The organism is Paenibacillus athensensis (assembly GCF_004514475.2).
Classification (GTDB): domain Bacteria; phylum Bacillota; class Bacilli; order Paenibacillales; family NBRC-103111; genus Paenibacillus_AL; species Paenibacillus_AL athensensis.
The window spans coordinates 173,014-288,356 of record NZ_MYFO02000001.1; the positions used below are offsets into that span (position 1 = coordinate 173,014).

At 54.0% G+C, this 115,343-nt stretch carries 106 protein-coding genes, 1 pseudogene and 1 riboswitch (2 of these 108 only partly in view); of the genes and pseudogenes, 91 read left to right on the forward strand and 16 right to left on the reverse strand.

The window, feature by feature from the left end; genetic code table 11:
• The 5 genes in view from B5M42_RS00730 to B5M42_RS00750 are tightly spaced (at most 7 nt apart) and all read left to right on the forward strand, a layout consistent with a single transcriptional unit that may run on beyond the window.
• Positions 1-1,871: the 3' portion of a BglG family transcription antiterminator gene (locus B5M42_RS00730; RefSeq protein ID WP_134750667.1), read on the forward strand. 271 nt of this gene lie to the left of the window's left edge; 1,871 of the gene's 2,142 nt are visible here — the last part of the coding sequence; the start codon falls outside the window, past its left edge; it ends in the stop codon at positions 1,869-1,871.
• Positions 1,859-2,293, forward strand: coding sequence for a PTS sugar transporter subunit IIA (locus B5M42_RS00735; protein WP_134750665.1), 435 nt, complete (start codon positions 1,859-1,861; stop codon positions 2,291-2,293). The genes B5M42_RS00730 and B5M42_RS00735 overlap by 13 nt, the downstream gene beginning before the upstream one ends.
• The gene (locus B5M42_RS00740; RefSeq protein WP_134750663.1) at positions 2,290-3,468 is read left to right on the forward strand and encodes a mannitol-1-phosphate 5-dehydrogenase; all 1,179 of its coding nucleotides are present in this window, start codon (positions 2,290-2,292) and stop codon (positions 3,466-3,468) included. Before B5M42_RS00735 ends, B5M42_RS00740 begins: the two co-directional genes overlap by 4 nt.
• The gene (ptsP, locus tag B5M42_RS00745; RefSeq protein ID WP_134750661.1) at positions 3,465-5,189 is read left to right on the forward strand and encodes a phosphoenolpyruvate--protein phosphotransferase; all 1,725 of its coding nucleotides are present in this window, start codon (positions 3,465-3,467) and stop codon (positions 5,187-5,189) included. The genes B5M42_RS00740 and ptsP overlap by 4 nt, the downstream gene beginning before the upstream one ends.
• 7 nt (positions 5,190-5,196) lie before the next feature.
• Positions 5,197-5,463, forward strand: coding sequence for an HPr family phosphocarrier protein (locus B5M42_RS00750; RefSeq protein WP_134750842.1), 267 nt, complete (start codon positions 5,197-5,199; stop codon positions 5,461-5,463).
• A 90-nt stretch (positions 5,464-5,553) separates the two neighbouring features.
• Here the strand turns inward: B5M42_RS00750 and B5M42_RS00755 are convergent, their stop codons facing one another.
• The 3 genes from B5M42_RS00755 to B5M42_RS00765 form a co-directional block, all read right to left on the reverse strand.
• Positions 5,554-7,236, reverse strand: a complete 1,683-nt coding sequence (locus B5M42_RS00755) for a COG1361 family protein (protein ID WP_134750659.1) — start codon at positions 7,234-7,236, stop codon at positions 5,554-5,556.
• Complete coding sequence (locus B5M42_RS00760) at positions 7,233-13,958, reverse strand: DUF7507 domain-containing protein (RefSeq protein ID WP_230632549.1); 6,726 nt, start codon at positions 13,956-13,958, stop codon at positions 7,233-7,235. The genes B5M42_RS00755 and B5M42_RS00760 overlap by 4 nt, the downstream gene beginning before the upstream one ends.
• Before the next feature lie 107 nt (positions 13,959-14,065).
• Positions 14,066-14,704 carry a methyltransferase domain-containing protein gene (locus B5M42_RS00765; RefSeq protein WP_134750657.1) on the reverse strand — a complete coding sequence of 213 codons (639 nt, stop codon included), beginning with the start codon at positions 14,702-14,704 and terminating at the stop codon, positions 14,066-14,068.
• Between the two features lie 467 nt (positions 14,705-15,171).
• Here B5M42_RS00765 and B5M42_RS00770 point away from each other — a divergent pair, with 467 nt between their 5' ends.
• From B5M42_RS00770 to B5M42_RS00875, 22 genes are all read left to right on the forward strand, one after another.
• A complete protein-coding gene (locus B5M42_RS00770; protein WP_134750655.1) occupies positions 15,172-15,543 on the forward strand; it encodes a hypothetical protein in 372 nt (123 codons plus the stop codon).
• Positions 15,544-15,658: 115 nt separating this feature from the next.
• The gene (locus tag B5M42_RS00775) at positions 15,659-16,126 is read left to right on the forward strand and encodes a hypothetical protein (RefSeq protein ID WP_134750653.1); all 468 of its coding nucleotides are present in this window, start codon (positions 15,659-15,661) and stop codon (positions 16,124-16,126) included.
• A gap of 77 nt (positions 16,127-16,203) precedes the next feature.
• Positions 16,204-17,295: an SAF domain-containing protein gene (locus B5M42_RS00780; protein WP_134750651.1), complete on the forward strand. Its 1,092-nt coding sequence runs from the start codon at positions 16,204-16,206 to the stop codon at positions 17,293-17,295.
• Complete coding sequence (locus B5M42_RS00785; RefSeq protein ID WP_134750649.1) at positions 17,295-17,867, forward strand: hypothetical protein; 573 nt, start codon at positions 17,295-17,297, stop codon at positions 17,865-17,867. Before B5M42_RS00780 ends, B5M42_RS00785 begins: the two co-directional genes overlap by 1 nt.
• Positions 17,864-18,652: a hypothetical protein gene (locus B5M42_RS00790; protein ID WP_134750647.1), complete on the forward strand. Its 789-nt coding sequence runs from the start codon at positions 17,864-17,866 to the stop codon at positions 18,650-18,652. The genes B5M42_RS00785 and B5M42_RS00790 overlap by 4 nt, the downstream gene beginning before the upstream one ends.
• 36 nt (positions 18,653-18,688) lie before the next feature.
• Entirely contained in the window at positions 18,689-20,521 is a 1,833-nt protein-coding gene (locus B5M42_RS00795; protein WP_134750645.1) for a P-loop NTPase family protein, read from the forward strand.
• A gap of 18 nt (positions 20,522-20,539) precedes the next feature.
• Positions 20,540-22,534 (forward strand): hypothetical protein, encoded by a 1,995-nt coding sequence (locus tag B5M42_RS00800; RefSeq protein WP_134750644.1) that lies wholly within the window; start codon positions 20,540-20,542, stop codon positions 22,532-22,534.
• Positions 22,535-22,753: 219 nt separating this feature from the next.
• Positions 22,754-23,323: a hypothetical protein gene (locus tag B5M42_RS00805; RefSeq protein WP_134750642.1), complete on the forward strand. Its 570-nt coding sequence runs from the start codon at positions 22,754-22,756 to the stop codon at positions 23,321-23,323.
• A 101-nt stretch (positions 23,324-23,424) separates the two neighbouring features.
• On the forward strand, positions 23,425-23,859 hold the full coding sequence (locus tag B5M42_RS00810; protein WP_134750640.1) for a hypothetical protein: 435 nt from the start codon (positions 23,425-23,427) through the stop codon (positions 23,857-23,859).
• A 2-nt stretch (positions 23,860-23,861) separates the two neighbouring features.
• Positions 23,862-24,263, forward strand: coding sequence for a hypothetical protein (locus B5M42_RS00815; protein ID WP_134750638.1), 402 nt, complete (start codon positions 23,862-23,864; stop codon positions 24,261-24,263).
• 3 nt (positions 24,264-24,266) lie between these two features.
• Positions 24,267-24,746 carry a hypothetical protein gene (locus B5M42_RS00820; RefSeq protein WP_134750636.1) on the forward strand — a complete coding sequence of 160 codons (480 nt, stop codon included), beginning with the start codon at positions 24,267-24,269 and terminating at the stop codon, positions 24,744-24,746.
• The gene (locus tag B5M42_RS00825; RefSeq protein WP_134750634.1) at positions 24,725-25,012 is read left to right on the forward strand and encodes a hypothetical protein; all 288 of its coding nucleotides are present in this window, start codon (positions 24,725-24,727) and stop codon (positions 25,010-25,012) included. The genes B5M42_RS00820 and B5M42_RS00825 overlap by 22 nt, the downstream gene beginning before the upstream one ends.
• A 15-nt stretch (positions 25,013-25,027) precedes the next feature.
• Positions 25,028-25,477 (forward strand): hypothetical protein, encoded by a 450-nt coding sequence (locus tag B5M42_RS00830; RefSeq protein WP_134750632.1) that lies wholly within the window; start codon positions 25,028-25,030, stop codon positions 25,475-25,477.
• A 5-nt stretch (positions 25,478-25,482) separates the two neighbouring features.
• Positions 25,483-26,493, forward strand: a complete 1,011-nt coding sequence (locus tag B5M42_RS00835) for a hypothetical protein (protein WP_134750630.1) — start codon at positions 25,483-25,485, stop codon at positions 26,491-26,493.
• A gap of 27 nt (positions 26,494-26,520) precedes the next feature.
• Positions 26,521-26,853: a hypothetical protein gene (locus tag B5M42_RS00840; RefSeq protein WP_134750628.1), complete on the forward strand. Its 333-nt coding sequence runs from the start codon at positions 26,521-26,523 to the stop codon at positions 26,851-26,853.
• 106 nt (positions 26,854-26,959) lie between these two features.
• Entirely contained in the window at positions 26,960-27,262 is a 303-nt protein-coding gene (locus B5M42_RS00845; protein ID WP_134750626.1) for a WXG100 family type VII secretion target, read from the forward strand.
• A 21-nt stretch (positions 27,263-27,283) separates the two neighbouring features.
• Positions 27,284-27,589, forward strand: a complete 306-nt coding sequence (locus tag B5M42_RS00850) for a pore-forming ESAT-6 family protein (protein ID WP_134750624.1) — start codon at positions 27,284-27,286, stop codon at positions 27,587-27,589.
• A gap of 71 nt (positions 27,590-27,660) precedes the next feature.
• Positions 27,661-28,629 carry a M23 family metallopeptidase gene (locus B5M42_RS00855; protein WP_230632626.1) on the forward strand — a complete coding sequence of 323 codons (969 nt, stop codon included), beginning with the start codon at positions 27,661-27,663 and terminating at the stop codon, positions 28,627-28,629.
• Between the two features lie 22 nt (positions 28,630-28,651).
• Entirely contained in the window at positions 28,652-29,335 is a 684-nt protein-coding gene (locus tag B5M42_RS00860) for a hypothetical protein (RefSeq protein WP_134750620.1), read from the forward strand.
• A 27-nt stretch (positions 29,336-29,362) separates the two neighbouring features.
• Entirely contained in the window at positions 29,363-29,875 is a 513-nt protein-coding gene (locus B5M42_RS00865) for a hypothetical protein (protein ID WP_134750618.1), read from the forward strand.
• A gap of 27 nt (positions 29,876-29,902) precedes the next feature.
• Positions 29,903-30,154 (forward strand): hypothetical protein, encoded by a 252-nt coding sequence (locus B5M42_RS00870; RefSeq protein WP_134750616.1) that lies wholly within the window; start codon positions 29,903-29,905, stop codon positions 30,152-30,154.
• A gap of 4 nt (positions 30,155-30,158) precedes the next feature.
• Positions 30,159-30,515 carry a hypothetical protein gene (locus B5M42_RS00875; protein WP_134750614.1) on the forward strand — a complete coding sequence of 119 codons (357 nt, stop codon included), beginning with the start codon at positions 30,159-30,161 and terminating at the stop codon, positions 30,513-30,515.
• A 5-nt stretch (positions 30,516-30,520) separates the two neighbouring features.
• Here the strand turns inward: B5M42_RS00875 and B5M42_RS00880 are convergent, their stop codons facing one another.
• Positions 30,521-30,895 (reverse strand): hypothetical protein, encoded by a 375-nt coding sequence (locus B5M42_RS00880; RefSeq protein WP_134750612.1) that lies wholly within the window; start codon positions 30,893-30,895, stop codon positions 30,521-30,523.
• A gap of 117 nt (positions 30,896-31,012) precedes the next feature.
• On the opposite strand from B5M42_RS00880, the gene B5M42_RS00885 reads away from it, so the two are divergent.
• The 11 genes and pseudogenes from B5M42_RS00885 to B5M42_RS00935 all read left to right on the forward strand — a co-directional run bounded on the left by B5M42_RS00885 (position 31,013) and on the right by B5M42_RS00935 (position 45,457).
• The gene (locus tag B5M42_RS00885; protein ID WP_134750610.1) at positions 31,013-31,492 is read left to right on the forward strand and encodes a hypothetical protein; all 480 of its coding nucleotides are present in this window, start codon (positions 31,013-31,015) and stop codon (positions 31,490-31,492) included.
• A 12-nt stretch (positions 31,493-31,504) separates the two neighbouring features.
• Positions 31,505-36,109 carry a type VII secretion protein EssC gene (essC, locus tag B5M42_RS00890; RefSeq protein WP_134750608.1) on the forward strand — a complete coding sequence of 1,535 codons (4,605 nt, stop codon included), beginning with the start codon at positions 31,505-31,507 and terminating at the stop codon, positions 36,107-36,109.
• Positions 36,102-36,353, forward strand: coding sequence for a methyltransferase (locus tag B5M42_RS00895; RefSeq protein WP_134750606.1), 252 nt, complete (start codon positions 36,102-36,104; stop codon positions 36,351-36,353). The genes essC and B5M42_RS00895 overlap by 8 nt, the downstream gene beginning before the upstream one ends.
• A 129-nt stretch (positions 36,354-36,482) precedes the next feature.
• The gene (locus B5M42_RS00900; protein WP_134750604.1) at positions 36,483-37,253 is read left to right on the forward strand and encodes a hypothetical protein; all 771 of its coding nucleotides are present in this window, start codon (positions 36,483-36,485) and stop codon (positions 37,251-37,253) included.
• A gap of 42 nt (positions 37,254-37,295) precedes the next feature.
• Positions 37,296-38,867, forward strand: a complete 1,572-nt coding sequence (locus tag B5M42_RS00905; RefSeq protein ID WP_134750602.1) for an Mbeg1-like protein — start codon at positions 37,296-37,298, stop codon at positions 38,865-38,867.
• A gap of 20 nt (positions 38,868-38,887) precedes the next feature.
• Positions 38,888-39,079 carry a hypothetical protein gene (locus tag B5M42_RS00910; RefSeq protein WP_134750600.1) on the forward strand — a complete coding sequence of 64 codons (192 nt, stop codon included), beginning with the start codon at positions 38,888-38,890 and terminating at the stop codon, positions 39,077-39,079.
• Between the two features lie 75 nt (positions 39,080-39,154).
• Positions 39,155-39,838, forward strand: a pseudogene (locus tag B5M42_RS00915) (serine/threonine protein kinase); the annotation flags it as partial.
• A gap of 309 nt (positions 39,839-40,147) precedes the next feature.
• The gene (locus B5M42_RS00920) at positions 40,148-40,858 is read left to right on the forward strand and encodes a vWA domain-containing protein (RefSeq protein ID WP_407946106.1); all 711 of its coding nucleotides are present in this window, start codon (positions 40,148-40,150) and stop codon (positions 40,856-40,858) included.
• A 1-nt stretch (position 40,859) separates the two neighbouring features.
• The gene (locus tag B5M42_RS00925) at positions 40,860-41,681 is read left to right on the forward strand and encodes a hypothetical protein (RefSeq protein WP_134750596.1); all 822 of its coding nucleotides are present in this window, start codon (positions 40,860-40,862) and stop codon (positions 41,679-41,681) included.
• A 35-nt stretch (positions 41,682-41,716) separates the two neighbouring features.
• The gene (locus tag B5M42_RS00930) at positions 41,717-43,477 is read left to right on the forward strand and encodes a serine/threonine-protein kinase (RefSeq protein ID WP_134750594.1); all 1,761 of its coding nucleotides are present in this window, start codon (positions 41,717-41,719) and stop codon (positions 43,475-43,477) included.
• A 12-nt stretch (positions 43,478-43,489) separates the two neighbouring features.
• Positions 43,490-45,457 (forward strand): hypothetical protein, encoded by a 1,968-nt coding sequence (locus tag B5M42_RS00935; RefSeq protein ID WP_134750592.1) that lies wholly within the window; start codon positions 43,490-43,492, stop codon positions 45,455-45,457.
• Between the two features lies 1 nt (position 45,458).
• On the opposite strand, the gene B5M42_RS00940 is transcribed toward B5M42_RS00935, so the two are convergent.
• Positions 45,459-46,322 (reverse strand): aminoglycoside 6-adenylyltransferase, encoded by an 864-nt coding sequence (locus B5M42_RS00940; protein WP_134750590.1) that lies wholly within the window; start codon positions 46,320-46,322, stop codon positions 45,459-45,461.
• 330 nt (positions 46,323-46,652) lie between these two features.
• Between B5M42_RS00940 and B5M42_RS00945 the strand changes: the two genes are divergently transcribed.
• The 6 genes from B5M42_RS00945 (at position 46,653) to B5M42_RS00970 (ending at position 54,579) form a co-directional block, all read left to right on the forward strand.
• On the forward strand, positions 46,653-47,657 hold the full coding sequence (locus B5M42_RS00945; RefSeq protein ID WP_134750588.1) for a glycosyltransferase family 2 protein: 1,005 nt from the start codon (positions 46,653-46,655) through the stop codon (positions 47,655-47,657).
• A 308-nt stretch (positions 47,658-47,965) separates the two neighbouring features.
• Positions 47,966-48,901, forward strand: coding sequence for an AAA family ATPase (locus B5M42_RS00950; RefSeq protein WP_134750586.1), 936 nt, complete (start codon positions 47,966-47,968; stop codon positions 48,899-48,901).
• A gap of 388 nt (positions 48,902-49,289) precedes the next feature.
• Positions 49,290-50,774: an FTR1 family iron permease gene (locus tag B5M42_RS00955; RefSeq protein WP_134750584.1), complete on the forward strand. Its 1,485-nt coding sequence runs from the start codon at positions 49,290-49,292 to the stop codon at positions 50,772-50,774.
• A 65-nt stretch (positions 50,775-50,839) separates the two neighbouring features.
• On the forward strand, positions 50,840-52,018 hold the full coding sequence (efeO, locus tag B5M42_RS00960; protein WP_230632551.1) for an iron uptake system protein EfeO: 1,179 nt from the start codon (positions 50,840-50,842) through the stop codon (positions 52,016-52,018).
• A gap of 19 nt (positions 52,019-52,037) precedes the next feature.
• Entirely contained in the window at positions 52,038-53,276 is a 1,239-nt protein-coding gene (gene efeB, locus B5M42_RS00965) for an iron uptake transporter deferrochelatase/peroxidase subunit (protein WP_134750582.1), read from the forward strand.
• A gap of 223 nt (positions 53,277-53,499) precedes the next feature.
• Positions 53,500-54,579 (forward strand): YheC/YheD family protein, encoded by a 1,080-nt coding sequence (locus B5M42_RS00970; protein WP_167689690.1) that lies wholly within the window; start codon positions 53,500-53,502, stop codon positions 54,577-54,579.
• Positions 54,580-54,678: 99 nt separating this feature from the next.
• On the opposite strand, the gene B5M42_RS00975 is transcribed toward B5M42_RS00970, so the two are convergent.
• The gene (locus tag B5M42_RS00975) at positions 54,679-55,587 is read right to left on the reverse strand and encodes a hypothetical protein (RefSeq protein ID WP_134750578.1); all 909 of its coding nucleotides are present in this window, start codon (positions 55,585-55,587) and stop codon (positions 54,679-54,681) included.
• A 356-nt stretch (positions 55,588-55,943) separates the two neighbouring features.
• Between B5M42_RS00975 and B5M42_RS00980 the strand changes: the two genes are divergently transcribed.
• On the forward strand, positions 55,944-57,494 hold the full coding sequence (locus B5M42_RS00980) for an HD domain-containing phosphohydrolase (RefSeq protein ID WP_167689688.1): 1,551 nt from the start codon (positions 55,944-55,946) through the stop codon (positions 57,492-57,494).
• A 213-nt stretch (positions 57,495-57,707) separates the two neighbouring features.
• On the opposite strand, the gene B5M42_RS00985 is transcribed toward B5M42_RS00980, so the two are convergent.
• Positions 57,708-59,540 carry a cation:proton antiporter family protein gene (locus B5M42_RS00985; protein WP_167689685.1) on the reverse strand — a complete coding sequence of 611 codons (1,833 nt, stop codon included), beginning with the start codon at positions 59,538-59,540 and terminating at the stop codon, positions 57,708-57,710.
• Positions 59,541-59,754: 214 nt separating this feature from the next.
• Here B5M42_RS00985 and B5M42_RS00990 point away from each other — a divergent pair, with 214 nt between their 5' ends.
• The 15 genes from B5M42_RS00990 to B5M42_RS01060 all read left to right on the forward strand — a co-directional run bounded on the left by B5M42_RS00990 (position 59,755) and on the right by B5M42_RS01060 (position 76,239).
• Positions 59,755-60,537, forward strand: a complete 783-nt coding sequence (locus B5M42_RS00990; RefSeq protein WP_134750572.1) for a MerR family transcriptional regulator — start codon at positions 59,755-59,757, stop codon at positions 60,535-60,537.
• 192 nt (positions 60,538-60,729) lie between these two features.
• A complete protein-coding gene (locus B5M42_RS00995) occupies positions 60,730-62,445 on the forward strand; it encodes an ABC transporter ATP-binding protein (RefSeq protein WP_134750571.1) in 1,716 nt (571 codons plus the stop codon).
• Between the two features lie 168 nt (positions 62,446-62,613).
• Complete coding sequence (locus B5M42_RS01000) at positions 62,614-63,417, forward strand: hypothetical protein (protein WP_134750570.1); 804 nt, start codon at positions 62,614-62,616, stop codon at positions 63,415-63,417.
• Between the two features lie 44 nt (positions 63,418-63,461).
• Positions 63,462-63,914 carry a flavodoxin gene (locus B5M42_RS01005; protein WP_134750569.1) on the forward strand — a complete coding sequence of 151 codons (453 nt, stop codon included), beginning with the start codon at positions 63,462-63,464 and terminating at the stop codon, positions 63,912-63,914.
• A 68-nt stretch (positions 63,915-63,982) separates the two neighbouring features.
• Positions 63,983-64,654, forward strand: a complete 672-nt coding sequence (locus tag B5M42_RS01010; protein WP_134750568.1) for a hypothetical protein — start codon at positions 63,983-63,985, stop codon at positions 64,652-64,654.
• A 399-nt stretch (positions 64,655-65,053) separates the two neighbouring features.
• Positions 65,054-65,704 carry a response regulator gene (locus B5M42_RS01015; protein WP_167689683.1) on the forward strand — a complete coding sequence of 217 codons (651 nt, stop codon included), beginning with the start codon at positions 65,054-65,056 and terminating at the stop codon, positions 65,702-65,704.
• Positions 65,705-65,958: 254 nt separating this feature from the next.
• On the forward strand, positions 65,959-66,984 hold the full coding sequence (locus B5M42_RS01020; RefSeq protein ID WP_167689681.1) for an LLM class flavin-dependent oxidoreductase: 1,026 nt from the start codon (positions 65,959-65,961) through the stop codon (positions 66,982-66,984).
• A gap of 297 nt (positions 66,985-67,281) precedes the next feature.
• Positions 67,282-68,607, forward strand: coding sequence for a GTPase HflX (gene hflX, locus B5M42_RS01025; RefSeq protein WP_134750565.1), 1,326 nt, complete (start codon positions 67,282-67,284; stop codon positions 68,605-68,607).
• A 32-nt stretch (positions 68,608-68,639) separates the two neighbouring features.
• Positions 68,640-69,860: a methionine gamma-lyase family protein gene (locus tag B5M42_RS01030; RefSeq protein ID WP_407946107.1), complete on the forward strand. Its 1,221-nt coding sequence runs from the start codon at positions 68,640-68,642 to the stop codon at positions 69,858-69,860.
• Positions 69,861-69,956: 96 nt separating this feature from the next.
• Positions 69,957-70,367 carry a MerR family transcriptional regulator gene (locus tag B5M42_RS01035; RefSeq protein WP_134750563.1) on the forward strand — a complete coding sequence of 137 codons (411 nt, stop codon included), beginning with the start codon at positions 69,957-69,959 and terminating at the stop codon, positions 70,365-70,367.
• 32 nt (positions 70,368-70,399) lie between these two features.
• Positions 70,400-71,740, forward strand: a complete 1,341-nt coding sequence (gene glnA, locus B5M42_RS01040) for a type I glutamate--ammonia ligase (RefSeq protein ID WP_230632553.1) — start codon at positions 70,400-70,402, stop codon at positions 71,738-71,740.
• Between the two features lie 141 nt (positions 71,741-71,881).
• Positions 71,882-72,352 (forward strand): ASCH domain-containing protein, encoded by a 471-nt coding sequence (locus B5M42_RS01045; RefSeq protein ID WP_134750561.1) that lies wholly within the window; start codon positions 71,882-71,884, stop codon positions 72,350-72,352.
• Between the two features lie 118 nt (positions 72,353-72,470).
• Positions 72,471-73,565: a GerAB/ArcD/ProY family transporter gene (locus B5M42_RS01050; protein WP_167689679.1), complete on the forward strand. Its 1,095-nt coding sequence runs from the start codon at positions 72,471-72,473 to the stop codon at positions 73,563-73,565.
• Positions 73,562-75,082: a spore germination protein gene (locus tag B5M42_RS01055; protein WP_134750558.1), complete on the forward strand. Its 1,521-nt coding sequence runs from the start codon at positions 73,562-73,564 to the stop codon at positions 75,080-75,082. Before B5M42_RS01050 ends, B5M42_RS01055 begins: the two co-directional genes overlap by 4 nt.
• Positions 75,079-76,239 carry a Ger(x)C family spore germination protein gene (locus tag B5M42_RS01060; RefSeq protein ID WP_167689677.1) on the forward strand — a complete coding sequence of 387 codons (1,161 nt, stop codon included), beginning with the start codon at positions 75,079-75,081 and terminating at the stop codon, positions 76,237-76,239. Before B5M42_RS01055 ends, B5M42_RS01060 begins: the two co-directional genes overlap by 4 nt.
• Here the strand turns inward: B5M42_RS01060 and B5M42_RS01065 are convergent.
• The gene (locus B5M42_RS01065; RefSeq protein WP_134750554.1) at positions 76,236-76,430 is read right to left on the reverse strand and encodes a hypothetical protein; all 195 of its coding nucleotides are present in this window, start codon (positions 76,428-76,430) and stop codon (positions 76,236-76,238) included. The two genes, B5M42_RS01060 and B5M42_RS01065, sit on opposite strands and share 4 nt — an antisense overlap.
• A 216-nt stretch (positions 76,431-76,646) precedes the next feature.
• On the opposite strand from B5M42_RS01065, the gene B5M42_RS01070 reads away from it, so the two are divergent.
• From B5M42_RS01070 to B5M42_RS01105, 8 genes are all read left to right on the forward strand, one after another.
• Positions 76,647-76,880: a hypothetical protein gene (locus tag B5M42_RS01070; protein ID WP_134750553.1), complete on the forward strand. Its 234-nt coding sequence runs from the start codon at positions 76,647-76,649 to the stop codon at positions 76,878-76,880.
• A gap of 2 nt (positions 76,881-76,882) precedes the next feature.
• A complete protein-coding gene (locus B5M42_RS01075) occupies positions 76,883-77,290 on the forward strand; it encodes a hypothetical protein (protein WP_134750551.1) in 408 nt (135 codons plus the stop codon).
• 189 nt (positions 77,291-77,479) lie between these two features.
• A complete protein-coding gene (locus B5M42_RS01080) occupies positions 77,480-79,126 on the forward strand; it encodes a family 14 glycosylhydrolase (protein ID WP_134750548.1) in 1,647 nt (548 codons plus the stop codon).
• Between the two features lie 478 nt (positions 79,127-79,604).
• The gene (locus B5M42_RS01085) at positions 79,605-80,270 is read left to right on the forward strand and encodes a hypothetical protein (RefSeq protein WP_134750546.1); all 666 of its coding nucleotides are present in this window, start codon (positions 79,605-79,607) and stop codon (positions 80,268-80,270) included.
• Positions 80,267-80,776 (forward strand): accessory gene regulator B family protein, encoded by a 510-nt coding sequence (locus B5M42_RS01090; RefSeq protein WP_134750544.1) that lies wholly within the window; start codon positions 80,267-80,269, stop codon positions 80,774-80,776. Before B5M42_RS01085 ends, B5M42_RS01090 begins: the two co-directional genes overlap by 4 nt.
• Positions 80,777-80,780: 4 nt before the next feature.
• A complete protein-coding gene (locus B5M42_RS01095) occupies positions 80,781-80,918 on the forward strand; it encodes a hypothetical protein (protein WP_167689675.1) in 138 nt (45 codons plus the stop codon).
• Between the two features lie 2 nt (positions 80,919-80,920).
• Positions 80,921-81,253, forward strand: a complete 333-nt coding sequence (locus B5M42_RS01100; RefSeq protein ID WP_134750542.1) for a LytTR family DNA-binding domain-containing protein — start codon at positions 80,921-80,923, stop codon at positions 81,251-81,253.
• A gap of 184 nt (positions 81,254-81,437) precedes the next feature.
• Positions 81,438-81,617 (forward strand): hypothetical protein, encoded by a 180-nt coding sequence (locus tag B5M42_RS01105; RefSeq protein ID WP_134750540.1) that lies wholly within the window; start codon positions 81,438-81,440, stop codon positions 81,615-81,617.
• A 378-nt stretch (positions 81,618-81,995) separates the two neighbouring features.
• On the opposite strand, the gene B5M42_RS01110 is transcribed toward B5M42_RS01105, so the two are convergent.
• Entirely contained in the window at positions 81,996-83,999 is a 2,004-nt protein-coding gene (locus B5M42_RS01110; protein ID WP_134750538.1) for a hypothetical protein, read from the reverse strand.
• A gap of 241 nt (positions 84,000-84,240) precedes the next feature.
• Between B5M42_RS01110 and B5M42_RS01115 the strand changes: the two genes are divergently transcribed.
• From B5M42_RS01115 to B5M42_RS01125, 3 genes are all read left to right on the forward strand, one after another.
• Positions 84,241-84,660: an Rrf2 family transcriptional regulator gene (locus B5M42_RS01115; protein WP_134750536.1), complete on the forward strand. Its 420-nt coding sequence runs from the start codon at positions 84,241-84,243 to the stop codon at positions 84,658-84,660.
• Between the two features lie 160 nt (positions 84,661-84,820).
• Entirely contained in the window at positions 84,821-85,687 is an 867-nt protein-coding gene (locus B5M42_RS01120) for an SDR family oxidoreductase (RefSeq protein WP_134750534.1), read from the forward strand.
• A gap of 272 nt (positions 85,688-85,959) precedes the next feature.
• Positions 85,960-88,611 (forward strand): RICIN domain-containing protein, encoded by a 2,652-nt coding sequence (locus tag B5M42_RS01125; protein WP_167689672.1) that lies wholly within the window; start codon positions 85,960-85,962, stop codon positions 88,609-88,611.
• A 69-nt stretch (positions 88,612-88,680) separates the two neighbouring features.
• Here B5M42_RS01125 and lexA read toward each other — a convergent pair whose 3' ends face one another.
• Complete coding sequence (gene lexA, locus B5M42_RS01130; protein ID WP_134750532.1) at positions 88,681-89,301, reverse strand: transcriptional repressor LexA; 621 nt, start codon at positions 89,299-89,301, stop codon at positions 88,681-88,683.
• Between the two features lie 145 nt (positions 89,302-89,446).
• On the opposite strand from lexA, the gene B5M42_RS01135 reads away from it, so the two are divergent.
• The 3 genes from B5M42_RS01135 to B5M42_RS01145 all read left to right on the forward strand — a co-directional run bounded on the left by B5M42_RS01135 (position 89,447) and on the right by B5M42_RS01145 (position 91,176).
• On the forward strand, positions 89,447-89,851 hold the full coding sequence (locus B5M42_RS01135) for a LysM peptidoglycan-binding domain-containing protein (protein ID WP_167689670.1): 405 nt from the start codon (positions 89,447-89,449) through the stop codon (positions 89,849-89,851).
• Positions 89,852-90,113: 262 nt separating this feature from the next.
• Complete coding sequence (locus B5M42_RS01140) at positions 90,114-90,302, forward strand: DUF896 domain-containing protein (protein WP_134750528.1); 189 nt, start codon at positions 90,114-90,116, stop codon at positions 90,300-90,302.
• A gap of 52 nt (positions 90,303-90,354) precedes the next feature.
• Entirely contained in the window at positions 90,355-91,176 is an 822-nt protein-coding gene (locus B5M42_RS01145; RefSeq protein WP_134750526.1) for an HAD family hydrolase, read from the forward strand.
• Positions 91,177-91,259: 83 nt separating this feature from the next.
• On the opposite strand, the gene B5M42_RS01150 is transcribed toward B5M42_RS01145, so the two are convergent.
• On the reverse strand, positions 91,260-91,802 hold the full coding sequence (locus B5M42_RS01150; RefSeq protein WP_134750524.1) for a 1,2-dihydroxy-3-keto-5-methylthiopentene dioxygenase: 543 nt from the start codon (positions 91,800-91,802) through the stop codon (positions 91,260-91,262).
• Positions 91,803-92,022: 220 nt separating this feature from the next.
• Between B5M42_RS01150 and metH the strand changes: the two genes are divergently transcribed.
• Positions 92,023-95,463, forward strand: a complete 3,441-nt coding sequence (metH, locus tag B5M42_RS01155; RefSeq protein ID WP_134750522.1) for a methionine synthase — start codon at positions 92,023-92,025, stop codon at positions 95,461-95,463.
• A 456-nt stretch (positions 95,464-95,919) separates the two neighbouring features.
• Here metH and B5M42_RS01160 read toward each other — a convergent pair whose 3' ends face one another.
• On the reverse strand, positions 95,920-97,056 hold the full coding sequence (locus tag B5M42_RS01160; protein ID WP_134750520.1) for a zinc-dependent alcohol dehydrogenase: 1,137 nt from the start codon (positions 97,054-97,056) through the stop codon (positions 95,920-95,922).
• 194 nt (positions 97,057-97,250) lie between these two features.
• On the opposite strand from B5M42_RS01160, the gene rnz reads away from it, so the two are divergent.
• From rnz to B5M42_RS01230, 14 genes are all read left to right on the forward strand, one after another.
• Positions 97,251-98,186 (forward strand): ribonuclease Z, encoded by a 936-nt coding sequence (rnz, locus tag B5M42_RS01165; protein WP_134750518.1) that lies wholly within the window; start codon positions 97,251-97,253, stop codon positions 98,184-98,186.
• A 233-nt stretch (positions 98,187-98,419) separates the two neighbouring features.
• Positions 98,420-98,800: a CidA/LrgA family protein gene (locus B5M42_RS01170; protein ID WP_134750516.1), complete on the forward strand. Its 381-nt coding sequence runs from the start codon at positions 98,420-98,422 to the stop codon at positions 98,798-98,800.
• A complete protein-coding gene (locus B5M42_RS01175; RefSeq protein ID WP_134750514.1) occupies positions 98,790-99,491 on the forward strand; it encodes an LrgB family protein in 702 nt (233 codons plus the stop codon). The genes B5M42_RS01170 and B5M42_RS01175 overlap by 11 nt, the downstream gene beginning before the upstream one ends.
• Before the next feature lie 204 nt (positions 99,492-99,695).
• Positions 99,696-100,487 (forward strand): GNAT family N-acetyltransferase, encoded by a 792-nt coding sequence (locus B5M42_RS01180; protein ID WP_134750512.1) that lies wholly within the window; start codon positions 99,696-99,698, stop codon positions 100,485-100,487.
• Positions 100,487-101,515: a lysophospholipid acyltransferase family protein gene (locus tag B5M42_RS01185; RefSeq protein WP_134750510.1), complete on the forward strand. Its 1,029-nt coding sequence runs from the start codon at positions 100,487-100,489 to the stop codon at positions 101,513-101,515. The genes B5M42_RS01180 and B5M42_RS01185 overlap by 1 nt, the downstream gene beginning before the upstream one ends.
• A 61-nt stretch (positions 101,516-101,576) precedes the next feature.
• Positions 101,577-101,660, forward strand: a riboswitch (cyclic di-GMP riboswitch).
• Positions 101,661-101,710: 50 nt separating this feature from the next.
• Positions 101,711-103,381, forward strand: coding sequence for a GspE/PulE family protein (locus B5M42_RS01190; RefSeq protein WP_134750508.1), 1,671 nt, complete (start codon positions 101,711-101,713; stop codon positions 103,379-103,381).
• A gap of 190 nt (positions 103,382-103,571) precedes the next feature.
• On the forward strand, positions 103,572-104,594 hold the full coding sequence (locus B5M42_RS01195; RefSeq protein WP_134750834.1) for a type IV pilus twitching motility protein PilT: 1,023 nt from the start codon (positions 103,572-103,574) through the stop codon (positions 104,592-104,594).
• Positions 104,595-104,669: 75 nt separating this feature from the next.
• The gene (locus tag B5M42_RS01200) at positions 104,670-105,881 is read left to right on the forward strand and encodes a type II secretion system F family protein (protein WP_134750506.1); all 1,212 of its coding nucleotides are present in this window, start codon (positions 104,670-104,672) and stop codon (positions 105,879-105,881) included.
• A gap of 64 nt (positions 105,882-105,945) precedes the next feature.
• Entirely contained in the window at positions 105,946-106,344 is a 399-nt protein-coding gene (locus B5M42_RS01205; RefSeq protein WP_230632555.1) for a type II secretion system protein, read from the forward strand.
• A gap of 81 nt (positions 106,345-106,425) precedes the next feature.
• Positions 106,426-107,256 (forward strand): prepilin peptidase, encoded by an 831-nt coding sequence (locus B5M42_RS01210; RefSeq protein WP_167689668.1) that lies wholly within the window; start codon positions 106,426-106,428, stop codon positions 107,254-107,256.
• A 53-nt stretch (positions 107,257-107,309) separates the two neighbouring features.
• Positions 107,310-108,533, forward strand: coding sequence for a type IV pilus biogenesis protein PilM (gene pilM, locus B5M42_RS01215; RefSeq protein ID WP_134750496.1), 1,224 nt, complete (start codon positions 107,310-107,312; stop codon positions 108,531-108,533).
• Complete coding sequence (locus B5M42_RS01220; RefSeq protein WP_134750494.1) at positions 108,530-109,519, forward strand: hypothetical protein; 990 nt, start codon at positions 108,530-108,532, stop codon at positions 109,517-109,519. The genes pilM and B5M42_RS01220 overlap by 4 nt, the downstream gene beginning before the upstream one ends.
• Before the next feature lie 7 nt (positions 109,520-109,526).
• Positions 109,527-110,387, forward strand: a complete 861-nt coding sequence (locus B5M42_RS01225) for a hypothetical protein (protein WP_134750492.1) — start codon at positions 109,527-109,529, stop codon at positions 110,385-110,387.
• Complete coding sequence (locus B5M42_RS01230) at positions 110,384-111,022, forward strand: copper amine oxidase N-terminal domain-containing protein (protein ID WP_134750490.1); 639 nt, start codon at positions 110,384-110,386, stop codon at positions 111,020-111,022. Before B5M42_RS01225 ends, B5M42_RS01230 begins: the two co-directional genes overlap by 4 nt.
• On the opposite strand, the gene B5M42_RS01235 is transcribed toward B5M42_RS01230, so the two are convergent.
• Both B5M42_RS01235 and B5M42_RS01240 read right to left on the reverse strand, forming a co-directional pair.
• Complete coding sequence (locus B5M42_RS01235; RefSeq protein WP_134750488.1) at positions 111,006-111,530, reverse strand: PilW family protein; 525 nt, start codon at positions 111,528-111,530, stop codon at positions 111,006-111,008. The two genes, B5M42_RS01230 and B5M42_RS01235, sit on opposite strands and share 17 nt — an antisense overlap.
• 11 nt (positions 111,531-111,541) lie before the next feature.
• The gene (locus B5M42_RS01240) at positions 111,542-112,177 is read right to left on the reverse strand and encodes a prepilin-type N-terminal cleavage/methylation domain-containing protein (RefSeq protein WP_407946098.1); all 636 of its coding nucleotides are present in this window, start codon (positions 112,175-112,177) and stop codon (positions 111,542-111,544) included.
• Here B5M42_RS01240 and B5M42_RS01245 point away from each other — a divergent pair.
• On the forward strand, positions 112,144-114,108 hold the full coding sequence (locus B5M42_RS01245; RefSeq protein ID WP_134750484.1) for an autotransporter outer membrane beta-barrel domain-containing protein: 1,965 nt from the start codon (positions 112,144-112,146) through the stop codon (positions 114,106-114,108). The genes B5M42_RS01240 and B5M42_RS01245 overlap by 34 nt on opposite strands.
• Before the next feature lie 8 nt (positions 114,109-114,116).
• On the opposite strand, the gene B5M42_RS01250 is transcribed toward B5M42_RS01245, so the two are convergent.
• On the reverse strand, positions 114,117-114,332 hold the full coding sequence (locus B5M42_RS01250; protein ID WP_134750482.1) for a hypothetical protein: 216 nt from the start codon (positions 114,330-114,332) through the stop codon (positions 114,117-114,119).
• A 95-nt stretch (positions 114,333-114,427) separates the two neighbouring features.
• On the reverse strand, positions 114,428-115,054 hold the full coding sequence (locus B5M42_RS01255; RefSeq protein ID WP_134750480.1) for a nitroreductase family protein: 627 nt from the start codon (positions 115,052-115,054) through the stop codon (positions 114,428-114,430).
• Between the two features lie 167 nt (positions 115,055-115,221).
• Here B5M42_RS01255 and B5M42_RS01260 point away from each other — a divergent pair, with 167 nt between their 5' ends.
• On the forward strand, positions 115,222-115,343 hold the 5' portion of the coding sequence (locus tag B5M42_RS01260) for a hypothetical protein (protein ID WP_134750478.1). 94 nt of this gene lie beyond the right edge of the window; only the first 122 of its 216 coding nucleotides appear in the window; the start codon lies at positions 115,222-115,224; the stop codon falls past the right edge of the window.

Here is a 115,343-nt window from a genome sequence, read left to right on the forward strand (position 1 = left end):
AGCGCAAAATCAATATTTTGTGCATTCTGCTGGAATCGTCCGAGCCGCTGAAAATTTATGCGCTGGCCCAGTCGCTGTATGTGACGATGGCGACGATCGGCAACGATCTCGACGAGCTGGAAGGCTGGGTTGCCGGGCAAGGGCTGACGCTGATTCGCCGCCGCGGCTATGGGGTGGAAATCGCCGGAGCGGAAGCCGTGCGGCGCAGCGCGATTTGCCGGCTGGTCGAGGAGCGGCTTGACGAATCCGACCTGTTCGGCAAAGCGTCCGAGCAAGCGCCGGACCCGACGAGCCGCCGCCTGGCCGCGCTGGCCGGCAAGCAGCAACTGCTCGCGGTCGAGCAGGCGCTGTGGAGCGCATCGTGCGACTGGCTGGAGGGGCTGCCGGAAGCGGAGTATACGCAGCTGCTGATCCGGCTGGCCGTGGCGGTCACGCGGCTTCGCGACGGCAACGCGCTTGACGGAGCGGAAGCGGCAGCGTTTGCGGCTGCCGGCGAGCCCAGCGCTTCGGTGGAGGCGCTGACCGCGCATCTGGCGCGCGAGCTGCGGCTTGCGCTGCCGCCGGCCGAAGCGGCGTACATGGCGCATTGCCTGCAAAGCAAGGAGCAGTTGAGGCACAGCGGGCTGGACGCCGGCGAGCTGCAGATGCAGGAGCCCGCCGCCGAGCTGATCGCGCGCGTCGAGAGACGCATCGGCTTGTCGCTGGGCGGCGATGCGTCGCTGCGCGAAGGGCTGGCGAGCCACTTGGCCCGCTCCTGGCGCAAGCTGGTCCGCGGTCAGGCCATCCGCAACCCGTTGCTCGCCCAGATCAAGCGCGATTTCGAGACGCTCTTCCAGGTGGTGCGGGAGGAGGGGAGCGGGCTGCTGCCCGGACCTGCGGTGCCGGACGAGGAGATTGGCTTCATCGTGATGCATTTTGGAGCAGCGGTCGAACGGCTGAAGCGCTTCCGCCGCCCGGTGCGGGCCGTGCTGGTCTGCACGAGCGGCATCGGCTCCTCCAAGCTGCTGGCGATTCGCGTGCAGCAGGAGCTGCCGCAAATTTATATTTTGGGCCATACGTCGTGGTATGAAGCAAGCCGGCTGCCGGAGCACGAATACGATGTCATTTTGTCGACTATCGATCTGCCGATTGAGCCGGATAAATATTTCAAGCTCAGTCCGCTGCTGGCGGGGGAAGAGGTCGACAAGCTGCGCGCGTTTATTCAAGAGATTACGTTGCGCGGCGATGCCCCGGACAGCGCGGCTGCGGCCAAAACCAACCTCCAGCTGAACCGGCTGAAGAAGCAAAAAACGTATCTGGACGCCAGCCTGAATCTGATCGAAGGCTTTCGCGTTTACGCGGTCCCGCGCGGTCCGCTGTCGGAGCTGCTGCGGCATATGGTTGGCGTTGCAGCGCGCGAGGGCTGCGTCGGAGACGAAGAGACGCTCGTCCGCCAACTGCTGGAGCGCGAGCGGCACGGCAGCCAGCGCATTCCCGATACGCGTCTGGCGTTGTTCCATACGCGCAGCGCAGAGGTGCGAAGCCTGTATTTTTCGCTGTTTCGTCTGGAAAGTACGGTAGGCGGTCCGCTGGAAGCCCCGTCGGAGGGGTTGGCTGCGGATGCAGAGGGCGGGGAGGGCGCTCAGCCCGCCGCAAGCCAATCTGACACGGATGCGCTTGATCAGGCGCTGCTGCTGCTGGCTCCGTGGGAGCTGCCGAAAGCGACGCTGGAAATTGTGAGCGAGATGAGCGGGTTGCTGCTGGAGCCGTCGCTGCTTGGTCTGCTTGCCGACGGGACGGAAGTAGAAATTCGCCGCTATTATACGCAGGCGTTGGCTGCTTTTATAGAAAATCAAAAGGAAATGGAGAGTACCGTACTATGGGAGTTTTGACGTTGGAGACAATCAGGGTGCAGGCGGACGTGGCAACGAAGGAAGAAGCGATCCGGCTCGCCGGTCAGCTGCTGGTCGACGCCGGTCATGTTACGGCAGCCTATATCGATAAAATGCTGGAGCGCGAAGCGCTGGTTTCCACCTATATGGGGGGCGGACTTGCGATTCCGCACGGGACGAAGGAGGCCAAGGCGTTGATTGCTTCAACCGGCATTTCCATCGTGCAAATTCCCGCTGGCGTCGATTATGAGGATGGCGAGAAGGCGTATCTGGTCGTCGGCATCGCGGCCGCGGGCGATGAGCATATGGAGATATTGACCCAAATTGCCTTGATTTGCGCCGAGGACGATCAGTTGGACGTGCTGTTGAAGACGGACAATGCCGAAGCGATGCTGCGCATTTTTGAAGGCGGTTCGCTATGAAGGCGGTGCATATCGGCGCAGGCAATATCGGACGGGGATTTATCGGGCTGCAGCTGATTCGTTCGGGCTATGAGCTGACATTCGTCGATGTGAACGAAACGCTGGTGTCGCTACTGCGCAGCCAGGGGCTGTATCGCGTTCGGCTGGCCAGCGCTTCGCGGGAGAGCGTGACGGTGAGTGGCTTTGCGGTGCAAAACGGCAGCGACATCGAGCAGGTCGGCGAGCTGATTGCCGAAGCGGACCTCGTGACGACAGCGGTTGGCGTCAGCGTGCTGCGGCATATCGCGCCGGCCTTGGCGCGCGGCATCGAGCTGCGGGTCGCACGGCGGCCGGGCGCACCGCTGCATGTGATCGCGTGCGAGAACACGATCGGCGGCAGCGAGCAGCTCCTGGAACTGGTGTATAGCCGGCTGAGCCCACAGCTTGTCGCAGAGACCGCCGGCTGGATCGCGTTTCCGAACGCGGCTGTCGATCGGATCGTGCCGCTGCGCCAGGAGGGCGGCGAGCAGCTGGAGGTGACAGTCGAGCCCTTCTTCGAATGGGTCGTCGACCGTTCGCAGCTGCTGCCGGGTTATGCGCCCATTGAGGGCGTCACCTATGTGGACCAGCTCGCGCCGTATGTGGAGCGCAAGCTGTTCACGGTCAACACCGGCCACTGCTGCGCGGCGTATGTCGGCGCGTTGCGCGGGCATGCGACGATCGGCGAGGCGATGACCGATCCGGTCGTGGAAGCTGCCGTGCGCGGCGCGCTGGAGGAGACGGGCACGCTGCTCGTGCGCAAATACGGGTTTGATCCGCAAGCGCATGCGGCGTATGCCGCTCAAATTATCGAGCGCTTCCGCAACCCGTATTTGCACGACAGCGTGGAGCGCGTCGGCCGCTCGCCGCTGCGCAAGCTGGCGCCGCAGGACCGCTTCGTTGCGCCTGCGCTGGAGCTGCTGGCGCTGGGCGTCGAGCCGCGCGCGCTGGCGCTGGCGATCGCTGCTGCGCTGCGCTTCGACAGCCCGGGCGACGAGGAAGCGGTCGCGCTGCAAGCGGCGGTGCGGGAGCAGGGGGCCGGAGCGGCGATTACGCGGGCGACCGGACTGGCTGCGACGCATCCGCTGCATGCGCTGATTGCCGGCCGCTATGAGGAGCTGGCTGGCAGCTTGCTTGAAGGAGGTGTGCGGGAATGACAGACCGTTTGCAAGGCATTGCCGCATCAAGCGGATACGCGATTGCTCCTGCGTTCCGCTACAGCCCGGAGTCATTTGTGCCGGAGCGAACAGCGGCAGGCGATCCGGCAGCCGAAACCCAGCGATTTCGGGCGGCTGTCGCGGCGGCAGGGGAGGAGCTGGAGACGCTGCGAGCGCTGACGGAAAGCCGGCTGGATGCGAAAAAGGCGGAAATTTTCGAAGCGCAGCTGATGTTTCTCGAGGACCCCGAGCTGATTGATGCGATTGTCGAGCTGATCGCCGCCGAGCGAATCAACGCGGAGTTTGCGCTGCATCAGGTGGCCGGACAGTTTATCGACATCTTGAGCGGGATGGACAATGAGCTGCTGCGCGAGCGGGCGTCCGATGTTCGCGACGTGGAGCGGCGGCTGATGAACCGGTTGCGCGGCGTTGGCGGCGCGGAGCTCGGCGGTGTGACGGAGCCTTCGATTGTGCTGGCTGATGACTTGACGCCTTCGGATACGGCCCAACTCGACCCGGAGCGCGTGTGCGGCTTTATGACAGAAAAGGGGAGCCGGACCTCCCATTCGGCCATTATGGCCCGTTCGTTGGAAATTCCGGCTATCGTCGGAGTTAGCGGCGCGCTGGCGGCGGTTCGCACAGGCGATCTGCTTATTCTGGATGCGCTCGAAGGGCGCATTCTGATCAATCCCGATGAAGCGGAGCTGGCCGACTACCGGGAGAAAAAGCGGCTTTATGACGAACGTCGCGCCGCTTTGCGCCGCCTTGTCGACGAACCGACGGTAACGAGCGACGGAGTGAGGCTGGAGCTGGCAGCCAATATCGGCGATATCGAGGACGTGCAAAAGGCGCTGGACAATGGCGCCGAAGCGATTGGCCTGTTCCGCACGGAGTTTCTGTATATGGGACGTCCGTCTCTGCCGGGCGAGGAGGAACAGTTTCAAGTCTACAAATATGTGCTGGACAAAATGAATCCGAAGCCGGTGGTCATTCGCACCCTCGATATCGGCGGCGACAAGGAGCTGCCTTATCTGAAGTTGCCGGACGAGGAGAATCCGTTTCTCGGCCTGCGTGCGCTGCGGCTGTGCCTGCGGCACGAGGAGCTGCTGCGCACCCAGCTGCGCGCGCTGCTGCGCGCCAGCGTCTACGGACGCTTGCGCATTATGTTTCCGATGATTGCTGTGCGCGAGGAGCTTCTGGCCGCCAAGCGTATATGGGCGGAGGAGCGCGCCAGACTGAAGGCGGAAGGAACGCCGGTTGCAGACGATATCGAGATCGGCATGATGATCGAGGTGCCGGCAGCGGCGCTGGCGGCCGATGCGTTTGCGGCCGAGGTTGATTTTTTCAGCATCGGTACGAACGATTTGATTCAATATACGATGGCGGCGGACCGGATGAATCAGGAGGTCGCGTATTTGTACCAGCCGCTTCATCCGTCCGTGCTGCGACTGATCGCGATGGTTATTGACGCAGCGCAAAGCGCCGGCATATGGGTGGGCATGTGCGGGGAAATGGCCGGCGACGAGCTGGCGATTCCGCTGCTGGCCGGGCTTGGCCTGCATGAATTCAGCATGAGCGCAGGTTCGATTCTGCCGGCGCGCGAGCTGATCGGCCGCTTGTCGCAGCGGGAATGGGCCGAGACGGCAGAGCGTCTGCTGCGGCTGCATAGTGCGCAGGAGATCGCCGATGCCGTTCGACAACAATTGGGAATGGGAGAGTGAGCCGGCTATGTTGAGCAAAACGTTTACGATTGTGAATCCTTCCGGATTTCATGCGCGTCCGACGAAGCTGTTTGTCCAAAAGGCGACGACGTTTCCGGATTGCGAAATATTTCTGATCAAAAATCAGACGAAAAAAATGAACGGCAAAAGCTCGCTGGGCATTTTATCGCTGGGCATTGCCCACAATGATGAAATTACGCTGGAGGTTTCCGGCGAACGGGCCGAGCAGGCGATGGAGGAGCTTGGCGGGATTTTGACGGCGATTTTGGAATAAAATGAGAAAAAAAGCGCGAGCATGCAGGCTGTAGCCTGATCAGCTCGCGCTTTTTGGCGTTGGGCGGCAGGAAGACGCTTCGCGCCGCCGCTATTCGTCGCCGTGCTCCAGAATCAGCCGGTAGGCATTGGAAAAGGTAGTTCGCTCATGGAGCTTGCCGTTCAAGGTGAAGCGGCTGACGACGCGCGGCCGGCCCTGAATGGCTGTCAGGAACGTGTGGTGCAGCACCTCGGCTTCAAAGGAGATAAGGATACTGCCGTCTGCAGCGAGCAGGCCGATTGGCAATCCTGTCGCCATTGCCGGATCGATGTTAGCGATCTGCACGCCGTTGACGTACAGCGTTCCGGGCATGAGCCGCGTTCCTTGCGGCAGCCAGTCAAACAGCAGTGCTTCGACCGCCTGATTGCCGGAATTGCGCACCGTGATCCCGATGCTTGCGATGCTGCCCGGCTCGACCACGGGCGGACCGGCGTCTGTGTGCGCGGACATTACCGGCAGCCGCAGCTCGATTTGCACGGTGTTGGACAGCGCCGAGTCGGCGATGCGGCGTCCGTCGGGCAGGGCGAAGCTGTAGCGCGCTTGGGCCTGATTGGCCAGCACAAACGGCGGCTTGCGCCCGGCCTGCTCCGGTACGGCGACGCTGAACGCCAGCATGGCGCTTCCGCCCGGCTCCAGCGTGCCGATCGTGACGCCTTGCTCGGGGCGAGCTTCCGGCATCGACGTACCGTTGACGCTCAAGCTGCCGGCTACGAACAAGCTGCCTTCCGGAATGGCGTCGGTTAAAACGACCGCTGTGGCGATTTCGCCGTCGTTATACGCCGTAATGGTATAGCGGACCGCTTCATCGGTCGTTATAGCGCTTAGATCGGCGCTTTTGACGAGGCGCAGCATCGGATCGATCACTGTAGCGACAGCCGGGTTGGACAGCGCCGATTGCTGCCCCGCGCCGACGCGGAAGGTGACTAGCGCCCGGTTCATGACCTGACCGTCCGGCGGGAAAGCGGTCACGCGCGCTTGAAAAGAAACTACGCGTGCCGCTCCGGGCGCAAGCGTGCCCAGCGCGATGCCGTTATCGGAGGCGTCGGCGGGCCAGTGGACGCGGTCAACCGTAACGCTGCCAGTCACAAACGCCATTTCCGCGGGCAGCGTATCGGTCAGCACGACATCGTCCAACGGCAGCGCGCTTTCGTTGCCAATGGTGACGGAGTACGTGATGGTGTCGCCAACGAACGTATAAGCGCGATCCAAGCTTTTGGCCACCTGCACGCTGAGCTGACGGACGGGGAGCACAAGCGTATTGGACAGCAGCGCGCCGTTGACGGTACGGCCGTCCGGGGTGCGGAAAGCGAACTGCGCCGTCGCCTGGTTGGCCAGCTGCAGCGCGCCCGGCGCCGATTGCAGCAGCACCTGGAACGATACGGCGACCGATGCGCCCGCAGGCAATACGCCCAGCGGAAGACCTGACGCCGGATCGGCGCCGGCCAGGGGTACGCCCGCCAGCAAGGCGCTGTTGGGCACAAACGCCGTGCCAGCAGGCAGCGGGTCGATGACCGTTACAGCGGCGGCTACGTTGCCGTTATTGGTTACGGTCACGACGTAGACAATCGGCTGCCCCAGCAAGGCTTCGGGCGTCAGTGAGGTTTTGACCGCCGTCAGCTGCGGATCGAGCACAGGCGTATTCACCGTATTCGAATACGTAAAGGAGCTGACGCTTCCGTTCTGGAACCGGACGATCGACTGATTTTGCACCTGCGGGGAAGACGGCGGCATCATGACACGGTGACCTGGAAGGTGATTGTCGACGCTGCTCCGGCAGCGAGTGTACCGATCGTGATGCCGATGTTCGGATTATCTGTGGGTCGCGCTGCGGCGTCGACCGTGACGCTACCGGCAACGAAGGCGGTTCCGGCCGGGACGGGGTCGACCATGACCACGTTGTTTACGGCGGCAATGCCTAGGTTTGTTACTACGATCGTATAGGTGATCGTGTCGCCTTTGACCGCATCGAGTGCGCTGGCCGTTTTGACGACGCTGACATCCGGCGAAGACACCGGAATTGTCACGGTATTGGAGGCGGCCGATCCGCTCAAGCTGCGGCCGTCTGGCGGCGAAAAGGTAAAGTTGGCGGACGCTTGGTTGACGAGCAGCTGTGAAGCCGGAAGGCTGGTGACATTGACCTGCAGCGTTACCGTCACGGTGACTGTTGAGCCAGGCGCGACCGTCCCAATGCCAATGCCTGCAGTTGGATCGGCTCCCGGCTGCGACATGCCGTTGACGACGACGCTGTTGGGCACGAACGTTGAACCGGCGGGGATTGAATCGGTCAATGTGACGACAGCCGACAGATTGCCGGTATTGGTCACCGCTAGCGAATACACAATCGTATCGCCAACAGTGGCATTAACGGTATTGGCGCTTTTGACCACCTGCAAAATCGGCTGATACACAGGCGTTGTGAGCGTATTGGAATACGCGATGCCGGAAAAAGCGCCAGATGTGAAGCTGACACTGGCCTGATTGGCAAGAGGAACCGGCGCTGCCCCTGCGCTTACCGTAATGTTGAAATTGACGGTGCTGGAGCCGCCTGCGGCCAAGGTGCCCAAGGTAATGCCGGTTGCCGGGTTGGCACCCGGTCGTGCGATACCGTCGACAACTACACTCCCCGGCTGGAAGGTGGCTCCTTGCGGAATCGCATCGGTCAGCACGACACTGCTGATCGGTTGGATGCCGTTATTGGTAACAACCAGCGTATACGCGAACGAATCGCCGAAAACAGCATCGGCAACGTTGGCCGATTTGACGACGCTGACGTTAGGCGATGACACCGGAATTGTCACGCTGTTAGACTGGGCGTTGCCTGTCAGCGTCCGGCCGTCTGGCGGCGAGAAGGTGAAGCTGGCGGACGCCTGGTTGATCAACGTTTGCGGCGTAGGCAGCGAGACAACCGTCGCTTGCAGCGTAACGGTGGCAGCACTGCCCGGCGCCAGAGTCCCAATGGAGAAGCCCGAGATCGGGTCGGCGCCCGGCTGCGGGGCTCCGTTCACAACCACGCTGTTCGGAACAAACGAAGCGCCTGCGGGAATCGAATCCGTCAAGGTCACCAGTGCTGCCCAATTGCCCGTATTGGCGACGGTCAACGTATAAACGATCGTATCGCCAACCGTAGCGTTGGCAGTGTTCGCGCTTTTGCCTACATTGATGACGGGCTGGTAGACAGGAGTAGACAGTGTGTTGGAAAAGCTGACGCTGGAGAACGCTCCGTTGGTAAAGCTGACCGACGCCTGGTTGTTCAGTACAGCCGGATTCGGCAGCGTGGTTACCAGCACGCCGAAAGCAACCGTCGTCGAAGCGCCGGGAAGAAGCGTGCCGAGTGACAGCCCGGTCAACAAACCGGAAGGGCGGGGCGTACCGTCAACCGTAATACTGCCGGGTACGAAAGCGACTCCGGCCGGAAGAGGATCGGAGAACACGACGTTCGTCAAATTCGTAATCCCGCTATTGGTTACGACTACGCTGTAGGTGAACGTATCGCCGACTACCGCGTCGCTGACCGGAGCCGATTTGACCAAGGTGATATTGGGGGCCGAGGCGGGAATTACGACCGTATTGGACAGTGCGGTGCGATTGAAGCTTCGGCTGTCGGGCAGCGTGAACGTGTACAGCGCTACACCCTGATTGGTGAGCTGCTGCGGGGACGGCAAGGTGCTGAGCACGACCGAGAACATCACAGTCGCGGAAGCGCCTGCTGCGAGCGGGCCGACGGTGACGCTTGTATCCGGCGTTGCGCCAGGCTGTGGCGAGCCATTGACGATCACGCTGTTGGGCACAAAGGTCGTGCCGGTCGGAATCGTATCGGATACGGCGACGAGCGCGGCATAATTGCCGGTATTTTGTACGGTAAGCGTGTAGACGATGGTATCGCCGAGCGTTGCGTTGGCGGTATTGGCTGTTTTCGCGACAGCGACAATCGGCTGCAAAACCGGGGTGACGACTGGATCGGAGAAGCTGATCGTCGAGAAAGCGCCAGACGCGTAGCTGACGCTGGCCTGATTGCTGAGCTGGCCGGATAGGGGAAGCGTGGTGACGCTAACCGAAAATGCAACCGTAACCGTCGAGCCTGGCGTGATGGTGCCGATCTGAATCCCGGCAGCGGGATCTGCGCCGGGAACAGGGCTCCCGTTGACGCTCACGCTGCCGTGAACGAATACGGTGCTATCCGGAAGCATGTCGTTTACAACGACGCTGGTCACATCTTCAATCCCGGCGTTGGTCACGGCAAGGGTGTAAGGTACGGTATCGCCGACTGTCGTCACGGAACGCGTAGTCGATTTGACGATGGACACATTGGGGGCGGAGGCCATGAGAGTAAGCGTATTGGAAAGAGCTGTCCCGGTTACGGTTCGGCCATCCGGAGGGTTGAAGGCGAAATTCGCCACTGCTTGATTATTGAGCGTCTGCGGAGTAGGCAAGGACACAAGCAGTACGCTGAATGTGACGACGGCTGAGGCGCCTGGAGCCAGACTACCCGCCGCCATGCCGGCTGCAGGGTCTGCTCCGGGCTGGGGCGTACCGTTGACAGTGACGCTGTTGGTAATAAAGGTAGTTCCTGCAGGGATCGGGTCCGTAACCGACACAAAGGCGGCGATATTGCCCGTATTGCTGACATGGATCGTATAAATGATCGTATCGCCGAGCGTTGCGTTGGCAGTGCTGGCACTTTTTAGCAAAGCGATATTGGGCTGATAAACGGGTGTGACCAGAATATTGGAGGACGAAGTCCCGGAAAAAGTGCCGGAAGTAAAGCTGACCGTTGACTGATTGGTGACTTGCGGTGTTGTTGGCATTGTGAGTTTCACCTCATAGGTTACGACAGTCGAAGCGTTCGGAGCCAGACTGCCGATTGGAATGCCGGAAGCCGGATTCGCCGATGGCGCAGCCGCTCCGTTGACAATGACACTGCCGGGAATGAACGTTGTGTTCGCGTCCAAAATTCCGGTGAAAACGAGCTGATTGACGGGACTGCCACCCCGATTTGTGACAATGGCGGTATAGATGAGCCGGTCGCCCGCGACGGCATCCACAGCGGTCGTGCTTTCCACGACGGTTACGTTAGGAGCGGAAACCGGCAGCGTAAGCGTGTTGGAAGCTGCGGAACCGGATATTTGGCGACCGCCGGGCAGAGTAAACGCGTAAGCGGCCGCCGCCGTGTTGACGAGCCGCTGCGTGGCAGGCAAGGCGTCAATCGTTACCGCAAAGCTGACCGTGACGGATTCTCCGGGCGCGAGCGTACCGACGGTAATCCCGCTGAGTGGTGAGGTGCCGGGTTGCGGCGAGCTGCCGACGATAGCGCTGTTCGTAGTGAAGGTCGTTCCGCCCGGAATGTTATCCGTAACCGTGATGTAAGCGGGATAGTTCCCCGAATTGCTGATATCCAGCTTATAGGCCAGCGTATCGCCAACCGTTGGCGCTTGGCTTGAGGCGCTTTTGACGACGCTCACGATCGGCTGATAGATGGGGGTCGTGACCGTGTTGGACAGCGAGGTACCGGAAAAAGCGCCGGACGTGAAGCTGATGCTCGCACGGTTGGCCAGCTGTGGCGGTGTGGGAACGCTGACGATCTTGAGCGAAAATGTCACCGTGACGGAACCGCCCGCCGCAATGCTGCTGAGCGCAATGCCAGAAGCTGGATCTGCGCCGGGCTGCGGGACTCCGCCGACCAAAACGCTGCCTGACACCAGCTGTGTGCCGGCGGGGATCGGGTCGGTCAGCCGCACATTACTGACCGCAGCTGCACCGCTATTGGTAGCGACCACGGTGTAGACAATCACGTCGTTCAGCGCGGCGTTGGCGAGACTGGCGCTTTTGACGAGCGTCACATTGGGCGCTGAGACGGGTATATTGACCGTATTTGAAGTGCTGGAGCCGGCAAGATTCCGTCCATCCGGGGCTGTATAGGCGTAATTTACAAGGCCGGTATTTGACAGCGAAGGCGGATTGGGCAGCGAGTCGACAACAACGCTGAAACGAACCACGGCCGAGGCGCCGGCAGCGACAACGCCGGTCGATATCCCGGCAGTGGGCGAAGCGCCGGGTACAGAAGCTCCGTTTACAGTCACGCTGCCGGCGACAAATGACGTTCCGGCGGGGATATTGTCGAAAACGATGCCCGTCGCGGCCAAATTCCCGGAATTGCTTACGGTCAGCGTATAGACAACGGTGTCGCCGACAATCGCTTGTGCAACTCCGGCGCTTTTGACGATCGTGATCACAGGCTGAAAAACCGGCGCGCTCACGCTGTTGGATAATGCAATACCGTTGAAGGCACCTGAGCTGTAGCTGATAGAAGCCTGATTCGTGATTTGTGCGGGACTCGGCAGCGCATTGATTTTGATTTGAAAGGTGACGGCCACAGAGGCTGCGGCTGCCAATGTTCCCAGCGCAATCCCGCTCGCGGGATCTGCGGCAGGTCGCGGCGCTCCGCCTACGTTGACGCTGCCGGCAACCAGACTGCTGCCCGCAGGGATCGGATCGGTTAACACCACGTTGCTGATCGCAGTAACGCCGTTGTTCGCTATCGTTACTGTATACGTCACGGTGTCGCCTACAACTGCGCTGGCAGCACTAACGGATTTGGCTGCCGCAACGTTGGGCAGCGTTACTGGGATCGTCAGGCTGTTGGACAAAGCCGAGCCGTTAAAGGTGCGCCCGTCGGGGACCGTGTATGTATAGGCTGCCGAGGCCAGATCTGTCAATGTGGCCGGAGCGGGCAGGCTGTTGACCAGTGTCTGAAAGGTGACCGTCGTTGCGGTGCCTGCAGCGATCGCACCCAGGGCAACTCCCGAAGCCGGATTGGCGCCTGGCACTGCCGAGCCGTTGATACGAAAGCTGCCGGCGACAAAGCTGCTGCCGGGAGGGATGTTGTCTGTGATGGTGGTGGTTGCGGCGATATTGCCGTTATTGGCAATGGACAGCGTATACGTAATCGTATCCCCGACTGTGGCGTTGACGGTATCGGCGCTTTTGGCAATAGTTAACACCGGCGCATAGACAGGCAAGGTAACGGTATTGGATGGAATGACGCCCGAAATTGTCGGACCGCCAGCCACGCTTTGGAACGTAAACGCGGCATTGGCCTGATTCGCCACGGTTTGCGGAGAGGGCAGCGAGACAACTTTGGCTTGGTAGGTGACGATGATTGAGCTGTTCAGCGCCAATGCTCCGAGCGGAATGCCGGCCAAGACGCTATAGGTGGGACGCGCGACGCCTGCAACCGTCACACTGCCGGTCACGAAGGAGGTCGAGGCGGGCAGGATATCGGAAAGGACCACACTGGCCGCGTTCGCAGTCCCGGTGTTGCTGACGGTCACGGAATAGGTGATCGTATCGCCGACGACGGAGCCGGAAGCGCTGGCGCTTTTGACCACGTTGATTTTGGGAGCGTTAATATCAATTTGAATCGCATTGGCATTGACAACATAAGCGTCTCCCGAGGTCGTTAGCGTAAGCACGGCGGACGATTGATTGTTGATCAGCCTGGCGGAAATGTCGACATTAGTAATATCCCAGCCCTGACGGCCGCCACTGATGTTGGTGCCGGGCGCGCCGTTCGTCTGATTGCGCGAGCCGAAGGTGCCGGTCGTATCCAACTGGCCGAGATCGTTATTGATTTGGGAGGCAAAAAAGTTGTTGGCAAAATTGTTCGGTCCCGACAAGGCCGTCTGCGAAGATGTGGTCGGTCCGAACAGCGCCTGATCACCGGTGCGATTGGCATCGCCTTCCTGTGCGCTGAACAAGGCGCGGCCGCCCAGCGTGCCGGATATCGGTGTGGCAAAGCCGGTCAGCGTGGTCGTTACCGGACCCGAGGTCGCTTGCACCAGAACCGCTCCGGCGCGCAACGACATATTGCGGAACGGCAGCGCCGGATTTTGATAGAGGACGCCCAACGTCCAGCCAGCGTGATTTACCGTCGGATCGGTTACGATAATGGTGCCAACGACTCCGCCAGTCGTATAGGTGCCGGCACCGCCCTGCTGCACCAGCGTAGTTACATTGGCGGAGCGTGTATAGCCGAGCGAGCCGCTGCCCAGATCAAATTCGTTCGCTGTGGCGCTGTCGGGATAGATGCTGAACGTTCCTGTCGGCGTAGTCAGGCTCACCGGGTTGTTGATGGCTGAGGTCAGATTGACCGTATCGACCAGATACGTGCCTCCCCAGATCAGTTCGGCGTAGAGTACGGTGCTCCCCGCAGGCAGAACCAGAATGGCGGAGGAGCTGTTGCTCGTATACTGGCTGGTCGTCCCCAGAGGATAAGTGCCGTATCGAACCGCGGTGTTGATCGTAGTAAAAGCGCCGATACTGTCCACGGTGCCCGGAACGCCGGCTACAGCGGAACGGCTCAAGCCTAACGTATTGCCGGTGAATGTAATCGCGCCGGTGGCGTTAACCGTAGCGCGAACGACTAGAGCAATCGTCTTCACCCCCTCGTCTGGATTCATCAGTTGATTTTGCCAATAGTCACTTATTCATATGATGAAACGGGAGGGATTTGCCTGTTTTTAACGAAAAAGCTGATCTTTTAGGTTAAAAAGACGCGAATGCCTCCTTAATCTGCGGCCTTGAGGGGCTCGCGAAGCTCCGCGGCGCAAGGAGGCTCGAAATAGGCGCGACGCGACAGCCATTCCAGCTCGTCAAAGCCGATGTCTTTTTTCACCACGACCAAATGAAACATGATTTCGCTGACTACGTCCAGCTGGAGGTCCTTTAGTATCATTAATTCTTCTTTCTCGTATAGCGGAGAACGGTAGGCGGGTTCATAAAAAAATTCTTGCCGCAGCAGGCGAAAATCATAGGGGGGCGGTTCGGCTTCGGCATAGCTGTCGAGCGGGGGGCAGGGCGAAGCGTCCGGGGGCTGAAAAAAATGCGGCGTCCAGTATCTTGGGGAATATTCATCGAATTTTTGATGAAGCAGCGGGTTGGACATGTGTCGGAGATTACGGGCATAGGGAACCAGCACACAGACGATGGCTTGGTGGGTGCAAACGCGGTAAATTTCGGCCATTAGCCGGGGTAAATCCCGAATGTAGGGCAGCAAGCGGCAGGCAAGCACCAGATCAGCCGAATGGTCGGGCAGCGGAATGCCCGCTTCGAGATCGCAAACGAGATCGACGTCGGGCAGACGACGTTTGTCGATGCCGAAAAAACCGGCCTGTTTGGCAGAGCCGCAGCCGAGATCCAATTTCATGGCAATACCTCCGTGGGCCAGATTGCTTGTTTTTTTACAGTGTATTCGTTACGGGAAATAGCGCGTCACAATTGGGCCGGGCTAAAGGACCGGCGGATGTGGTTATAAATTCATCCAGAAAATTCCTGATAAATAACTAGAATCGACAAAAAAAGACAAAATTCAGCCCTTTTCAATTTTATATTACACATGTATAATGAAAAAAAACAAATGATTGCCGAGTTAGACAAGATTCAGGAAATTTTAGCTCCTTGCAGTGGCGAGTAATATATATGCTACTATTGCGGTTGGTGCAGAAATGACGCGCTGTCAGGAAGTAGATCTTGCCTTCACTTGTCGCGGGGATACCTGTGACGATCTTCAAGCAGAAAGGGGAATTTGTAATAAGCGGGGGACGCGAGGGTCCCATGAACGAAGTTAATAATGATGTCGAATATATATGATATGCGTTGTGGAACAGGAGGCGCATGATGGTCAAAATGTCGTTATGGACATTGGTTTTTCTCCTGGTATGGGTAGGGGGTTACTGGTGGACGCATCGCGAGAAGGGACCCGACCCGGCACTGAAAAGCGTGGTTGCCAACTATGTCGGTTCCGACGGTGCCATTCATGATCCGACCGGGGATCTTGGCGTTACGAACAAAGAGGACGTCAGCTTTCAATTAAAAGGCGACCAGCTTGCTATCTCTTATGGCAAGCAATTATTTCGCATTGACTTGCGTAAGGATGGGCAGGACGTATTTCGGTCTCTGCAGGCTCTTGGTGTGACGGTGGAGCAAGATGCCAACGGACGAGTGACGGTTCGCTATCACGGGGAAGCGGTGAAGCGCTTTGAATAAATGGTTGTTTTCCCTCGGTGGGGCGCTTGTGCTGGCAGCTATCATCGTTCCGGTATCTATTGCGTCTTTCGCTCCTCGAAGCTCGGATACCTATCAACCGAAGCCGGTCGTTGTTATGAAAGAAGCCATTGCTCGGGGGGAAGCTTACAAGCAAGTACTCGAAGGAGATTTGCTGTACGTGGTGAATGAGCAAACGAATGAACGGTCAGATTCCCGCAAGCTTTACGGTCAGCCGCATCCAGCGATGGAGCGCCCCGCTGCGAAGGCTGCAGCGGCATTCGGCTACCTGCCGAACAGCGGATTGATCGATCCGACCAGTTTGGGCGATACCGGCATTCAGCCGTCCATTCCTTACAGCTACGAAGCAACACCGGGGCAAAGCGCGATGTATATAGCAACGCTTGAGGCTGACGGTTGGCGAATAATAGGCAGCTACCGGACGCAATCGTATCTGGACTACTATCTGCAAAAGCAGGATGTAGTGGCGCGAGTCATTGTTTTGCAGGATAGCATGAAGGTGTTTGACAATGTAAAGCCCGAACTGCCCAATCCCAAGACGTTTGCTGCGCAAGAAGCTCCGTAATGCAAGGGGGAAGCAGATGAGATTTGTCGAATATGTCGTACATTTTACCCGGCTTTGGGTACATGGAGGATGCTTGAATGAATATGGAATGGAATTGGAAAACCATTGGTGTGCTTGTCGCAATCGTACTCCTTTTCATCGGCACGAATGTTGGCCAGTATTTCTTGCTTTGGGGTCCCAAGCAAAAAGAAATGAAAGCGGCCTATGATCAACAGGTCAAGACGTTGCAGGCAACGATCGATCGAATCGGTCCGCTGGTCGGCATCTGGACCGTCAAGGATGGCGTGACCAATATGCAAGCGGGCAAACAGGTGGAGGAAAGCGACCTGACGATAAGAGAAATACCGGAATCGATGATTACGAAAAGCTTTATTCTGGACCCATCGTCCATTGTCGGCAAATACTATCGCATTGCGCTCGGTCCGGGCACGCCGTTAAGCGAAGATTTGGTCATGGAGGACCCGGTTGACGATACGACGCGCGAATACGACGTTGTTGCCAATACGCTGCCGATCGGGCTGCATGTTGGAGATTACATTGACTATCGGATTGTATATCCGTATGGAGAAGATTACATTGTGTTCTCCCATAAGCGGATTGAGGCCATAAACGGGGAAACCTTCAAGCTGAAGCTGAACGAAAAGGAAATTCATTATTATCAGGCAGCGCTTGTCGATTACTTCCTGCAAAAGCAAAACGGTTCCATCATTTATGCTGCCAAGTATCTGGAGCCCGGTTTGCAAAAGCCGGCAACGCAGTACTACGCCATTCCCAAAAACATTGCTGCCATTATTACCGCAGATCCGAATATTGTGCAAAAAGTCAACGCCCAGCTTAATGATCCGACGCGCACGATGATTGATTCCGGCGTAGCCGCCTTGAAAGACGACGAAGCCGGCAAGCTTGCCGGGGGACGAGGAGAGGTTATCGGCAAAATTAATGGCGGCGTATCTGAACATACCGGAGCAGAGGAGAAGCGCAAGCAAGAAGCGCAGGCGCAAGCTGCCACGCAACCGCCTGCGGCAAGCTCGCCGGAACAGACAACCCCAGTAACACCTCAGAGCTCGCAGCAGACAGGGACAGGCGCGACCTCTGCCGGCTCCACAACTAACAATAGCGGAGTCGCTCCGGAGATGCCGCTCAACATAGGGAAAGGTGTTGTAGAGTAATGTTAATTGGCGTGTATGGTTACACAGACAAGCGGCCGGTCATTTACGCCCTGCTCAAGCTGCTGCAGGCAACCGGCGATGTGGCGCTGTTCAGTGGCAACCGCCATTATCGCAGGCTGCTGGAAAACGGCGAGTCGCAAGGGCATATGGCGAATGTCATGATTGCTGTCTCCGATGCTTCGCCAGATGAGATTTTTGAAGAGATCGGATATACGGCTGATGATTTTGAACACGTCATTTTCGATTTGCAGGATGCCATTCCTGATGAGCTTTCGTTAATTTTGTACGTAAAAAGCTACCCGCCCGATGAAGATGAGCTTAGTTTCATCGAGCTGTTGGGCGCGTACACAACCGTTAAAATCGTCTATGACGGCAAGCGGGAGAAAGGGGCGATCAATGTAGCGCCGCTCTCGCCGCTATGGCGCAGTGTCGAGCAGATCGAAGCTTACCGGGTGCTTGCTCCCGTCGCATCGAAGGAACTGAATATCGGCTTGGCGGCTCATTTGGCGCCGGCTCTGAATATTAGCGCCAAGACGGCGCTGGCGATTTTGAACCGGAGGTGGTCGCGATGAAGATTTCCGTGATATCTCCAGACCGCCGGCAAGGCGGAACGACAGTAAGCGTATTGCTCGCGCTGGCGTTGGCCCAAACACAAAATTATCGGACATGCTTGACGTATACAGGCAACGATAATCAATCGATTACCGGCTGCCTCGGTTTAAAGCCGTTTGAGGATAAGACCCGCAATCTGACGCAGGTAATCAAGCTGCTGGAGGCGCACGCTATCTCCGGAGAAGAAATTTCCGATTATTGCATCAAAGTTCCGGGAGTGCCGAACTTGCAAATTATCGATACGGCATCGGAGACCATATCTGACGAAGATAACAGCAAGCTGCTCAAATTCGTCATTGAAAATTTGCATCATGAAATTGTCATTACCGATGTGGCCACGGAAATTTACGACGATATTACGCGCGCCGTGATCGACCAATCCGATTTGGTCGTGATGGTGCTGACACAATCCCGTGACATTGGCAAAAAGCTGAAGTATTGGGAAACCGCCGGAGTTATGGAATATGTCAATAACAAAGGGCTCGTTTTCATCTTTAATCAATATGATCCTTATGTCGAAGCATTTCGCGATACGACCAAGCGAATGGGATTGCGCCACCGGCGCTGTGCGAAGATCAGCTATAATCCTTTTATTAAAAAAACAAGCAATCAAGGCAAGCTTCAAACGATTTTACCTTATATCTTAAAAAAGGACCCTCGCGTAATAGAACTCAATAACGATCTCAAAGAATGCTTGATGACAGTACTTGCCAATCTGGGGCGTAAGACAGCCTGGCCCCAGTAGCTCAGCGATGATTCATCGCTTGGAAAGGAGGAACGCATGGTGAGTACAAATGCCTGGCTCATGCTTGTCACCTTGCTGGGGATTGCGGCAATCGTGATGTTTTTGTATATGAAAGCAAAGCGCGAACGGCCTGATATTGAGCAATCGGACAAGCTGACTATGGACAGGCTGCTGGAAATCGTGAAATACAGCCTGGCCGATTTACTCAAGGATGAGAATTTTGCCGGCATGGCTGATGAAGAATTTGAATCGATGTACAAACGGAAGGCACGTATTCAAGACGCCATGCAAAATTGCGTTTACGGCATTGATTCAGCGAAGCTGATTGTTCAAGATTTGATCCGGAGCATCATTGCCGACTTGCTGAAGACCGAAGAAGCGATTTTACAGGTATACGATTTTCGTGGCAACTATTTGGAGCCCCGGGTCAAGTTCGAAATCCTGATGTATTTCTATAAGAAGAAATGCGGTAAAGACGCACTTGCCGAGATGATCAATGAATACCAGTTGGCCAGAGAAAGGTTCGAAATTGAGGACAAAACGCAAGCGTCTTACTTGATCACCAATGAAGATATCGACATGATTTATGCGGAGAAGCAATTTGAATTAACTTATCACGTCATGCTTGATTTAATGTCGGTATTGATTTACCAGCGTTACAAGGGCTTCGGAGTTATTGATACGCTGCGCGAGATGAACATTAACGGCTTTAACTGCGGCACGTCGGGTTCGATTTTGAGCGCTTTATTAAACAAGGACAAGAAGATTATGAAGGCCCCGCGCTCGGTATGGCTGTACTTTAATGGAAGGTATATCCATTTGCGATTTTTAACCTTTCATTCTGAAGAGGAGCTGCGGCGCGTTGTGCAGCTGCTCTGCCGCTACAACAATCCGGGCCCGCTCACAGAGAAGCGTGGCTATCTGGTCAACACCATGTATGACAAATCACGTGTATTGGCCATGCGGCCGCCCGCAGCCGAATATTGGGCCGTCTTTGTCCGCAAGTTTACTTTGAGCGACTCCTCGTTGCCGGCGTTGATTGCCAAGCCCTATGTCCATAATGCGCATTTGGCGATCAACATGGTCAAGTATTTGATGATGGGGCAGGTGACCTGCGGCTTTACCGGACGGCAAGGCGCGGGTAAAACCGTGATGATGACTGCAGCAGTCAAGTACATCGATCCGCGTTACACGATGCGCGTACTGGAAATGGCCCCGGAAATGTATCTGCGGGAGCTGTATCCGGAACGGAATATTTTATCCGTCCAGGAAACGGAATTCGTGTCTGCTGCTGAGTTGCAGGACGCCTTGAAAAAATCGGATGCGGCCGTCTCGATTGTCGGTGAGGTTGCGACAGACGCAATCGCTGCGCGGATGATTCAAATGGGTCAGGTGGCTTCGATCTTTACCATCTTTTCGCATCATGCCAACAGAGCCGAGCAGCTCGTTTATGCGATTCGTAACTCGCTCGTCAATGCAGGCGGGTTTACCGGCAACATGATTACGGCTGAGCAGCAGGTAATTGACGTCATTCGCGTCGATGTGCATTTGAACTATACGACAGACGGTCGCCGTTATATCGAACGTGTTTCGGAAATCGTCAAGCTGGATGTCAGTGTGCCTTATCCTGACTATGACCCGAATAATCCGCTTCATTCAATGAATGAAATAACCAAGGAATATTACACCCGGCAAACCGACCGCCAATCGTTTACGACCCGCGATATTCTAAAGTACAACCTTGAAACGGACACCTATGAAACCTGTGAATGGTTTACGACCGAACTGACGCAAAAAATGCTGGAGGTCATGCCGACGGATCAGGTGACGGAATTCAAACGTTTTATTTTGGATAACTGGAGGCTTTAGACGAGGAGCGGATATCCCATGATTTTTTTACTGATCGGCATTATCTTTACCGCCTTGTTTGGTGTCACCATGATTGTCATCACTGACAAGAAAAAAGCAAGAGCGCGTAAAGGCATGGTCAAGAAGCACAAAGGTTTGATCTCTTTATCTACATATTTCCGCTGGAGCAAATTTCTCGACGAATTTTTCTTGACAAGAGGCAGCTATCGCAAGGTTAAAAACCGCGTTGCGGAGCTATCCGTGTACACGGTTCAGGAAATAAAAGTGTACTCGGTGCGTGTGTATGGAATCGCAATGATATCATCGTCCGTGTTGGTGATTGCCGGGGCCATTATTTTTCGCGATCTGTTTTCCACATTATTGGTATTGTTTTATGCCGTGCTTGTGAATACGGTGCTGGTGGACAAGCAGATTGACAGCGTTCACTTCAAGCTGCTCAAGCAGCTGTCGATGGCGCTATCTGCACTGCGACAAAATTATTTGCGTTTGAACTCCATTCCGCAAGCTGTTGCGGAAACGGATACCGGCTCCGAGCTGCATCGGGCGTTTGAGGACATCTATCTGATACTTACCGACGTAGACGGCAAAAGCAGGCTCGATGAATTTTACGCAACAACGCCTTTCCGGCTGCTATGTACATTGGCTGGCGTCTGCTATATCCTGAACAATTCCGGTGATACGAAGCTGCGGGACGGTTCATCCAATTTTTTGCAGGCAATGGGCATGATGGCTGATGAGGTCAACTTGGAAATTCGTCGGATTTCGATGCAGAAGGCTCGCTTTGGCATGCTGGAATATTTGCCGGTAGCGCCGTTGATGGCCATCGGTGTGATTGAACGATTTTTCTCTTCCATTATCCCCGGTACTTCGGTTATTTACAACGGAGCTATCGGCTATATTTCGCGAACGGTCATATTGCTGGCTTCGATCATCGGTTACATCGTCATCGTCAAAATCAATAGCGCCGTTTCCGTCAAAAAAGACGATCGCAATCCCGTTGTTGTCCGACTTTTGCAGATGAGCTGGTTTGCTGCTCTGATTCGTGACGTGATGCCCAAGCGGCAATTCAAAAAAGCGAAAAAGCAGCGTATGATCAAAGGCGCACTAAGCATGACGGATTTAAGGCATATGTACGGCAGCAAACTGCTGTATGCAGCAACAGCTTTTGCATTGACATTGGTGTGTATGTTTTTTGCCGTACATTTGGGTAAACAGTTTGTTTACGCGAACGTAAAGGAAGTGTCGCTGGTTGGCGGTGAAAAGCTGACTGCCCATGATATTGCCGTTCGCAAGAAGATGGACGACATTTATCTCGCCAAGCCGACGCTGCCTAGCGATAACGAAACCAAAGATTTTGTTAAAGCCAATTTGCCCAAGCTTCAGGCTTTTGACCAAGATGCACAGGTAAAGCGGCTCAAGGAGAAATACGTTAGCTATCATAATGCTTCGTTTAAGTGGTGGATGCTGCTGACTGCTTTTCTGGTCAGTTTGGCTTTTGCGCATGTGCCTGAATTGCTGCTCAAGGGCAGAGCGTGGCTGCTGAAAACGGAAAGTGAAGAGGATGTACTCCAACTGCAAACGATCATTTCAATTTTGATGAATACGTCAACCGATACGCTGGAGACGTTGTACTGGCTGGAGCGTCAAAGCAGGGTCCATAAGAACGCGATTCTTGATGCTTACCATGAGTACCCGTCGAATCCCGATCTTGCGTTAAATCGGTTGAAATCAAAAGCAGTGCTGCCGGGCTTTAAACGGATGGTGGACAAGCTGATTCTGACTATCCATCAGATTACGCTGGGTGAGGCATTTAGCGATCTGGTGACGGAACGCGATCATGTCATGCGGATTCGAGAAATTTCCCAAAACACCACGCTGAACAAAAAAAGATCGATGGTTAGCCCGCTTGCTATGGCGCCGCTTGTACTTACAGCCCTGTTATACATTCTGATGCCGCTTGGTATTTTGGGCTTCAAGGAATTCATGGCAGCGCTAGCTAACGTCAAGCATTAGAGAACAAAGCTGAAACTCTGCGTGGGAGGTGATCGTTTTTGGCGAGTGTTCCTTGGATCGCGATATGCGTGCTGCTTGTTTTGCTGATTACAGGGTCTTGCGTATTCGTATTCGGACGACAAGGGAGGTGAATGGTGAGCCCCGTTGCGTAAGCAGACGGATGCTTTCAGCAAGTAGTGAAGCTGATGAACCTAAAACTATTTAAGGAGTGAACAATCAATGGAAGGCGAATTGGGATCAGGCGCAAGGATAGCGATTGCATTAATTGTCATTGGGGTTATTATTTCAGTTATTTTCGTTATTCTCGGCTTTACGCGGGGAACGACGAATCAGGGGATCACGACGGTACAAAACTCGATGGATTCCATGTCATTGGCGCAGTTTGACGACTACGATCAGAAGATTTTGTCGGGTACGCAGGTCGTCTCTGCGATCAAGCTGTTTGAAGGCCGGCCGGTGGGGACGATTACCATTACCACGAGTTCTAATTTCCCAGGCGCAGCTACTACACCTACAGGCAAAGGTTATAACTATGGAGCAATTTTGGAAGGAAGCACTGAAACTTCATCAGGCTCCAGAATATTCGCGACCGATCAATATGCAAAGTCAGGTGGAAACTCATGGTATGAAAAAGGGTTTAAGGATACCCCGATTAAATTCAACATGAACTATCTTCCGCTAACGGAGACAGGTAAGGCTACGTATGTCCGTCCTACCGCGAAATTCCTTGCGGAATTGATCAAGGATTCGACGGGAACAATCGTAGGAATCTGCTTTACACAACAATAACCATAGGTTTCTTGTTGTTAACATCCGCAATGGGTAAGGATTGCCTATTGCGGATCGGATAGAGCTCGAAACCTTAATGACAGATAAGGGGATGATCGATAATGAACGAATGGCCTGCAGCTTTATGGGCGAGTATAAGCGCAATGGCGGCAGCATTGGTACTCGCATTGATTGCTGTATTGGGGTCGTTTGCCAGGCAAGGTGCGGCGATCCAGCAGACGGATGACAATGCGATTGCCATTGTCAAGGAGTATCGAAAATACGAACAATTTGACGGTACCAAAAATTTGTACGCTCAAGATGTCATTTCTGCAATTGCCGAATCGCGGGGCAACCCGGAGATTTGGGTGGACAAGCAGCCGGGAGTCACGGACGATTTTTCCATCAAGTTTACAAAAAGTACTTCAGCCGCAAATTTTTCTACAAAAGCTTTAACTGCAGATGAAAATAAGTTTCCAGTCACTGCTCGTTATGACTCCAAGTTAATTAAAGATGCGAACGGGGCGATCATCCGTATTGAATTCAGGAGGCCATAGCTATGGACAATGAGGTTCGCTCCAGTGTACATCTGGCAATTCAATTAATGGTCGTTGCTTTTACGCTGGGCGTGCTGATTTTCTTCGCGATACCGGCGCAAAATTTCAAACGTGCTCAAGTGGATTCCATTGCTGATACGCAAGCTGAAACGTATGCCACAGAATTGGTAGAAGCCGCCGCTTACGGTCCGATTCCCGCTTCTTCGGCTTTTATTATTCTTGAACGCAATGTAGACGCGATTCACTCCATTTCCGGTTCTGTTTCCACCAAGGATGTGTACGGTCAAGATATCGTCGTACCGATTACAGGATCAGCAGACTTGACCAAGCTTTTTCATACTAAGGTTCGTTTGGGGATAACTCCCTACCTGCAGATGTATGACGTGACCGTAAAGGAGGAATAAGCGTTGAATGAAACCGACGATGCATTTGATTTGATTACGCTCGTCATGGTATTGGCCGTTTTCACACCGATCATGGTCTATTGTGCGATTCCTTTTTTTAAGGGTGATGTCGGAGGGTTCGATGTACAGATTGAGAAGACGGCACTTAACACGGAGAGTGAGATTGTCCCTGTGGCCCCCGAGCGAACAGTAGCCGATCTTTTAATGATGATGGTGGTTGCGGATGCCTACACACCGCAGCCAAGACAGCTGCGTCTGGATTTTTCCGGAAAGCAGATGAGCGTTGCCTTGGATGAGAATTTTTTGAGTGACAAAGGATCGGCTTTACAAACGGCCAAAAGCTTGCTACCCGCTAATTTGAACGCTTGTTCAAGGCTGCAATTGTTTGTTGGACCCAGCGGTATGAGATTCTGGAATGCCGATTTGAAGCCTAAACCCGCTTCGCCTGAGGAGGATCAGAAATGCGACTATTTGGCTGGTTAATTCCTTCATTTCGCAAAGGCACGTATGTGATTGTTGACGATCCGGCTTGTGCCCGCGGCAAGGAGGCGGAAACAATATTTGCTTATCTGGATCCGCAATCCAAATATGATCACAATCTGTATGGCATTCCAAAGCGGCATAGCAAAGGATTGGTTATTTCCTTGATAAGATACAAAAATACGGCCGGAACAGAAACGATTTATTATGGCGTACTGCTGAGAAATATACTGTACGCTATCGAAGAAGCGCATTTGGCGCGAGCCTAGCAAGGGAGCTAAGTGATGAGCGATATTATCAATAAAATCATCGGTGTTTTCATGGCGTTTGTGATATTGGCCGGCGGTCCGTTGATTATCAATACGATGAGCAAGGATTTAACCATGAACCGCAGCGTGTTAAATGAAATGACCAATCTGATTAACAAAGTGTGTGACAATGGAAGATTATCACCTCTGGATTTGTCGGATTTTTATTTGGGCGTTTCCTCTTATGGTGTTTCGATGGATGCGACGGTCAAAAGGTATATGAAGGTAGTCAATCCCGACGGCGGCAGCGGCACGTATACGTCTTATGTGCTTACTGACGATACGCAGACATGGAACGAAGGAGACATTATCAAGGTAACCGTGAAAGCCATTGACTACACGGGATCACAGCGGATTCAATACCGTCTTCTACACCTGACCCCGCCCAAATTCGATCAGACGCTGGCCGGCATGGTGAGAAAGTAGGCGACATGAATAGAACTTTTGGAATTGTAAATATCGTCGCAGTGCTGTTTTTTGCTTCGCTGATTATCGGATTGTTGAAGTATGCGGACAAAGAAAAAAATGAAATCGAGCAGTTAAAGCTGAGTTATGCGATTGACTATGCCACTGATGCCGGTTCAATGGCCATGTTGAAAACCGGAAGACTCAACATGGATTATACAGACACCAAATCGGTAACCGTAGATCCCAATCTGGCGTTGGACACCTTCCTTGATGTCTTTTGTTTTAACTATGATCTTCAGCCGACAGCTGCTAACAAAGCGCTGATCAAAGATTATATCCCCGTCGCCGCTGTTGCCGGATTTGACGGGTATTATCTGGCTTCTCCGCAGCTCGTATCGAACGGTGGGGGCAATTACCCTGACAATTATTCTGCCGGCGCTGCTGGTGAAGATGTCGATTGGGATGTTGTTTTTGGTATGAAGCTGCCCTATACCTATACATTTGGTTCGACCAGCTATGCGCTTAATATGGGGCTGGAATATACACTTGCCTTAAACGGCTCGGATCTTGTAAAGCAGCCTGGTTTACCGCCGACAGCTGCGGGACCGATGAGCAAAATGCAAGCTCGAAACCATATAACGACTCTCGTTTCTAACGATATGGCCAGCACGATCAATCGAATTAATGCTAACAATCCGAACTGGCATCATGCGTTTTATATTCCAAGTCAGCTGACCACCTTTAGTGGCGTTAACTCTATTGAGGGTCCCAGTTTTCTGGTGCTTTTGCAAAACTTGACGCTTTCAACCGCAAAACCGATCAGCGGATTTAGCGTGTCCGGTTCAAGAATCGATTCAACGCGCATGCTTGTCGGATATAGGCGAAACTTGACTAAATATTACGCTTATGCCGATGAGGCGCCGCCAACAAGCATTATGGACAACCAAGCCATAGAGAAAGTGTTCGAGACTCCGAAAGAAGCTGCGCTTGATCAGTATAACTATGATTTTAATTATATAACCCAAAATAAATGATTATACGGATCTGGAGGGCGATATTTGGTGGGAATCAATGTAGAAGCAGCGCGTTCACAAGCCAATCGGTTAAGTCAATATGCCAGTACGCTTAATGAAGTATATCGTAATTTGGAATCGCTTCGTGTGAATTTGAATCAGGCTTGGCAAGCGGATGAAATGACGTATATCAATGCTGCCATTACACAAATGTTAAACGAGCTTTCTGTTTGTTCGAGTTCTTTAAGCTCGATAGGCAGTGACGTATATGCAGTGGCCTTGGAGATCAAGCATGAAGAGGAAGTCAGGGCCGCAGAGGAACGGGCTCGCCAGCAGCGCTTGTTGCAAGAGCTTTTGAGCAAGCAACAAAAGCTGTTTTAACGCAAAACATCCGACTTTCGGATATTAATGATTCTGTCCTGCTGCTTTATAAAGCGCCGGGCACGGAACTTAATATAATTTATTTTCAGGAAGGGGTTTCAACAATATGGGAAGAAAAATCGTGGTCGATCCGGTGAAGCTGGAGGCTGCAGCCAAACAAATGACTGCACAAGCGGATGATTACAAATCGCTGTATGAGAAATTGTACAGTGAGGTCGGCGGTTTGAAAGCGGGCTGGGACGGCGTCGACAATCAGGCTTTCGTAGCGCAAATCGAAGGATTCCGGGAAGATTTTCAGAACATGATGACGCTGATGACGCAGTATGCCGAATTTTTGACTACCAGTGCAGCGACTTACAAGCGCACGCAAACAGAAACGATCAATGCAGTTAAAAAACTGACCAATTAATTTTTAAGGAGGGATTTTATCATGGCAACTATTGAAGGGATCAGTATTACACTCGATGTCGTTTCCGCTACGGCTAAATCGATCGGCGAATTGAACAGCAAGCTCGATACGAAGCTGTACGATATTAAAAAAGAAATGAACAGCTTAACATCGACGTGGAACAGTGATGCAGCTGACACCATCCAGAAGAAATTCAACGGCCTGGAAGAGCGTTTTAAGGAATACAAAGAAATTATCGACTCGTATGTAAGGTTTTTGAACAACACCGTTACGAATTACAACGAAGCGGAGACGGCAATCAATAACAATGCCGGCCAATTTAAGTAAGCTGGAATAAGCAGAAGGGTAAAATTCCGATTTTGCCCTTCTCTTAACCATAGGTGTCCCGATTGAAGAAGGTGAAGGACGTGCGAAAGAAAGCGATTTTGACAATCATCGCAATTTGCAGCTTATGGCTGCTTCTTAACAATCAAGCTTACGCCGAAGATGCGGCTGTATTGCTGAATAAGTACGGCGTTGCAGTCGATAACGCTGCTGAAGAAGGCAAAAAATTGGTCCTGATCGAGAACGCCTATTATCAGGTAGCCAAAACCGTTAATACGAATGCGATGCTCAATGCTGCGGCCGAGGTATACGATGTGTATGCCAAGGAACAATTGTCCGCATTGGATTTACAAATATACCAGCTGTCGGATGAGCTGGCACAGGTTCAACAGAGGATGGAGCAGGCTAAATCGAGAGAGGTTTCATTTATATTGGAGTTGGATGCTGAGTATCGGACCACTGCCGATTCACTAGCTGCCAAGATGAGGGAGAGGAACAAGCTTGCGGATCAATATACGCCCGCTGTCCGGCCGTCTGAACCGGAACAAGACAAAAAGCAGCTTCGTAATCTGAGCGCCCAGGTAAACGCGCAGCGCAGCAAGTATGAGAAAGCGCTTGTTCAACCGGAGCTTGGTGAGATTACACATTTCAGATCCCCTCTAGTGATTGAGGCACAGATGACTTCAGGGTTTGGCATCCGTCTTGATCCTGTTACGAGGACCGAGATGAGTTTTCACAAAGGAATGGACTTGCGTGCTCCCGAGGGTACTACTGTGTTGGCTGCGTTCAATGGAAAAGTGGAAGAAGCTTCAAGTAACACCGAGATCGGCAATTATATTGTTCTTGATCATGGGCAAGGGATCAAAACCCTCTATGGACATTTGTCCAGTATCCAAGTAACACCTGGACAAGTACTCCAGCAATATGAGCCGATAGCCAAATCCGGAAATACAGGAACGCAAAGCACGGGAGCTCATTTGCATTTCGGCGTGTTTATTAACGGACAAGCAGTAGATCCTGCCCTCTTTGTTCCGCACACTTGAATTAAGAAAGGATGTGAGAGAAATGATAGTTGCTTCCAAGGAACGATACTTGCCGGTCACAATCAATACGCTGGTTTTGGCTAAAAATGACATGTACATCTATATTCATCGCGATGTGTACGAGCAGGCCGTTGTATTGGCTGACCGATACCCAGAATTTCATACGCTGCGCACAGAGGTCGGCGGCTCACCGCTGAATGAGGAGACGGCCAAATGGTTTTATGAGCAAGCCCCCAAACCGCTCCATATTTTGGCTCCGTATCTTTGTCTGGTTGAAGGTCCGGTTGAGCCTGAATTTGAAGTGGTTTGTGGAGTGCTGCATGTGATTACGGCCATGATTCATGTTCGTAATTTTGTTGTCAAGCCGCCAGAAATTCGACGCAGCGTTTCTTTTTCGTTGTCCATACGTGAGGAATATGAGCTGGCTTGGGATCGTTTTTTTGCTACAGCCATTCCCTACAAGGAACGCTACGGCCTCTTGCCGCAACAGCCAAGATCCATGCAGGAACCCGGAGACACTCACGTGGAACAACACGATGCGCAAGCACTGCCGGCCACGTGGAGCTCGGTAGCTGAGCTTTCCGGACCTACGGACTGGCCACCTTCTTCAGCTCGCGCCCAGGAAACAACCGGCAGGCTTCCGGTTGTTTCGGCGGAGTCATTGGCCGAAGCTGAGCGTACAGCCACTCGCAACTTGCTCAAATAAGCCGTTAACAGAAACGAGGGCGGAAACATGTCGTTATGGAACATACAAATCGGACTTGCAGGAGCGCTGCTGTTGATCATCTGTCTGTTGCCCAAGGGAAGGCTTGCCTTAGTGATCTGCCGGAGGTTTTCAGCAAGTCATGCAGGAGGTTTTTTCCGAACCTTATCTTACTACTTACCTGTAGTAAACACGTACATGATCAAACGTGCCGTATACGGCAAAGCTTCATGGGCGAGTTGGGGCGCGTTGATACTCTTATTAGGCATACTCGCTTCTATGCCGCTGGCGGGAGAAGGTCTATTGTCAACGATACAAGCTTATGTGCGGCTTAATCCCTTCGAACTGACATGCATGGCTGGGTTCCTTATTGCAGTTGTGTTGTATATCGTGGAGCTGCAGTTGAATTGGGATCTGTGCGCAATGCTTGATCGGCGCAGATGGGTAGTATGGGCGATCCTCTTGCCGCCATTATGCAGCTTGTTGTTGGCTGAACGCATGATTGGCTACAGTCGGAAAATGAATTTTATTTGGGATGAATAGCCCGGATCCGTATAAGGAGGGAATTGTATGAACGAGACGGTAAGCATCGATCAGGAGCAGGCGTACCGCTCAATGGAAGCGATCGCGCTTGAATTGCAAGGTCTGCATGCCGGTGTATCTCATTTACGCCAAGTTTACGCCGATGCGGCTGCGAGCAGCGATTTGACTTTTATTAAAATGCTTGAGGATAAATATGCCAGTTTGACCAAGGAATTTGCCAAGCTGGTTGAGACTGTCGATGAAATGTTGAATAAATGGCAAGTGTCCAAGGAGGGGTAGATGTATGGGAGGCAAAGGCAAAATGCTGGATCCCAAGCAACTGGATTCGATTTATTTTGAAAGTCGTCGTTTCGAGCAGCAAGCTGCCAATAGTATGCAAACGATTTATCAAGAGCTGACCAAGCTGAACGATCCGGCTTTTCAAAGCCGTTTGTCAGGTGAAATGGGGGATACGACGAAAACGGCCATTGCCAATTTTGGCTTGGCCATCGATGTATTAAAGGATACCTTGCACCACATGAGCAAGTTTATTGACACCAAGCTGGCCGGTGCGGCTCAACAAGCGAAAGAGAAGCTGAACAAGGAAAGAACGGACGGGGCGAATCCACTGTTTACGGCTGACAAACGCTTGCGCAAGTAAATCTTTTACAGCCAATAGTTGTAAGCAAGAATGACCATCAGCACGAGAATGATTACGAAAAAAGACATCCAGATTGTGCCCAACGTACGACGGGAAGATCGTTCACGCTGTTCGAAATCAAAAACGGTTTCACTTGGAGGCATGTCGACATCGGTTGCAAAATCGCCGCAGACCAGCGCAAGCAACTGTAATTCCTCCTCAGGGGAAAGTTCGCCGATTTCATGATGGGGAGGCTGTACAATCTCAATTGAACGGTCGGCGTTATTGCGGATCAGTCCCAAGCCGTTTTCACACATAAAATAGGAGAATGCCCCCGGCTTTACGGCTTCGGAGCCGAACTGTGCGGCGAATTGCGCCGCGGTCATTTCTTTTGTTTTCAATGAAGTGAAATCTCCTTTCAACGGGGCTTGTTGTATGGTCCATTATAACCGAAAGAGACAAAAACGTGTAATTTTGTATGTTCGTTGACCAACCTCGCAAAGCGGGTGAATTTACAGATGATGTATATCGGCACAGCAGCTCTATTTGCGGGAATGTTGGTTTTATTCTTGTTCTATTATGCTGCCCGGTCACAAGAGAAGGAGCAGGCGTCAGAGATACCGCAAGCGGTAACCGGAGAACTCCTGCATTTTTTGGAAAAGGCTGATGATGCGTATATATTAACGCATGAAACGCTAGAAATTCGTTTTTTCAGTCGGTATGCGACAAACCTGGTATGTAATGAGATTATGGAAGCCATTTATCAAAAGCCGCCCAAAATGTTCGGTACCCGCCGGTTTCGTCATCGCAGTTGGAGTATCGTCACGCAAAACGGCTCGGAGCTTGTCGTCCGCAAAGAGCTCGTTCATAAGCCGATTGTTATGAAAAAAGGTATTCGCGTGGCTTTAGGCGACGATATGGTGGAATTGTGGACCATTACCTGCCATACTCACGGTTTTATCATCAAACAAGTTACCGAGCCGCTGCGTGCGCAGTAAAGGGGGATCTATATGCAGCTTTCGCTGCTGAAGGACAGTGTGTTGTATACATGTGTGCTGCCTGAAAAGAAAAAAGGCCAGTATTGGGTTACGCAATTGAATGCACATGGAGACGAGGAACAGGTCATTAGCGTCGAAGGAATGGACGGACGATGGGTCCTCAAATCAAACCGGAACGCTGCGATTCTCGATAGCGGTCAGGACAAGATCAAAGAGCTTGTATTGGAACCGCAAGCGATTTATCATATTCATTTGCGAAAAACCGATGAAACCGTAGTGTTATACACGGACCCGATTACTGAAGACCGCAAGCTGTTTCGAAAATTCCGCTTGCCTTCAGCTGGGCGATTCAAAATTGGCCGTGTGGAAGGATGCGATATTCAATACGGCAACAAATACGCCTCTTCACTCCATGCGGAATTGCATGTAACTCCAGCAGGGATGACCATTCAGGATTGTGGCAGCTCGAACGGAACGTTTGTCAATGGAATCAAAATCAACGCCAAGGCAGTAGCGCCCAGCGACGTTATTTCCATCGTAGGTCTCAAGCTGATCATTGGAAATGGCTATATTGCCTTGAACAATCCCGACGGACAAGTTCGATACAAACAAGAACTTCTGGTGCCCTTTGTCAAGCCTGCAGCCCCGTTAGCTTCCGATGATGACGAACCGGAGCAGCAGGAGGTAAGGTTGTTTTACCGCTCTCCACGGTTTAAGAGGGAAATTGATCGGCCGGAATTGACGATTGATGCACCGCCAGCGTTGGGGAATCAGGACCCGATGCCGTTAGTGCTGCTTCTTGGGCCTTCATTGACAATGGGCATGGCTTCAGCATTTACCGGGCTTGTAGCCGTACAAAATGTATTGGGCTCCGGAGGCAGTATGATGAAGGCGATGCCGATGATCGTCATGTCCTCCAGCATGCTGCTGGGTACCATTTTTTGGCCGATCATGTCCCGGAAATACGAAGACCGCAAACGCAAGCAGCGCGAGAAAACGCGCAAGCTGAAATATATGAACTATCTGGAAGGGATACGCAAAGAAATCGCCGCGGAATCCGACAAACAAAGCAGCATTTTGCATGAAAATCATGTGACGTTGGACCAATGCATGAACAGAATAAAGACGAGAGAACGCAATTTGTGGGAGCGTACGCGCCGGCAGAATGATTTTCTCAAGGTTAGGCTCGGTTTGGGCACCTTGCCGCTTTCTATTGAAGTCAAGCATCCGCCCAAACGTTTTTCAATGGATGATGACAGTTTACAAGATGAACTGAATCAACTGGCCGTGGAGCCAAAACTGTTGCACCAGGTGCCGGTTTCTTTTTCACTGATTGATCATTGGGTAAGCGGGATGATTGGCAACCGGGAGGAAGTAGCCGCGTTTGTTAAAGGTCTGATCTTTCAATTGACAGCCTTGCATAGCTACGACGAGCTCAAGCTGGTTTTTATATTCGATCGAAAAGAATACGATATGTGGGAGTTTGTCAAATGGCTACCGCACGTCTGGAATGAAGATAAATCCGTAAGATTTCTCGCTACGACGGTCAATGAAGTCAAGGAGCTTTCTGCCTTTCTGGAAAGGGAGATGGCCAGTCGCGACCAGCTGAGGGAGGAAGAATTAAGAGACGTTTCACCCTATTATCTGATTATAGCCTTGGACAAGCATCTGGCATTGAAAGCCGAAGCATTAAGCCAACTGCTCAAGCAAAAGAAAAACATAGGTATCAGTTTGATCAATGTGTATGAAGAGCTGATGCAGCTTCCCAAGGAATGCTCTTGGGTGATTGATTTTCAAGGCGGAACCGCCAAAATTTATGATAAAAACGATACGTCGGCGCATACGCAGTCCTTTATGCCGGACCGTTGTGCTCCCGGCGGGGAAATGGAGCTGGCCGTCGCTCTGGCCAATATTGAATTGGATTCAGCGGAAACGGCATATACACTGCCGCAAACCTTGACTTTTCTCGAAATGTTTGGCGTGGGCAAGATTGAACACTTGAATGCTCTTACGCGCTGGAAAGAAAACGATCCTACGCTTTCGCTGCAGACTCCAATCGGCGTGGACCCGGGAGGGGAATGGTTTTTTCTGGATTTGCATGAAAAGTTTCATGGTCCGCATGGCCTGATTGCCGGGATGACAGGTTCGGGCAAAAGCGAATTTATTATGACGTTTATTTTGTCATTGGCTGTGAATTATCATCCGCATGAAGTAGCGTTTATTTTGATTGACTACAAGGGCGGCGGGATGGCGAACGCATTTCTTGATTTGCCGCACTTGGCGGGTACGATTACGAATCTGGACGGAGCTTCGGTAAAACGTTCGCTGATTTCAATTCAAAGTGAATTGAAACGGCGACAAGCTATTTTTAGCGAAACGAGCAAGCGCTTGACGATCAGCAACATGGATATTTACAAGTACCAAAAGCTTTTCCGCGAAGGCCGGGTGGACGAGCCGCTTCAGCATCTGTTTATCATCTCCGATGAGTTTGCTGAGCTGAAAACACAGCAGCCGGAGTTTATGACGCAGCTGGTCAGCGCAGCCCGGATCGGTCGCAGCCTAGGCGTGCATTTGATTTTGGCTACTCAAAAGCCGTCCGGTGTTGTCGACGACCAGATTTGGAGTAACAGCAGGTTCCGCATTTGTTTGAAGGTACAGGAGAAAGCCGACAGCATGGATATGATTAAAAGACCGGATGCAGCCAATCTTTCGGTTACGGGCCGCTACTACGTTCAGGTAGGCTTTAACGAATTGTTCGCCCTCGGCCAATCGGGATGGGCGGGAGCTCCCTATGAGCCATCCGATCGGGCAGAACGGAAAAAGGAAGCGCAAATTGCTGTCGTGGACAACCTGGGGCGTGTTTTGAAGCAAGTCAAAGCCGACAATCGCCGAATCGTTCGCAATCCGCCCAAACAGATTGATGAAATTAATTGCTATTTAAAAAGCATTGCCGATGAAGAGCACATCAAGGTACGTCCGATGTGGCTCGAACCGATTCCCGGCTTGATTCATCTGGCAGGGTTGCGGGCCAAATACGGACAGGCGATGAAGGGCCGCTACGAGCTTGATCCGATCGTGGGGGAAGTGGATAACCCGGCCAGCCAGAGTCAGCATGTCATGCGCTTTCCGTTGAGCCGTGAAGGCAATGCGGTTATTTATGGAGCGGCCGGGAGCGGTAAAACAACATTTGTAACTACGCTCATGCACAGTCTGATGACAGAGCATACGCCGGATGAAGTAAATATTTACGCGTTAGATTTTGCTTCGGAAACTTTGCGAGCTTTTGCCAAAGCGCCGCATGTCGGCGATGTGCTGCTTGCGCATGAAGCTGAAAAGGTTGCCAATTTGTTTAAAATGCTGCAAAAGGAGCTTGTCGTTCGCAAAAAACGATTTGCCGATTACGGAGGCGATTATCATTCATATGTCCAATCGTCGCCTCAAGGAGCAGCAGCTATTGTGGTCATTATTCATAACTTCTCCGCGTTTGCAGAAACGTTTGGAGAGCTTGAGGACACGATGGCTTTTTTATCGCGTGAGGGCTTGAAGTACGGGGTGTATTTTGTGTTGACTGCTCTGAATACAGGGGCGGTTCGATACCGGATTTTGCAAAATTTCAAACAGCTTTATGTGCTGCAATTAAATGATCCGTCGGACTATAGCAGTGTTTTGGGCAATGTGGAGGGGCTGTTTCCATCCAAATTCAAGGGCAGAGGCATTTTCAAAACAGACAGTGTCTACGAGTTCCAAACGGCGCATGTCCATGAACAGCCGGAGCGCGTTTTCGAAGCCGTGCGAACGTTCAGCTCGGACTGTGCGGCGCAGTGGAGCGGATCGCCCGCGCCTCGTATTCCCATTTTGCCCGACAGGGTTGATACCGAGTACCTGATGAATGAACTGAAGCGTTCGGAAGCTGCATTGCCCGTTGGTATTGAAAAAGCGAGCCTGCAGATCAGCTCTTGCGATTTTGAGCAAAGCTATGTTCACGTGGTGATGTCGCAAGCCGCTGAAAAATCGAGCTTTCTACAAGGCTTGTCCGAGGCATTTGCAGCTAGAAATCGCGCCAGCGTGCTGGTTTTGGACCCTGATAATCGGTTTAACAAGGATGAGGATGCGGCATATCGCCGAGTCGTGAGGCCGGATGATCTGGAAGCTAGCGTTGTGGAGCTGTTTTCCACGCTGGTCACACGCAATAATGCCTATAAGGATGCGATTGCCGGCGGACAGCCCGCTCCCGAATTTGAAAAGCAGGTGTGTATCGTGCAGTCGTTAACCTCACTGTTGTCCAGCTTGTCGGATGACGGCAGGGATAAACTGAAGGTGCTTTTGGAAAAAGGCGAAGCGGCCTACCAAGTGGTGTTCATTTTGGCGGATACGGTATCGGGCTTTTCGTCGGTGTCCTTCGAAGCGTGGTTTAAGAGCAAGGTATCGACCAACGACGGCATTTGGGTGGGGAACGGCATTGCTGATCAGTACCAGCTACGACTGGCCAAAACGTCCAGCGAGCTTTATCAGGAGCTTGCGCCAGGGTTCGGATATGTCGTGCGCAAGGGTCAACCCGTCTTGACCAAGCTGCTGGTGTCCGTAACCGATCAGACGGAGGTAGGAGAAGATGGATAAAATTATGATCGAGCTGTTTGTGCCGGCAGTGAATCAGCATTACGACGTGTTTATCCCGCTTTACGGGAAGCTTTACGAAATTGAACAACTGCTGACGAGAGCGATTGTCGATTTGTCCGAGGGGTATTTTGCAGCAGCAGCGGATACGGTATTGTGCGACCGTGTCTCTGGAAGTGTGCTGGATGTGAAGTTGACTGCTCAGGAGGCCGGTTTGCAAAATGGCTCCAAGTTACTTTTGTTGTAAAAAGTGTTTGTGGTTGCCGCCCGTGCAGAATCTGCTGGAATGACTTGCCTGATTGGGAAATTCATGTGATGATAAGGCGAGAAAGCCGATAGACCAAACAACAGCCACGGGCAAATGACAGGGGTTGGAATGATGAAAAAAGCAGTGAAGGTGGTGTTGGCCATCATGAGTATGGCATCGATGCTCGCATTGGCCGCTTGCGGAAATAAAGATGCAGCGGCAGCGAAGAAAATGGTTGATTATTTGCAGCTCAAGTACGGCGAAACCTTTGTTGTAGATACGATTGGCGGAGGCTACGGGACGTTAACCACGAATACGCTCAAGGCTGAGGTTTATCCGGAAGGTCACCCTGATCGTAAGTTTCAAGTAGAAATTTCGAAAGATCTGGATAAAGTTTGGGACAGCTATATGAATGTGATCATGGCGGAAAAGCTGGATCAGCAATTGGCAGAGCGCGCCCAGGTGATTTTTCAAAAACCTGCTTGGGTTAAAAGCTATCTGACCAACGGTGGTTTATCGTTTCCGGATACCGATTTGAATGACAAAGACATGAGTGTGAGCGATTATGTGAAAAAAAAGAGGACTTATGTGGTAGCAAACATTTTTCTTGATGCCGGGGGGCCCGCCGTGCCTGCCGCAGCAGCGCCGTTGATCGATCAGATGGCCGATGCAGGATTACAAATGGGCATGGATGATCTGTATGTCGATGTCTACTACTTGAAACCTGCTGCCTTTCAATCGGTAGCTGCAAATTACAGTAAAGAGAAAGACCCTATGGTCTTTTATGCACAAAAGGAAAATTGTTTTAGTAAGGGCTTTACGGAAGTCGTGGAAGGGCAAAAGAAATATTCACTGAACGAGATTATTGAAAAGTTTCACAGCCTATCGGAAAGCGATTGATATGACCGGCAATAATATTGCGGAGGGAGGGTGATCTACAGCATGCAAGTCACCGAATTGGACGCTTGGGTATTATCGAAATTGGCTTACTTGGATGTTTTTCAAGGAAGCCGGCTGTACAAGAATTACACGGAAGGCAATCTCACTGTCGGCGATCTTACCAGCTATTATAAGACCAAACCTGAGGAAATGGAGCAGCTCAAGGATCGCTTTGCAAGCGAAGGGCAGTTTGAAGAGTTTCAGCGGGTAATTACTGAAATTTCCGATCCTGGCTCCCGATACTTCAATTGGAAGGTTTCCCGAATGCAGGACAACAATGCAACGACGGGTTTTGTAGCGTATACGTTTGAGCCCGAGCCTGGAGAAGCGGTCGTCGCCTTTCGCGGAAGTGAAGATATGGCGAAGCTCGAATATCGCAATGATTGGCAAAACAACGCATCGTCCGTTTATGCCCGGCAAACTGTACAGCAAAAGGATGCCGAAGCCTATATGGCAGATCCGGCAATGAAGGAGTATGGCAGTATAACCATAACGGGCCATTCGCTAGGCGGCAACCTGGCGCTGTATGCGACGCTGACGGCTGATCCGCATATACGCGATGCGATTGCAAGTACGCAAACCTTCAACGCGCCTGGGTTTAATAAGGAATTCATTCAGGCGCATCAGGCGGTGACGGAGGCCATGCGCGGGCGAATCCAGGAATTTCAGAACAAATACGATCTTGTATCCTCGATCATGTATAATCCGACAATACCGATTATCATTGATACGACGGCCAAAGACAAGAAAGCGCAAAATATTAAGGATAATCATGCGCTTGACTTTTTGCAAATCGAAAACGGCCGCTTCAAGCGTTCAGATCATCAAGAAAAAGATATCGGCTGTCAGGTAGTATCGGATTTCACACAACGATTACAAACGCTTCCGGCCCCAATGCTGGAAGGTATGGTTGATGCCATCTTCGCCATTTGGAACGGGCGTATCGATCATGTCGATATTGCGGCAGCGGGTCTTACGCTGGCAGGCTTTGTATTTTTCGGACCGGAAATGATCGCACTTGTCGCAGATGTGCTCGTTTGGGCGATTGTGCCGGAGCTTGTCAAGTTTGTTGTCGTACCTGCACTACAAAATGCCTATCAATTTGCCCAGCAATCCGCTATTGAACTGTATGAACACGCAAAGGTATTTGTTGAAGGAGCTATTGCAGCCGCTAGCCGCTCCGTGGTTGTTTTGCGGCATACGCTGCAGCAGTTTAAAGAAAAAGCCCTTCAGCAAGTCGAGCATACGGTGAAAGGGTTAATTAATGGCATTAAAAGCTTATGGGGCTCCTCCAAAGCCGTCTATGCGGAAGAGGCGCTTGATGCCAGCATTTCGGATCTTAGAACGATTGGAGAGCGGCTGAGTCGTTTGCAGCAAAGGCTTGGCTGGATCGACGATCGCATGAATACACTAAGAAAGCTGGTGGATTGGGAGGATAAAGGTTCGGTCATTCTACTGGATCTGCGGATCGGATACGATTCTGATTTGAGGAGATGTCAGGACTATGTGAACGACGCCGCTGATCGATTGGAGCAATGTGAACGAAGCATCGTTCAACAGGCATACGCATTTTAGCTGCAGAAGGGGGCTTTGTTATGAATGCACAGGCTTATGCAGAGAAGGAAGCCATTATGAGGGACCTGGATAATGTAGTACGCGAATTGCAGCAAATGGCCGCGGAGCTACAGCGCATAAAAGGAATAGGTGCTGAAATATGTGCAGGCAAACTGTTAAGGCTGGCGGATAAATATAGCGGAATCCGCTCGCAGCTGCAGTATCGCGTGTAGCATACAGGATGTTACCTGAGGGGAGCCGTGGCCGATTTGCTGGAACCTGGTTTTGTGTTGGGAAACCGCTATGAAGTGGATTCACTGATTGCCAAAGGGGGGATGGGCAACGTTTATTTGGTGAAAGATGCCAAGCTGAATGGCAAGATGTGGGCTGTCAAAGAAATTAACCGCCTTGATAATACCGCGACATTTCTGGAAGAGGCTCGATTGCTGACGGGGCTTTCCCATCCTTATATACCCAAAATTACGGATTACTTTGAGCCGGATGCCGAGGGGCGCTGCTATCTGGTGATGGAATATATTTCTGGCATGACGCTGCAAGAGCGCTTTGAAAGCTGCTCCCGGCAAATGCCGCTAGAGAAAATCATTAAATATGTGCAGCAGCTATGCGATATTTTAATGTATTTGCATGCTCAGGCCAAACCAATTATTTTTCGCGATATCAAGCCGTCAAATATGATGGTCGATGTGCACGATAATGTTCAATTAATTGATTTTGGCATTGCCCGCAGCTACGATCAAGGCAAGTTTGCCGATACCGTGCAGATGGGAACGATTGCTTTTGCGGCTCCCGAGCAATTCGAGCAGAAGCAGACTGACCAGCGAACGGATGTTTACGGAGTGGGGGCGCTGCTCTTCTATTTGCTGACAGAGGGTAAATACGTCTTTCAGCACTATACCGCTGTGGGGGCTGCTTTATCACATTTGCCGGAGTCTTTGCAGCAAGTGGTCTCCAAAGCATTGGAGCAGGACCCCAATCGCCGCTTTCAACGAATGGGCGAATTGCGGGAGCAACTGCGTTCGTTCGCTGCGAATACGGGACTTCCCGGCTCAGAGCCTGTCGTTTATCCGAACCTTCAAGTTACCCGAACGCTGTTTATTAATCCGATGATGCAACGAAATGCGATGTCGGCGACGAAGATCGAGCCGGCAGTTATCCAACCGGCGCAGCCCGAACCGTTTGTACAGCCGTCGGTTCCAGAGACTCAAGCAAAGCTTGCACCGGCAATTGCTGCATCCGGAGCGCCGTACACGACCCAAGCTACGCAAAGCAATCCGGCCCTGATCGTGTATTTACTCGATGCAAGCGGCTCTATGGGGATTTTGCAGGGAAATAAACGGCGCATTGACATTGTTCGCGATGCGCTGCACAGCGCTTTGCGGCAAATGGTTTTTCGATCCACGAAGGGCAGCCGCATTTCTTCGCGCTATCGCATTGCGCTGCTGGCCTATAGCGACGAGGTCTACGATCTGTCAGGTGGTGTAAAAAAAATCGATCAGTTGATGAATACGGGAGAGCTGCCCGTGCTTGAAACCTATCGTTTTACGGATACCGCCAAAGCATTTTTGTATGCTGAAAAGCTGCTAAAAGCTGAACTGCCCAATATGCAGGACTGTCCCGCGCCGCTCGTTTGCCATATGACTGACGGTGTGTATACCGGGGAGGACCCGCAGCCGATAGTGGAACGGATTCGCGCAATGACAGTCAAGGACGGGAGTGTGCTGGTGGAAAATATATTTATCTCGGATGAGGTGCTCGAACAAGCCGTTACGCAGCCCAAACGTTGGCCTGGCGTCGGGATGCACACGCCGATGCTTGACGAATACGGCTCCAAGCTCAGGCGCATGTCGTCGCCGATTCCGGAAAGCTATCGGGAAATGATGCTGGAAGCGAACTACCGGCTGGAACCAGGTTCGCTGATGATGTTTCCGGGAACTCATCCTGAGCTGGTGTCGTTAGGCTTTCAAATGTCTGCGGCTACGCCGATCCGCTAATATGGCGAGTGTAAGAATACAGCTTCCGCAATCGCAAGAAACGGATATTCAGGAAGCAGCCGGTGTCGAATGGATATACCACTATGGCTATTCGCGTTCTGCGGAGTCCAGGGAAGGCGGCGATGACGGACAAGATTACGTGTCGCTGTTGGAGGATGAGAACAGCTTGTGCTTTGTAGTTTGCGACGGAATCAGCATGTCTTACTTCGGCGACTTTGCAGCGCGCTTTCTCGGCAATGCTTTAATTGAGTGGCTCCAGGAGCTAGCCCGGCTTTCCTTGCCGGAAAATGAGCTGCAGAGCAGACTGACTCGATTCTTGATTGAAAAAGCGAGCGATGCGACCATAGCGCTTCAGGAGCACGTCATTCCTGAAACCATAAGGGGCATGTTGCGAGAGGTTTTGTTGGCCAAAAAACAGAAAGGCAGCGGCGCCATGTTTGCTTGCGGTCGACTGGATCGTCCCAATGATCTTTTTCCTAACGGACGACTTGTATTGGCGTGGCATGGAGATGTGCGGCTGCGGCTGTGGAAGGACGGCGCTGAGTGTTCCGAGCAATTGGGGGAACGCTTGAATACGAACCAGCAATGGAATAGCGCAATGGGACCTGTCGGCGGTGCGCCCCGCGTGGTTTGCCAATCCTTGAATAACGGGCAGGAAAGCGGCGGTGTCTTGTTATATTCGGACGGGCTGCAGACATTGGACGGACTTGCGTCCGTTTCCAAAGACGGTCTGAAGACTGCATTGAAACGGGAAGCGATGGATCCTTCCAGCGACGACATGTCAGTTGTTCATGTTCGTTGGGCGTTCCCGGAACGAACATAGAGCTAAATCTGTTTCCTTGAAGGAGAGAACAAACGATGGGCTTTCGGCCTGAAGTACATACCCGTTTGACAATTAACGGCATTAATTATGTGGTTGGCGAGCATCCGCTTGCGCCAGGAGTTCCCTATGGGCAAGAAGGTCGTCAAGGCATCGTGTACTTGTTGTATACCCAGGACAAACGGCAAAAAAAAGCAATGAAAGTCTTCCGGTCGAAGTTTGTGAATGCGTCAATGGTTTTTCAAACCCAGCAGTTAGCCAAGCATGCCGGTTTAAAAGGTTTAACCGCTTGTGAACGTCTGGTGGTGACGCCACAAAACAATACCGAACAGCTGGGGCAGGAGCCTGACCTGCTGTATGCTGTGGTGATGCCGTGGATTGAAGGCATTACCTGGATGGATGTCATGCTGGGGGAGGAGACGCTTGGCCGGCCGGTCAGCTTTCGCTACGCGCTTGCATTGGCTGAGGTATTGGCTGGCATGGAGCAGCGGCAAATGGCGCATTGTGACTTGTCCGGGCCGAACGTAATTTTATCCGGTATGCTGCCTGGCGAAGCAGCGTCGGGTAAGAGTGGCTCCATTCAGCTCATCGATCTGGAACAGCTTTATGCAGCTCAACTGGAGCGGCCGGAGCATGTCCCTGCAGGATCACCCGGTTATGCGCCGCAAACGGCTACGACCGCCGGACTGTGGGGACCGCATGCGGATCGTTTCTCCGGGGCCATCCTGATCAGTGAAATGCTGGCTGCATGCACAGAATCTTTCTTTGCCCATGCGTGGGGTGAAAGCTACTTTGCGCCTGCGGAGCTGCAAACACGCTGCGACCGATACGAGTATTTGCGCGAAGCGCTTCGCGCAAGCTGGGGAGAGGGATTTGGCACGTTGCTGGAACGGGCCTGGACCAGCACGGAGCTTCATCAATGCCCGACCTTTAGCGAGTGGTTGTCTGCGCTGCAGCGTCTGGAGACAATCGGGCCAGTCAAGCCGCAAGCCGTAGCTGCGCATACTGCCCCAGCCGGCCAAGTGGATGAAGATGTAAATGCGACTTTGCTTCAGCATGCACAACATTTTGAAGCGGAAGGCAAGCTCGGGGCTGCGAAGGAGCTGTATCATACGATTCGGCTGCTGAATCCGCACTCCGCCTTGGCGCTGGAGGTCGATATTGCTATACGTTCACTGGACAAGCAGCTTGCTGTCCGCGAGCTTGGCCCTCCAATACCGGAAAAGCCAAGCAGCGAGCTCGAGCAGTTCTTGGGTACGCGAGTGCGCAAACGTCAGCTTCAGCTTGTTGCGCTGCTCGGTATTGTCATTTTGGCCGGGCTGTTGGCGTATGCGGTATGGACAGGAAGCGGCGGTCAACGGTTGAGCGGCGATAAACAGCCGCCCGAAACAACTGCGGTCGCACTCCCGGACCCCAAGCTGGAGCAAATGCAGCTGATCCTGCAGGAGCGTGAAAAAACGATTGCCGAGCTGACGGAGCAACTGAAGGTTCAGAGCTTGCCAATGGCTGAGAAGCGCCAGTATTTGAATCAATTGCTTAACGCGGATTACAAGGAGATTAAGCAGATTGCTGCGACTCCGCCGAACGGTGCCTCGGGAATTGAGAAAAAGACGTTCGACGCGTCGGCAGTCTACCTTGATCATCTCTATGAGTTCATACAAGCGGCTTATGGTCTGGATGAGCAATTTATGAAGCAAACGAAAGCTGTAGAGGGCTACTATTATCCTTACGTCTACAATCATGACCGGAACGCGCAATTGAATTTGCAGTTTTTTAAAGACTATAAAGGAAAATTTTAAGGAGGGCACATTATGATTTATGGGGCTTCGCTGGGGCCGTTTGCCAAAAAAGGATTTGGCGACCGCGCGTTTCAAACCAACGTCAATAAAATGATCGAGGCGCTGCCGGTGCCGCCGGCTGTTTCCAACATGGATGCTATTGTATTGGGTCCAAAGGATTTGGTCGGAGCATTAGGCAGATTGCTGGATACCGCCATCAAGAAAAAACATCCGGACATCAAAGTGCTTTTCTTTTATCAAAAGGATAAGGAAGCCGAGCTGATCAGCGGCGATGTTCATAAAATCAAAGTCGATAAAGTGACGCCGCAATCGATTCAAGCGGGTGTGGAGCAGGTGATGGAAGCGCAGCGGATCGGTGGCGACCATCGCGTGCTCGCATCGGCCGATGAACGGGCATTTCAGCCGCCTGTGGAGTCAACTCAAGCTGCTGAAGAAAGAGCAGACGTTGGCTTGAAAGCGAGCGAGCAGCGTTCATTCGAAGAGACGGTCCTGCTATCTAATGCGGGTTCCGAGGCTGCGGCCACGCTGGAGACGCCTGTCGTTCATCAGGCAAAAGCGCTTGAGCAGCGGGTGCTGGAAATGGGACGGTATGCCGATTTCAACTTTATGCGTGATGCGCTGGATACCCAATTGCTGGCCAACGAGTTGGTGCAGGAAAATACGCAATATGCTGGCGTCATCAATATGCTGGAGACGCTGGATCGTCAAATGATGGATATTTTTAAAAGCGCGCATATCCCGGCAGAGGTCCGGTTTGCGCAGATCCGGCAGCTGGCGGTTGACCGTGCGGCTTACAAAGGGATCGAGGGCAGTATCATTGCCGAGAAGCTTAGCTCGGTAATGACCGCGATCGTTCAGGCGGCAGAAGCCACCGTTGAGACGCGTATACACACAATACGGGAGGCTTTGGATAAAGTCGCTTCGGTTAAGGAAGTGTTCGAAGATCACGGCAAGCTGCAGGCTTTGATCGATTCCCGGCTTGCGCTGCAAATGGATCTGATGGAATTGTCCAAGGATATTATTGAGGTGTATAAAGCGATGGACCGCAGTGTGGCCGAGGTGCTCAAGGAAGTGGAGCAAGGTCTCCCTTCGGAGAATGCCTACTTGAACGAGATTTTGAAGCCGACGCACACGATGTTCCAGCCGCAAAATATATCGGCCGTAACCGTTCGATTGATCGGCGATTTACAGCAAAACCGCATATCGCTGTCCATCATGGAAGACAAGCTGAAAAGTTTGATTAATTTGGTATTCAAGCTTTGCGAAGAAGACGCCGTGATCATCGAATATCAGCAAAAATTGATCCAGCTGCTGCGCGCCCAGCGTGTCGAGGATGTGGTGATTGTCGACAACGTAATCAAAAACGCCATCCGCCTATTCGTAGGTCCGGCCGACACCGGACGAACCGCGACTGCGCTGACATGGTCGGGAGTAGCGGCCCGGCGGCAAAATACGCTGCTGCTTGATTTGACCGGAAACTCGAAGCTGCGGCAATACGGAGTGGAGCCGGTAAGCTTGGATCATTTTTTACAAAATCGGATCGAAGAGCCCTTGGTATGTATCGAAGGGGATGTTTCGGACGTCGAACGCGTTGAAACGATCGTTGCCGAGCTGAAAATGCGTTTGAATTACTACGCGCACATTCATGTGATCCTCGACGCCGGACAGACGGATTTGCTGCAGCAGCTTTCACCGTCGGCGTTGGCCGTGCATTTCATCACCGATTGCAGTCATCGCGGCAATGCTTTGTTAAAGCAAACGATTTCAGCCTTCCAGGAGCCCAATATTGCTCAAAAAATCATCCTGATCGATCCGCCTGTTGAGCCGAGCCAGCTGCTGCCCGAGCTCGGGGCAGACCCGCTGCTGGTCAAGCTGATTGTCCTGCCGCGTTTGCAGCATATTCGCGCTTGTGCCTTTCATCGCAGCAAGCCTTATGACAGCCGGGAAGTTGTCGATGTTTTTGAAGAAGCGTTTCGATAAGTTACAGCTGTGTGGCATCCTTGGGCAAGTGTCTCATCCGTTGTAAGTAGTCCGTCACCTGCGCATCTTGCCCGGTATCGTAGCGGCAGCCGATCCACGCCGCTACCTCGGCGGCAACTTCGCGAAACAGCTCGCCCATGATCAACAGCGATTTCCATATCGCCTCGGGCTGAGCGTCTGAATACGTGCGCATGAGCATTTCCCACCTTGCCGGAGCGAGCAGATTGCGAAAAAATCGGCCTTCTTTACCTGGATTGCATGTAAAGCCGCTGGCGGCGCCGAGCTGCCATTGCAGCATCAGCGTCAGCATCCGTCTGATCGGAACGTCAAGCGTATATTTGGCATAAACAAGCTCTTCACGCCAGAGCGCTTTAGCCGTATACGTACAGACCCACCAAAATTCATTGCAGCAATCTGTAAATTCAGCAGCGCTTGGGGGACGCGTCAGGTAGTCGCGATCCGAGGGAGCCGGCAGCGGCTCAAAACGACCGTCCTTATCAAGCAGAAGCTTGCTCAAGCTATCCGGTTGCCATTCAGACATCCGTTCCAGTGGAAACAACGTCAGATCCAGACGATTGCCGTCTTGGAACAGCATCAAAAAAGCGAATGCCGGACGTGTGGAGTTGAACAAAGCGCCTTCATCCGGCGTTTGCATAATGATCGGCTTGCCGAACACTTCAATCCAGCTCCTGATCTGCTTCATTGCTTCGATTTCGGTTACGAAATAGACGATATCGTAGTCCCGCAGCCAGTCTGCGGGCACATGCGGATTAACCCGCGATCCATTCATCATAACTGCTCGGATTCGTTCATCGGCTTGAGCAGTTCCCAAAATCACATCCAGCATCTCGCGTTCGGTTCTCATGAATCCTCCTCCTCCTAGGTTGTTGCGGTCATGGCGCGTTGTCGGTTGACCCCTTAACAGGGCATGGTTGCGCCATGTAAGCGAGCACCCGTACACCTGCTGCAATCCGATCACTCATTTCCCGGGCAAGCGCATAAACTGACACGAAATACAAGCATTCTGCGACAATTCGGCATAAAACAGCGAAAAAGCGAAGCTGAGGGCATATTTTCCCGTCAGGCGGCGATTTTGACTGTTTTTTCCTTGTTTACATCTGCTAAAAAATATAAATATATGATAATATCAGTGAATAAGCAATATTTTATCACATTCATTGAGAGGAGCAAGCCGATGCACAAGGAACGAGCTGCTTTCGTAATGCCTCATTGGACGCGTGATTTCGCTGCAAGCAAATACTCACTGGAAGAAGCGTTGAAGGGAATATTTGCCCAGACGGATACTTGTTGGAGCCTGATTATCATTGACGATGCTTCTCCGGATGAAAGCGGAAGACGCTACTTGCGCGAGCTGCAGGAAACGCACCCTGACAATATCCATATTCTTTGGAATCCAGTGAATATCGGACCGGGACAAAGCCGCAACGCCGGCGTTGCCTGGGCGAAGCGGATTGGAGCACCGTTTATTCTGTATATCGATGCCGATGATCTTTGCCACCCCCGGCGTCTTGAGACGGTACGAGCTATATTTGCACAGCGTCCCGAAGTAGATGTGATTTATTCTTCCTTTGAAGTTGTTGATGAGCACGGCGCTGTGGTGGACCCGATGAAATTAACGCCGTCTATTCTGGAAATTTTGGAGAGCCATGACAATGATCCGATATCTGGTCCGCATGCGTGGATTGACATGGGCACACGCAAGGGGTATACAAATTTGACATCAGCCACTGCGGTGCGCACAGAGCTGGCTGCCGAGCATCCTTTTCCTGCTGAGCATGTGTCGGAGGATTTTTTTACCTGGATGCAATATGCTGCGGCCGGCAATGAATATTATTATGCCCAAGCGATTCCTTGCAGCTATCGGATTCCGCAGCAGCTGGCATCTGCATCGCGCGCGCGGGTAGCTGATTTTTATGCAGAAAAGGCACGGGTAGACGAATGGGGGTTCAGATCAGCTTTGCGCATTGCCCAGTCCAGAGAGCGACGCTTTCGGGAGCCCGAACGAATCGACGAATTAATGATTACCTTCCATCTGAAATTGGCAGAGACGCTGTTCCGGGAACAGCAGATTGAGCTTTCGCTGACCCAGCTTGCCAAGGCGCGGCAAATCTCGGCGCACAAAAGTGAGTTTTATATGAAGGAACGCGGGTATCGACTCCCCGATTGGGTGAGTTTGTAAAAGCGTCTTCGCGCCGCTCCCTACCTACCGCTGCCTTTCCCTAGTACCAGCAAATCAACCGGTTTTCCCCTGAGAAGGTGGGCGAAGGCCGGTTTTTTGTCGTGTGGGTCGGGGGTATGCCAGCCTTGCCCATACATAAAGCTTCTGCGCCAAGCGTAACATGAACTATTGGGGTACAAGAAGTTTCGGCCGCCGATCCATCTGCGACATACGAGAATCCCGAGCTGACTGGCGCTGGACGCCTTTCACGCTTTCTGGGCTCCTGCGTATATTGTGGTAACAACCATCAAGTAAACGAGGTGATCCTCATGAGTGGTCGAAGCCTGCCTTCGAGACAGATCAACATCGTGCTGCGTCAGCCGGAGTCTCCCGCCATGCCGCTCAGCGATGCGGAGCCACAGCCTTCAGGGAAACGAACGCCTCAGGAAGGGCCGTTGTCCGACATTTTCAAAGAGCTTCATCAATTGGTCGGTCTGGATAATGTGAAGGAGCTTGTGCACGAAATCTACGCGCTGCTGCAAATTTCCCAGTACCGGACGGAAGCTGGGCTGCTCAGCAATTCGCATGTGTATCATATGATTTTTAAAGGCAGCCCGGGAACCGGGAAAACGACGGTGGCTCGTCTGATGGGCCGGATGTTTCACGCGATGGGCGTGCTCAGCAAAGGGCATTTTATCGAGGTAGAACGTGCGGACTTGGTTGGAGAATATATCGGTCATACGGCGCTGAAAACCCGGGAGCTGATGAAAAAAGCGATGGGCGGCATTTTGTTCATCGACGAGGCGTACAGTCTGGCTCGTGGCGGCGACAAGGATTTTGGCAAGGAATCGATTGACGCACTGGTGAAGGGAATGGAGGACAGGAAAAACGACTTCATTCTCATCTTGGCCGGATACCCGGAGGAAATGGAGCAGTTTTTGGCAACGAATCCCGGTTTGCCTTCCCGGTTCCCGATCCAGGTTGATTTTGAAGATTACAACATCGATCAGCTGCTGCAAATAACGGAGCTGATGGCCAAGGAGCGCGAGTACACCTTGCTGCCGCAGACGCTGATGAAGCTCAAGCAGCATCTGGCCGAGGAAAAGGCCGCCAGCTGGCGGACGTTCAGCAATGCGCGTTATGTGCGGAACATGCTGGAAAAGTCGATGCGGCACCAAGCTGTTCGCTTGCTGAGCCAATACGTGACGACACCGTCGAAGCAAGAGCTGATGTCGATTCGTCCCGACGATTTGAAGGTGAAATAAACGGCAAAACCGGCCTGACGATTTACAGCGCTGGGCAGGTATGACGGGGGAGCTGCCCTTCCTGCAGCCTTGCGGCCTCCGCCGTACGGACAACAAGCGGGCCGACATCAGCGGAGCGAGGATAAATCGCCTCTGGAGAAGGGTAGCTAAAGCCAAACAGATGGAACAGAAGCGGGCACGTTTGCCGGCAGCTTGAGGCTGTCGGGAAATGTGTTCTTTTTTTGTCACAATTGCCGGATTCATCACATGAAAACGTGGATTTTCCCACAAAATCACATTGACAGTACAGAACATAATACCTATAATAATTAACGAATCGTTGATAATAATTCTCATTATCATATTTTGCTGCGGAACACAGATGTACATCTACGAGGGAGATGGTAGGATGAAAGGCGCAACCCGGCGAAGCGTCATCGCGCTGCTGCTGGCGGTCGGTCTGTTGCTGGCATTTGGCTCCATGACTTATGCCGCCGATTCGGTTTCCAAGGAAGAGCTCGCAACAGCAGTTATACATACGTCCGAAATGAAAGCCGCATTGTCCCAGGCAGACGCCAGTCAAGCGAGCGCGGCATTTGCTCCAATCAAGAAGTGGTGGACAGCCAACAAGCAGGCGGTCAAAGCCGATTCGTTGAATGTTTCCTCGGAGATCGACCGCAGAATTGCCGCCGTTTCGCTCGCGCTCGTGGGGCAGGACAATGCCAAAGCGCTGGAGGAAACGAAGCTGCTGGAGGCTGCGCTGATCAATTACCGGGACGGCGCTTACACGGACAATACCGGACAAACGAAAATGACGCTGGCGATTTATGTGCAAAAGCTGGAGCAAACCCGTCAGCTGCTGGAAGCACAAAACTGGGAGCAGGCCGGCGCTGCGATCAAGCAGCTGCAGCAGCAGTGGCTCGCCGTTGAAGGCGACGTCGTCAGCCAATCGCAAGCGGTTTACAGTGACGCAGAGCGCGATCTTGTATTGCTGGACGCTTATACGGCCAATGCCGACCAGCGCCCGCAAGCCGTTGGCGTGGCCAAGCGAATGATCGATTCTTTGACGCCGTATACCGACGCGCAATATTCCTGGTGGGACGCTGCGCTGATTCCGATTCGCGAGGGTGTGGAAGGGCTGCTGGTGGTCGGCGCGCTGCTGATGTATGCCAAAAGAGCCGGCTCTGCCGCTGCCCGCCGCTGGGTGGTCGGCGGTTCGTCCGCAGGCATTCTGGTATGCCTCGGTGTGGGCTTTGTGGTCGCGTTCCTCCTGTCGTCAACAGCATTCGGCCGCAACAACTCGCTGATTAACGGCTGGACCGGCGTGTTTGCCAGCTTTCTGCTGCTGTACGTCAGCTACTGGCTGCATCGCAATGCCGATACGAAGCGCTGGAAGCAGTATCTGGAGTCCAAAAGCCGTGCGGCGCTTACCGGCGGTCGCATGATGTCGCTGGCGCTGCTTGCGTTTTTCGCCATCGTGCGCGAAGGGCTGGAGACGGTCATTTTCCTGATCGGAATGGCAGGCAAAATGTCCGGTCTGGAGCTGGCCGCCGGCATCGCTGCCGGGTTCGGCGTGCTTGCGCTGCTTGCAGTAATCATGATCAAAGCAGGCTCGCGCTTGCCGATCCGTCCGTTTTTCCTCGTATCGAGCGTCATCGTCTTTTACCTGTGTTTCAAATTCATGGGCTCGGGCATTCACAGCCTGCAGATGGGCGGCGTACTCCCGGCAACCGTTCACGATTATTTACCGGATTACAGCGCACTAAGCCTGTATCCGTCCTGGTACAGCACGCTGCCGCAGCTGGTGTTCCTGCTCGCCGGTCTGACCATTATTTTGGCGCAGCAGACGGCGAAACGCCGCAGAGTCAGTTTGCAAAGCCGCTTGCAGGTATAACATCTGTTTATAAGTGTGGTTCATAGAAATCAAATGTAAAATAGAGAGACATGGAGGAAATCATCGTGAAAAAAACATTAGCCGTCGGCTGCGTGTCGCTAGCCGCAGTATTGATCTTGAGTGCTTGCGGTCAAGATGCCGCAACAACCGCTTCGCCGTCCCCGTCCCCAGCCGCTGCCCAAACGCAGCAGCCGGCCGCTTCCGAGCAAAACCCGATTCAGACGGGCACAACGAACATGCTCGCCGAAACGAAAAAGCTGCAAGATGCCATCGGTCAAAAAAATGCCGAGGATGTCAAAAAATTGGGCAAATCGATCAACGATATCTGGTTGTCCTATGAAAGCGTCGTTCGACAAAAGTTTCCGCTGGAATACACCGACGTGGAAAAATATGAAATGCCGATCTATTCGGCTTCGGCTTATGATAAAATAGATTTCGACGCGTTGAAAACGACGGCTGACCAGCTCGTCGGCGCGCTGACCAAGCTGCAAAACGCCAAAGAAACGACCGGCAATACATCCGAGCTGTTGAACAAAGCGGTTGAGGGCTATCAGGCGTATGTAATCGAGCAGGTTGACAAGCTGTATGCGCAAACGAAAACATTTGCCGATGCCGTGAAAGCCGGCAATGCCGATTTGGCGAAAAACGAATATATCAAAGCGCGTTTGTATTACGAAAATATTGAACCGATCGCAGAAAGCATCGGTGAACTCGATCCGAAAATCGACGCCCGGCTGGCCGACGTCGAGAACGAAGCGGACTGGACCGGCTTCCACCGCATCGAGAAAGCGCTGTGGCTCGACAACAAGCTGGACGGCCAGGACAAATACGCCGATCAGCTGCTGCAGGACGTGCAGGCTTTGCAGGCGCAGGTCAAGTCGCTCAAGCTGGAGCCTAAAGCGATGGTTGCAGGCGCGATGGAGCTGCTGAACGAAGCGGCCACTTCCAAAATCACTGGCGAAGAAGAGCTTTACTCGCATATCGATCTGGTTGATCTTGCCGGCAACGTAGAAGGCTCCAAAGCGGTTTATCTGGCTATTATTCCTGCCTTGAACGAAAAAAATCCGGATCTGGGCGCACAAATCGACAAGCAGTTCCAACTGATGGAGCAAAAGCTTATGACCTATCAAAAAGACGGTCAATACGTAACTTACGACAAGCTGACGACCGAGCAAATCCGCGAGCTGAGCGATCAGCTGAGCCAGCTGTCGACGTTGATGACCCAAACGGCATCAATTCTCTAATATACGGGGGAGATCTTGAATGGAACAGCAGCCTAAGCAAAATGGCGTATCGCGCCGCGATTTTTTGAAAACCTCGGCAGTAGCAGGCGTCGGTTTGGCGCTTGGCGCCGTCGGTGTCGGCGCGGTGATGGGCGTGGGCAAAAAAACGTCGCCAGCCGGCACGGCCAGCGCAGCGGAAGGCGATCGTATTTCGATGTACGGCGTCAACCAGGCGGGCATTGTCACGCCCCAGCAGACGTACATGTATTTGGCTGCGTTCCGGATGACGGCGACGGATCGCGCCGGCGTCATCAAGCTATTTCGCGAATGGACGAAGTTCAGCGATTTAAGCACGAACGGCGGTACGATGAAGTCAGGCGACAATCCGCTGCTGCCGCCAAGCGACACGGGAGAAACGCTAGATTTGCCAGCGGCCAAGCTGACGGTAACGTTCGGCTTTGGCGCCAGCTTCTTTGAAGAAAACGGCAAGGATCGCTATGGGATTGCTCATCTGGCGCCCAAATATTTACGCGACATTCCTCGCATGCCGCGGGAAAATCTGGATCCGTCCATCTCCGGAGGCGACGTGTGTGTGCAGGTATGCGCAGAGGACCAGCAGGTCGCGTTCCACGCTGTACGCAACCTGATCCGTTTGTCGACAGGAAGCGCGACGCTTAAATGGATGCAGGAGGGCTTCATCAGCGCCAAATCGGGAACGACGCCGCGAAATTTGTTCGGCTTCAAGGATGGAACGGCCAACGGCTTGCACCAGACCGAAGACGGCTTCAAGCAAGTGCTCTGGGCCGGTACCGACGAGCCGGCTTGGCTGCAGGGCGGCACCTACATGGCCTATCGCAAAATTCGCATGCTGCTGGAGACGTGGGATCGCACTTCAATGGACGATCAGGAAGCGACGTTTGGCCGGCGCAAGGAGTCTGGAGCCGCATTCGGGATGGCGGGCGAATTCGATACGGTCGATGTCAGCAAGCTTCCGGCCGATTCGCATGTCCGGCTGGCCAAGGACTCCAAGCAGCAGATTCATCGGCGGGCGTATTCGTATACCGATGGCGTAGACCCGCGTACCGGCAACGTTAACGCCGGTTTGCTGTTTATCAGCTTTCAGCGCAATCCCGACGAACAGTTTATTCCGATGTTGCGATTGATGCAAAATCAGGATAAGCTGAATGAATACACCTCCCATATTGCCAGCGCGATGTTTGCGTGTCCCGGCGGCTTGCGCGAAGGCCAGTATTTGGGCCAAGCGCTGCTGGAAGGATAACGACGTTTGCAAGACGTTGCACAAGGAAGTTGCATCGCATGCACATAGACGTTTCAGCCAATAACAGACAACTCAGCTACCCTTTTGTTCGCGTATGCGAAGGAGGGTAGTTTTTTGTTGTCCGATTGGGCGAACCGGGCAAGCGCCGTGGCCGGACAAGCCGCAACCGGATACACTGAAACGTGATAAAGACGTGCTCCATGACGATGCAGGGAGGTCGGAGATGGAACGGACAATCGGCATTTTGCTGGACCCGCAAACCTATCGGGCCTTGCCGCGTAAAGAGACAGGACAAGAGGATGTCGGGCTGTACGACCGGAGCGCGCGCAAGCTGGGGCTGACGTTGCTATATTTCACTTTGGGAGAGCTCAGACGGGGATACGTGACGGGACGTATTCTGCAGAACGGGCGTTATCGCCAGGTGAAGGCGGCCATTCCGCCCGTTACGCATAACCGCACCTTGATCGGCACGACAGCGGGGAAACGGCGCATGCGTCGGCTGCAGGCGTCTAGCACCGTATTTAATGGCGATAATCGTTACAGCAAGCTGTATATCCATCGCCTGCTGGCCGCTTATAAAGAGCTGCGGCCGTATTTGCCGGCGACCTGGCCCTATTCGGCGCAGCGCTTGGCCAAGGCGATGCGCAGCGGCCTGACGGTGTATCTCAAGCCGCTTGACGGCACAGTCGGCAGGGGCATCGTTAAGCTGACGCCGATACCGGATACTGGCCGCTGGAAGCTGCAGTGGGGCGACAACAGGCAGGAGCTGGCCAGCGCATCGGCAGCAGAGGCTTGGGTGCGCCGCAAGATTTGCGGGCGGAGCTATCTGATCCAGGAGGCGATTCCGCTGGCTAGCAGCGAGGGACGTCCTTTTGATCTGCGCGTCGCAGTGCAGCGCGACGGCACGGGGTTCTGGAAGGTCACGGGCGTGCTCGGCAAACGGGCGGCGGCTGGAAGCCACATTACCAATATTGCCCGTGGCGGCACGTCGCTGCCGGGAGAGACGCTGCTGCGCACCGGCGTAGCCAATCCGGCCGCAGCGATGGCCGAAGTGCACCGCGTGTCGCTGGCCATTGCCAGGCGGCTCGGTCAGCGGCTGCCGCTGCTTGCCGATCTCGGGCTCGATGTAGGCGTCGACCGGGACGGTCGCGTCAGCTTCATCGAAATGAACGGGCGGCACCAGCGTATGGCCTTCGCCGAAGCCGGCATGCGCGAAGCGTACGAGCGGATCTACGAAATGCCGCTTCGTTATGCGGCGTATGTGTTAGATCGCATCGAGCGCCACGGCAGGCAGCGGCGTTAATGCGGCTGGCCTGCCAGACTGTACGGCATGCCGCCAGGTCAAGCAGGCTAGGTCCTTGTGAGACGCTCGGGCTGTGCGCTGCGGCAAGGCTTGCTTGGACTATCCGTTAGTTGCTGCAGCAGGCTCGTCCACGATGAGCGCTTGCAGCAGCCGCTGGATCACCGGCCGTTCATGCCGGGCAAGCTCCTGAATTTTGCCAAACAAAGCGGGATCGTTATTGGCAGCGGACACCGTGTTTTTGATCTGAATCAACAAGGCCGCTCGCGCCAGCGCCAGCGATTGCGAGAGCAGAGGCGACAGGGCGTCATAATCGTTAGGCCGCAGGCATCCGGCCACCTGCAAATAGCGGGCGTGGTCGCAGAGCAGCTTTTTGTGCTCGTACAGGGTGTAGATCGGCCGCAGGTCTGCTCCGAGGCCCGGCTTGGCCAGATTTTGTATAACGTTCTCGTAGCAATCGAAGCCGAACGCCAGATGCTCGGCCGGGTTGGCGAACAGCGCAAAGTCCGCCGAGGAGTTACGGGCGTGCAAATAATCAAACAGAGCGGCGTAAACGCGCCCGCTGTCAAAGCGGTAGGAGCGAATCGGCGAGCCGTCCCGCAGCTCGGCCAAATGATATAAATACAGGTTTTTGTAATATTTCTCCGCAGGGCAGGTCCGGTACGCCGTCTCCAGCGCGTCGAAAGAGATCGTCCCGGTGACGTATTTACCGTCTGGCGAATAGCCGGCAAGCTGAAAGCACCCTTGCTGCTCGTCGTACCCGTAAAGCAAATTATCGTGATAATAAGGCTGGTTGCGCTTAAAGGCTTCGCGGAAAGGCACGTACTGCTCGTTCAAATACGTATCGATGTAATAGCCCAGATCGAGATAGCGCTTGAATGTCCCGACGACGGAGCCGGCATCCAGCGTGTCCTTGCGGATCGTTTGCGTAAACAAAAACGGATTGTTCAAATAATACTGATAATCCTGCTTGATCGCGATAAAAAAATCCAGCGGCACGTCGTCCTCCACCGCAAAATCCAGCTTGGAGCAAAGCTGGTAGTAGTTGCTGTGAAACCAAGGCAAATACGTGTCGGTGGTCGATAAAATAGAAAGCGCTTTGGCATGCGATGAATAGCAGATCAGCGGCGGATGCGGGTTCAGATCGAGTTGCTTCGTACGGATGGGGGAGACCTCCTAGGGCGAACGATTCTTATTTTAGAAGATATCATCCTTTTTTTCTTAAATTTTACATATTTCAACGCAAGGTGTCAATTGCATCAGACTTAGGCTGCCGCGCCAAGTCAGCCGCAAGGCCCGCACCAAACCGACCGCGCAGCCGTATACTGATAAGCGATACAAAGCTGAGACAAGCAGGAGGGAGCGCTTTGAAAAAAGAAGATCCCCGCCAGCATAATAGCCAAGCGGGCGAACCCGCCGTCGGTTCCACGGATACCCGGCCGCAATGGCATTCGGCCCATTGGCATGCACGGTACGAGCAGTTGTTTGCCGACAGCTTCAGACGCGTGTACAACGAGCAGCGCTACGGTCGTGCCTGGCGCTCCGCCACAGAGGTTCAAGAGCTCAAACAGCTGTTTGTCCGCGTCATGCATACCGATCCGACGGTTTACGGCGCGCTGCTGCAATTGAAATCATGGGATGTTTACAGCTATTGGCATTCGTTTGATGTATATGTGCTTGGTTGTTTACTCAAGGGACGGAACGAGGATTTCGCCTTTTATAAAGGGCTGCTGCTGCACGACATCGGCAAGCTGGAGATCGATCAAGCGATTTTGCGGAAAAATACCCGGCTGACGACGGGCGAATACGCGCGGATTCAGCGGCATACGCAGCTGGGAGCGGCCTTTGTCGGCGAGCATGTGCAGTTTGCCGGAGAAGTGGCGCTGGAGCTGATCGGCAGCCATCACGAACGGCTCGACGGCAGCGGCTATCCGGCGGGCAAGCGAGCGGTCGACTTGAGCGAAGCTGTACGCGTGGCAATGGTCGCCGACGTCTATTCCGCGCTGACGCTTGAACGGCCGTACAGGGCTCCGCTGGCGGCCAGTGATGCCATCGCCATCTTGCTCAAGACAGAGGTGCAATACGATGCCGATTGGCTGCACAGGCTGATGGAGGGGCTTGGCGTGTATCCGCTGCAGGCTCGCGTCGAGCTGACCGACGGACGTTATGCGACGATTCTGCATCATAATCGCAGCTGCCCGCATTTGCCGCTTGTGCAGATCGACGGCCGCGGCAAGGCGCTGGAGCTGCCGCGACGCGGCGAGCTTGCCGTCAAGCGGCTCGTCGGGTACAGCACGGACCGGACTAGCGGCCCGACGGCTTGGGACCGCTATGTGGCCGCGCTGCTGAGCGGCGAGACGGAGCAAGCGCTGGCGGCGCTGGAGAAGCTGTCCGACGGCCGGCGCATCGAAGAGGTGTACGTCGAGCTGATCGCCAAGGCAATGCAGGCGGTGCGCGCCCGCCGTTCGGCCGGCGAAATTACGGTGGCCGAGGTGCAAGTGGCGGTCATGGTCACCCGCGAGGTGATGCGGGCCATTGCCGGAGCTTACTCGCAGGAGCAGCCATCCGGGCGCAAGCTGGTGCTGACCTCGGCCGGCTACGGCGAATCGCTGCACATGCACATGCTGGGCGATATGTTGCGGGCGAACGGCTGGACGGTGTACACCGTCGCGGAGCCGGTTCCCGCCGATGATTTGCTGGCATTTATGGACAAACATGCCATACGCAGCGCCGCGATTTTTGCGCGCAAAAAAGCGGACATCCCCAGGCTGCGCAAAGCGGTGCAAGAGCTCAAGCGCAAGGCGCCTGCCGCCCTGTTGATTGTGGGCGGCGAGGCGCTGGGGAACGTCCGCGTGGCCGAAGCCGACTACGAGGTTCGCGATATGCTGCGGGCGGTGGAGGAGCTGACCCGGCTGTGAAGGGCTGGGCGGGATCGCGGCGCGGTTTCCACAGCGGGGCATCCATAACGCGGCTGCCGGGGTCTCGCCCGCAAGCGAAGAGTACCGCCCCCGCTGCGGTCAGTCCGCTTGCCTTGCGGCACCCGCAAGGTGGAAGGGATCGCACCGCGATTGCCGGACGGTCAACCGCCCGCCAGACCTTCTGCGCGCCCGTTCGTTCATGAGCTGTCCGCGCTAGGTGACCGATTGGCGGAACGCTTCAACGTGCTGGACATCGCCGCTGACCAGCAGCCGGTCGCCAAGGCGCAGCTCGGTGTTGCCGTGCGGGATCAGATGCGATTGCCCGCGGAATACGCGCAGGATCAGGATGTTCTGCAGCGACAGCTGGCGCAGCAGGGTGGAGCGGAACGGCAAGCGGCCGATTTCGATTTCGTAAATCATTTCGTCCTGCTCGGCCAACAGCTTGAGGGCGCCGGGACTGTCGATCAGCGCGCGCAGCACGGTCCGGGCCGCATACAGCGTCGAGAACACCTCGAAGCCGCGGTCGGCGAGCTGCTTTTGGCCTTGCGGCGATTCCAGTCGCACCAGCACGCGTTGGCCCTCGCCCGGCGAGAGGAACGAGGCGAGCGCCAGGTTCAGCTCGTCGTCGCCGGTCGCCAGCACGACGATGTCGGCGCTGAACGCGCCCTGCTGCTTCAGCTGCTCGGCATTGAGCGCGCCGAGCTTGACGGTGCGCGCAGCGGCTTCTTCGCCGAGCAGGCCGAAGGCGGCTTCCGATGCGGTGTAGACGCGCAGATCGTACATGTCCTCGCGCAGCAGGTCCTGCACGACCGGCGTCGAGATGTGGTTCATGCCGATCACGGCGACGACCGGCTTGCGCGGCGCAGGCTTCGGCGACAGTTTGCTGTAAAGCACGGGGAAGATCAGGCAGCTGAGCAGCGCCACGAGAATGAGCGCTCCGTGCAGCGATTCCTTGATGATGCCCAATTCAAGCGCCAGCGTCGCAGCGGCGATGACGAGGCTGAGCTTCGACGACAGCAGCACGCCGGAGCTGAGCACGTCCTTCCAGCTGTACCAGCGGCGCAGCAGCGCCATCGGCACGATTTTGGCCAGGAACATGACGATCAATAGCAGCGGAATCATCAGCACCATTTTGGCATCGGTAAAAATGGTCTTCAGCTCGAGGCCGGCCCCGACCATCACGAAAAAAATCGGGATCAAAAAGCCGTAGCCAAACGATTCAAGCTGGTGTACAAACGCTTTCTTAGGCCGCAGCAGGGAGACGATCACCCCGGCGAGGAACGCGCCCAGAATATTCTCGGCCCCCAGGCTTTCCGACAGGAACACGATGGCCAGCATCAAGGCGAAAATCGCCCGCGTGCCGAATTGGATCGTGCTTTCGCTCAGCACCTGGAACACCTTGCCGGCAGCCAACCGCTTGACGAAGCGGTAGATGACGACGACCAGCAGGAAAAACAGCAGGAGCAGCAGCATTTTGGACAAGTTGCGCGACAGATAGCTGACATAGAAGGCGAGCAAAATCATCGTAAAAAAGTCGGCCAGCACCGTCACCAGCAGCAGCGTCTGTCCGAGGCGCGTGTTCAGCATCTTGCGCTCCTTGAGCACCGGAACGACGACGCCCAGCGATACGGTGCCGATAATCAGCGTGGTCAGGAAGACGCGGCTGACGAGTCCGGTCAGCATCAGCAGCCAGGCCAGCAGCCCGGACATGGCGAAGATGCCGATAAAAATGGCAATCGCGACAGCGAACGTCGAATCGCCGGATTTGGCGCCGTCCCGGCTTCGGGTGGGGGTGAAGGAGGAGAAATCAATTTCAAGCCCGCTAAGGAACATCAAATAAATGAATCCAAGCAGGGACAATAGCTCCAGCCACGGGTCGTCGCTCACGAGATTGAACCCGCTTTTGCCGATAATGACGCCGGCGACAATTTCAGCCACGACGACGGGGACAAGCCGCAGGCGCAGCTGATACAATAGAATCGGGACCAGAAAAGACAAGGACACAACCAGCATCAGACTGGTCAGCGAGCCGTTGCCATGCTCCATGTGGGGATTCCTCCTTGCTTTCAGATTAATCGGCCTAATGGCGGCGATGGAAAAGCTTGTCTCCAGTATAGCGGAATTGGCTGCAATTGGACAAATACGTATGGGCCTGGCGTCCCGGCGAGCCGTCGAAGCAAGACGAATCCCTGTTAAAAACAGGGCCTTGACTCTCCCCTTGGAGGAGGCTTTACGCTGAACAGGAAAGGGAGGGAGTTCCATGTTCTATACAGTAAAAGAAGTTGCCGAGTTGTCCGGGGCGACTGTCAAAACCTTGCATCATTATCACAAAATCGGGCTGCTGGCGCCGCGCGAAATCAGCGAGGCCGGCTACCGGCTCTACGGCTCGCGCGAGCTGGAGCGGCTGCAGGAGATTTTGTTTTACCGCGAGCTGGATTTCTCGCTGGACGAAATCAAGCAGCTGCTCGACGGGCAGCCGGACCGGACGGCGATCTTACGCGACCAGCGGGAACGGCTGGCCGCGCGCGCCGAGCGGCTGCACGGGCTTGTACGCACGCTGGAGCTGACGCTTGCGGGCGAGCTGGCCGGCGAGCCGCTTCCAGAGGCGGAGCTGTTTCGCGGCTTCGCCAGCGCCGCGCAATGGCGCGCAGCGCTGGAGCCGCAGCGGCAGTATCTGCGCGAGCAGTACGGCTTTGAGCTGCTCGACGACAAAGCGGCCGAAGCGCTGGATGCGGCAGCGATGAACGAGATGGCCCGCGAGGCGAAGCGCTTCATGGACGGCATGGCGGACGGGCTGCGGCGCAAATGCGCGGCCGGCAGCGAAGCCGCAGCGGCGCTGATTGCCAGCCATCTCGCTGCGTTGAACGGCTTTGGCCACGCGACGACGGCAGCCGACTTCGCTGCGCAATGCCGTTTCTTCCTCGCGGACGATTTTCACCGCGATATGCTGGAATCGCAACAGGTCGGTCTGGCGTATTATGTGTGCGCCGCAGCCGATGCTTTTGCCAAAGCGCACACCGGCGATGCGGTCGCGGGCAGCTAACGCCCCCCGCTTCATGAATGACCCTAAGCTCCTTCATCAGCTTGCGCGTGCGCGCAAGCTGAGCGAAGGGGCGTTTTATTTTACCCGAGAACGGGCAGTAAATTAAGGGTAGACGAAGCGCAATAATTTTGACATAATGAGAATGATTTTCAGTTTCAATACGTTTACGGAGTTGGAGAGGTGGAAGCAAAAATGATACGCCGATTTATGTCTTATTATGAACCCTACCGGCGGCTGTTTTTTCTGGATTTCGGCTGTGCGGTGTTTGCGGGCTTGCTGGAGCTGGGCTTTCCGCTTGCGGTCAATCAATTTGTCGACAAGCTGCTGCCGCAGGGCAACTGGAAATGGATTCTCGCCGCTTGCGCCGCCCTGCTGGCGATGTATGTATTCAGCTCCTTCATGCAATACGTTGTGACGTATTGGGGACATATGCTGGGCATCAATATTGAAACGGATATGCGCAGAAAGCTGTTTGCGCACGTGCAGAAGCTGAGCTTCCGCTTTTTTGACAACAATAAAACCGGCCATCTGATTTCGCGGCTGACGAGCGATTTGATGGAAATTGGCGAGGTGGCCCATCATGGGCCCGAGGATTTGTTCATTGCTGTCATGACACTGATCGGCTCGTTTGCGCTCATGCTGGCGATCAATTGGAAGCTGGCGGTGCTGACCTTCATTATTATTCCATTTATTTTCTGGCTGGCTATCTACTTTAACCGCCGCATGACCGGGGCGTTTCACCGGCTGTTCGGCGATATCGCCGACTTTAGCGCGCGGATCGAAGACAATGTCGGCGGCATCCGCGTCGTGCAGGCTTTTGCCAACGAACGCCACGAGGAAACGCAATTCGAAGAAAACAACAGCCGCTTCAGGCTTAGCAAGCTGCTCTCTTATAAAATCATGGCCTTGAACTCGTCGATCAGCTATATGCTGATGCGCTTCGTCACCTTGTTTGTGATGCTGTGCGGAACGTATTTTGTTATTCGCGGCGAGCTGACGTATGGCGGCTTTATCGGCTTTTTGCTGCTGACCAATGTGTTTTTTCGGCCTGTCGAGAAAATCAACGCGATCATCGAAAGCTATCCGAAGGGCATCGCCGGCTTCAAACGGTATATCGAGCTGCTCGATACGGCGCCGGATGTGGCTGATACGCCGGGTGCGGTGGAGCTGGATAAGGTCAATGGCGATATTCGCTACGAGGGTGTGAAGTTTGGCTATGAAGGGGAAGGCGATGTGCTGTCGGGCATCGACCTGACTATACGGGCCGGCGAGACGGTAGCGTTTGTTGGGCCGTCCGGTGCGGGCAAAACAACGCTGTGCAGCCTGCTGCCGCGCTTTTATGAGGTACAGGCAGGCCGGATTACCGTAGACGGGCTTGATATCCGCAATGTACAGCTTGCTGCGCTGCGCCGGCAGATCGGCATCGTGCAGCAGGATGTGTTTTTGTTCGGCGGCACCATCCGCGAGAATATCGGCTACGGGAAGCTGGGCGCGGGTGAAGACGAGCTGTGGGAGGCGGCCCGGCGGGCGCGGCTGGACGATTTTATCCGTTCGCTGCCGGATGGCCTGGATACGATTGTCGGCGAGCGCGGTGTGAAGCTGTCCGGCGGACAAAAGCAGCGCTTGGCCATTGCCCGGATGTTTCTGAAAAACCCGCCGATTCTTATTCTCGACGAAGCGACCTCGGCGCTCGACACCGAGACGGAAGCGGCGATTCAGCAGTCGCTGGCCGAGCTGTCGGCAGGGCGCACAACGCTTGTAATCGCTCACCGGCTGGCGACGATTCGCAATGCCGACAGGATCGTTGTCGTAACGGCAGACGGCATCGCCGAGCAAGGCGGTCACGAGGAGCTTGTGACCTCCGGCGGCATCTACAGCCGGCTGCATCAAGCGCAGTTCGGCGCTTAGCAGCCTGACCGGCATTCAACAGCCGACCGGCAGCGCCAAATACGTTCTTACCAGACAGAGGCCCGTTCCAGGAACGCGGCGCTGTCTTTTTTTACATTTTAATTGACAATGATAATCATTATCAATTAAAATGAGGGTAGCTCACATACCAACGAGGAGGTACGCGACATGTCGAAGGAAGTCAAGGAGCGCTTTCTGTTTCATTATTCCTCCGTGAAGGTGCAAGCCGATTCCACGCTGCTGGCCGCATCGCTCGGCCGGGGCGTGTGGCGAAAGCCGGTCGGTCAAGATACGTGGCAGCGGCTGGGCGACGGCTGGGACAGCGATATGCATACGAATCGTCTTCATCTTTACGATAACCGCGCTTATGCGTGTACGAACAAGGGACTGCTGCAGCTGGCCGAAGACGGCAGTTGGCGGATGACGGATTTGGAGGTCACCTGTTATCAGTTTCTCGAATTCGGCCGCTCGGCGCTCGCTGGAACGGCATACGGGCTGTGGGTGCGCAAGCATGGCATGTGGGAGCCCGCCTCCCATGCCCAGTCGGCCGTCTACGATGTGCTATATGTGCCGGAATTTATCATTTTGGCTCTGGATGACGGCATTGCCGTCTACGACCGCTATACGTGCGAGTGGAGCGAGCATAAATTGGAGACCGCGATTACAAGTCTGGCTGTGTATCACGGCTTTTTGCTAGGCACAACCGAGAAGGGCGAGCTGCTCGTCGGCAACAAGCGCGGAGGCTTCACGAAAGTGAACTACCCCAATTTATTCGTTTTTTCGCTGGTTACCCGGCAGGGGCGCGTTTATGCGTGCACCGATCACGGCTTATTCCGCATCGGACGTCTGTATGAAGACATTACGCTATTTTCGGTGAAGCTGGGCTTGCCCGTCACGGACGCCGATGTGGACGTGCATCAATTGTATATGGCTACTTTATTTCAAGGCGTGCAGACGATGCCGATTGGCTAACTGCAAGCCGCTGATCATATGGATGGAGATCAAGGAGGATACCTGTGACGCAAGTAATTGTTGTATACGCAAGCATGACTGGAAACACAGAAGAGATGGCCGAAGCGGTGGCCGCCGGGCTGCGTGAAGCCGGAGTCGAGCCTGTGCTCGTCTCGGTGCTGGACGCCCATGCCGCAAAATTACAGAACTACGACGGCTTTCTGCTGGGTGCCTATACATGGGGCGACGGAGATTTGCCCGATGAATTTCTCGATTTTTACGAGGAACTGGACGAGGTTGATTTGCAGGGGATGAAAGGCGCTGTTTTCGGCTCGGCCGACTCGTCCTACCGCCATTATGGAGCAGCCATCAGGATTCTGGAGGAGAAAATAACGGAACGCGGAGCCGTGAAGGCGCTGGAAGGGCTGAAAATCGAGCTGAGCCCGTCGCCGGACGATCTGGAGCTGTGCAAGGCGTTTGGCACGAGCTTTGCGGCTCAGGTGGCCGTGACGAATTAATCGCTCGCCGAAAGCGGCGAGGCGGCAAGCAGGCAGGATTCAAACGGACGATGGAGGCGTTGGCGGCGATGGAGGTTATTGAGGATTACCGGCTGGAAGCGATGATGAAAAATGGAGGGGCTGGCAGCCAGCGCGCAGCCAGCGACGTCGATTGGCGACAGCTCGCTTTATACGGCGTAAGCCATGCGCTGAACGATTTGTTCAGCCTGCCGCCCGAGGCGCGCACAGCCGCGCGCGTGGAAGCACTGATCGAAAGGCGCTGGACCAACCGCGGGTACAAATTCGCTTCACGTGAGCATTATCATCATGTGAAGCGGTGCGCCGTTCAAGCGCTCGTTCGTTATGCCGCAAGCCGGCAAGAGCAGGCCGGCCCGCTGCTGCTTTTTGAAACTATACAAACGCACATCAGTCCGCTGAACGTAGATCTTTCGCTCAACCTGCAGCTGCTCTGGGGCGGCGAAAAGGAAGCGGCAGGCGAGTTTCGCATCCACAGGTTTGTCATGGAGGCCCGGCCTCAGGAGAACGAAAGCTTTTTCCATTTGGCGACGCTGCTTGGCTATCACGCCTTCGGCCGTTTGCCGCAATCGATCGAGGTATGGTCCGTGCTGGGCGGTGGCGGGGCTCGCTGCCAGCCCTCCCTTGAGCATTTGCAGGCGTCCTACGACTACCTGCGGCTGATCCGGGATTATATGAAGGAAGCGGATGAGGAAATGGCGCCTCTGCGGCGGCGCTGCACATAGCTGTCTTCGAGTGTAAACGATCCTGCCAAGGGTCGTTTTTCTTTTGCGAAAATCCTGCTTAACAATGAAATTTTTAAAAAATTGTAACAATTACTGCAAAACTGGGTATTTATTTTCCATACCTACTAAAAAAGCTTATTTTCCCGTGGTAAAATAAAGAAGTATCCGCTTACGAACAACTTGGCGTCTGGGAAGGTGATATCGGTTTCATCGTAGTACGACTTCATTCGTGCAAAGGAGGAAATGAAGAGAGCCGACAGAGGCGAGGGGCCACGCAGGCATCCCGCACTTGCTGTTGCCAGACCTGTTACGACGTTCCGCGACAAAAGCATAATCGCTTCATGGCAACCTGCTCCAGCATGGGCGCGCGTCTTTCATCAAGCAAGCGAGGAGGCATTTATGATCAAGGTGGCGCTGGTCGATGGCCAAATGCTGGTGAGCGAAGGCATCAAATTTATGCTGGAAAAAGATCCCGACGTTCGGATCGCGGGCTGCGCGTTTACCCTGGAGGATACGCTGCGCATTTGCCGGCAGGACGAGCCTGACGTGCTGATTCTGGATGTGCAGATGTCCGGCTGCGACGGCTGGCTGCTGCTGGGGCAGCTGCAGCGCGAGTTTCCCGATGTGCGCGTCGTGGTGCTGACCGAGAGCAGAGAAATCGATACCGTGATCCGGGCGATGAATGCCGGCGCACGGGGGTACATGCTGAAGACGATCCATCCGCAAGAGCTGCTGATGACGGTCAAAAGCGCCGCGCTCGGTTTGAGCGTCATGCATAAAGACGTGATGGCCGATTTCATCCGCTTTGCTCCGGGATATCACCAATCCCGCCAGGAGGAAGCCAAAGCTTCCTGGACGTTCCATTTTACCGAACGGGAGCTTATGATTATCAAGCACGTTTCCCAAGGCAAGGAGAACAGCGAGATTGCCAAAAGCTTATTTCTGTCCGTAGGCACCGTGAAAAATACGATTTCGACCATTCTTCGCAAGCAAAATTTGCGGGACCGGGTCGAATTGGTCGTTTTTGCGGTCAAAAACGATCTGTTGTAGCGTTGTGCCGCAGCGGGAACGCCCGGCATGCCGGAGTCGTTCATGCAAGTGCGTCCGTCGTCCGTTTCCTGCAACTACCGTCGAACGGCGAACCGCTCGATGTGATCAAATTGCTGCCGCCAGCAGCTTACCCTGTGAGCATTGCTATCGCTTAACGCCACTTACGAACAAGACTGAAGCCTCCACGATCGGTGAACCCGAGAATGCTTACCGCGCAAGCTTGTGCCGGCGAAAAGCCACAGGAGGGTGTAAAGATGAAATACGCTTACAAATTGCATTGCAATTTGCCCAACAACAGCCGTAACGAACAAGTGCCGATGGATACTATCGCCCGCATTGCGCAACATGCAGACGCTTTTCAATATAACGGGGTGCTGTCGCACTTCAATTTTCAAATGATGGATCCGTTTGTGCTCGGCACGTGGATCATTCAGCGCACCAAGCGGCTCTCGCCGATCATCGCCGTGCAGCCGAACTATTGCAGCCCGCTGGAAGCGGCCAAGATGGTGCAGACGATCGCGCGTCTTTACGGGCGCAGGGTCATCCTCAACATGATTACAGGCGCAGCCAAAAGCGAGCTTGAGCAGGTTCAGGAGACGTTGTCGCACGACGAGCGTTACGTTCGTCTGGCTGAGTACATGCACGTGCTCAAGCTGATTCTGTCGACGGCGGGGCCGGTTTATTTTGCCGGCGATTACTACAAATACAACGGCTTGCAGCTGTATCCGGAGCTGGAACCGGAGCTGATGCCGACCTTGTTCGTAGCCGGCTCCTCGGCAGCGAGCATGGAGGTCGCTTTGCAGCAGGCCGATTTGTTCATGACCCATCCGGGACCGGTTCCGGAGTACCGCGAGCTGACGAACGGCATTCGTCACCTGCCGCATCTGCGTTCCGGAATCAAAATCGGCGTCATCGCCCGCGAGACGAAAGAGGAAGCGTGGATGGAGGCGCACCGTCGCTTCCCGGTCAGCGCAACGGGCAAGATGGCCACCAAGATGAAGGCCAAATCGGAGTCCGTCTGGCTGCGGCAGATGGCCGAGCTGACTCTGGCGTCGGACAACCGCGACGAAGTGTTCTGGATGGGCGGCTTTGCCAGCGGCATCGCCAACAATCCGATTCTCGTTGGCGATTACGAGCAAGTGTCGCAGTACATCGGTCAATACGTCGAAGCAGGCGTGAACGAGATTATCGTGGCCGGGCTGCTGGATGAACATGATTTTCGGCATACCGCAGAAGTGTTCAAGACGATGGATGCGGCTCAATATGCCCATGAAAGATAAGCACGTGCGGACCGCGGTCCTGCCGCTGGCGGAAGCAGCGGCTCCGCGGGCGCTTCAATAGCGGGCCTCGCTGACGGATGTATGAGCATTCGGAGCGGGCCTGTTTTTTTATGGGACGGCCTGCGCGGCAATCGTCGGCGCGCCAGGTTTTGCGGACGGGAGCGCCGGACCTGTTCTCGGGTGTTTGTTGCAGCTGCTGCAGCTATAGCTGTAGCAAATTGACTTTCCCGGTTATTTGATACACAATGGGGGTGGGCTTGGCCCAACCTTCCATTTGTAAGGAGAAAATCACAATCGATGAAACCGACCACACACGTCGTTGACAATGAAAAGATGGACCGCGCCATTCTGGTTAGTCTGGTGACACAGGAGCAGAAGAAGCGGGAAGCGCTCGCTGAATATTCGCTCCAGGAGCTTGTCCAGCTGGCGGAAACCGCCGGCGTGGAAGTACTGGCGACCATGACGCAAAATAAAGAATCGGCCGATACCAAATGGTTTATCGGCAAAGGCAAGGTGGAAGAGCTGCGGGCGCTGATGGAAGAGCTCGGCGCGAATACGGCGATTTTCGATCAGGAGCTGTCCGGGGCACAGGTGCGCAATCTGGAAGAAGCGCTGGATGCCAAGATCATCGACCGCACGCAGCTGATTCTGGATATTTTTGCCCAGCGCGCCAAGACGCGCGAGGGGATCATTCAGGTCGAGCTGGCCCAGCTGAGCTACCTGCTGCCGCGGCTGTCCGGGCAGGGCAAGAACCTGTCGCGGCTTGGCGGCGGTATTGGTACGCGCGGTCCCGGCGAGACGAAGCTGGAAACCGACCGCCGCCATATCCGCGAGCGGATCGGCGAGCTCAAAGCGCAGCTGGAGGAGGTCGTTCGACACCGCAAGCTGCATCGCGAGCGCCGCAAGAAATCCGGCGTGTTTCAGGTCGCGCTGGTCGGCTACACCAATGCCGGCAAGTCGACGCTGCTGCGCCAACTGACGAACGCCGACGTTTATGTGGAGAATCAGCTGTTCGCTACGCTCGATCCGACCTCGCGCACGCTGACGCTGCCCAGCGGCAAGGAGATCGTGCTGACCGACACCGTCGGCTTCATCCAGAACCTGCCGCACGATCTGGTAGCGGCATTCCGCGCGACGTTGGAGGAAGCGAACGAAGCCGATCTGATTCTCCACGTCGTCGACAGCTCGACCGAGATGCGCAACGAGCAAATGCGCGTCGTCGCCGAGGTGCTTGAGGAGCTGGGCGCGCATCGGCAGGAGCAACTGACGGTGTTTAACAAAATCGATCTGCTGCCCGACGAGCAGCAGGCGATGCTGTTTGCCGAAGGCGATTTTATCAAAATGAGCGCCTACCGCGAAGACGATTTGCAGCGCTTGCGTTTGGCTGTGCAGGACAAGCTGATGGGCGAGCGGCTGACATTTCGCATTCCCGCCGACAAGGGCGAGCTGATTTCGCTCGTGTACCGGATCGGCGATGTGCTGGAGAATGAAGTCGACGGCGAGGAGATGCTGTTTCAAGTGCGGGTTAACAAAGACGATTATGCCAAAATGGGCTATTTGCTGGCCGCCTACGATCAGCACAAGCAGCAGTACGGACAGGAAGACAAGGGAGAGAGCTTCTAGGTATGGAATTCGGGGAGAAACTAACGGCGCTGATGGACAGCGCCGAACGCCGGATCGAGCCGGCCGTGCGCCGGATCGAGCGGACGATCGACCGCAATCAATGGAAGGTCATTGCCGCCTTTCAAAAGCACAAGGTCAGCGATTATCATTTTGCCGGTTCCACGGGCTACGGCTACAACGATCGCGGCCGAGAGGTGCTCGATCTGGTCTATGCCGATGCGCTGGGCGCGGAAGCGGCGCTCGTGCGGCCGCATTTTGCTTCCGGCACGCATACGATCGGCACCGCGTTGTTTGGCGTGCTGCGTCCGGGCGATCACCTGCTGTACATTACGGGCCGGCCGTATGATACGCTGCACAAAGTCATCGGCAAGCCCGGCGACGGCACCGGCTCGCTGCAGGACTTCGGCATCGCCTACAGCGAAGTGGCGCTGACCGAATCGGGCGAGCCGGACTGGGCCGGCATCGCCGCCGCCCTGCAGCCGAACACCAAGGTGATCGGCATTCAGCGCTCGCGCGGCTATGACTGGCGCCCGTCGTTCACCGTCGCGCAGATCGGCGAAATGGTCCGCTTCGTCAAGGAAGCGCGGCCCGATGCGATCGTCTTCGTCGACAACTGCTACGGCGAGTTTACCGAAGCCGAGGAGCCGACGGCGGCGGGCGCTGATCTGATCGCGGGCTCGCTGATCAAAAATCCCGGCGGCGGCATTGCGCCCAGCGGCGGCTATATCGCCGGACGCCGCGACCTGGTTGAGCTGGCCGCGTACCGGATGACCGCGCCGGGCATCGGCGGTGAGGTGGGCGCGATGCTGGGGGCGACGCGCGCGATGTATCAGGGGCTGTTCCTGGCCCCGCACCTTGTCGGTCAAGCGCTCAAGGGAGCCGCTTTCGCCGCCGCCGTCTTTGAGGAGCTCGGCTTTATCAGCCATCCGCGCTGGGACGATCCGCGCACCGATCTGATTCAGGCCATCCGCTTCACTTCCGCGCAGCACCTGATCACCTTCGTGCAGGGCATTCAGCGGGCCGCAGCGGTCGATGCGCACGTCGTGCCCGAGCCGTGGGATATGCCCGGCTACGAGCATCCGGTCATCATGGCCGCCGGGACGTTCATTCAAGGCGGCAGCCTGGAGCTGTCAGCCGACGCGCCGATCCGCGAGCCGTATATTGCCTACATGCAAGGCGGCTTGACGTATTCGCACTGCAAGCTGGGCGTCATGACAGCGCTGCAGCATATGGAAACGGCAGGGCTGATTTGATTTTGCAAAACTGTAAACAAACCTAACACTCCTTGACATGTTTTTATCGGAAAGGTACAATAAAAGCAGGCAGTTACTGACCAGGAGTGATGAGTCATGAGCGATGAAATACGCAGAAATATGGCGCTGTTTCCTATTGGAATCGTCATGAAGCTAACCGATTTGACCGCACGGCAAATCCGCTATTACGAACAACACGAGCTGGTCATTCCGGCAAGAACCTCGGGCAATCAGAGGCTCTATTCATTCAATGACGTGGAGCGGTTGCTGGAGATCAAGGATTTGATCGAGAAGGGCGTCAACATTGCGGGCATCAAGCAGGTGCTTTTGCCGGTGTCCAAGGATTCCGAAGATGCAACCGTTATCAACGAGCACACAGAGGTCAAGCGCAAGGAGCTCACCGATTCCCAGCTGCACAAGATGCTCAAGCAGCAGCTGATCGGCGGAGGCAAGCGGCCAGGTCAGGTTTCCCTTATCCAAGGCGAGCTTTCCCGGTTTTTTCACTAAACTCACGGTTTTGAGAAGAAAGGAGAATGTTCGTGGGCTACACCAATAATTACACGAAAGAAGATATTTTGCGCATTGCCAAGGAGGAGAAGGTCAACTTCATCCGCCTGCAGTTTACCGACCTGATGGGTAGCATCAAGAATGTGGAAATTCCTTTCAGTCAGCTGGAGAAGGCGCTCGACAACAAAATGATGTTCGACGGCTCTTCCATTGAAGGCTACGTGCGCATCGAAGAATCCGACATGTATCTGTATCCCGATCTGAGCACCTGGGTCATTTTTCCTTGGTTTACCGAAGGCAAAGTGGCGCGGCTGATCTGCGACATCTACCTCCCGGACGGCCGTCCGTTCCCGGGCGACCCGCGCGGCATTTTGAAAAATGCGCTCAAGCAAGCGGAAGAAATGGGCTTCACAGCTATGAACGTTGGACCGGAACCGGAATTTTTCCTGTTCAAAACCGACGATAAAGGCAATCCGACGATGGAACTGAACGACCAAGGGGGCTACTTTGACCTTGCTCCGATGGACCTTGGCGAGAACTGCCGCCGCGATATCGTGTTGACGCTGGAAGAAATGGGCTTCGAGATCGAAGCTTCGCATCATGAGGTTGCGCCGGGCCAGCATGAAATCGACTTTAAATACGCCGATGCCATCAAAGCGGCCGACCAAATCCAGACGTTCAAGCTGGTTGTCAAAACGATCGCCAGACAGCACGGTCTGCATGCAACCTTCATGCCCAAGCCGTTGTTCGGCATGAACGGTTCGGGGATGCATTGTCACCAATCGCTTTTCAAGGGCAACGTCAATGCATTTTACGATGAGAGCGACAAGTTAGGTCTGAGTAACGTAGCCAGACATTATATGGCAGGTGTATTGCGCCATGCCCGTTCGTTTGCTGCGATCACCAACCCGACCGTCAATTCGTATAAACGTCTTGTTCCCGGCTATGAAGCGCCTTGCTACGTGGCTTGGTCGGCGAGCAACCGCAGCCCGATGATCCGCATTCCGGCGTCTCGCGGCCTCAGCACGCGCGTCGAGGTGCGCAACCCGGACCCGGCGGCGAACCCGTATTTGGCGCTTGCCGTGATGCTGGCTGCCGGACTTGACGGCATCAAGAACAAAATGCAGCTGCCGCCGCCAACCGACCGCAACATCTATGTTATGACAGAGGAAGAGCGCGAGGAGCAGGGCATTCCGAGCTTGCCGCTTAATCTCAAGCAAGCGCTGGATGAGCTGATCCGCGATGAAGTCGTCTGCGACTGTCTCGGCGAGCACGCGCTGGCGCATTTCTACGAGCTGAAAGAAATCGAATGGGATATGTATCGGACCCAAGTTCACGCTTGGGAGCGCGATCAGTATTTGACGTTGTATTAAAAAGTCTGCGCCGGTCAGCGGCGAAGCGATAATCAGGAAGGGCGGAACGACCGCGAGCGCCATGTCGGTAACGATAGGGCTGCGAGCTTCGTTCCGCCCTTTTTTGATTCATACACACAGGAAGAAACGAGGGAGAACGCGTTGAAAGTCATCACGATCCGCCAACCCTGGGCGACGCTAATCGCTCTGGGGGAAAAGCGGTATGAAACCCGCTCATGGCAAACCGCACATCGGGGAGTGCTGGCTATTCACGCCGGACAAACGCTTGATCAGCTCGCTTGCCGGCAAGAGCCGATTGCGACGATGTTGCAGCAATACGGGTTTACGGCCAAGACGCTGCCGCTCGGCGCCGTCATTGCGACCTGTCAGCTGGTCGACTGTTTGCGGGTTGCTGCCGACAAAGACGGTCGGGCTTGGCTGGAGCGCTTTGGCGCAGACACCGTTGCCGTTGACGGCAACGAATACCGCTTCGGCGATTACGCCGCAGGACGTTACGCTTGGGAACTGCGCGAGGTTACGCCCGTTCGACCGTCCAAGGTCAAAGGACGCCTGAGCCTGTGGGAATGGGACCCGCCTGCCGGATTGCTTGAAGATTTGCCTGGCTTGCGATGACGCTTCTATCGCCTCCGGGCTTTATTTAATAAAAATTCCATATATGGGTAATCATAACTCTGACACGCTCTTCTTTGGCGTGACGTACACCAATCCAACAGCTCGCGGGGATACCACTATGATCGGAAAATCAGGCGCTGCCATCGGTACGATCCCAGCTTTTAGCATCATCATATTGGCAACGGGGCTGATGAACCATGTGATGGTCATTCCGCCCCTGCTCCAAGCGGCACATCGGGATGCATGGCTTAGCGTATTGGCGATCATCCCGCTGTATCTGGTCTGGACGGGCATCTTGTTTATCATCATGAGGCGTACGAACCAGCAGGCGTTTTTCCCGTGGCTGCAGACTCACTGCGGCAAATGGATCAGCGGCGCGGTGCGGGCTTGTTTTATCGTCTATTTATTTCTGATTTGTACGTTGACGATGAAGGATACGGCGATGTGGACCCATACGTCCTATTTGCCTCGAACGCCGCAGTGGATTCTGTCGGTCACGCTGCTGATGCTTTGCTGCTATGCCGCTCATGCCGGGTTGCGCTCGATTGCCATTTGCGCCGGCATTTTGCTGCCGTTCGTCATTGTATTCGGGGATTTTGTGCTCAGCGCCAATTTGCCGGTCAAAAACTATCATCTTCTCTTTCCTGTCATGGAGCAAGGTGTTCAGCCTCTGCTGCAAGGGACAGTCTATGTGGGCGGGGGCCTGGTGGAAATCATCATCTTGCTGCTTTTTCAGCATCAATTAAAAAAGAAAATTCCGCTTTGGTCGTTGCTTCTGTTGGCTGTTTTTCTCGTCATGCTCGTCTTTGGCCCGCTGACCGGAGCCATTGCCGAATTCGGTCCTGTAGAAGCGGCCAAGCTGCGATATCCGGCCTATGAGGAGTGGCGGCTCGTCAGTGTCGGCCAATATATCCGGCATCTGGATTTCTTGTCCATCTATCAATGGTTATCGGGGGCATTTGTGCGGATCTCGACCGCGTTGCTGCTGCTGGTCGATTTGCTCTCGGGAGGCGGTAGCAAGCGGAGGATGGTGTGGTTTTGCGGGCTGGGCTTGACACTTATCGCCTTGGTCGAGCTGCCGATAAGCGATATGCAGTATTTACAGTTTATGCAAAGTGTGTATTTGCCCGCGGCATTGACCGTCATGACCGCATTGCTGCTGCTATTGTTCGTGCTTGCACTCATCCGGGGCCACAAGGGGGAAATGTCTTGAAGCTGAATCAGCTGTGGAAAGCGCGTAACGAAAAAAAGCCGCCTCAGCATCCTGCCAACACGGTTACGAACGAATCGGAGAACGGGCCGTGGGATAAGAAAAGGCTGGAGCAGCTGTTCTTCAATTGCGCCGATGTCAAAATCGACCAATTCAAGCTGGGTTCCGAAGAGTCTCCCCACGTGATAGAACTGATTTATTGCACCGGGCTGACCGAAACGATGCAAGTCAATCAATTCGTGCTGCCGCGCTTGGGCGCCATCCTCAGCTCCTCCGAATCTTTGATCGATCTGGATAAAAAGCTGGAGCTGATCCGGCTGGACGACGAGCAGGACATCGTGTCGCACATTTTTTCCGGTCAACTGCTCGTTTACGTGGAGCAGACGCAGCTGCTGTACTCGATGGATTTGTCCAAGCCGCCGCGTCGGGAGCCGTCCGAATCGAATACGGAGGTTTCGATCAAGGGGCCGAAGGACGGCTTTGTGGAAGAACTGGCCGCGAACGTGGCGCTAATCCGTAAGCGGCTGCCGACCAAATCGCTGTGTTATGAGCAGTTTCGGGTGGGCAAACGCAGTAACAGCAAGGTGGCGCTGCTGTATATCCAGGATATTGCTTCTGCAGATATCATCCAAGAGGTCAGGGAGCGGCTGCAAAAAATTGAAATCGACGCGATTCTGGGCAGCAGCCAGCTGGAAAAAATGATCGCCGACTATTCAGGCTCCTTATTCCCTCTGCTCGATTTCACCGGCCGGCCCGATTATGCTGCGGATAGTCTTGTGCACGGGCGTTTTGTTGTCATCGCCGATACGTCGCCCAATGCCATCATCGGTCCGGCCAATTTGACTTTATTGCTCAAATCGCCGGAAGACGCCTATTTCCCGTTTTATTATGCCAGTCTGGGCATTTTGCTGCGGCTCATCGGTCTCGTATTGTCCTTGCTGCTGCCCGGCTTCTGGACCGCGCTTACCGCGTTTAACGTCGAGCAAATTCCGTATCCGCTCGTAGCGACTATTTCGTTGTCGCGCATTGGCTTGCCGCTGCCGGGGCCGCTGGAGGCTGTTATGATGATTACGATGTTCGAGCTGTTCCGCGAGGCAGGCGAACGGCTGCCCAAGGCAGTGGGACAAACGGTTGCGGTTGTTGGCGGCATCGTCGTCGGCGATGCGGCAATCCGTGCCGGACTTGCGTCCACGACGCTGCTTGTCGTATCTGCCGTTACGGCAGTATCAAGCTTTACGCTGGTCAATCAGTCGCTGGTAGGCTCGGTCAGCCTGATCCGTTATTTCGTGCTTATTTGCTCGTCGGTGCTGGGCATGTACGGGTTCATGATTTCGACCATTGCGATTGTGGTGTACCTGTCGCGGCTGGAGTCGTTTGGCGTACCGTATTTGGCTCCGCTTTCGCCGATCACGTGGACGGATTTCATGTCAGCCATTACCCGAAAGTCATGGTTTTCCATCGATAAGCGGCCGAGCATATTAAGACCCAAAGATGCTACGCGCAGAGGAGGGTCCAAGTGAGACGGAGCAAACGATTGGCGGCTGTTACGCTTTCCTTGACCGCCTTGCTGCTCTTGACTGGCTGCTGGGACATCAAAAACATTCAGGATATGAACTATGTCACCAGCATCGGATTCGATTATGCCGACAACGAATATCGGGTTTATGTGCAGATGCTGGATTTTATTTCCGTGGCCAAGGTCGAATCGGGCAAGCCCTCGCAGCATGTTCCGGTCTGGGTGGGCACAGGGAAGGGCGCTACGGTCATCGAAGCCGTCAATGACCTGTATCAAACTTCACAGGTGCGCGTATTTTACGGTCAGGTCAGCTCGATTGTTGTAAGTGAACGTGTTATGAACAAAGGACTGCGCGATATTCAGGAGCTGCAAAACCGTTATTATGAGTTGCGCTTTACGCCGTGGGTATTCGGTACAACGATGCCGATTGACAAGCTTTTTGCGGTTACGCCGTTGTTTCATTTGTCTCCGATCATTTCTCTGCTGCACCAGCCGATGGAAAGCTATCGGCAGAAATCAACAATCACTCCAATTACGTCGCGTGAATTTATCACGAATTATAATGAACCGGATCAAGTGGTGCTGCTGCCCTCGATAAGAGCCACGGCCGAGCGGTGGAAGCAGGACACGAGCCCGCATGAAGTGCTTGATATCAATGGTGCGTTCGTCTATCAGGACGGGCAGTATCAAGGCTGGCTCAGCGAACGGAAGCTGATCGGTTTACGTTGGATCGACCCCAAAACGAGCCGCAGTCCGCTGGTTGTGTATCGGGACGGACAGCCGGAAGCTGCCGTGTCGCTGGAAGCGCCAAAGATTCAAATTCGGCCTATCGTGAAGGGGAATTCCGCGGCTTACGAGGTCAGCGTCAAGCTGTCAGGCAATATCAGCGATATCGTCCGCGCGATCAAGGAAACGGAGCTGGAAGCTGAAGTCGCTGCGCGGGTGCGCAACGAAATTCGCGAAACATTCGTAAACGGGCTGCAAATCAATAGCGATTTGCTCCAGCTGCAGCATACGCTCTACAGGACGAACAATAAAGAGTGGAAGCGATTGAAGCGGGAGGGGAACTTGAAGCTGATGCCGGACTCGCTTGCGGACATACGCGTGGACGTTCAATTGAATAATGCAGGCAAGCTCAAATATCCGGCTGCCAGCCGTTAGCCCGGACCGGGCCCGGAGCGCGCCGATCCGTTGTCGTCAAGCGCAGGCGCGGTTTCGATCGTCGTGCTCACTTCCTGCTTGAAATCGAATTTGGCGATCAGATTGACGCACAAGAGAGAATACAAATAATAGCCGACAATGATGCACACACCGAATACAATGACAGCAGGCACGCCTTTCCATACTTTCATGACGACAGCTCCTTTTGGGCCATAGGATGGTTGTCCCTTGCGTGAGGGCATTTACAAAATATCACAGCCTTCGCTGGGAAATAAGTACTATTTTTTTATAGAACTAGGCACGTCGAGGGGCTTCCCGCCCGATGTTCTCAGCAATCAGCCGTTGAACAGGAAAAAATGAATGGTGTATACTAAAATTACCATTCTTTTTTTGCGGGAGGACTGTCTATGAAAGTCATTTTCAAATATTGGATCAACGGGGAAGCGCGCAGCAGCGAAGTCGAGCTTACCGAAGACGAAGCCGGCTTGCTGGCCAAGTCCACACATGCCGTGTTCCCGCATTTTATCAATGGCAGCAATCATTTTAAAATACGGGGCAATATTGCATCGACGACGTTTCACGCTCTGCCGCAAGGTCGGGTGTTTGTGATCGAAATCGGCGAAGCCAAGGATTTGGTGTAGCGATGGTCGGGGAATTTCGCTATGAAATCGACAACTGTCCTCTGATTGTATACGAGCCGGCGATTGACTTCATCGAACGATATTTGCAGCAGATGGACGCGCGTACGCACTCCTTTTGCGAGCTTACTGTTGGCGAATCTGCTTGTTTGCAGGCCAGAGGCGGGGCCAGCCGGATGATTGTCGAATATCGGATCGGAGAAGGGGAGGCGTTCCGTCATTATGTGGTCGGGCGGAAGAAATCGACCCTTTTCCCTGTCAAGGTGCGTTACAGTGCGGGGATGATCCAGGCGTTCACCAACGAGCTGCTGACATGGGAAGAAGCGCTGGAGCTGTTTGGCGCATTTATGGATCATCCGCAGCCAAGCAGCGCGTACTTGCTAAGGGAGACGTTTCGCGAACAGGAGCTATAGGCAAAGCTATATATGAAGCTGATCGATCGGGATCGGCTTTTTTTAATGCGCTGATAGGGGATTGACGCAACAGGTCCATCGCTTGACATGTGGTCAATAAATTCCTCCCGCTACGTCAACAATATCAGTGTGCGAGAGACTTGCAGAAAATTACAATGAGCATGTTTCTTAATCCAAAGGAGGGAATTTATGAATCAGGTTCATGTTTGGAGATTCAAGCCGGCCCGCTGGCTGGCGATGGTGCTGCTCGCAGCGGCGCTGCTGCTCGGTTGTGCCGTCAGGGGAGAAGCGGCGGTCGATAGCGGCTACAAGGTGTCCGTTATGCTTAATTTGCCGGATATCACCGATTTCAATGCTTTTGACGCGCAGCTGACAACCTTGAAGAACTATGGCGTCAAGGTCGTAGAGGTTGACATGTGGTGGAACCATTTTGAGCCGACGACGCGCAATCAGTTCAACTGGAGCTATTATCAGAATGTGTTTACCCACATCAAAAACGCCGGATTGCTCATTGCGCCGATTTTCTCTTTTCACCAGTGCGGCGGCAACGTTGGCGACAATTGCAATTTTCCGGTTCCGAGCTGGGTCTGGTCGCTGGGCACACAGGATCAAATGCAATACAAGTCCGAGACCGGCTACTACAACAACGAATACGTCGCTCCTTATTTCACGACGGCATACACGCTGTACGATGAGGCGTTCAAATCGTTTGCAGCCAACATGAGCGCGTTTCAGGGTTCGTTTTATAAAATCTATATCGGACTCGGCCCGGCCGGCGAGCTGCGCTATCCGAGCTACAACGCTGCTGACGGCTGGACTTATCCGGGACGCGGCAAGCTCCAGGCGTATTCCGGCCCGGCCATCGCGAGCTTCCAGAGCGCCATGCAAGCCAAATACAGCACGATTGGCGCGTTGAACAGCGCTTGGGGAACGTCGCTAAGCGGCTTCAATCAAGTCATGCCGCCTTCGAACGGAGATAGCTTTTTTAACACAGGGGGGTATACGATTACGTACGGCAAGGACTTTTTGACATGGTATCAAGGCGTGCTGACGACGCATATGAGCAATGTAATGGCCAAGGCTCATCCGGCGCTGGATACGTTCGGTGTGCGCTTGGGGGCCAAGATGCCGGGCATCCATTGGCAATACAACAACCCTTCGGTGCCGCATGAAGCCGAAAATACAGCGGGTCTGTACAACTACTCGACAATGATCGACCAGTACAAGACCAGCAATGTCGATCTGGCCTTCACAGCGCTGGAGCTGCAGGACAACGCCGGGTATCCGTACTACAGCCAGCCGCAGGCGCTTGTACAGTATGTCGCGGGCTTGTGTTTGCAAAAGGGCGTGCCGCATGACGCGGAAAATGCGCTGGCAATCAGCGGCAACTCGGCGTTGTACAATAGCGCAGCCTTTAACACGTTCAACTACGGCTTCGACGGCTTTGCCCTGCTGCGGCTGGAAAATGTCGTAACCCCAAGCGGCGCGGCTACTGCAGAGCTGAGTCCGTTCACGCAGGCGCTGGCGCTGCAGCCGCAGAAGGTGACGGTAACCATTAATGGCGCGAATCCAGCGGCGGGCCAAAGCGTCTACCTGATCGGCGACCGGATGGAGTTCGGGGCATGGAATACGGGCTTTGCCATCCCGGCGACCAATGTCGGCGGCGGCGTATGGAAAGCCACGTTTAATCTTGGGGCGTCGCACGCTTACAGCTTCAAGGCGATCAAGAAAACATCGTCCGGCGCCGTCACGTGGGAGAATGGCGGCAACCACAGCTGGACCGTGCCCTACATCGCCGGAGGGACGTCTACCTACACGTTGAATTGGCAAAACTGATCTGTCGCAGGTGCGGCTGCGGAACAGGCGGGCCATAGGGCCAGCCTGCTCCTTGGCAGCTGGATCCATCTCCGAAGGAATAAGCAGGGAAATGCTCCGCTCGCGGCGAACGAATGAGCAGGAGGTGATTGTCCATGTCCAACGACGAACAGCTGCTTCCTGAGGAACAGGAAGTTCTGGAAATGAAAGAGGCGGATCGCGCGACCGTCGAGGATGCGTTCCCGACTTCCGTAAACGGTCAGGTGACCGACTGATTGCTGACGCCCGCAAGGGCGTCTTTGTATGTTCAGGCCAACCTGCAGCTCAGGGTTAGCCTTTTTTTTATATAAGACAAGACCAGTTAACTGCGTTATAATCCTATTAATCCCATATTTGCTAGCCAATATTTTTTAAATTTCGACAATCTGCAAAATCTGTAGAAATGAAAACTTCCATAGTGTTATTGTAGAGGGAAAGAAAGTAAAATGTGGGGGAAATCATGAATACCGTGCTGTACGTCGCGCTTGGTTTTTTGGATATCGTGGTCGTGTTTGCGTTTCTTTTCAAAATCTACCGTTGGCCGTTTTGGGGCTACGCCAGGGAAATAGCGGCGATTGCGCTGACGCTGAGCATTATTTCCTGGGTCGACCGCGTCGTGTTCCAATGGGCTGACTGGGACGCGACGGTTCAGTACGGTCTTGTCATTCTTTCGCTCAAATTGCTATTCCGGGTGCGCTGGAACCGGGCATTTACGCTCGCGACAGTCGGTTATCTGGCTTTCGTCTCGACGCAAAATGTCGTTTATGCCCTGCTGCTGGTTACGAATATGGTCAACATGGCGGATGCGCAAATTACTCAGGGAGCAGGCACATATCTGATACAAATTTGCACACATCTTGTCAGTTTGCTGATTTGTCTGGCGCTGTATTACGGAGGTTACGGTTTTTCATATATTTCTGTACCGCCGCATGACCGCAAGAAAGAGCTGGCTTCCAATGTGCAGCGCGTGATTTCGGCGTTAAACGTGCTGGCTGCGCTGATTCTGGCCAGCACCATGTATTGGGTAATGAATTACTATCAGCATGTGTATATTATTGTGCCGAGTGCGCTGCTTGCGTTGTTTTTGCTGATTGTTGTATCCCGCAAGAGGGAGAGTGCACAATGAGAGATCCGATCGACGTAGTGGCGCGCAGGCTTTCCAGAGTAGGGTGGATCAGGCGGGAGATGAGCGAGCAACTGGCCGAATACCGGCTGGCCGTCGGCATCAACATGATCGGCGTCATTTTGTCTACGGCGCTGCTGGGCGCGATGTGGGGAAAATATGGACAGGCGATGGTGGCGATGGTTTGCTTTTTCGCGTTGCGGGCTTTTTCCGGAGGCTTTCATTTTCGCTCGTTAACGTTGTGCTGGGCCGTTACTGTCGCTTTGTTCGTTGCCATTGGCTTTGTGGAGCTGCCGCTTGCAGCAACAGGAGCTGTCAATACAGCGGCGCTGCTGCTGGTGCTGTGGCGAGCTCCGCGGAATGTGACTGGCGTGCCGGTGTATATGTACCGATATATGAAATTTTTTTCCGGGCTGATCGTCGGGTTGAATCTGATTTGGCTCAGCGATCAGGCAGCCGTCAGCTTTGCGGCGCAGGCTCTGCTATTGCTGCCCCATGAGAGGAGGTGATTTTATGGAAAGATATGCAAACTATATCGGCGAAGCCAAAACGCATGTTTATCTCGCTTCGTTTACTTTGGTCTTCATCCTTTATTTCCTGTTCTTCAAAGGATCCATCGGAGATAAGCAGCTTCCGCTGGAACTGCAGTAACCATGCTGTTTAACTGTCTGGACGACAAGGGAGATCCGCTGGATATTCCGAAAGATCAAGTGCTCTATGTCTACAAGGTGGCCAAATACGCCTTGTTCGTCCATACGGATCGCCATCAAGAGCTGGAGTGGGAGATGATGGGCCCCATTGATTCAGCGTCCAGATTTCTCGCCCAATTCGGTTTTGCGCGGGTGGATTCGGGCACGATTGTGAATATGAGCAAGATTGCGAGCTGGAGCAAGAAAAAGGTGTTCGGCAAGTATGAAGCTTATTTCACAGATGGCAGTAAAGTTACGGTTTCAAGAACCGCACACGAGCTGTATTGCAAATCCTAGCTGCTTCCACTTGGTGGGGCAGCTATTTTATTTAACACACTTTGTATTTCCTGTCAACAACTGAAAAGGTATACCTTTCTGTACATACCATTCATTCCCTTTTATGTGTATAGTAGAGTTACGCTCGGACGCAAATATATTTGCGTTCGGACGCAAATGCACGCAAGCGCAGAAAGGGGATTCCATGAACATCGAGCAGACGGTTGAGGAAATTTTGGCAATCAAAAGGATGCTGCATCAAGGAGCGTCGACGGAAGAAGTAGGACGCTATATCGAGCAGCGGGTCAAGCAGGACCCGGTTCGCTCTGCGGAATGCGAAACGCCCGCTTTATGCGGCGCCAATACCGGAGGGAGCATACGGTAGGGACCTTCGCGGGAGAGGCGCTTGGCCGTTGTCTGCCTTGTCGTCGTACATGTTTGACGAAGGGTTGCAACAGGCCATGCCTATTTGTATTCATCGATCCTCGACGCCAGGCGTTGGGGTTTTTTTCTGTTTATCGAAAGCCTGATGATGTAAAAAGACTGTGATAAAGAAGTCATCATACTGACTGTGGTAGGGCCGACGCTGAAGCTCGACAATCTCCCTGATACAACTCGTCGCAGTACGTTGACTGTCTCCGGCACATTAAGCGATATTAACGATAGCGAGCCTATCGTCTACTTGAACATAGGCCTGCTAAAGAACGCCCTGTCAGCGCGCATGAATACATGCCACCGGCAGGGCGTTTGTTTGTATGACAAGCTAGAGCTCTTCGTTGATGCCCATTCTTTGCGTGCCGCCCAGATCAACATGCGGGTAATGACCGGGCTGCGGACCATTCAGTACCGTAGGATTGAGGTTTTGTCCCAAATCGCCAAAGCCTCCGGCATTTACCAAGCCGCCGAATCCGCCCAAACCGCCAGCACCGCCGAAATCTTCTGGCTGGATATCGCGTGGAGGTTCTTCATTCATTTTCACTTCTTCATCTACGGGGCCGCTCTGAACCGGGTTTTGTGCCATCCATTGTTGGGCGGCCTTCACGATGCTTTCGTCTTGCGGGAATTCGTCGCTCAGAACCGTCGCGATTCGGCCGACTTCGCGCGGCCAGTTAAACATGTTGTATTTTTTGGCTTTCATGTAATGGATGAAAGTAAGCTGCATCTCGAGGATGCTATAGACAAGCCGCGCTCGCTTATGAACCAGCTTCACCTTACGCCGCCAGTCGCCGAGATCGCTGAATATCGCTTGAGTAGGGAAGGCACCGCGAATTTCTTCGATGGTGTCCAGTACTTGCTTGACACGCCAGTCTCCTTGCTGTTGGATCAGCTGCCGGACGTCATTCTGCAAATCGTTGAGTCCGTTAAGGTCCTCCAGAGCCTGTTTCAGCAGCATGCCGGTTTTGGCAGTATCGCGATCGGCCCAGCCGTCAAGCAGCCTGTCCATAAAGGACTGAACCAGCGGAATATGCTCAAAGTGCTTCAACTGATCCATCAGCTCTTTATTTTTGTTAGCGACCAGCTCCGTCTTGCGATGCTCGATAGAGGGGGCCGCTTCTTGGTCGATCAATGCTTTGATGGCAGAGCTGTTGCTGGAGACGTCGCCGCGATTGAACCCGAACGGCCCGTCGTTAATTTGTAAATAATTCAGGGCGCCGCGCGCTGACGGCATTTTTTTGAACCGATCGGTTGATTTGACTTCTTCATCCTCTTCAGCCGGAAATTGTGAAAATAAAAAGTTTTGCGTCGCCGTGCGTTTATTCAGCGAGTTGCCGGACGTATCGTTCCAGCCTTGCGTCGTTTGAAAATCGGTGAATTTTCCACGAAATTCTTCTTGCTTTTTCTGCCTTTCCTCCAGCTCGATGTGATGCTCCGCTTTCATGAATTGTCCGTATTCAACGTAGTAATCGTCGTTGGTCGCTTCAAGAATTTCTTGCATATTCAAGGGATTGTACAATATCTCATAAACAAACGGACGCTTTTTCCAACCTGCACCGCTTTTGCCCTGAATGTGGCCGGCGGATTGCGAGCTGGTGATGTCGAGCCATGCTACCTGAAAGTCACCGTCAAATACCACGATGTCGGGGCGGGTGTGGCCCTCGGCATATTGCATTTCGACGGTAAGTCCTTCAAAATTGCCGATTCGCTGACAAGCAAGCGTTTCAATGGCATAACCGAAGCGGGCATGAATCAGATCGGGCTGGGTATCCGGATCACGAAGATACGCGTCAGCGATGGCGAACCAGTTCTGCAGGTGCGCATTGGGATTGCCGTCGAAGCTGTGCCATTGCACGGATTCTTCACGCGCTTGCGTGACGAAGCGATCGACCTCGGCGGCAAAGCGCGTAATACGGTCGCGGTAGGCAGCTATCTTTTCGACATCCTTGTATTCGGTATCAAAAGGGCGCAGCACGCGCTGAATCTGCTGACGACCGTGGGCCCAGGTTACGGCTTTTGTTCGTGCGTTATTGGCGCTCATGCTCTCGGCATGATGTCCGTCGTCAGCAGATTTGCGCTGCAGCGCGGGCTTGGATCTGTGCGGTTCGGATGCAGGGCCTTTGGCCACTGGGGATTGCTGCTGCAGCATGTCGGCCACTGCGCGATTGCCAACGGCTCTTTGCAGGACCGCTGCATTACCGGGAGTCACGACAGGCATCCGGTTGCCTGAGAAAGCAGATTCACCGGCGACTTCCGCGACAGACTCCGACTGGCGCTCCGGTTGCGGGGCCGTATGATTGGCGAAACGGGAAGAGCTTGCTGCTTGGTGCACGGCGCCACGCTCCTGTTCTTGGATCAAACCACTTTTTAAGGATATTATAAGGGATTATGACTGAATTTACTATATAAATTACAGGACTTTGAAACTATTTCAGTGAAATGGGCATCTTATATATGAGTCTTTATTCCTAAATTTACCAAAGTGTTTGCATCTGGTAAGAGAGATAGGTGCTTGAAAGCTTGACAAGCAAACAAGAAGTAACTAGAATGGTTACAACGGCAGGTGATCATGGATGAAGCAAATCAGCAGCAAATTTTCGATTGCAGTACATATTTTATCGCTGATCGCGGTTACTTCCTCGCAGCTTTGTACCGGCGATTATATGGCGGGGAGCATTAACACAAATCCGGTTATCGTCAGACGGATCATGGCCAATCTGAAGAAGGCGGGGCTTATTGCGGTTCGTCCCGGGGTTGGCGGGGCAACTTTAATGAAAGACATCAGAGAAATTACGCTGCTTGATATCTACCGGGCGGTAGAAGTGGCGGAGGCCGGCGGCTTATTTCATATTCACGGCGAACCCAATATGAATTGCCCCGTGGGTCGCAATATCGAAGGCGCCCTGCGCAGCGAATTGCAGGAAGCGCAGAGGGCGCTGGAGCAACGACTGCAACAGGTTACACTGCAGGAGCTGGTTGCGAAATTCACCTGAGTCCTTTGTAAGAACATGCAAGCAGGCTCGTGTGATATCGCCGAAAGGCGTTAACGCGAGCGGGTGTTGGCGATTAACTCCAGCTGGAGTTTTTCTTATATACCAGTTGTAACTAATATAGTTATAACACTTTCTATTATAATAATGGAGGTTGATGGCAATGAAGATTTTGGTGACAGGTGCAACGGGGCAATTGGGAGATCAGGTCGTGAAAAGCTTGCTGGCGCTAACACCGGCGCAACAAATCGCGGTTAGCGTACGTGATTCGCACAAAGCGGCGCATCTGGCTGCGCGCGGTGTGGAGGTGCGTGAGGGAGACTTTGACCGGCCGGAGACATTGGAACAGGCATTTTCCGGAGTGGACCGCCTGTTGCTGATTTCGTCCCAAGGGGATAACGATACCCGCATTCGCCAGCACGCGGCAGCCATTGAAGCCGCCCAACAGGCCAAAGTCGGCTTCATCGCCTATACAAGCCTGGCAGGCGTTGACGACAGCCCGTTATTTTTGGCACCGGTACACCGGGCGGCAGAAGCAGCCATTCGCGCAAGCGGTATTCCGTATTCGTTCCTGCGCAATAACTGGTACGCAGAAAATGAAGCGACGGTTGTGCAGGCCGTGCTTGCAGGAGCACCCTGGATAACTGCAGCTGGAGCCGGCCGAGTCGGATGGGCCGCGCGTTGCGATTACGCGCAAGCCGCAGCAGCGGTGTTGACGGGTGAAGGACACGAGCACACCATTTATGAATTGTCGGGACCTCTGCGGACGAATGAGCAGTTTGCTGAGGAGCTAGCGCAAGTTATCGGCAAAGAGGTGGCTGTACAAAATCTGGACAGCAACACGTATGCCGCGCTTTTGACAGAAAACGGACTTCCCGATGGCGTTGCACAGATGCTGGCACAGATGCAAACGGCTATTCGTCAAGGGGCGTTGGAGGTAGTCAGCGAGCATTTGCCGCAGCTGCTTGGCCGTCCGGTGACTCCGCTCGCCGATGTAATCCGGGGCTGGGCCAGCGGATCGACGGTATAGGTATTGCATAATAAAGGGAAATAAGATACGATCAGAGAAGTTGAATCACAGGTGCGCACAGCGAGCTCGCTGGCGCGTCTGTGGCTCACTTTTTTTAATAAATTGATGTAATCGATTTCACGATCGTAGTTGCTTCACATAAATGAAATCGATTTCAAAAAATGGAGGTGTGCGAACAACAGCGAGCATTTCAGTTAATTTTCAGAAAAATGAGAGCGCTATCATAGCGGCCGTCGGTCAAATCCGGCGGTATACCATTAAGGAGGTTAGTTATGCAAATGAAAGTACGACGGGTAGCCTATAAGCCGCTTTGGGTTTGTTTGCTGGCGATTATGACGGTGTTAACGAGTTTATCCTGGGAGCCGCCGGCGGCCGAAGCAGCGACGGTCAATGTGCCCGGTAAAGTTGAGGCGGAAAATTGGAGCGCAATGAATGGCGTTCAGACGGAGGCGACGAGCGATACAGGCGGCGGGTTGAACGTAGGCTGGCTGGATGCGGGCGATTGGATGGATTACGCCGTGAATGTGCAGGCGGCGGGCACTTATACAGTCGATTTCCGGGTCGCTTCGCCCAACAGCGGGCAGCAGCTGCAGCTGCGCAATGCAGGAGGGACCGTATTGGCAACAGCCAATATCCCCAACACCGGCGGCTGGCAGACATGGACGACGGTCAGTGTCAACGCGAGTCTGATTGCGGGTGCGCAAACCTTGCGTTTGTATGCAGCAACGACCGGCTTTAATGTTAATTGGCTCAATTTCACATCCGTTGCTCCTACACCGACGCCTACGCCCACACCCGGCGTCATTGTTGCGGGAGGGATCTATAAGCTGATTAATCCGAACAGCGGCAAGGCGCTCGATGTGGCCAGCGCAGGCACGACGGACGGAACGAATGTGCAAATATGGACGGATAACGGTTCGGCAGCCCAGCAGTGGCAAACGAACTCCAATAGCGACGGCACGTATACCCTGATCAATGTCGGTAGCGGTAAAGCGCTAGATGTGGCCGCGGCCGGGACCGCTGACGGCTCGAACGTTCAGATTTATACGAGCAACGGGACAGGCGCGCAAAAATGGTCGATCAACAGCAACGGCGACGGCACGTATTTGCTGTTGAATCAAAATGCCGGTAAAGCGCTCGATGTCGTCAGTGCGGGAACCTCCGACGGCACCAATGTGCAAATTTGGGGAAATACGGCTACTGCGGCACGCAGATGGCAGCTGGTTCAACTAACCACACCAACGCCAACGCCGACGCCTTCGGCCACGCCGACGCCAACGCCGGGAACGGCTCCCGATTTTGGACCGAATGTGAAAATTTTCAGCCCATCGATGTCGGCCTCCAGCATTCAGAGTCAGTTGAACAGCGTGTTCAGCCAACAGGAGTCCAACCAGTTCGGCACCAATCGCTATGCGCTTGTGTTTAAGCCGGGCACATACAACGTGGATGTGAATGTGGGCTTTTATACGCAGGTACTGGGACTCGGCATGTCGCCGGACGATGTAACGATTAATGGAGCGGTGCATGCGGAAGCGGATTGGTTTCAAGGTAACGCCACGCAAAATTTCTGGCGGGCAGCGGAAAATCTTTCGGTGACGCCGTCGGGCGGAACGAACCGCTGGGCCGTATCGCAAGCAGCGCCGTTTCGGCGGATGCACATTCGCGGCAATTTGGCGCTGGATGACGGCGGCTGGTCGAGCGGAGGGTTTATTTCCGACTCAAAGATTGATAATCAAGTGAACTCCGGCGGGCAGCAGCAGTGGTTTTCGCGTAACTCGCAGTTCGGCAGCTGGGCGGGCTCCAACTGGAATATGGTATTCCTTGGCGTAAACGGCGCGCCATCCGGCGCATCCTGGCCGAATCCGCCGCATACCGTCGTCAGTCAAACGCCGACCGTACGCGAAAAGCCGTTTTTGACTATAGACAGTGGCGGCAATTATAGCGTATTCGTCCCGGCGCTGACGACCAATACTCAGGGCACGACCTGGTCAAGCGGCACGACTGCCGGACAATCGATTCCGATTGATCAGTTCTACATTGCCAAGTCGGGCGTGGACACGGCGTCCACGATCAATGCGGCATTGAGCCAAGGGAAGCATGTGCTGTTTACACCCGGCATTTATCACCTGAACGATACGCTTCGCATCACAAATGCCAATACAGTAGTGCTTGGCTTGGGGCTGGCGACGCTCATTCCCGACAACGGGGTCAATGCCATGTCGATTGCCGATGTGGACGGAGTCAAGGTAGCAGGGTTGCTTTTTGACGCGGGTACGGTCAATTCGCCGATTTTGCTGGAGGTCGGACCAAGCGGCAGCTCGGCCAGCCATGCGTCCAATCCGACATCGCTGCACGATTTGTTTTTCCGCGTTGGCGGCGCAGCAGTCGGAAAGGCTGACGTCAGCCTTCGCATCAACAGCAGCAACGTCATCGGCGACCATTTCTGGATCTGGCGCGCCGATCATTCCTATGGCGTAGGCTGGAATACAAACACGACGAAAAACGGTCTGATCGTAAACGGAGCGAATGTGACGATCTACGGCTTGTTCGTGGAGCATTACCACCAGTATCAAACGCTGTGGAACGGTAACGGCGGGCGTGTCTATTTTTATCAAAGCGAAATTCCTTACGATGTACCGAATCAGAGCAGCTGGATGAACGGCACGGTTAACGGCTATGCTTCCTATAAGGTAGCAAGCTCGGTTACCAGCCATGAGGCGTGGGGGTTGGGCATCTACTGTTACTTTAGCTCCAATCCCAGTGTGAAGCTGCAAAGTGCGATTGAAGCTCCGAGCGTAAGCGGTGTGAAGTTTCATAATATGACGACCGTGTCACTTGGCGGAACAGGGGAAATCACGCATATTTTGAACAATACAGGCAATGCGGCCAATTCGGGCGGAACGGTGCAGCGGTTGGCGCAGTAAAGCGGACAACAAACGGATCACGAAAAAAGGAACTGCTTTCCCGTACTTGCCGGGGTGCAGTTCCTTTTTCTAATAAATATCGCGGAACAATCCAATAACGCGTCCGAGAATAGTCACATGCTTGAGGCGAATCGGCTCCAAAGCCGGATTCTCCGGCTGCAGGCGGATGTGGTCGCGCTCCTTGAAGAAACGCTTGACTGTCGCTTCGTCATCTTCGGTCATGGCTACGACGATATCGCCGTTGTCAGCCGTCTGCTGCTGCTTGACGATCACGTAGTCGCCGTTGTGGATGCCAGCATCAATCATGCTGTCGCCGATGACGCTGAGCATGAACACGTTGTTGTCGCCGACATAATGCGATGGCAGCGGGAAGTAGTCCTCGATGTTCTCTGTGGCCATAATCGGTACGCCGGCCGTGACCTTGCCGATCAAGGGTACGCGTGCTACGGAAAGCGCGAAGTGGGAGGAAGCGACGTCTTCGCCCAAAATCTCGATGGCGCGGGGCTTGGTGGGGTCGCGGCGAATCATCCCTTTCTTCTCCAGCCGCTCCAGATGCCCGTGTACAGTGGAGCTGGAAGCAAGTCCTACGGCTTCGCCGATTTCGCGTACGGAAGGTGGATAGCCCTTATCTTTCACTTCATTTTTAATAAATTCCAAAATGGCCTGCTGGCGCTGCGATATTTTACTCAATGGTTATCACTCCAATATGGGAATCATTACAACGAGTATAACACAGAACCGGAGTTCGTACAAACATAAGTTCGAACATGCTCTTGACGCAAACGCTTGTTCGTGATAATCTAAAATCAGAACAAATGTTTGGGAGATGATGAGAATGTATATCGCGTATTCTGAAGCTTCTGTACAACGTGCGCCACAGCAGGTGAAGCTGTCTGTCAGCAAGTCTGCTTTTCATAAATTATCGCTGTTTTTTGGCAAACCGCTGCGTTTTATGGCTGTTTTTGTTGTTCTTTTAATTTTGCTTTCTTGCGGCGCCATTGTGAAGGCTTATGCCGGCAGCAGCAATGAATTGCCGAACGTGGACAACACGGCTTCGGCCGGAGCGGCTTTTGAAGAGCCTGTAAAGCTGACGGTAGAACGAGGAGACACGCTATGGAGCATCGCTCAGGATCGCTTGGATCAAGATTCGAACATTCGTTCTTATATTGCAAAGATTAAGGCTTTCAATCATTTGGACAGCAGCGTGCTCTATGAAGGGCAAGTGCTGTTGCTTCCTTAAATAGTATTTTTTATGCAGCTAAGCCGCTAGTCAAGGCGGACTGTCTTATGCTGAAAGTAAGGCTTTTCTACTGAACTTACAGTAGAGGAGCCTTTTTTGCATTTTTTGTTCATATACTTGGAGAACAGGAGCAGTCCGTTTCACACTGGCGGAATGCGGCAAATCATCTATATGGAACAAATGTTCCTGTGGCGGTATGTGCTTGACTTTCACGGGGCGGGATGGCAAAGTTATACTCATATTGCAAGGCAAGGAGGATTCTATGAGCGACAGTATTGAGCAGAGTATTCAGCGTATTAACGAACTCGCGCGCAAAGCCAAAACCAAGGGCCTGACGGACGAAGAAATCGAGGAGCGCAATGAATTGCGGAAAAAATATATTGAGTCATTCCGCAGTGCGCTCAAGGTACAGCTGGATTCCATCAAGTTTACGGATGAGGAGCCGTCGTAGCTTCACATAGATGAAAGAACACGATTAAAGCGCATAAAAGGGGAACGGGAACATGACGTTGAAGGCCATATGGTTTGATTTGGATGACACATTATTGTGGGATGAACGCAGTGTAGAGGAAGCGTTTACAGCCACTTGCGAGGAAGCAGCCCGTCGTGCGGGTGTCGAACCCAAGGAGCTGGAAGCGGCAGTCCGCCGCGAAGCGCGCGCGTTATATGAAGCGCATGAAGCGTTTCCTTTTACCAAAATGATCGGTATTAACCCCTTTGAGGGATTGTGGGCCAACTTTACGTCCGGCCATCAGGAGGAGTTCCGCAAGCTGGAGCAATTTGCGCCTGCTTACCGCTCGGCTTCCTGGACAAAAGGACTTGCAGCGCTAGGCGTAGACGATCCGGAGCTGGGCCGCGAGCTTGGCGAACGGTTTGCAGCCGAACGGCGCAAGCGTCCGCTGGTATATGAAGAGACCTTTCGCGTGCTCGACGCGTTGAAGGGCCAATACAAGCTGCTTTTGCTGACAAACGGTTCGCCCGATTTGCAAAAGGAAAAGCTGGCGGGAGTGCCCGACATTCCCGGATATTTTGACCATATCGTCATTTCCGGCGAGTTCGGCGAAGGTAAGCCGGCCGCATCGATTTTCCGCCATGCGTTGTCACTGCTTGATCTGGCCGCAGAAGATTGCATCATGATCGGCGATAAGCTGACCACCGACATCCTTGGCTCAGGCAGCATCGGCATGCGCAATATTTGGATCAATCACCATCAGGTCCAACGCAGCGACGAAATCGTACCGGCATACGAAGTATCGCGACTGCAGGAGATTTTGCCGATTATCGCCAGCCTGTCTACAAGCGATTTGCCGGCGGCGAGCCGCTGATATCAACGATAAAAAACCCGGTTGCGCAAGTGGAACGGAGGTTCCTTGGCGGCAGCCGGGTTTTTGAATGGGGCGTAAAAGCGTTATGCTTTTACGAACGCCGGGTCGTCAACATTGTAAGCGATCCAGCCGTCTTTTTCGATAAACAAGCGGACAGCCACGATTTGACGGTTTTCCATCAGCGTGAAGAAGTGATTCGTATTTTCCGGAACGGAGATGACATCGCCGGCCTCCAGCTCGACGTCGAAATAACCGACCTCGTCCTTGCCTTTAATGATAAAGATGCCTTTGCCGGCCACGATGGCGCGGATTTCATCTTCGGTATGCGTATGGACCTGCTCGAACTTCTTGAGCAGCTCTTCGATATTCGGCGTAGCGTCGGACAAGGAAATCACATCCCAGATTTCATACCCGCGGCGAGCGGCGAGATCGCGGATTTCCGGATCGTAGATGCTCGTAATTTGTGCCTTTTCTTCATCGCTCAGCACGAATTTCTCGCGCAGCTCGGCCGGCAGCTTCTCCATGTTCCAATGCTCGTAGACGACTTCTTGACTTTCGAGAAAAGCTTTGACCTGCGCTTCGTCTTCAATGCGCTCGTTCGTATTGCGAATGCGGATTTGTGCCATTGCCAATAATCCCTCTTTCATCGGTAAAGTTACTTGTATTATAGTGGAAAAGCCCGCGGCTGTCGATGGAGTGTCCTCACAAATTCCGATAAAATCCATAGGTAAAATTGATATTTTACAATCTTCCCTTGCAGGCTGGATTCTGATACACTAAATGTTAACTTATTTTGATGAAGCGTGCGTGAAATTCGGCGTTGCACCAGTGAAAGGAAGACAAAAAATGAGTAAACCCCCCATTCAGGAACAGCTGAAGAAAAAAATTATGATTCTCGACGGCGCGATGGGCACGATGATTCAGCAGGAGAATTTGACCCCGGACGATTTTGGCGGCGAAGAGCTCGACGGCTGTAACGAAATGCTTGTATTGACGCGTCCCGATGTGATTCAGAACATTCATGAAAAGTATTTTGCGGCAGGAGCCGACATTATAGAAACGAATACGTTCGGTTCGACCAGTGTGGTATTGGCCGAATACGATTTACAGGACCGGCACCGCGAGCTTAATCTGGCTGCCGCCAAGCTGGCGATTGCTGCTGCGGACAAATATTCGACGCCGGAATGGCCGCGTTATGTGGCCGGGGCGATGGGACCGACGACCAAGACGTTATCCGTCACCGGCGGCGTCACGTTCGAGCAATTGGAGACAAGCTACTACGAGCAGGCGCTGGCGCTGATCGAAGCCGGTGTCGATGCGCTGCTGCTGGAAACCTCGCAGGATACGTTGAACGTGAAGGCAGGCAGCATCGGTATTCGCCGCGCCTTCGATACGTTGGGCGTCACGCTGCCGATTATGATTTCCGGTACAATTGAACCGATGGGTACAACGCTGGCCGGCCAAAATATCGAATCGTTCTACATCTCGCTGGAGCATTTGCAGCCGATTTCGATTGGTCTGAACTGTGCGACCGGACCGGAATTCATGCGCGACCATATCCGCACCTTGTCGGGCATTGCCAAAACGGCCATCAGCTGCTATCCGAACGCCGGCTTGCCGGACGAAAACGGTCATTATCACGAATCGCCGGAATCGCTGGCGAAGAAAATGGCCGATTTTGCTCAAAACGGCTGGCTGAACATCGCCGGCGGCTGCTGCGGCACGACACCCGATCATATTCAGGCAATGGCCGAAGTACTGGCAGGTTATCAGCCGCGGCAGGAATACGGCGACCATCCCGCAGCGGTATCCGGCATCGAGACGGTCTACATTGAGCAGGATAATCGTCCGATCATGGTCGGCGAACGGACGAATATTTCCGGCTCGCGCAAATTCAAGCGTCTGATCAAGGAAGGCAAGTTCGAGGAAGGCTCGGAAATCGCCCGCGCGCAGGTCAAAAACGGGGCTCATGTCATCGACATCAACCTGCAGGATACGGACATCGACGAAGCGTATGCGATGGAGAACTTTTTGCAATATGTGGTCAAAAAGGTCAAGGTTCCGCTGATGATCGACTCGACCTACGATCACATCATCGAGCTCGGACTGAAATATTCGCAAGGCAAGGCGATTATCAACTCGATCAACCTTGAAGACGGCGAATCGAAGTTCCAAAGCATCCTGCCGTTGATTCACCGTTACGGCGCTGCCGTGGTTTGCATCCTGATCGACGAACGGGGACAAGCCGTTTCCCGCGAAGCGAAAATGGAAGTGGCAACGCGCGCATACGAGCTGCTGACCGGCAAATACGGGATGAATGCCGAAGATATTATTTTTGACCCGAACATGTTCCCGGTCGGCTCCGGCGATCCGCAGTATATCGGCTCGGCCGTCGAAACGATTGAAGGCATCCGCATGATCAAAGAGAAATATCCGGCTTGCAAAACGATTCTCGGCCTCAGCAACATTTCGTTCGGTTTGCCGGACGCGGGTCGCGAGGTGCTGAACTCCGTTTATTTGTACCATTGTACAAAAGCCGGGCTTGATTACGCGATCGTGAATACAGAAAAGCTGGAGCGCTATGCGTCGATTCCTGAAGCGGAACGGCAACTGGCCGAAGAGCTGATTTATCATACCAATGACGATACGCTGGCGCAGTTCGTCGCTCATTTTCGGGAGAAGAAGGTCGAGAAGAAAGAGAAAATCTCCAACCTTTCGCTGGAAGAGCGGCTGGCTTCCTATGTCGTAGAAGGGACGAAGGAAGGGCTGATTCCCGATCTCGACGAAGCCATGACCAAATATGCGCCGTTGGAAATCATTAACGGGCCGCTGATGAAGGGCATGGAGGAGGTTGGCCGACTGTTTAACAACAATGAGCTGATCGTGGCCGAGGTTTTGCAAAGCGCCGAGGTGATGAAGGCGTCGGTATCGTATCTGGAGCCGTTCATGGAGAAATCGGAGTCGGCGGTTAAAGGTAAAATCCTGCTGGCGACGGTCAAAGGCGACGTGCACGATATCGGCAAAAACCTGGTGGAAATTATTTTGTCCAATAACGGCTACCATATCGTCAATCTGGGCATCAAGGTGCCGCCGGAGCAATTGATTGAAGCGTTCCGCAAGGAAAAGCCGGATGCGATCGGCTTGTCCGGTCTGCTCGTGAAGTCGGCGCAGCAAATGGTCGTAACGGCGCAGGATTTGCGCACAGCCGGTGTAGATGTGCCGATTCTTGTCGGCGGCGCGGCGTTGACGCGCAAGTTTACGCGGACGCGGATTGCGCCTGAATACGAAGGCATGGTGTTGTATGCCAAAGATGCGATGGACGGTCTGGATATCGCCAACAAGCTGAGCGATCCAGGTCAGCGGGAACGTCTTGTACAGGAGCTGCGCGAAAGCATGGAGTCCGATGTGATGGAATCCGGCAAAAAAGACCAGAAGCCCAAAAGCAACGTCATCATGCGTTCGGCGATCTCCCGCGACGTGCCGGTGCAGACGCCCCCGGATCTGGAGCGCCATGTGCTGCGCGATTACCCGATCAGCCATATTATGCCATATGTCAATATGCAAATGCTGCTCGGGCATCATCTCGGGCTCAAGGGCAAAGTGGAGCAGCTGCTGGGCAGCAGCGACCCGAAAGCTTTGCAATTGAAGGATACCGTGGATTCGATTTTGTATGAAGCGCAAAAAAACCGGATTATTACGGCGCATGGGATGTACCGCTTCTTCCCGGCGCAGTCCAGCGGCAACGACGTGATTGTGTACGATCCCGACGATCACAGCAAGGTACTGCAGACGTTTACGTTCCCGCGGCAGGAGACGGAGCCGTTTATGTGTCTGGCGGATTACTTGAAGCCGGTGGACAGCGGGCAAATGGATTACGTCGGCTTCCTGCTCGTGACCGCCGGGCATGGCATCAACGAATTGGCCAAGGAATGGCGCGACAAGGGCGATTATTTGAAGTCGCATGCGTTGCAGGCGACGGCGCTGGAGGTTGCGGAAGGGTTCGCCGAGCGGATCCATCACATTATGCGTGATGTATGGGGCATTCCCGACGCCCCGGATATGACGATGCAGAAGCGTTTCGGAGCCAAATATATCGGCCAGCGGTTTTCGTTCGGCTACCCGGCGTGTCCGAATCTGGACGATCAGGCGCAACTGTTTGCTTTGCTCAAGCCCGAGGACATCGGGGTTGAGTTGACGGAATCGTTTATGATGGAGCCGGAAGCGTCGGTGTCGGCGATTGTGTTTGCCCATCCGGAGGCCCGTTACTTTAACGTCGATAAAGTCTAGCCGGCAGATGTGGGTCGTGCCGACCTGCGGCTGGCTTGTGCGGGCAGCTGGCTGAATGTGCGCGTCTTGGCGCGCCGAGGACAGGTTTTGTGCCCAAGACTGGAGGCGGCTGACGGAGCGCTGCGTCAACGCGCTGTATGGCGCTGCCGCAGGGGGGACCAGTAAACGGCAAAAAGGCTTCGCCCGTATGGTTGTTCATTCGGGCGAAGCCTTTTGCGCGCGGCGGAGGGAATGAAAAAGCCTTTGCGCGGTGGAGGGACGCGCGAGCACGAAAGGCGCTGCGCGGGACAGGGAACGAGCGAAGCTGGAATCCGTTTCGCGGTGGAGGGACTGGTCATACCGGAAAACCGCTGCCCTGCGGGTCAAGCTCTTGAGGCCTGTGCCGCGGATTGCAGAAGCTTCGACGTGCGGCGCGACAGGCAAGACGCCAATCCGGTCGCTTGGCGGCGCAGCCGTCTATGGCTTGAGCACGACCTTGATGCAGCCGTCGGCTTTTTTATCAAACAGCTCGTAACCGTGCACGGCTTGATTCAGCGGCAGCCGATGCGTAATGATGTCAGTCGGATCGAAGCGTCCGTCGACGACCATGCGCAGCAGCTCGGGCATATAGTGGATGACAGGAGCTTGTCCCATTTTCAGCGTAATGTTGCGGGCAAACAAATCCCCGAGGGGGAAGGCGTTGTATCTCAGGCCATACACGCCGACGAGTTGGATCGTGCCGCCCTTGCGCACGCATTGAGCAGCCATCGTGATCGCGCCCAAAGCGCCGCCCTGGAGCATGAGCGCGGTTTCGATTTTTTCCATGACCGTCATTTTGCCGTCCAATCCCACGCAATCGATGACCACGTCAGCGCCGCCGCCGGTAATTTCCTTGAGATGTTGTCCCAAATGATCGTGTTGTTCCAGGTTGAACGTTTCGACCCGATTCACTTGACGGGCATGCTCCAGGCGGTAGTCGACGAAATCGACGGCGATAACGCGTTTGGCCCCTTTGAGCCAAGCGAATTTTTGCGCAAGCAGGCCGACCGGGCCGCAGCCGAGAATAATCACGGTGTCGCCCGGCTTGACGCCGCTATTGTCGACGCCCCAGTAGGCGGTCGGGGCAATGTCGGAGAGGAACAGCACCTGCTCGTCCTCCAATTCGCAGCTTTCGGGGATGACAAGCGGGCCGAAATTGGCGTAAGGCACACGTAGCAGCTCGGCTTGACCGCCAGCGTAGCCGCCGAACGTTTCGCTGTAGCCGAGGTAGCCCCCGGCATCGCCGTGCGGGTTGCTGTTGTCGCATTGGCTTTCGAGCTGGTGCGTACAATAAAAGCATTGGCCGCAGGCGACGTTGAACGGGATGACAACGCGGTCGCCCTTTTTGACGCGAGTGACATCGGCGCCAACCTCTTCCACAATGCCCATCGGCTCATGGCCGATAATAAAGTCATGGGGCAGATTGGGGATCAGCCCGTGGACCAAGTGCAAATCCGAGCCGCAGATGGCCGTTGATGTGATGCGGATGATGATATCGTCGGGTTTTTCGATCGACGGGTCCTGAACCTGACTGACTTTGACGTCATTAAAGCCTTGATAGGTAACAGCTTTCATGGGGCCTCCTGCTGAATGGGGGGAATGATGGTTCCTCTCTAGCTTGAGCAATTCGCCGGTTTGTTACTCTTGACAGAGCGGACAGCATCGTACTGCCGCTCCCGCGATCCGGAGCCGCCCGTGTTGCGGAATGGTCCGAAGTTGACTTGGGGCCGCGATTCTTATAGGATTTGCAAGAGGAAAGGGTGAGGACGATGGAGCTGTATTTTCTTGGAACGGGAGCAGGCATGCCGTCCAAACAACGGAATGTGACAGCGATTGCGCTGAACCTGCTGGACGAGCGGGGCGTTTTCTGGATGTTTGATTGCGGCGAAGCGACGCAGCACCAGGCTTTGCAGTCGCCGGTCAAGCCCGGCAAGCTGGAAAAGCTGTTCATTACGCATTTGCACGGCGACCATCTCTTCGGGCTGCCGGGGCTGCTCTCCAGCCGCTCGCATCTGGGTGGCGACACACCGCTGACGGTATACGGGCCGAAGGGCGTACGGCGATTTATTGAAACGGCGCTGTCCGTCAGTGAAAGCCACCTCGGTTATCCGCTGGAGATTGTGGAAATCGCCGAGGAGGGGCTGCTGTTTGAGGACGAGCAGTTCACGGTTGAAGCGGCGCGGCTCGAACACCGCATCGAATGCTTCGGCTACCGCGTTGCGGAGAAGCCGCAGACCGGCCCGCTGCAGCTGGACAAGCTGCGGGCCGCGGGCGTGCCGGCCGGGCCGCTGTACGGCCGGCTCAAGAGCGGCGCGACCGTCACGCTGGACGACGGTCGCGTGCTGTGCGGCGCCGACTTCGTCGGGGCGCCGATTCCCGGGCGTGTCGTCACCGTGCTCGGCGACACGCGCTATTGCGCCGGCGCGGTGCGGCTCGCCCGCGCCGCCGATGTGCTTGTCCATGAAGCCACGTTTGGCATGGACAAGCAAGAGCTGGCCGCGGCGTTCGACCACGCCACGAGTGCCGATGCGGCCCGCACGGCGCAGCAGGCCGGCGCTTCCGCGCTGATTCTGACGCATATCAGCTCGCGGTATCAGGCTGACGAGGCCGACCGGCTTCTGGAGGAAGCCCGGGCGCTGCATCCCGACAGCCATCTGGCCCGCGATTTCTGGAGCTACGAAATCGCCAAAAAAGTCGCGCGTTAAGCGGCGCGGCAAGTTTTCCCCTCCTGCGGCATACAATAGGTATACCTGTAACCATGCCGCATGCAAGGAGGGGAAGCGCTGTGGAGTTTTCAGCAGCGGAGGTGCTGATCTCCGTATTTATGTCCACGCTGATTTACGTGCTGTTCAAGGAAATATTCCGCTCGCGGAACAAGGACAAGTTCCACGGTTAACGGTGCAGCCGCAACCTGCGGAACGGACCGGATGGAGGAGCAATGCTCGGATTCGCCATTTTACTTGCTTTTAATCTGATAGGCGTCTGGCTGCAGACAAGCCTGCACGTGCCGCTGCCCGGCAATGTGATTGGGCTTGTTTTATTTACGGTCGCCTTGTTTGCCAAAGTGGTCAAGCTGGAATGGGTGGAAACGGCGGCGACTTGGCTGACCCGCCATATGCTGCTTTACTTCATGCCGTTTGTTGTCGGCAGTGTAGCGTTGTTTCCGCTGCTGGGCGCGCAATGGCTTGCCGTGCTGGGCGGCGTGGTCGGAACGACGACAGCAGTGCTTGTCGTTACGGGCTGGACGGCGTCGACGCTGCGGAAACGAAGCGTCGGACCGATGACGGCGCTGGAGGAGGCCCAACAAGATGCCGAATGAATTCATCAGCAATCCGTTGTTCGGCTTTGCGCTCAGCGTGATCGCCTATGCCGCAGCCAATCTGCTGCAGCAGCGCTGGGGCTGGCTGCATCCGCTGTTTACCGGCTCCGGCTGCTTGATTGTCGTGCTTCTGGGTTTTCATATTCCCTATGAAGCTTACGCCAAGGGAGCTTCGCTGCTGACGCTGCTGCTCGGACCGGCCACCGTAGCGCTCGGTGTGCCAATCTACAAGCACGCTGCGCTGATTCGCCGACATCTCGTCACACTGGCAGCCGCGCTGCTGGCCGGATGCGTAACCGGCATCGTCGGAGCCGCAGCCCTGGTCGGGCTGCTTGGCGGCAGCGCCGAGCTGGTGCTGTCGATGCTGCCCAAATCGGTCAGCTCGCCGATCGCGATTGAAATTTCGCGGCGGCTAGGGGGCATTCCCGAGCTGACCGCCACGCTCACCGTGTTGACCGGATTGTTCGGCAGCATGGTCGGCGCCCGCGTGCTCGGCTGGCTGCGCATCAAGGACGACGTTGCCGTCGGACTTGCCGTCGGCGTTGCTGCGCACGGCATCGGCACCGGCCGGATGCTGCGCGACTCGGAGCTGCGCGGCAGCTTTGCGGGATTGGCGATGGGCGTGAGCGGTATCGTGACCGCCTTGCTGTTTATCCCGATTTATATTTGGCTGCGCCATCACGGTCATTGACGGCCGCCCTGCCGCCGTAAAGCTGCCCCCACACTGCGAACGCCGCGCGGAGGGGCGGCTTTTTTCATATCCCGAAGCGTCGTTCCTTACAAAATATTTACAACGCGAAAATCTGCGCTTAATCATCGTCTGCTACCCTTGAGCTAGTTGGAGAAATGCAAAGCCAGCGTGCAGCAACCATTTCCGGTGGAAGGTGTGTGGAGCATGAACATGACAACCTTGGGCGCAGCGCCGCAAATTTCCCGTTTGGCAGTATCGCTCGCCAGAACTCCCGAAGACATTGAGCAAGCGCAACGCTTGCGTTACCGTGTTTTTGCCGAGGAAGAAAGAAATATGAGACTGCTGCGGAATGACGGATTGGAGACCGATGCGTATGACGCTTTTTGCGATCATTTGATCGTCAAGGATCTGGATACGGAAGCGGTAGTCGGCACGTACCGGCTGCTGACCGGTGATCGTGCCGCGGCCGGTATCGGGTTCTATTCGCAGACCGAATTCGATTTCGGGCCGTTTGCGCGTCATCAGCTGACGACGCTGGAGCTGGGGCGAAGCTGTATAGCGCCGGCGTATCGCGGCGGCAAAACGATTAATCTGCTGTGGGAAGGCATTGCTGCGTATTTGTCGAGCTGCCGTTGCGAGTATTTGATCGGTTGCGCCAGCATCCATCCGGCGAATCAAGACGAGCTGAATGCCATTTACACGCTGCTGCGCCGCAAAGGGGTGCTGACCGACCGCTTCGGCATCCGGCCGCTGCCTTCGCACCGCATCGACGGTCTCGCTGAGCTTGCTGGTGAATGGACGGAAAAAGAGCTGTTCCGCAAGTTGCCGCCGCTGCTGAAGGGCTATCAGTGGCTGGGCGCGCAAATCGGTGGAGAGCCGGCTTACGATGCGCTGTTCGATACGGTTGATTTCTTCATTGTTCTGCACAAGGATCAGGTTACTGCACGGTACAAAAAACGGTTTATGCAAGACGATGCGGGACGGAGGGAAGCGTAATGTACGACTGGATCGGCAAGCTGACCCAAAGCGAGCCCGCCGTCAAGCGCTTGAACCGCGTGTTTAGGTTGTTGCCGCGTCCCTTCGTCTATGGGCTCGGACGTCTGTCCGGCATGGCGCTTTATCGCGTCTGCGGACAGCCGTTGCGCCGACGGATCGCCGCCAATCTGACTGCGCTGCTTGGTCCGACGTCGCCGCGGGAGCTGGCACAACTCAGCCGCAACTACTTGACCAATCTGCTGCTGACGCTGCTGGAAATCGTGGTCGAAGCCGATAGTCTGCCGCACACGGCCGGCCGGCGCTTTCAGGTCGAGGGCGAGCAGCACTTGGGGCAGGCGCTGGCTGCCGGGCGGGGCGCAATCGTATATACGCCGCATGTCGGCAATTTTTTTTACTATTACTGGTATTTGACCCGTCGTTATTCGTGTCTGACGGTGGCGACTGCCGGCAGCGCGGAGCTGCGTCCACTTTATGTGAGGTTCCAAGCGCTGGGCTGCCCGGGGCTCGATTATGACGATACGCCGCCGCTGGCGCTTTATCGTGCGCTCAAGCGTCATTTGTCCGACGGCGGAGTCGTGTTTCTGCTCGGCGACTTCTGGCGCCCGTCCTTCCCGCCGGTTCGCTGGTTCGGGCGCGATACGCGCGCACCGGAGGGAGCGGCGATGCTGGCGCTGGAGCTGGGCACCCCGGTCGTGCCGTTCTACGGGCAACGTCTGCCCGGCTGGCGTTGTAGCCGGCATCGGCTCGTGTTCGAGCCGCCGCTGAAGCTGCATGAACAATTTGCCCGCCATGAGCGCCGGGCAGCGAACGACCTGCTGCACGCTTTTATGGAAAAGGTAGTCCGCCAGACGCCCGCCGAATGGTTCTATTGGTTTAACGCCGAGGAGCGCTGGGAACCGGCAGCCGGACCGGACAACGAAGCGGCCGGATCGGTTTTGTCGCCTGGGGACGATCAAGAACGGGTACGACGAGCCTGGAGTGTCCGTTTGGGAAGCCGTTTTCCAAGGAAAGCGAAAAACTTGCATTGACCGTTGAAACGACTGTGTGATTTAATTAAGGCAGGTAGTCGAATGAACCGAAAATAGACATGAATTTCAGGAATGCGTTGAAGGGCTGCCTGTATATGGGCACTTGGGAAGCCTGGAGCAAGTAGTGCAACCGACCTTTTTTGTAATGGGAAAAAGGTTTTTTTTGTTTTCATCGCAAATGGGGGTGTAGAGCCGATGGCTCCTCGTAAAAGAATCGGAGACTTGCTGGTAGAGTCGGGGCTCATTTCGGAAGAGCAGCTGCAAAATGCGTTAAGGGAGCAAAAAGAGCTGAAAATGCGGCTTGGCGACGTGTTGATTACGCGCAATTATATCACGGAGCAGCAGCTCATTGAAGTGCTGGAATTCCAGCTTGGCATTCCGCACATCCAGCTGTTCCGCCAGAAAATCGATCAAAAAATCATCAATATCATCCCGCAGCGGCTGGCCGAGCAGCATCAGGTGCTGCCGATCCGTACCGAAGGCAACAAGCTGGTGCTGGCGATGGCCGACCCGCTGGATTATTTCGCCATCGACGAGCTGCGCATGACGACCGGCTTCCGCATTGAGCCGACGATTGCTTCCAAGGACGAGCTGCAACGCGCAATCAAGCGCTACTACGGCTTGCAGGAATCGGTCGACCAGATCATGCAAAATCTGAACACCCGCGAGGCGGAGGAAGTAAAGCCGCAAGCGGAGGAAGACGATTCGCCCGTCGTCAAAACGGTCAACCAGATCATTATTCAAGCGATTCAAATCGGGGCCAGCGACATTCATATTGATCCGCAAGAGGATAGCTTGCGTATACGTTACAGGGTGGATGGTGTGATGCGGACCGAACGCTCGCTGCCGCCGCATATGCAAAGCGTCATTATCGCGCGGGTGAAAATCATGGCGAATATGAACGTGGCCGAACGCCGGTTGCCGCAAGACGGCCGGGTAGAGATGGACGTAGAGTTTCGCAAGGTTGACGTGCGGATTTCCACGTTGCCGACGATTCACGGCGAAAAGGTGGTCATGCGGATTCTCGATCTGGGCAGCTCGCTGACGGAAATCGAGAAGCTTGGCTTGTCCGAACATAACCTGATGTTGTTTCAAAAAGGGATTAACGGCGCGCACGGCGTAGTTTTGATTACGGGGCCTACGGGCAGCGGCAAAACAACGACGTTGTATTCGGCTTTGTCGCGCCTGAACAATGACGAGGTCAATATCATCACCGTAGAGGACCCGGTGGAGTATCAGCTTCAAGGCATCAATCAGGTGCAGGTCAATCCCGTGACCGGCTTGACGTTTGCCAAAGGGCTGCGCGCGATGCTGCGTCAGGACCCGAACATCGTCATGGTCGGCGAGATCCGCGACGTGGAAACGGCAGAAATTGCCGTGCGGGCGGCGATGACCGGACACTTGGTACTAAGCACCTTGCATACGAACAGCGCCGTCAACTCGATTACCCGTCTGATCGACATGGGCGTAGAGCCGTTCCTCGTTTCCTCGTCCGTCAATTGTATCGTCGCGCAGCGGCTCGTCCGGCGGATTTGTCCGGGATGCGCCACGACCTATACGCCAACTGCCGAAGAGAAGGAGCTGCTGCATGAGCACGGCCACGAAGCCGTGGAAACGCTGCGGCGCGGCCGTGGCTGCGGGGAATGCGGTCGCAGCGGTTACAAGGGACGCTTGGCGATCCACGAGGTGCTGACGATTGACGATACGCTGCGCTCGATGATTTTGCAAAAACGGTCGGACAGCGATTACCGGAATTACGCCATCAGCCGTGGGCTTGTGCCGCTGGTCAAGGACGGCTTGAGCAAGGTCATTGCCGGACATACGACAATGGCGGAAATTTTCCGCGTTACCGGCAAAGACGTGTAAGCGTTCTTATACAACTGGCGGGGCGTTGTACAGGTACTGTTCTCCGGCAAAAATGTGAGCATCGACCCTGTACAAATAGTTCGAATTAACTACGAATTTATACCTTTTTGTGACTTTTTGCGATATAATAGTCACAAACGATACATAAGCTGGACAGAAGGGACGAAAGCCCGTGTCGATCCTCGACCTGATGAGGCTGGCGCAAGAGCGCAAAGCTTCCGATATTCATATTACCGTCAACTCGCCGGTGATGTTCCGGATTCACGGCGATTTGAAGCCGGTGAACGATCAGCCGCTCACGCCGCTGCAGACGCTGGAAATGGCCAAAGAGCTGATGACCAGCGAGCAATATGAGATTTTTTTGGAAAAAGGCGATATGGACCTGTCTTACGGCATTCCTGATGTTTCGCGCTACCGGGTGAATGCCTACAAGCAAAAGGGCAACGTCAGCCTGACGATCCGACTTATCCCAAGCAAGATTCCGGCGATGGAAGTGCTGGGCTTGCCACCGATTGCCGAGGAGTTCGCCCGGAAGCCGCAAGGGCTGCTGCTGGTCACGGGGCCGACGGGCAGCGGCAAATCGACGACGCTCGCGGCGATTCTCGATTATATCAACAGGTCGCGAAGCGATCATATTATTACGCTGGAGGATCCGATTGAATTTGTGCATCCGCACAAATCCTGCATCGTGAATCAACGCGAGATCGGCGTCGATACCGAATCGTTCTCCTCCGGCTTGCGGGCTGCGCTGCGCCAGGACCCCGACGTCATTCTTGTCGGCGAAATGCGCGATCTGGAGACGATCAGCATTGCGATTACAGCAGCCGAGACCGGGCATCTCGTGTTCGGCACGCTGCATACGGCAGATGCACCGCAGACGATCGACCGGATCATCGACGTCTTCCCGTCGGAGGCCCAGCAGCAAGTGCGCGTCCAGCTCGCTTCGGTGCTGCTTGGCGTGATGGCGCAGCGGCTGTTGCCGACAACCGATGGCAGCGGCCGCGCAGCCGCCATCGAAGTGCTGGTTAACACGCCGGCGGTTGCTAACCTGATCCGTTCGGAGAAGGTGCACCAGATTCGTTCGGTGATGCAAACCGGCAAGGCACAGGGCATGCAGACGATGGAGATGGCGCTGCGCGAGCTTTTGCAGCAGCGGCGTATTTCTGTAGAGTCGGCGAAGGAAGCCTTGTTTGGCTTTGCGGAATTGCAGTAGATTTGGGTGGGTTCGCGAGGTTCATAAACGAATCGCTGGTCATACGGTTTTTCATGCGGCATGGAGGTGAGCACGGTGCCGAAGTTCAAATATCAGGTTGTAGACGACTACGGAAATTACTCGCAAGGAACACTGGAGGCGCCTACCTTTCAATCGGCCACTGATGAGCTGAAAGCGAAGGGCCTGTGGATTTTGAACCTGCTTGACTTGAGCCAAAGCCTTTTGCACCGCGATTTAAGCTTTGGTGGGCCGCGGGTGAAGCACGAGCATTTTACCGTGTTTTGCCGGCAGCTTGCTACGCTGTACAAAGCCGGCATCAACATGGTCGAGGCCGTGCGCGTGCTTGGAGAACAAACCGAAGGCAAGGAGTTCAAAAAGGTGCTGCTCGGCGTGGCCGAGGAAATGCAGCAGGGAACACAGTTTTCGATGGCGGCCGCCAAATATCCGAGCGTCTTTTCCGGGATTTTTATCAATATGATCCGGGCCGGTGAAGCAAGCGGCAATCTTGATGAAATGCTGGCGCGTTTGGCGGTTTTTTACGAGAAAGAGTATTACACGAAGCAAAAGGTCAAGTCTGCGATGGTATACCCGGCGATTATGGCCGTCGTCACTGTGATCGTCGTTATTATTTTGATGGTGTTTGTCGTACCGAAGCTGGTCGGCAATTTTGCCACGATGGGCTTGGAGCTGCCGCTGCCGACACGGATCGTGATCGCGATCAGCGACTGGATGAAGCAATTCTGGTATTTCGTCATTGTGGGATTGTTTATTCCGCCCATTGCGCTGGCACTGATCAAAAAATCGCCGAAAGGCGTCTATTATCTCGATCTGGTCAAGCTCAAGGTTCCCGTGTTTGGCAAGCTGTGGCACAAGCAGGCGTTGTCGCGCTTTAGCCGGACGTTCTGCTCGCTGTTTGCCGCTGCGATTCCGATGCTGCAAATGATGACCATTGTGTCCAATGTCGTCGGCAACCAGGTGCTGGCCCGCCTGATTCTCGAATCGCGCGAGGGATTGCGCAGCGGCAGCTCGATCGCCGAGCCGTTCCGCAACTCGTGGCTGTTCCCGCCAATGGTTGTGCAAATGCTGGCTGTCGGCGAACGAACCGGCGCGCTCGACACGATGCTGGAAAAGGTCGCGGATTTCTATGAAGCCGACGTCGACGCGATGGCCGACCGGCTGAAGGCGCTGCTGGAGCCGATTATGATTCTCGTGTTGGCGGTTATTGTCGGTACGATTGTGCTTGCGGTCATGCTGCCGTCGTTCAAATTGATGGAAAATCTTCATTAATCCCAACGGATTTAACGCAGTTAAATCATATATGCTTTGAATAAAATGAGAGGGGAAATGAATCATGCAATCGATTATGAAAACACGTTTCAGACTGAAGAGAAATCAAAAGGGTATGACGCTGATCGAGCTTTTGGCCGTTGTCGTTATTCTCGGCATTTTGGCCGCTGTGGCTGGTGTGGCGGTGACGCGGGGATTTAATAGCTCTCGGGTAAATACGGATAATACGTCCGTTCAGGTCATTCAAGATGCGTTGTCGCGGTATTTGATGGATACTGGCGTTACGACACGCGTAGGAGCTGATTCTGCTGCATCTACAGCTGCTTTGAATGCTTTGCATGATGAAGGATACTTGGCGAACGTTCCAACTGTTCAACAAACAGGTGCGGGCAGATTTTTTGTTATCACTTATTCAGCTGCAACTAATACCTACTCTGTAAGCGTCTCGGCTGCTACCCCATAAGCAGAGCAATTTGAAATTTTAGCAAACAGAAAGGTAACTCCACGCGAGTTACCTTTCTTACTCATGCCAAAGGAGCGAGTTATGCCAGCGATGATTGAAATGTACGAGGAGCTTTTTCGTGTTTATCCGGGTCTGCTTGCAGCCGTGCTGCTTATTCTCGGCCTGCTCATCGGCAGCTTTCTCAACGTCGTGGCACTGCGCGTTCCGCAAGGAAAGTCGGTCGTCCGACCGCCGTCGCATTGTCCCAACTGCAAGCACCAGCTCATCTGGCTCGACTTGATTCCGGTCCTCAGCTATATGCTGCTGCGCGGACGCTGCCGATATTGCCGGAGCTCTTTTTCCGCACGTTATGCCGTCTATGAACTGATCACTGCGCTGATTTTTGCTTTGTGCGGCTATCACTTTGGCCTGCAGCTTGAATTGCTGGTGTCGTTATTGTTCGTGTCCATACTGATTGTCATCATTCAAACCGACCTCGATAGCCTGATCATTCCTGACAAGGTTGTGTTCACGGGCATTGGCATCGCTATTGTATTGCGGGTGTTCATTCATCCGCTGCCTTGGTGGAATTACCCAATTGCTTTTTTCATTGGCGGAGGTATTTTATTTGCCATTGGCTGGCTTAGCCTCATCTTGCTGCGAAAAGAAGGAATGGGCGGGGGCGATGTCAAATTATTTGCTTTTATAGGGCTTATTGTCGGTATCAAACTTATTTTGCTCAGTTTATTTATAGCCAGTCTGCTGGGCACGCTTTATGGACTTTGGATACGCTGGCGTTCCCGCACCGCCGTTGAAGCGACAGAAGCCGAAGCGGAGAACTATATTCCGTTCGGACCGTTTCTCGCTGCAGGTTCCCTGTTTGCTTACTTATTCGGCGATTCGCTGATTCAGTGGTACATTTCCTTGTTATAAAAACCTTCATCTCGATCCACGTTCATCCATTCCATGAAAGGAGCGCTTCAGGTATGCCCAATCCGATCGCTTCCCTGCTACAGGCACTGAAACCGGACCGTTCCTCCTTGGGAATTGAGATTACCGATGCCAAAATCAAGATGACGCACATACGCCTATACCGCGGAAAAGCTCCGCTTATTCATAATTATTTATCCGAGCCGCTGCCGGCCGGTACGGTTGAGGAAGGGCGGATCAAGGAGCCGCTCAAGGTGATTCAGACACTGCAAACGATGATGACCCGACTCGACAGCGTTCCCAAGCATATTCATACAGTGCTGCCGAGCCAGTTGGTGATGGTCAGATTTCTCAAGCTGCCGGATATTAACGAACGGGATCTGGGCAAGCTGGTCGACTTTGAGGTCAAGCATCAGATTCATTTGCCTTTTGAGCAGCCCTATTACGATTTCGTCAAATTAAACGGGAGCAATCACACCGCAGGGCCTAAGCGTTCGTCGGCCGGTAAAGCAAACAAAAAGAAAAACGCGCAGGAGCTGGAAGCAGCCATGAAGCAAGCAGCAAGCGCGAAAGAAGACAATTTCGGTTTGGGCGGCGGAAAGAGCTTATTCGATGAGCCGGAAGCCGACGACCAGCCGACACAGCAGCTGCAGCAATGCGACGTCATGCTGGTAGCTGCTCCGCAGGAGCTGATTAATGAATATTCAGAAGTGCTGCAATCGGCCAATATCAAGCTGTCGAGCATGGAGATCAAAGCGTTTTCGCTGTTACGGTTATTCCATTCCGGTTTGCCGTTGCAGGAGATGAAGGGCGCATTTTTACTCGTGGATGTCAATGAAACGGCTTGTGATTTAAGCATTTTTCAAGGCGATCAGTTAAAAATTACCCGCAGCGTCCCGCTTAACTTCGCTTCCAATGCAGCGGTGACTCCAGCGGTCGATACCTCGATGCTGAGTAATTTGGATACGCTTTTCGCCGAATTTGCCGATCCCGACATCGACTTTCGCAACAATTGCAGCGAGCTGGCGCATGAGCTGGAGCGGCTGATGAATTTTTATCGCTATACGTTGAACAACCGCAATCAGGAATTTGACGGCTTGCTTTTATCCGGGGACGTGGAGCGGTTAACCGATATTCGCGATTCGCTCGCTGAGCGGTTGACGGTGGATGTCCGCTTGTTCCACTCCGATGAGCTGTACGGGCTGCATGGCGGGATTCGCCAGCTCGATCCGTATTACGCCGTTCCTTTGGGGCTTGCACTTAGGGGGTCCGAAGTATGAAAAACATCAACCTGCTTCCCAAAATACCGCGCATCCAGCAAATTTTCTTGCCGACACTTGCCGCCACAGCCGTTTTCTTTGCGGGAACAGCAGGGACCATGCTTTACGTGCAGCTGCGTCTGACCGAAAAAGCGAATGGCATCGAGCAATCGATGGCGCTGGAAAATGCCAATATGGCGCGGCTGATGAAGCAAAAGACGATTGATCCGCAGACCAAGCAATACCAGGAGCTGAACAAACAAGTTAGCCAGCTTAAAAAACAAGGCCGGGATTGGATTCCATTCTTTGACATCCTGACAAACAATTTGCCGGAAGCAGCAAGGATCGTCACGGCTAAAATGGAAGCGTCGTCTTCGACGCAGCAGGCTGGCGCGCAAGCCTCGCCAACCGCCCAAGCTGCAACTGGAGCAACGCCGACCAGCAATCAGACGCAGGACGCCGGTCAAGTCAGCTTATCGATGGAATTCGGTAAAATGGAGGATGCCGCCTATTACGTAATTCGCTTGCAGCAATCGGGGGTTGCCAGCAAGGTTAGCGTGAAAAGCATATCCCGTGTTGAGAAAGTGACTGACTTGACGCAGTCCAATGCTTCAAGCTCCTCCGGGACTTCGACAGGCAGCAGTTCGTCTGGCGCAGCAGCCCCCACGCTGGATGTAGCCAACAGCGGCAAGGACATCTTCTCCAAAGCGTTGGAAAATCAGCTCCCGCAGGCCGAGGATGAATCCCAGGCGCTGCTGAATCAGTTTATCTACACCTTGCAGCAAAAATATGTGAATGAAAAATTAAACCTGAATTTACCCGATCGAACCTACCAGGCGCCTGTAAGCTCGGATATCGATCCGAAAATTGCCGAGGAATATGCCAAAACGAAAGCCGAATTCGATGATTTAAACCAAACGTTGAATAAGTCCAATGTGCTATTTTACAAGGTTGAGCTGGAGTTAAGCTTGGCGAATCCAAACCAGAATCCAAACCAGGAGAAGTAGGGAGCGTATGAATAAAGAGAGCTGGAAAAGGTTTGTCGACCGGCTGAAAAGCCGCTATGCGATTTTAATCGCAGCAATGGCCGTCGGCTTGCTGGTGAATACGCTGGTGCTCGTCTGGCTGGTGGTGCCGGCCTGGACGAAGGAACGTTCCTTAAATCACGATTTAGCCAATCTTCAGCAGCAAAAGATAAGCATTCAAAGCAGACCGAATCCGCTTAAGGTGACGGACGAGCAAATTCTCGATCTGGTCAAGCAGGTGCCGACGAAGCCGGAGGTTGCCCGCTTGCTGCTCAGTCTCAAATCGATGGAAAAAGACGCCAAGGTTACGCTGAATTCTGTCAAATTCGGCGATAACAAAACGTCAAACGATTCGTTATCCGGACTGCTTTCTGGCGGAGCGCTCCCGTCCGATTCCTCAAGCGTCAGCACCGACGTCCCGGCAGCTTCGGCAGCGCCGAATCCATCCGGTCAGGCGAATCCGATTGTGGAAGACAAGCTGACAGTTGTATTTACGGGAGAGTATCATGGAATGATTCACTTTTTGGAGAAGCTGAACCAAAGCGAACGTTATATTCGCCTAACGAGCTGGCAGTTGGATACGAATGTGAAAAGTACGGCGGCGGATAGCAATAATGGCGGCGCCAATTTGGCTGAAAAGCTGAATAACTCTTTTAACGACATCTCGTATATTCAAGCTACTTTAAATTTGAGCGTGTATTCCGTACCCTCCTATGACGGCAAGCTGCAGGAGCTGCCCCCGGTGGAGTTGGGACCAACCGGAAAACGCACCGATCCTACCTCGGTGGAAAATACGTTTAACAAACTACTGAAAGAAATGGGCAAGGCGGGACAGGGGGACAAACCATGAAGAAGAAAACGAAGCTTGCCGCCGCGTTGGCGCTCATGAGCTTTTTGGCATTTGGAGGGTCCGCGTGGGCGCAGGGGCAGTTCCGCACGATTGAGGTGTATATGGAACGCGTCAACATTGCCGTCAACGGCCAAATGTCGTATTTAAGCCAGGATTCGATCATTTACGACGGCTCGGTGTACGTGCCGCTGCGCAATCTGTCGGAAATGCTCGGCGCAAAAGTGGAATGGGACGATCAGAATCGCGCAGTTAATCTCAATTTCCTCGACGATACGACAAACGCCTTCGGCATGGCAGCCACCAAAGGACTGTATCAATACATTGCGCTGGAAAACAACAGGCTGATCAAAGATATGACAACCAGCATTAAAAACGACAATACGAGCGCGATGCGCGGCTACGTGGACCGCTATCAGGCGTTGTATCAATTGGCGACCAATATGCAGGACTACGATATGGCGGAAACGATCGATAAAATCAAATCGGCGATTGTATTGATTCAGAGCGGCTGGAAGAACAAAAAAATGGACGACTATTACATCGCCACGTCCATTTATGCCGATAATGTCGCTGTGCTGAACGCCATGCTGAAAGCGAAGCTGTCCGACTCACCGGCGGCTATTGGTTCCAAGTAGGCACGTAGATGACCGTGCTATAGGTCGAGGTTTGATTGCGGGGCAGCGTGAACACGATATTGAGCGTAATTTTGCTGTAGGTGGTAAAAGGGACGCTGTTTACGGTAACGGAATACGAATTCGCCAGATCGACTGTCACATTGCTGACATTGGTAGCCATCGGGGTAACAACGGCCGCTGTCGCTCCGCGGCGAAGTTCCTTGCTCAAGGTATGATTCGCAGCGTCGAACCTCAGGCGCATATAGTCGCCGCTGGATTCGGCCAAATTCAGCATCGTGCCGTTATTCACGGTTTGACTGACGATATGCGGCGCCCGCCGCACTTCAGTCGTAATTTGCTCGGCGATTTGCCGGGCGCGCTCCTGCGAGCTCTCCCGCGTGCTGATTGTGCTGAAGCTGCGGCTGGTCGATTGGAGAATCGTGAAGATCAGGCCCATCACAATGGCCATCAGCGAAATTGCGGCCAGCAGCTCGATTAAGGTGAAGCCTTTTTGATTGGATATCCGCATGGTCGCCCGCCTCACTTTTTCTCAATATAGCTTTGCAGCACGTAGTTGACGCGTAATTGCGGCTGGGTGACTTGGACCTGAACGATGGAAAAGTAGTCCTGAATGTTAAAGTTAAGCGATTTGCTCGAATCGGTCGGGTCGGTGATAGCCAGCGTGTTATTTGTGCCGGTAAACGGCATATTGCTGACGATGATTTGATACGTATGATTGCCGCTATCGGTAAAGGCAAAGGTCGCAATATCGGTTTTTGCGGATACGGCTTGGCGCAGATTGGCCAGATTGATCACCGCGTTGGCGGGTCTGGCATTTAATGTCGTAATCGTTGTCGAATTCAAAGCCGTATTTTTGAGCGTGCGCTTAATTTCTTCCAGCACGGTTTTGGCCAGATCCACAGAAATATCCTTGCGTTGCTCCCGCGTGGCGCTGGTCACGCTGCTGTTGATCAGCGCGGCAACCGTAATGACGACTCCGGACAAAATGGCGACTGCCGCCAAAACTTCAAGCAAAGTAAGACCTTTTTGATTCCGCAAATCGCTCACGCCCTGTCGTAATTTTCTTGATTTCGTTATAAAATTAATATAGCCCAAAACATCACAGGAGGGAAGGGTAAACGATGGAATACATGAAAAACGAACGGGGTTCCGCACTGGCAAGCGTCACCTATCTGGTGCTGCTGCTTTCCATGATTACCGTCCCGCTGCTGATGTTTGTCAATCAGGGCGCGACCAACGCAACGCGCAATGCCGAAGGCGAAAAAGCCTACTATGCCGCAGAGTCGGGCTCAGCCATTTTGAAGCGGGCGCTGACCGAAGCGATCAACACGTCGCAAATTCGCATGAACGAAGCCACGATCAATACGTTGGTCACAGCGATTAATAACAAACAGTTGCGGGTTAATAATCTGCCGCTTACATTGAGCAACCTGCAAAATACGCGGACCGTGGTGAACGGCCAGTCGTTGTTCGCAACAGAGCAGACGACGACAGTAGCATATACGTTCAGCAATCGATCCCGAACGCAAAGCTCGAAGCTGCGTTTTAAGGTCGATCCCGGCAGCGCCAACACAAATCCGTATGCGTACAATACCAATTCGATTTTCGGCATTAATGCCGTGGTGCCGAATCAGTCGATGGTGACGAACAAGCTGCAGGACGGCAGCTCGTCTACACCGAAAAATGCACCGCAGCAAGCGATTACCGGGGCTGAGTACAACAATCAGTTCAATGCCTATTTCGACGCTCAAGTAGCGGCACGGCCGCAGCCGCTGACGCCGGAAGCGTTGACGCCGGCTCCGAGCCCGCCGTTGTCGAATTATACGCTGGCACCGGGAGCATTAAACATTAATAACAATCGAAACGGGGCTGCAGCACAAGGGAATATCTCCGTAAAATGGGGCGGGGGAAATTCCAATTCAACGCTTGTGATTAATGGCGATCTGATTAGTGCAGGCGACATCAATTTTCAGGACTTTCAAGATATCACGATCAACGGTAATCTGATTGCTGGAGGCAATATTAATTTCAGCAACTATATCAATAATTTAAAAGTTACGGGCAGTATAATGACAGGCGGAAGCAGCGGTTTCAGCATGCCGGGAGGTGCCAGCAAAATCGACATCGGCGGCAGTCTTACAAGTACCTCCAACATTACAATGGCCAGCTTTAATAACGATATGACCGTTGGCGGATCGATACTTGCTTCCCAAACCTATACGGTCGGTCAGGGAAGCAAGCTGATTGTGAGCAGCGGAGAAATCAGCGCCAAAACGTTGACATTTAACGGCAGCGTCGGTGAAATTTCCGTGGCTAAAAGCTTGAAGGCCAGAGATTCGATTTCCTTCAACGCTTCGATTAATAAATTTACGGTAGGCGGCAATGTCAGCTCGATGGGCGATGTGGATTTTAATCAAAATGTCGGACAATTGACGATGCCGGCTGGTTCAATCATAAGTGGCGGCAGCCTCCGAATGTTTTCGATCGGAACGTTGACGCTGAACGGTAGCCTGAGTGCAGCGGTAGATATCAATCTGCGCAATACGATCACAACGTCCAATATTACCGGCAGTGGCAGTATGCTCGCTGGAAATGATATTACCGTTAACTATGTGGATAACTTGCACATGACAGGTAGCGTAAGCTCGGGCCGCAACGTTACTTTTAACAATGGCAGTACAGGCAATTTTACGATGGGCGGCTCCATTTATGCGCCGGGCCAGTTGACGTGGCCTTATATCGCAGGACTATCGGTCAGCGGTTCGGTGTATGCGGGTTCAACAAATATGACGGGAACAATCGGAACATTGGCGATTGGCGGGACGTTTTTATCGAAGGGCGAGCTGAACTTTAAATATATTAATAAACTCTCCGTTGCCGGATTTATTGGTTCGGAAGGTCAAATCAGTTTTGTCGATATGGGCAGCACTCCCAAACCGAGCTTTGGAGGGATCACTACACCTGTCGGGGTGACAATGCCAAGCTATATGACCTACCCGATCGTGCTTAACTACAACCCGCCGGGCGGCACCGCGGGCAACGTCGGGAGCAATCCGATCGTCACGTTCGATAACTGGGGCTCTTAAACGGGTGACTATTCGAGCAAAACCGGAATTTCGGGGTGATAGTGGCGGAACACATACGCAGCAATCACATACAAAGACAAGCCGATAAGGGCTCCTATTGCGATATAAATGTATAAACTGGAGAGCCAGGGCGCATTCTCCTGAGCCCATTTGGTAAAAGAAAGCATTATCAGCGTCATGGCGGTCAAAAAACCGACAATCGCCAGCAGCATAAAAATCGCCATGCGGGATCATCCTCCTGCTAGCATTATAACGTAAATCAAATAACCCCGATAGGGCTCTGACGAGCGCTTTCGGGGTTATTTCTTGCAGGGCGATTTTATTGATTTGCGTCTAAAGTATAAGGTTGACCGAAACGGCCAGCGAACAACGATTCCGATAGCTGTCTGCGGCCGGAGGGCAGCTCGCGAGCCTGGAATTTCTCAGCCAGCGCTTCCTTGGGACCGCGGTAGCCGATGGCGATGACGGCGTGAAGCTCATAATCGTCGGGGATCTGCAGAGCTTCACGGGCCTGCTGACGCTCAAAACCGCCCATTGCATGGGTAATCAGCCCTTGATTGGCAGCTTCCAGCGCGAGGTAGCCCCAAGCGGTACCGGCATCAAAAGCATGCGCGGGATTCAGGGCATCGTTATGGCCAAGCTTGTGAGAAATCAGCAGCGTCAGCACAGGCGCTTTTTCGCACCATTCGCGGTTGGCCGGCACGATAAATGAATGGAAGCTTGCTCGCTCTTCGGCAGTGCGGGCGACGATAAAACGCCAAGGCTGCAAATTGCTGCCCGACGGAGCCCACCGTGCGGCTTCAAACAGGCTAAGCAGTGTTTCCTCTGTTACCTCTTGATCGGAAAAGGAGCGCGGCGACCAGCGAGTCAGAAATTGCGGATGAATTTCGTGTTCGGGTTGTCGGGCTGCTTCAACTTCAGGGGAAATGCCGTGATGGTTGTTCATGGTCAACGCCTCCTTACGGTTCGATCGTTCTCATAGACGACGAGTGCCGTTTTTTTTACCATTGTACCCGAAAAATCGCCGGAATACGAAGTTTGCCTGCTTGCATGAACATGAATACTTACGGGCAAGCTATATATTGGCAAATCTGGATGAAGGGGTGTTGGGCGATGAATTTTACCAGTCAGGACATCAGCATTATAGAAAGAGCCTTGCAGGCGGCGATCGGCAGTGAAAAAGAATCGAGCCGGGTCCGCGATTACCGCGAGGTGCTGGGCAAGCTGAAGGAAAA

Excerpts from the sequence above, each read along its gene's own strand:
- B5M42_RS00925 (WP_134750596.1), top strand. The coding sequence starts at position 40,860 with ATGGCGAGTGTAAGAATACAGCTTCCGCAATCGCAAGAAACGGATATT.
- B5M42_RS01160 (WP_134750520.1), bottom strand. The coding sequence starts at position 97,056 with ATGAAAGCTGTTACCTATCAAGGCTTTAATGACGTCAAAGTCAGTCAG.
- B5M42_RS01175 (WP_134750514.1), top strand. The coding sequence starts at position 98,790 with ATGCCGAATGAATTCATCAGCAATCCGTTGTTCGGCTTTGCGCTCAGC.
- B5M42_RS01140 (WP_134750528.1), top strand. The coding sequence starts at position 90,114 with ATGAGCGACAGTATTGAGCAGAGTATTCAGCGTATTAACGAACTCGCG.
- B5M42_RS01015 (WP_167689683.1), top strand. The coding sequence starts at position 65,054 with ATGATCAAGGTGGCGCTGGTCGATGGCCAAATGCTGGTGAGCGAAGGC.
- B5M42_RS01190 (WP_134750508.1), top strand. The coding sequence starts at position 101,711 with ATGGCTCCTCGTAAAAGAATCGGAGACTTGCTGGTAGAGTCGGGGCTC.
- B5M42_RS01245 (WP_134750484.1), top strand. The coding sequence starts at position 112,144 with ATGGAATACATGAAAAACGAACGGGGTTCCGCACTGGCAAGCGTCACC.
- B5M42_RS00795 (WP_134750645.1), top strand. The coding sequence starts at position 18,689 with ATGGTGAGTACAAATGCCTGGCTCATGCTTGTCACCTTGCTGGGGATT.
- B5M42_RS00765 (WP_134750657.1), bottom strand. The coding sequence starts at position 14,704 with ATGAAATTGGATCTCGGCTGCGGCTCTGCCAAACAGGCCGGTTTTTTC.
- B5M42_RS00905 (WP_134750602.1), top strand. The coding sequence starts at position 37,296 with ATGCAAGTCACCGAATTGGACGCTTGGGTATTATCGAAATTGGCTTAC.
- efeB (WP_134750582.1), top strand. The coding sequence starts at position 52,038 with ATGGAACAGCAGCCTAAGCAAAATGGCGTATCGCGCCGCGATTTTTTG.
- B5M42_RS00870 (WP_134750616.1), top strand. The coding sequence starts at position 29,903 with ATGAACGAGACGGTAAGCATCGATCAGGAGCAGGCGTACCGCTCAATG.
- B5M42_RS01100 (WP_134750542.1), top strand. The coding sequence starts at position 80,921 with ATGCTGTTTAACTGTCTGGACGACAAGGGAGATCCGCTGGATATTCCG.
- B5M42_RS00940 (WP_134750590.1), bottom strand. The coding sequence starts at position 46,322 with ATGAGAACCGAACGCGAGATGCTGGATGTGATTTTGGGAACTGCTCAA.
- B5M42_RS00740 (WP_134750663.1), top strand. The coding sequence starts at position 2,290 with ATGAAGGCGGTGCATATCGGCGCAGGCAATATCGGACGGGGATTTATC.
- B5M42_RS01255 (WP_134750480.1), bottom strand. The coding sequence starts at position 115,054 with ATGAACAACCATCACGGCATTTCCCCTGAAGTTGAAGCAGCCCGACAA.
- B5M42_RS01185 (WP_134750510.1), top strand. The coding sequence starts at position 100,487 with ATGTACGACTGGATCGGCAAGCTGACCCAAAGCGAGCCCGCCGTCAAG.
- B5M42_RS00950 (WP_134750586.1), top strand. The coding sequence starts at position 47,966 with ATGAGTGGTCGAAGCCTGCCTTCGAGACAGATCAACATCGTGCTGCGT.
- B5M42_RS00860 (WP_134750620.1), top strand. The coding sequence starts at position 28,652 with ATGATAGTTGCTTCCAAGGAACGATACTTGCCGGTCACAATCAATACG.
- B5M42_RS01050 (WP_167689679.1), top strand. The coding sequence starts at position 72,471 with ATGATCGGAAAATCAGGCGCTGCCATCGGTACGATCCCAGCTTTTAGC.
- B5M42_RS01020 (WP_167689681.1), top strand. The coding sequence starts at position 65,959 with ATGAAATACGCTTACAAATTGCATTGCAATTTGCCCAACAACAGCCGT.
- B5M42_RS00995 (WP_134750571.1), top strand. The coding sequence starts at position 60,730 with ATGATACGCCGATTTATGTCTTATTATGAACCCTACCGGCGGCTGTTT.
- B5M42_RS01180 (WP_134750512.1), top strand. The coding sequence starts at position 99,696 with ATGAACATGACAACCTTGGGCGCAGCGCCGCAAATTTCCCGTTTGGCA.
- B5M42_RS00970 (WP_167689690.1), top strand. The coding sequence starts at position 53,500 with ATGGAACGGACAATCGGCATTTTGCTGGACCCGCAAACCTATCGGGCC.
- B5M42_RS01220 (WP_134750494.1), top strand. The coding sequence starts at position 108,530 with ATGAAAAACATCAACCTGCTTCCCAAAATACCGCGCATCCAGCAAATT.
- B5M42_RS01145 (WP_134750526.1), top strand. The coding sequence starts at position 90,355 with ATGACGTTGAAGGCCATATGGTTTGATTTGGATGACACATTATTGTGG.
- B5M42_RS00790 (WP_134750647.1), top strand. The coding sequence starts at position 17,864 with ATGAAGATTTCCGTGATATCTCCAGACCGCCGGCAAGGCGGAACGACA.
- B5M42_RS00885 (WP_134750610.1), top strand. The coding sequence starts at position 31,013 with ATGATGTATATCGGCACAGCAGCTCTATTTGCGGGAATGTTGGTTTTA.
- B5M42_RS00990 (WP_134750572.1), top strand. The coding sequence starts at position 59,755 with ATGTTCTATACAGTAAAAGAAGTTGCCGAGTTGTCCGGGGCGACTGTC.
- hflX (WP_134750565.1), top strand. The coding sequence starts at position 67,282 with ATGAAACCGACCACACACGTCGTTGACAATGAAAAGATGGACCGCGCC.
- B5M42_RS01125 (WP_167689672.1), top strand. The coding sequence starts at position 85,960 with ATGCAAATGAAAGTACGACGGGTAGCCTATAAGCCGCTTTGGGTTTGT.
- essC (WP_134750608.1), top strand. The coding sequence starts at position 31,505 with ATGCAGCTTTCGCTGCTGAAGGACAGTGTGTTGTATACATGTGTGCTG.
- B5M42_RS00865 (WP_134750618.1), top strand. The coding sequence starts at position 29,363 with ATGTCGTTATGGAACATACAAATCGGACTTGCAGGAGCGCTGCTGTTG.
- B5M42_RS01235 (WP_134750488.1), bottom strand. The coding sequence starts at position 111,530 with ATGCGGATATCCAATCAAAAAGGCTTCACCTTAATCGAGCTGCTGGCC.
- B5M42_RS01085 (WP_134750546.1), top strand. The coding sequence starts at position 79,605 with ATGAATACCGTGCTGTACGTCGCGCTTGGTTTTTTGGATATCGTGGTC.
- B5M42_RS01210 (WP_167689668.1), top strand. The coding sequence starts at position 106,426 with ATGCCAGCGATGATTGAAATGTACGAGGAGCTTTTTCGTGTTTATCCG.
- rnz (WP_134750518.1), top strand. The coding sequence starts at position 97,251 with ATGGAGCTGTATTTTCTTGGAACGGGAGCAGGCATGCCGTCCAAACAA.
- B5M42_RS01035 (WP_134750563.1), top strand. The coding sequence starts at position 69,957 with ATGAGCGATGAAATACGCAGAAATATGGCGCTGTTTCCTATTGGAATC.
- B5M42_RS01205 (WP_230632555.1), top strand. The coding sequence starts at position 105,946 with ATGCAATCGATTATGAAAACACGTTTCAGACTGAAGAGAAATCAAAAG.
- B5M42_RS00900 (WP_134750604.1), top strand. The coding sequence starts at position 36,483 with ATGATGAAAAAAGCAGTGAAGGTGGTGTTGGCCATCATGAGTATGGCA.
- B5M42_RS01170 (WP_134750516.1), top strand. The coding sequence starts at position 98,420 with ATGCTCGGATTCGCCATTTTACTTGCTTTTAATCTGATAGGCGTCTGG.
- B5M42_RS00825 (WP_134750634.1), top strand. The coding sequence starts at position 24,725 with ATGCGACTATTTGGCTGGTTAATTCCTTCATTTCGCAAAGGCACGTAT.
- B5M42_RS01065 (WP_134750554.1), bottom strand. The coding sequence starts at position 76,430 with ATGAAAGTATGGAAAGGCGTGCCTGCTGTCATTGTATTCGGTGTGTGC.
- ptsP (WP_134750661.1), top strand. The coding sequence starts at position 3,465 with ATGACAGACCGTTTGCAAGGCATTGCCGCATCAAGCGGATACGCGATT.
- B5M42_RS00955 (WP_134750584.1), top strand. The coding sequence starts at position 49,290 with ATGAAAGGCGCAACCCGGCGAAGCGTCATCGCGCTGCTGCTGGCGGTC.
- B5M42_RS01135 (WP_167689670.1), top strand. The coding sequence starts at position 89,447 with ATGTATATCGCGTATTCTGAAGCTTCTGTACAACGTGCGCCACAGCAG.
- B5M42_RS01090 (WP_134750544.1), top strand. The coding sequence starts at position 80,267 with ATGAGAGATCCGATCGACGTAGTGGCGCGCAGGCTTTCCAGAGTAGGG.
- B5M42_RS01010 (WP_134750568.1), top strand. The coding sequence starts at position 63,983 with ATGGAGGTTATTGAGGATTACCGGCTGGAAGCGATGATGAAAAATGGA.
- B5M42_RS00770 (WP_134750655.1), top strand. The coding sequence starts at position 15,172 with ATGATGGTCAAAATGTCGTTATGGACATTGGTTTTTCTCCTGGTATGG.
- B5M42_RS00910 (WP_134750600.1), top strand. The coding sequence starts at position 38,888 with ATGAATGCACAGGCTTATGCAGAGAAGGAAGCCATTATGAGGGACCTG.
- B5M42_RS00850 (WP_134750624.1), top strand. The coding sequence starts at position 27,284 with ATGGCAACTATTGAAGGGATCAGTATTACACTCGATGTCGTTTCCGCT.
- metH (WP_134750522.1), top strand. The coding sequence starts at position 92,023 with ATGAGTAAACCCCCCATTCAGGAACAGCTGAAGAAAAAAATTATGATT.
- B5M42_RS01115 (WP_134750536.1), top strand. The coding sequence starts at position 84,241 with ATGAAGCAAATCAGCAGCAAATTTTCGATTGCAGTACATATTTTATCG.
- B5M42_RS00735 (WP_134750665.1), top strand. The coding sequence starts at position 1,859 with ATGGGAGTTTTGACGTTGGAGACAATCAGGGTGCAGGCGGACGTGGCA.
- B5M42_RS01150 (WP_134750524.1), bottom strand. The coding sequence starts at position 91,802 with ATGGCACAAATCCGCATTCGCAATACGAACGAGCGCATTGAAGACGAA.
- B5M42_RS00985 (WP_167689685.1), bottom strand. The coding sequence starts at position 59,540 with ATGGAGCATGGCAACGGCTCGCTGACCAGTCTGATGCTGGTTGTGTCC.
- B5M42_RS00810 (WP_134750640.1), top strand. The coding sequence starts at position 23,425 with ATGAACGAATGGCCTGCAGCTTTATGGGCGAGTATAAGCGCAATGGCG.
- B5M42_RS01105 (WP_134750540.1), top strand. The coding sequence starts at position 81,438 with ATGAACATCGAGCAGACGGTTGAGGAAATTTTGGCAATCAAAAGGATG.
- B5M42_RS01120 (WP_134750534.1), top strand. The coding sequence starts at position 84,821 with ATGAAGATTTTGGTGACAGGTGCAACGGGGCAATTGGGAGATCAGGTC.
- B5M42_RS00785 (WP_134750649.1), top strand. The coding sequence starts at position 17,295 with ATGTTAATTGGCGTGTATGGTTACACAGACAAGCGGCCGGTCATTTAC.
- B5M42_RS01230 (WP_134750490.1), top strand. The coding sequence starts at position 110,384 with ATGAAGAAGAAAACGAAGCTTGCCGCCGCGTTGGCGCTCATGAGCTTT.
- B5M42_RS00945 (WP_134750588.1), top strand. The coding sequence starts at position 46,653 with ATGCACAAGGAACGAGCTGCTTTCGTAATGCCTCATTGGACGCGTGAT.
- B5M42_RS01080 (WP_134750548.1), top strand. The coding sequence starts at position 77,480 with ATGAATCAGGTTCATGTTTGGAGATTCAAGCCGGCCCGCTGGCTGGCG.
- B5M42_RS00875 (WP_134750614.1), top strand. The coding sequence starts at position 30,159 with ATGGGAGGCAAAGGCAAAATGCTGGATCCCAAGCAACTGGATTCGATT.
- B5M42_RS00930 (WP_134750594.1), top strand. The coding sequence starts at position 41,717 with ATGGGCTTTCGGCCTGAAGTACATACCCGTTTGACAATTAACGGCATT.
- pilM (WP_134750496.1), top strand. The coding sequence starts at position 107,310 with ATGCCCAATCCGATCGCTTCCCTGCTACAGGCACTGAAACCGGACCGT.
- B5M42_RS00895 (WP_134750606.1), top strand. The coding sequence starts at position 36,102 with ATGGATAAAATTATGATCGAGCTGTTTGTGCCGGCAGTGAATCAGCAT.
- B5M42_RS01095 (WP_167689675.1), top strand. The coding sequence starts at position 80,781 with ATGGAAAGATATGCAAACTATATCGGCGAAGCCAAAACGCATGTTTAT.
- B5M42_RS00815 (WP_134750638.1), top strand. The coding sequence starts at position 23,862 with ATGGACAATGAGGTTCGCTCCAGTGTACATCTGGCAATTCAATTAATG.
- B5M42_RS00845 (WP_134750626.1), top strand. The coding sequence starts at position 26,960 with ATGGGAAGAAAAATCGTGGTCGATCCGGTGAAGCTGGAGGCTGCAGCC.
- B5M42_RS01195 (WP_134750834.1), top strand. The coding sequence starts at position 103,572 with ATGAGGCTGGCGCAAGAGCGCAAAGCTTCCGATATTCATATTACCGTC.
- B5M42_RS00760 (WP_230632549.1), bottom strand. The coding sequence starts at position 13,958 with ATGAATCCAGACGAGGGGGTGAAGACGATTGCTCTAGTCGTTCGCGCT.
- B5M42_RS00780 (WP_134750651.1), top strand. The coding sequence starts at position 16,204 with ATGAATATGGAATGGAATTGGAAAACCATTGGTGTGCTTGTCGCAATC.
- B5M42_RS00775 (WP_134750653.1), top strand. The coding sequence starts at position 15,659 with ATGAAAGAAGCCATTGCTCGGGGGGAAGCTTACAAGCAAGTACTCGAA.
- B5M42_RS01250 (WP_134750482.1), bottom strand. The coding sequence starts at position 114,332 with ATGGCGATTTTTATGCTGCTGGCGATTGTCGGTTTTTTGACCGCCATG.
- B5M42_RS01075 (WP_134750551.1), top strand. The coding sequence starts at position 76,883 with ATGGTCGGGGAATTTCGCTATGAAATCGACAACTGTCCTCTGATTGTA.
- B5M42_RS00935 (WP_134750592.1), top strand. The coding sequence starts at position 43,490 with ATGATTTATGGGGCTTCGCTGGGGCCGTTTGCCAAAAAAGGATTTGGC.
- B5M42_RS01000 (WP_134750570.1), top strand. The coding sequence starts at position 62,614 with ATGTCGAAGGAAGTCAAGGAGCGCTTTCTGTTTCATTATTCCTCCGTG.
- B5M42_RS00805 (WP_134750642.1), top strand. The coding sequence starts at position 22,754 with ATGGAAGGCGAATTGGGATCAGGCGCAAGGATAGCGATTGCATTAATT.
- B5M42_RS01030 (WP_407946107.1), top strand. The coding sequence starts at position 68,640 with ATGGACAGCGCCGAACGCCGGATCGAGCCGGCCGTGCGCCGGATCGAG.
- B5M42_RS00830 (WP_134750632.1), top strand. The coding sequence starts at position 25,028 with ATGAGCGATATTATCAATAAAATCATCGGTGTTTTCATGGCGTTTGTG.
- B5M42_RS01070 (WP_134750553.1), top strand. The coding sequence starts at position 76,647 with ATGAAAGTCATTTTCAAATATTGGATCAACGGGGAAGCGCGCAGCAGC.
- B5M42_RS00800 (WP_134750644.1), top strand. The coding sequence starts at position 20,540 with ATGATTTTTTTACTGATCGGCATTATCTTTACCGCCTTGTTTGGTGTC.
- B5M42_RS00755 (WP_134750659.1), bottom strand. The coding sequence starts at position 7,236 with ATGATGCCGCCGTCTTCCCCGCAGGTGCAAAATCAGTCGATCGTCCGG.
- B5M42_RS00750 (WP_134750842.1), top strand. The coding sequence starts at position 5,197 with ATGTTGAGCAAAACGTTTACGATTGTGAATCCTTCCGGATTTCATGCG.
- B5M42_RS00835 (WP_134750630.1), top strand. The coding sequence starts at position 25,483 with ATGAATAGAACTTTTGGAATTGTAAATATCGTCGCAGTGCTGTTTTTT.
- B5M42_RS01225 (WP_134750492.1), top strand. The coding sequence starts at position 109,527 with ATGAATAAAGAGAGCTGGAAAAGGTTTGTCGACCGGCTGAAAAGCCGC.